Raw genomic sequence first — 114647 nt, 5'->3', positions numbered from 1 at the left:
CAACGCCGGCCTGCTGCTGGTGATGGCCATTACCTCCATCGAGGTGTACGGCGTGATCATTGCCGGCTGGGCATCGAACTCCAAGTACGCCTTCCTGGGCGCACTGCGGGCGTCCGCGCAGATGGTGAGCTATGAAATCGCCATGGGTTTTTGCTTCCTGGTGGTGATCATGGTTTCGGGCAGCATGAACCTCACCGAGATCGTGATGTCCCAGTCCCGCGGCATGGCCTCCAACATGGGCCTGGGCTTCCTGTCCTGGAACTGGTTGCCATTGCTGCCCATCTTCCTGGTCTACCTGATCTCGGGTGTGGCTGAGACGAACCGCCATCCGTTCGACGTGGTGGAAGGCGAAGCCGAAATCGTGGCGGGCCACATGGTGGAGTACTCCGGCATGGGTTTCGCGATCTTCTTCCTGGCGGAATACGCGAGCATGTGGCTGGTGTCCATCCTGGCCGCCCTCATGTTCCTGGGCGGCTGGTTGCCTCCGGTGGATTTCCTCTCGTTCATTCCCGGCTGGATCTGGCTCGGGATCAAGACATTCCTCGTGGTGTCCATGTTCATCTGGATCCGGGCGACTTTCCCCCGCTTCCGTTATGACCAGATCATGCGTCTGGGTTGGAAGATCTTCATTCCGGTCACGCTGGTGTGGCTGCTGATCGTCGGCGGGTGGTTGCTCTCGCCTTGGAATATCTGGAAATAAGCGGGGACACAAATGACTGCTGTTGCTGCTGCTGCACCTTTCTCGTTCAAGGATTTCTTCAAGAGCTTCATGCTCGTGGAACTGCTCAAGGGCATGGCCCTCACGGGGCGCTACGCCTTTCGCCGCAAGGTGACCGTGCAGTTCCCAGAAGAGAAGACCCCCTTGTCGCCACGTTTTCGTGGCCTGCACGCCTTGCGCCGTTATGAGAATGGCGAAGAGCGCTGCATCGCCTGCAAGCTGTGCGAGGCCGTGTGCCCCGCCATGGCCATCACCATTGAGTCGGACGTGCGCGACGATGGCTCCCGCCGCACCACGCGCTACGACATCGACCTGACCAAGTGCATCTTCTGCGGCTTCTGCGAAGAAAGCTGCCCGGTGGACTCGATCGTCGAGACGCACATTTTTGAGTACCACGGCGAAAAGCGTGGCGATCTGTATTTCACGAAGGACATGCTCCTGGCCGTGGGCGACCGGTACGAAGGTGAAATCGCGGCAGCCAAGGCTGCGGACGCCAAGTACCGCTGAGCGGTGCTGGGTTCAGCCTCTTTGCCAGACTTTCTATAAAGACCCGATTCATGGACGCCAAGACAGGTTTCTTCTACCTCTTCTCGGTCGTGCTGCTGTTCGCAGCCTTCCGGGTGATCACCGCGCGCAATCCCGTGCATGCGGTGCTCTACCTCATCCTCGCGTTCTCGCAGGCCGCCGCCGTCTGGCTGCTGCTCAAGGCCGAGTTCCTGGCCATTGCACTCGTGCTGGTGTACCTGGGCGCGGTGATGGTGCTTTTCCTCTTCGTCGTGATGATGCTGGACATCCACATCGACACGGTGCGCAAGGGGTTCTGGAAGCACTTTCCCCTGGCCGCCACGGTGGGCGCACTGATCGCGCTCGAAATGGCCGCGGTGCTGATGGGGGGCTTCCGGGGCATGGATGAGCCCAAGGCTGTCGCCACGGCGGTGAATGCGGCGGGCCAGGTCGTCCAGTATTCCAACACCAAGGCGCTGGGCAAGCTGCTCTACACCGAGTATCTCTATCCCGTGGAAATCGCGGCCGTGATCCTGCTGGTGGCGATGATTGCCGCCATTGCCCTGACGCTGCGCCAGCGCAAGGACAGCAAGGCGATCAATCCGTCCGTACAGATCCGCGTGCGCGCCAGCGACCGCCTCGAAGTGGTCAAGGTTGCCGCCACCCAGAAGGCTGAGGCGCCAGCGCCTGCAGAGGCTGTCGCCGAGGAGAAAAAAGCATGACGCTGACATTGGGCCACTTTCTCTCGCTGGGCGCGATGCTGTTCGCGCTGGCCGTGATCGGCATCTTCCTCAATCGCAAGAACCTGATTGTGCTGCTGATGGCGATCGAGTTGATGCTGCTGGCGGTCAACATGAACTTCGTGGCGTTCTCCCACTACCTGGGCGACATGCATGGACAGGTGTTTGTGTTCTTCATCCTGACCGTGGCAGCGGCCGAATCGGCGATCGGCCTGGCCATCCTGGTGCTGCTGTTCCGCAACAAGTCCAGCATCAACGCGGAAGACCTCAACACCCTCAAGGGTTGATGAGCCACCTGTATTCCCAAGGTTCTCAAGAATGAGTCAAACCCTCTCTGCTTCAACGCTCCTGGCCGTGCCGCTGGCTCCGCTGGCGGGCGCCTTGCTGGCCGGCATCTTCGGTACGACCTTTGGTGGTAACTGGATTGGCCGCCGCCTGAGCCACACCCTGACCATCCTGGGCGTGCTCGTGGCCTTCGTCCTGTCGGCCATGACGCTCAAGAGTGTTGCGCTGGATGGCGCCCGTTTCAACGAAACGCTGTACACCTGGATGGTGGTCGGCGGCCTCAAGATGGAAGTCGGCTTCCTGATCGACAGCCTCACGGCCATGATGATGGTGGTGGTGACCTTCGTGTCGCTGATGGTGCACATCTACACGATCGGCTACATGGAAGAGGACGACGGCTACAACCGCTTCTTCGCGTACATCTCCCTGTTCACGTTCTCCATGCTCATGCTGGTCATGAGCAACAACCTGCTGCAGCTGTTCTTCGGCTGGGAAGCCGTGGGCCTGGTGTCCTACCTGCTGATCGGTTTCTGGTTCAACAAGCCCAGCGCGATCTTCGCCAACATGAAGGCCTTCCTGGTCAACCGCGTGGGGGACTTCGGCTTCATCCTGGGCATCGGCCTCATCGCGGCCTACGCAGGCACGCTGAACTACGGCGAAGTGTTTGCCAAGTCGGGTGAGCTCGGCGGCCTGGCTTTCCCCGGCACCGACTGGATGCTGATCACCGTGATCTGCATCTGCCTGTTCATCGGTGCGATGGGCAAGTCCGCCCAGTTCCCGCTGCACGTCTGGCTGCCCGACTCGATGGAAGGCCCGACCCCCATCTCGGCACTGATCCACGCGGCCACCATGGTGACGGCCGGCATCTTCATGGTGGCGCGCATGTCGCCCCTGTTCGAGCTGTCGGATACCGCCCTGAACTTCATCCTGGTGATCGGGGCCATCACGGCGCTGTTCATGGGTTTCCTGGGCATCATCCAGAACGACATCAAGCGCGTGGTGGCCTACTCCACGCTGTCGCAGCTCGGGTACATGACCGTGGCGCTGGGTGCGTCGGCCTATTCGGTCGCCGTGTTCCACCTGATGACCCACGCGTTCTTCAAGGCGCTGCTGTTCCTCGGCGCCGGCTCGGTCATCATGGGCATGCACCACAACCAGGACATCCGCTGGATGGGCGGCGTGCGCAAGTACATGCCCATCACCTGGATCACTTCGCTGCTGGGTTCGCTCGCGCTGATCGGCACCCCGCTGTTCGCGGGCTTCTATTCCAAGGACAGCATCATCGAGGCGGTCCATTTCAGCCATCTGCCCGCGGCCGGTTTTGCGCACTTCGCCGTGCTGGCGGGTGTATTCATCACGGCGTTCTATTCGTTCCGCATGTACTTCCTGGTTTTCCATGGCAAGGAGCGCTACGACCAGAATCCTGATGCGCACCATGATGACCACCATGGCCATGACGATCACCATCACCAGCCCCACGAATCGCCCTGGGTGGTGACCGTGCCTCTGGTGCTGCTGGCCATTCCGTCGGTGGTGGTGGGTTTCATGTTCATCCAGCCCATGCTGTTCGGCGACTTCTTCAAGAACGTGATCTTTGTCGATGCGGTCAAGCATCCGGCCATGGCGAAACTGGCTGAAGTTTTCCACGGTCCGGTGGCCATGGCGGTGCACGGACTGCAGACCGCGCCATTCTGGCTGGCGCTCGCTGGCGTGGTTGCTTCGTACTACATGTACATGGTCAACCCCGCGCTGCCGGCCGGCATCAAGGCCCGCGTGCAGCCCCTGTACACGCTGCTGGAGAACAAGTACTACCTCGACTGGATCAACGAGAACATCCTGGCCCGCGGCGCGCGTGCCCTGGGCGTCGGCCTGTGGAAGGGTGGCGATCAGGCCATCATCGACGGGGCCCTCGTGAATGGCTCCTGGAAGCTGGTGCGCGGGGTTTCCGGCATCGTCCGCTGGATGCAGTCGGGCTTCATCTTCCACTATGCGCTGGTGATGATTCTGGGTGTCTTCGCATTGATGACCTGGTTTGTCTGGGGCGATGCTTTCTTGCAGCTCATCAAATAAGGAAAACAACAAATGGGTCTGTTGAGTCTTGCAATCTGGACACCGATTGCCTTCGGTGTGCTGCTGCTGGCCATTGGGCGGGATGAGCATGCCCGCGCGGTGCGGTGGCTGGCGCTGGTCGGGGCCGTGATCGGCTTCCTGGTGACTTTGCCCCTGTACGATGGCTTCAAGCTGGGCACGGCGGCGATGCAGTTTGTCGAGAAGGCCGCCTGGATCGAGCGCTTCAATGTCCACTACCACCTGGGCGTGGATGGCATTTCGTTCTGGTTCGTGCCGCTGACGGCTTTCATCACCGTCATCGTGGTGGTGGCTTCCTGGGAATCCATCACCGAGCGCGTGAACCAGTACATGGGCGCGTTCCTGATCCTGTCAGGCCTCATGGTCGGAGTGTTCACGGCGCTGGACGGCATGCTGTTCTACGTGTTCTTCGAAGCCACGCTGATCCCCATGTACCTGATCATCGGGATCTGGGGCGGCCCCAACAAGATCTACGCGGCGTTCAAGTTCTTCCTGTACACGCTGCTTGGCTCGCTGCTGATGCTGATCGCGCTGATCTTCCTGTACAACCAGTCGGGTGGCAGCTTCGACATCGCGACGTGGCACCAGCTGCCATTGAGCGGCCGCGCGCAGACGCTGCTGTTCTTCGCCTTCTTCGCGGCCTTCGCCGTGAAGGTGCCCATGTGGCCAGTGCATACCTGGCTGCCCGATGTGCACGTGGAAGCCCCCACCGGCGGCTCGGCCGTGCTGGCCGCCATCATGCTCAAGCTCGGTGCCTACGGTTTCCTGCGGTTTTCGATGCCCATCGCTCCCGACGCTTCGCGCGAATGGGCGTGGCTGATGATCGCGCTGTCGCTGATCGCGGTGATCTATGTGGGCCTGGTGGCCATGGTCCAGAAGGACATGAAGAAGCTGGTGGCCTACTCGTCGGTGGCGCACATGGGCTTCGTGACCCTGGGTTTTTTCATCTTCAACGACCTGGGCGTCTCCGGCGGCCTGGTGCAGATGATTGCACACGGCTTCGTCTCGGGTGCCATGTTCCTGTCCATCGGCGTGCTGTACGACCGCGTGCACTCGCGTGAAATCGCGGCCTACGGCGGCGTGGTCAACACCATGCCCAACTTCACGGCCTTCGCGCTGCTGTTCGCCATGGCCAACTGCGGCCTTCCGGGCACCGCCGGTTTCGTCGGCGAATGGATGGTGATCCTGGGGGCCGTCAAGGCCAACTTCTGGATCGGCCTAGCAGCCGCCACGGCCTTGATTTTTGGCGCCGCCTACACGCTGTGGATGTTCAAGCGGGTGTACCTGGGACCTGTCGGCAACGACAACGTCAAGGGCCTTACCGATATCGACAGCCGCGAGTTCCTGGTGCTTGCACTGCTGGGCATCGCCGTGCTGGCCATGGGCTTGTACCCGCGCCCCTTCACCGATGTGATGGACACCTCGGTGGCCGAACTGCTCAAGCATGTCGCGCTGTCCAAGCTGAACTGACCAGACTGAACTGAGAGATTCGAGATGATTGACAACATCAGCTGGCTCGCGATTTACCCCGAAATCGTGCTATTGACCATGGCCTGCGTGATCGCGCTGGTCGATCTGGGCGTGCACAGCGCACGCCGCACGGGCACCTATGTGCTGACCCTGCTCACGCTGGCCGTGGTGGCGGCATTGCAGGCCATGTACGCCAGCAGCGGCAACACCTTCTACGGCTTTGGCAACATGGTGGTCAGCGACGCCATGGGCAACTGGCTCAAGTGCTTCGCCACCGTGGCGATGATGATCACGCTGGTCTACGGCCGTCCCTATGCGGCGGACCGCGGCATGATGCGTGGCGGCGAGATGTTCACGCTGTCGATGTTTGCGCTGCTGGGCATGTTCATCATGATCTCGGGCAACAACTTCCTCGTGATCTACCTGGGCCTGGAACTCCTGACCCTGTCGAGCTACGCCCTGGTGGCCTTGCGCCGCGACAACGCCACGGCGACGGAAGCGGCGATGAAGTACTTCGTGCTCGGCGCCATGGCCAGCGGTTTCCTGCTGTACGGCCTGTCCATGATCTACGGTGCCACGGGTTCGCTCGACATCGGCCAGGTATTCAAGGCGGTCAATTCGGGCCAGATCCGCCATCAGGTGCTGGTCTTCGGCCTGGTGTTCGTGGTGGCTGGCCTGGCTTTCAAGCTGGGCGTGGTGCCGTTCCATATGTGGATTCCCGACGTGTACCAGGGTGCCCCCACGGCCGTCACGCTCATGATCGGTGGCGCGCCCAAGCTGGCAGCCTTCGCGATCACGATCCGCCTGCTGGTGGACGGACTGCTGCCCCTGGCCATCGACTGGCAGCAGATGCTCGCGGTGCTGGCCATCGGCTCGCTGCTCGTGGGCAACCTGGCCGCCATCGCGCAGACCAACCTCAAGCGCATGCTGGCCTACTCCACGATCTCGCAGATGGGCTTCGTGCTGCTGGGCCTGATGTCGGGTGTGGTGAATGGCAATGTGGATGCCACGGCCGTCGAGAACGCCTACAGCGCCTCCATGTTCTATGTGGTGACCTATGTGCTCACCACGCTGGCCGCGTTCGGCGTGATCCTGCTGCTGGCGCGCGAGGGCTTCGAGAGCGAAGAAATCTCGGACTTTGCGGGCCTGAACCAGCGCAGCCCCCTGTATGCGGGCGTGATGGCGGTCTGCCTGTTCTCCATGGCCGGCATTCCCCCGCTGGTGGGTTTCTACGCCAAGCTGGCGGTGCTGCAGGCGCTGGTGGCCTCCGGCCAGGGCCTGTACATCGCGATGGCGGTGTTCGCCGTGATGATGTCGCTGATTGGCGCCTTCTACTACCTGCGGGTGGTGAAGGTCATGTACTTCGACGCCCCGCTGACGGCTTCGAACGTATCGGCGCCCGTGGACGTCCGCGTGGTACTGACGCTCAACGGTGCACTTCTTCTGGTGCTGGGCCTTCTGCCCGGCGGTCTGATGGCGCTGTGCGCGGACGCTGTCGTGCGCGCGCTGGCGACCTGAGCGCCTCGCCGCTCTCGTTCGTTCCTGTGTCTGTTACCGGGTCCGTCTGGCTGGTCATCGTGGCGGCCTTCATCGCCGCCAACCTGCCGTTTGTGAACCACCGCTGGCTGGTGGTGGGGCCCGTTGCCGGGCAGCGCAAGCCGCTCGTCGGCCGGCTGGCTGAGCTCCTCCTGCTGTATGTCCTGGTCGGTGGCCTCGCGCTCTTGCTGGAGCGCCGCGCAGGGCAGATCGCGCCGCAAGGCTGGGAGTTCTATGCCATCACCGGGACGCTGTTTCTCACGCTGGCCTTTCCAGGTTTTGTCTACCGGTACCTGCTGCGCCGCCACGGGTGACGGCCGGCGCGTTCAGGTGTTGCCATGAAGGTGCTTGATCTCCAATGCCGGCTCGGCCATGTCTTTGAAGGCTGGTTTGGATCGGAGGATGATTTCCAGGGCCAGAAACAGCGCGGGCTGGTGCAATGCCCCCTGTGCGCGGACGCCCACATTGAAAAGCGTCTGAGCGCTCCGCGCTTGAATCTGGGCGCGCGAGATCCAGCCGCCACCACGCCCACCGTGACAACACCGTCTCCCGTGCCCGGAGCCGGAGGGGCGCCGGCCGATGCCGGCGTGCTTGCGCCCGCGCTGCAGGCCGCCTGGCTGGAGCTGGCCCGCAAGATCGTCGCCAGCACCGAGGATGTGGGAGGGCGTTTTGCCCAGGAAGCCCGCCGCATGCACCATGGCGAGGTGCAGGAGCGTGCGATTCGTGGTCATGCCACCCCCGACGAGGCCCTGGAGTTGCTGGAGGAGGGCATTGCCGTCCTGCCCCTGGCATTGCCCGCGGCGGCCAAGGAAACCCTTCAATAGCCTTCCCGGCGCTGCCTGGCCGCCGATATGTTATGACCATTTTGGTCGCAAACGCTTGATGCGCAAGCGCAATAAGCTATTGTATTTGTAGCGATCTCCTGAAGCCTGTGAAGCTCCGCCCGTGCCCCGGGGAGCCGGTGCTACACCGTGAACTGCAATGCCGCCAAGCGGGCATAGACGCCGCCTTGCGCCAGCAGGGCCGTGTGGGTGCCCTGCTCGACGATGCGCCCATGGTCCAGTACCACGATGCGGTCCGCGTTCTGCACGGTGGCCAGCCGGTGGGCAATGACCAGCGTGGTGCGGCGGCCTGTGTGGCGCTGCATGGCGGTGTCCAGGGCCGCCTGGACCATGCGCTCGCTCTCGGCGTCCAGCGCGCTGGTGGCCTCGTCCAGCAGCAGCAGTGGCGGGTTCTTGAGCATGGCCCTGGCGATGGCAATGCGCTGGCGCTGGCCGCCTGACAGGCGCACGCCGCGCTCTCCCAGGAAGGTGGCATACCCTTGCGGCAGCGCGGTGATGAAGTCGTGCGCGAACGCGGCGCGTGTGGCGGCAACCACCTCCTCGTCCGTCGCGTCGGGGCGCCCATAGCGGATGTTGTCCATCGCGGAGGCCGAGAAAATCACCGCGTCCTGTGGCACGGTGCCCGTGTGCGAGCGCAGGGCCTTGAGCCGCAGCCTGCGGATGTCCACGCCATTGAGGCGGATGCGTCCCTGCGGGACGCCGTCGGCATCGGAGTCCACGTCGTAAAAGCGCTGCAGCAGCTGGAACACGGTGGTCTTGCCCGCGCCGCTGGCGCCCACCAGCGCCACCGTTTCGCCGGGCGCCAGGCGCAGGGAAAAGTCGTGCAGGGCGGGTTGATCGGGGCGCGAGGGGTAGTGGAACTGCACCTGCTCGAACTCCACCTCCAGGCCGCGCTCGGAGAGCGGAAGTTCCTGGGGCTCGTCCGGGTCCGCCACGGGGGAGCGGCTCCCCAGCAGCTCCATCAGCCGCTCCGTGGCGCCCGCGGCGCGCAGCAGGTCGCCGTAGACCTCGCCCAGCACTGCCACGGCGCCGGCCAGCAGGATCACGTACACCACGGTCTGCCCCAGATGGCCGGCGGTCATCTTGCCAGCCAGCACGGCCTCCGTGCCGCGGTACAGGCCCCACAGCAGCAGCGCGGCGTTGGCAATGATGATGAAGGCCACCAGAAGGGCCCGGGCACGGGTGCGCTTGATGGCGACCTGGAACGCATTTTCGGTGGCCTGCATGAAGCGGGCGGACTCGCGGGGCTCGGCCGCGTAGCTCTGCACCACCGGCACGGCGTTGAGCACTTCCGCCGCGATGGCGCTCGAGTCCGCCACCCGGTCCTGGCTGTCGCGCGACAGGCGCCGCACCCTGCGCCCGATCCACATGGTGGGCAGCACCACCAGCACCACGGCCAGCAGCACGACCGACATGACATAGGGATTGGTCCACACCAGCATGGCCAGCGCGCCCACGCCCATGACGGCATTGCGCAGGCCCATGGACAAGGACGAACCGACCACGGTCTGGACGAGCGTCGTGTCGGTGGTCAGGCGCGACAGCACTTCCCCGGTCTGCGTGGTTTCAAAAAACTGGGGGCTTTGGCGCAGCACATGGCTGTACACGGCGTCGCGCAGGTCCGCGGTCACGCGCTCGCCCAGCCAGCTCACCATGTAGAAGCGCGCGGCGGAGAACACCCCCAGCGCCACGGCCACGGCGAACAGGGCCTCGAAATGGTTGCGCAGCGCCATGGTCTGGGCCCCCTTGTCCGCGCTGACAAGGCCGCCGTCCACCAGGTTGCGCAAGGCCAGTGGAAACGCCAGGGTGGCGAGGGCCGCGAGCACCAGGAACACCACCGACAACGCGATGCGGGCCCGGTACGGCCGCAAAAATGGAAGCAGGCCTGTCAGGGAGCGGGGCGCCCCGCGGGCGGGTTGGGAAGGGGTGGAAGCCATGGATGCAGTGTAGGTTCCCATCCCCGGTCCCCGCACGCGGCGGGGCAATCTCCAAGGCCACGGGAGTGTTTGCCAGAAGCGCGCCGGGCGGCGGCGGGCTGCCCATCCGCAGCCCTGCGGGGCCCCCGACGCTGCAGGTTGTAAGTAAAAAGTCAGTGTCTTGCCGGACCGCACCTGCCGGACAGAACCCTCGCCATGGGGCCTGCCGAGACGGCCAGGGCGGCAAAAAGCGCGATGGCGGCAGGGCGGGTGCCTCGCCCTGGACGGAGGCGGCGCGCATGCGCTGGCCTGGTGCGCCAGAAGGCATAGGCGTTTATACATAGGCATTAGTCCCAGTATCTACCGCAGGGTAGGGGGGCATACGATGCACTGCGACAAAAACGCACGTATGAAGTCCTTGCCGCAAGGCTTCTTCCCCCAGCACCCAACGGAGCGACCCAGGCGCAATGAGCGACGTCATTCTTGAAACCCACAGCCTGACCAAAGAGTTCAAGGGCTTCACCGCCGTCAGCGATGTGAACCTGGCCGTGCGCCGGGGTTCCATCCATGCGCTGATCGGTCCCAATGGCGCAGGCAAGACCACATGCTTCAACCTGCTGACAAAATTCCTCACGCCCACGTCGGGCACCATCCGTTTCAACGGGCACGACATCACCCGTGAGCAGCCCGCGCAGATCGCCCGGCGCGGCGTCATCCGCTCGTTCCAGATCTCGGCCGTGTTCCCGCACCTCACGCTGATGGAGAACGTGCGCCTGGGCCTGCAGCGCAAGCTGGGTACCTCATTTCACTTCTGGCGCAGCGAGCGCACCCTGCACCAGCTGGACGACCGGGCCATGCAGCTGCTGACCGAGGTGGGCCTGGAGGACCTGGCCGACGAGGTCACCGTGAACCTGCCGTACGGCCGCAAGCGCGCGCTGGAGATCGCCACCACGCTGGCCATGGAGCCCGAACTCATGCTGCTGGACGAACCCACGCAGGGCATGGGCCACGAGGACGTGGACCGCGTCACCCAGCTCATCAAGAAAGTCTCGGCCGGCCGCACCATCCTGATGGTGGAACACAACATGAAGGTGGTCTCCACCATCGCCGACCGCATCACGGTGCTGCAGCGCGGCGCCGTGCTGGCCGAAGGCCCGTACGCCGAGGTGTCCAACAACCCGCAAGTGATGGAAGCCTACATGGGCACCACCGATGGCCAACTGCAGGGAGCACATTGAGATGGCGACCACCGCATCCAAGACCCCTGCCCTTGAAATCAGCAACCTCGAGGCCTGGTACGGCGAGTCGCACGTGCTGCATGGCGTGGACATCGTCGTGCAACCCGGCGAGGTGGTCACGCTGCTGGGGCGCAACGGCGCGGGCCGCACCACCACCATGCGCGCGATCATGGGGCTGACCGGCGCGCGCAAGGGCTCCGTCAAGATCAACGGCGTCGAGACGATCCACATGCCCACGCACCGCATCGCCCACCTGGGCGTGGGCTACTGCCCGGAAGAGCGCGGCATCTTCTCCAGCCTGTCGTGCGAGGAAAACCTGCTGCTGCCGCCGGCGCTGAAGACCGGCACCCCCGGCATGTCGGTGCAGGAGATCTACGCCATGTTTCCCAACCTGGCCGAACGCAGGAACAGCCAGGGCACGCGCCTGTCGGGCGGCGAGCAGCAGATGCTGGCCGTGGCCCGCATCCTGCGCACGGGGGCCAACCTGCTGCTGCTGGACGAGATTTCCGAAGGCCTGGCGCCTGTCATCGTGCAGGCGCTGGCCCGCATGATCACCATGCTGCGCGAAAAGGGCTACACGGTGGTCATGGTGGAGCAGAACTTCCGCTTCGCCGCGCCGCTGGCCGACCGCTTCTACGTCATGGAGCACGGCCGCATCGTCGAGAAGTTCAGTGCGTCCGAGCTTGAGGCAAAGATGCCCGTGCTCACCGAACTGCTGGGCGTCTGAGCTGTCCAGGTGACCTCTTTCCCGTTTTCTTCCACCACACCCACAGGAGACAATCCATGAAGAACAAACTCAAAGTGCTGGCATTGATGCTGGGCGCAGCGGGCCTGGCCACCTCGGCCGCGCACGCGCAGGACAAGGTCAAGATCGGCTTCATCACCGACATGTCCAGCCTGTACGCCGACGTGGAGGGCAAGAACGGGGCCGTGGCCATCCAGATGGCCATCGACGACTTCGGCGGCAAGGTGCTGGGCATGCCCATCGAGCTGCTCACCGCGGACCACCAGAACAAGGCCGACATCGCGGCGTCCAAGGCGCGCGAGTGGATCGACACCCAGGGCCTGACCATGCTGTTTGGCGGCACCAATTCCGGCACGGCCCTCGCGTCCGCCAAGGTGGCCGCCGAGAAGAAGCGCGTGTACATCAACAACGGCGCCGCATCCTCCGCACTGACCAACGAGCAATGCAGCCCCTACACGGTGCACTACGCCTACGACACCGTGGCGCTGGCCAAGGGCACGGGTTCGGCCATCGTGGACACCGGGGGCAAGTCGTGGTACTTCCTCACCGCCGACTATGCATTCGGCCATGCGCTGGAGGCCGACACCAGCACGGTGGTCAAGGCCAAGGGCGGCACCGTGGTGGGCACCGTGCGCCATCCGCTCAACGCGTCGGACTTCTCGTCGTTCCTGTTGCAGGCGCAGAACTCCAAGGCGCAGATCCTGGGCCTGGCCAATGCCGGTGGCGACACCATCAACGCCATCAAGGCCGCCAAGGAATTCGGCATCGGCAAGAGCATGAAGCTCGCGGGCCTGCTGATCTTCATCAGCGACGTGCACAGCCTGGGGCTGCGCAACACCGAAGGCCTGCAGTTCACCACCAGCTGGTACTGGGACCTGAACGACGACACGCGCAAGTTCGCCGCACGCTTCTTTGAAAAGACCAAGCGCATGCCCGGCGAGATCCAGGCCGCCGACTACTCCGCCACCATGAACTACCTCAAGGCCGTGGAAGCAGCCAAGAGCATCGATGCCGACAAGGTCATGACGGCCTGGCGCGGCATGAAGATGAACGACTTCTTCGCGTCTGGCCAGCTGCGTCCCGATGGCCGCTACGTGCATGACATGTACCTCATGGAAGTGAAGAAGCCCGCCGAATCCACCAAGCCATGGGACTACTACAAGCTCATCAAGAAGCTGCCGGGCGACACGGTGTTCACCACCAAGGCAGAGAGCAAGTGCGCGCTCTGGAAGTAAACCGCTGAGAAAGAAAGAAGGCCCCGGGTGCGCGTGCGCGCGCCCAGGGCCGGTCCGGTGGCCCGCAGGGGCCTGCCTGACACCTCCTTTCCTCCCGACCTGAACCGTTCACCCCCACCTGCAGCTGCCTCCCATGGAAATCTTTGGTGTCTCATTGCCGGGCCTGTTGAGCCAGCTCCTCCTGGGGCTGGTCAACGGCTCGTTCTATGCCATTCTCAGCCTGGGGCTGGCCGTGATCTTCGGCCTGCTCAACGTCATCAACTTCGCCCACGGGGCGCTGTTCATGACGGGAGCCCTGATGACCTGGATGGCGATGAATTACTTCGGCATCAACTACTGGTGGATGCTGGTGCTGGCGCCGCTGGCGGTGGGGTTGTTCGGGGTGCTGATCGAGCGCCTGCTGCTGCGCTGGATCTACAAGCTCGATCACCTGTACGGCCTGCTGCTCACGCTGGGCCTCACGCTGCTGATCGAGGGGGTGTTCCGCTCGATCTATGGCGTCTCCGGACTGGGGTATGACACGCCCGAGCTGCTGGAGGGCGCGACCAACCTGGGTTTCATGATCATGCCCAACTACCGCGCCTGGGTGGTGGTGGCCTCGGTGGTCGTGTGTCTGGCCACCTGGTACGTGATCGAGAAGACCAAGCTCGGCGCGTACCTGCGCGCCGGCACCGAGAACCCGCGCCTGGTGGAGGCCTTCGGCATCAACGTGCCGGTGATGGTGACGCTGACCTATGCCTTCGGTGCCGCGCTGGCCGCGTTTGCCGGCGTGCTGGCGGCGCCGGTCTATCAGGTCACGCCGTTGATGGGGCAGAACCTCATCATCGTGGTCTTCGCCGTGGTGGTGATTGGCGGCATGGGCTCCATCATGGGCTCCATCCTCACCGGGCTGGGCCTGGGTGTCATCGAGGGCTTCACCAAGGTGTTCTACCCCGAAGCGTCTTCCACCGTGGTGTTCGTCATCATGGTCATCGTTCTCCTCATCCGCCCCGCCGGCCTGTTCGGCAAAGAAAAATAAGGGGCCGTCCGCATGAATACCAAGAACCTTGCCTCCATCGGCTACGGCCTGCTGCTGCTGGCCCTGATCGCCGCGCCCTTCCTTGGCGCGTATCCCGTCTTCGTGATGAAGCTGATGTGCTTCGCGCTGTTCGCTTCCGCGTTCAACCTGCTGCTGGGCTACACCGGCCTGCTTTCATTCGGCCATGCCGCCTTCCTGGGGGGCGCCGCCTACGTGGCCGGCCACGCCATCAAGGTCTGGGGCCTCACGCCCGAGATCGGCCTGCTGCTGGGCACGGCCGGTGGTGCGCTGCTGGGCCTGCTGTTCGGCTGGCTGGCCATCCGCCGCCAGGGCATCTACTTCTCGATGATCACGCTGGCACTGGCGCAGATGCTGTTCTTCGCCTGCCTGCAGGCGCCGTTCACCGGGGGCGAGGACGGGCTGCAGGGCGTGCCGCGCGGCAAGCTGTTTGGCATCATCAGCCTGCAGAGCGACCTGGTCATGTACTACGTGGCGCTGGTGATCGTGGTGCTGGCGTTCCTCGTCATCGTGCGCACCATCCATTCGCCGTTCGGCCAGGTGCTCAAGGGCATCAAGGAGAACGAGCCTCGCGCCATCTCGCTGGGCTACGACACGCACCGCTTCAAGCTGCTGGCCTTCGTGCTGTCGGCGGCGCTGGCAGGCCTTGCCGGTTCGCTCAAGACGCTGGTGCTGGGTTTCGCCACGCTGTCCGACGTGCACTGGACAGCTTCGGGCCAGGTCATCCTGATGACGCTCGTGGGGGGGCTGGGCACCCTGTCGGGCCCGCTGATCGGCTCGGCCGTGGTGGTGTTGCTGGAGAACAAGATCGGCGAATTCGGCAACCTGCTCGCTGCGCTGACCAGCGTGGAGTGGTTCAAGACCCTGGGCGAATCCGTCACCATGGTCACAGGGCTGATCTTCGTCGTTTGCGTGCTCGCCTTCCGCCGCGGCATCATGGGCGAGATCATCGCGTGGCTGGCGCAGCGCCGCTCGGGCAACTCCGCCAAGCACTGAGGCGATACGGCCGCCTGTGGCGGCCCTCCCATCCCCAGCCGCTGCCGCCGTCACAGGCGCAGCGGTTTTGCATATCCGGTCATCTCCAGGTAGCCCCGGCCCACGGGCAGGCCTGCGTGGTCCACCAGCTCGGACAAGCCTTCCCAGTAGATCGCGCCCGTCGATCCGCTGCTGTCCAGCTCCTGGTTGTCCAGCACGGTGCGCACTTCAAATGCGCCAGCGGGTGTTTGCACCCGCCATTGCACCGGATAGCGCGCGCCGCTGCGCGGGCTGCTCCACCACCGCTGCGGCGTGAACACCACGGACCGCGCGTCGAATGCCTGCACGGGCTGCCCTGGCGCGCGCAGCGATCCCCCCGCCCACAGCGCCGAGCCATCGGCACGCCGCAGGCGGAACGCGGTGAGCGCGCTGCCATCGTGCAGGTTCATCCCGATCCAGTCCCAGCCCTGGGCTTCGGGGTGCAGCAGGGCCTCGCTCCATTCGTGGTCCATCCAGGCGCGGCCGGTGCCGGGTGTGACATCCATGCGGCGGCCCCCCACCGTCAGGTGGCCGCTGACCGCCAGCTGCGGCTGGCTGTAGTAGTAGCTGGCCTGCGCCGCGCCAGGCCCCTTGCGCGACAGGCCTTGCTGGCCCTGCAGCAGCACGGGCTGGGTGCTGTCGAACTGCAGCTCCAGGCCGAATTCACTGCCTGCGATCCGCGCCGTGTAGCGGCTGAGCGCCAGGTGGGGCTTGCCGTGCGCCATGTCGCTGCGCTCCAGCGTCCAGTCCTGCAGCCGGATGCGGGTATCGGCCTCGCTGGCCTGCGCCACGCCAAAACCCGTGCGTGCGATGCGCTGGTCGTGCACCAGACGCTGGCCCTGCACGTCCGTGACAGCGGCATGCGCGAACAGCAGCTGCTTGGCGGCAAACGCGGACTGCAGTGGCTGCGTGGCGTCCACGCGTGACCGAAAGAACGTGAGCTGAAATCCCCAGGGCTGGCCCCGCGCCTGCACATGCCCCGTGATGTACCACCACTCGGTGCGCAGCTCCGGGTGGCTGCCATGGTCACGCGGAAAGGCCAGCGTGCGTGCCGGCAGGGCGGATGCCGGACCGGGCAGCCAGCCCGCCGCCCCTCCCGCCAGCGCCATGCCCAGCGGCAGCTGCCTGGCCAGCCACTGGCGGCGGGTGGCAGCGGGGCCGGTGGATGGCCCGGCAGGGCCCAGGGACAGGGCGGTGGAGGGCATGGTGCAGTGCGTGGCTGGCATCAGCCGATCAGGCCATCTACCTTCTGCTGCGCTGCCGAGCAATCGCCGAACGTGCGGTCCACCCACTCGGTGTCGAAATACGTGGGTAAATACCGCTCGCCCGCATCACACAGCAGCGACAGGATGGAGCCGCGCTCGCCCCGCCCGCGCATCTCGCTGGCCAGTGTGAGCATGGCCACAAAGTTGGTGCCGGTGGAGGGCCCCACGCGCCGCCCCAGTAGCTGCGACAGTGCGCGCATGGCGGCAATGGATTCGCAGTCCGTCACATCGACCATGCGGTCCACCAGCGTGCGGATGAAGCTCGGCTCCACCCGTGGGCGCCCAATGCCTTCAATGCGGGATCCTGGCGCCGTCAGCTGCGCATCGCCCGTGCGGTGGTAGGCACTGAACACCGAACCCGCCGGGTCGGCCACGCACACCTGCGTGGCATGGCGCTGGTAGCGCACATAGCGGCCAATGGTGGCGCTGGTGCCGCCCGTGCCCGCACCCACCACAATCCAGCGCGGTACCGAGTGCGGCTCGCGCGCCATCTGCGTGAACATGCTCTCGGCAATGTTGTTGTTGCCGCGCCAGTCTGTCGCGCGCTCGGCATAGGTGAACTGGTCCATGTAGTGGCCGCCCGTCTCCTCGGCAATCGCATGGGCCGCCTCATACACCGCTCCCGCGCTGTCCACAAAATGGCAACGCCCGCCATGGAACTCGATCTGCGCGACCTTCTCGGGCGAGGTGCTGCGCGGCATCACCGCCACAAACGGCAGCCCCAGCAGCCGCGCAAAGTAGGCTTCGCTCACCGCAGTGGAGCCGCTGGACGACTCGACGATGGTCGAGCCTTCATGCACCCAGCCGTTGCACAGTGCATACAAGAAAAGCGACCGCGCCAGCCGGTGCTTCAGGCTGCCCGTGGGGTGGGTGGATTCGTCCTTGAGGTACAGGTCAATGCCATGCGCGGCAAACGCGGGCAGCCGCAGCGGGATCAGGTGCGTGTCGGCGCTGCGCTGGTAGTCGGCTTCGATGCGGGCGATGGCTTCATGGAGCCAGCGGGAAGGAGGGGAGAGAGTCTGCATGCGAGCATTGTCGCAGCGCCTCCAGCCTGGGCCGCAGAGATGGTCACAGACCGTAGAAAACCTGATTTGCTTCGATGCGTTGGGCTTGGTCCGCCGGGTATCGGCGCTCGGCCAGCAGCCGCTGCAGCGCAGCACGACCCAGGTCTCGGTGGGGGGTGTAGAAGGCGCTGACGGCCAGCTCATCCAGTGCACGCCATGTGTACACCTGTGTATCCACAAAAAGAATGTCCGCAGGTTGCGGAATCTGTGACGCCTGCAGGGCAAATACGGTGGCCAGTGCATGTTCGGCCCGTTCGCGGTGATAGCGGGCCAGTTCGCAAAGGGGCTCAGCCCTCTGCGGGCGGGCCGCGTAGGCCGCCAGATAAGCATCGCGCACGGTGGCGGGTGGGGCCTGGTTGCGCTCACGCAGCACGGCGATCTGGAACAGGGCATACCAGCGCTCTTCGTCCCATCCCCCCATGTCGACCCGGCGCTGGTACCACAGCAGGCTGGGCTCGATCTTCCCGGCATCGCGGCAGCTCTGGGCCAGATAGAACACATTGCGCGTGTTCGTGGGGTCGTCCCGCACGGCCTGTTCCAGCAGCGCCATGTCACGCAGATAGGTCTCGGGGTCGCGCGCGCGGGCGCCATCGTGAGACACATGGATGACCGGTCCCTGCAGCGTCTGCCAGGGGCCGTGCTGCGCGGCGGTCAGGTACTCGTGCAGCACACCCTCCCAGCGCCAGCCGATGCGGGTGGCCACCAGGCTGTTGCGCTGATATTCCCAGCCGTCCATGTGGCAGGTCAGGGTGTATCCATCGGCCGTGAGTTCGGGCCAGGTGAACTGCGGCGGTACACGCAGCTGCTCATCGGCATCGATGAACAGCAGATAGGCCCCATGGGGGCGCGCCAGCTCGAGCGCCTCGTTGCGGTTGTGCGCGAAGTTCTTCCAGGGCCGTTCGTGCAGCGTGCCAGGCACGTCCTGCATGAACGCGCGGATGAGGTCCTGCGTGCCGTCGGTGGAGCCCGTGTCCACAATGACCCAGTGGTCCACCCAGGGCTTGACCGAGCCGAGGCACCGGGCGATGACCGGGGCCTCGTTCTTCACGATCATGTTCAGGCAGATGCGGGGGCTGCTCACCAAGAAGCTGTGCCTTTTGCACTCGCTGGGTTCAAGGGACTCGGCGCGTCCTACTGGCAGATAGCCGATGCTTCCGCGGAGAGGTCATTGAAAACCGAGTACTGGCAGGTCCATTGATTGGGTGCGGAAGGGTATCCCCCTTCGAAATAGCTGCCACCGCGCCCCGCGGTGATGCGGCAGCCGCCGCTGACCACGGTCTTGCCCGCCGCGCAAGTGGCGGTCAACTGGACGTCCGCTGGATCGTCGGGGGGAGTGTGATTCACCAGCAGCCAGCTCCCGAGGGCGGTGGTGGTGGTGAGCGTCACTGTTCCAGCACCCGACGCTCCCGTCGCGCCCGTGGCTCCGGTTGCACCCGTTGCGCCGATCGCCCCGGTGGGACCCGCCACGCCTTGAACCCCCTGGATGCCTTGCGGCCCCTGAGGTCCGGCAACGACGCTGTCAGCGCCCGTGGCACCCGTGGCTCCGGTGGCGCCTGTCGGTCCCGTGGTGCCGGTGGCACCTGTGGCGCCTGTCGGGCCGGTGGCCCCCGTCACGCCGGTGGATCCCGTGGGTCCTGCTGCTCCCGTCACACCGGTCGCACCGGCAGCACCCGTGACCCCCGTGGGCCCTGTCACTCCGATCGCTCCGGTGGGTCCCGTGGGGCCGGTGGCGCCAGTCGCCCCGGTACCGATGCCCCCTGCACAGGGGCCCAGGCGGCCGGTGGGCCCGTCAAAGCAGGTGAGATTGTTGTTGGGTGTTGCGCCGAGCAGGCCAGGGGCCCGCACTTCGCCGCTGTCCTGCACGCGGAAGCGTTCCTGGGTGCCCGTGGAGTTCTTGATCACGAACCCGCCGCCGCTGGGGACGGTGGCGGAGATGTCGGCGGCCAGGGCCGTGGGGCTGTGCACGGCGTAGACGGCGCCCAGGGCAACGATCAGAGGCAGGGAGTGGAAGCGGTATTTCATTGTGTGGTGTTCCTGGCCTCAGTCAATCAAATGTACTGCGCTGTGCGGCTGCGGCGGTGCCGCCAGAAGGCCGCCATGCCCATCAACAGTGCCAGCAGCATCAGGCCGTACTCGCTCAGTGTGGGGATGCTGGTGGCAACCGCTGCGCCGCCGATCTGCACGTTGCCTGCCACGGAGGCGAAGCTCTGGTTCACCGTGGCGCCGGGGGCCAGGTTGATGACTGCCGTGCCGCCGCCCGAGGAGACCAGCTGGATGTTCTGCCCTGGTGCGCCCTGCAGCGTCAGGGTGCCGAGCACGGTGATGTTGGTGCCTGCGGGGATGACAAAGGTGCGGCCTGTGGCGCTGGACAGGGTCAGGTTCTGGAAGACCATGGTGCCTGACAGCTGGCTGGTGTTGCCGGTGCAGCCGTCCGTGAGGGCCACCGTGCCATTTCCGGCGTTGAAGGTGCCGGTGCTGCTCAGGTCACCGCCTACCGCGAGCACGCCGGAGCCTCCGTTGAAGGTGCCGGTGCCTGCCACATTGAGGTTGCTGGTGGTCGAGAACTGGCCCGCGATGATGTTCAGCGAGCCCTCCACCTCCACGGAGAGGCACCCCATGTCCATGGAGCCACCCGGCACGTCGAACGAACCTCCGGAGGGAATGACGAGTTGTGCCCAGGCGGGTGCGGCCAGGCCACAGCAAAGCATGGCCACGGCGGCCAGTTGGCGGACTATCGATTTCACGGATCTCCCTCTGCGTCTGCACCCTTGAACCAAGAGCTCGGCGCATCTGATGTTGGCGGGACTGGCTGCGATCCGGCACTGGACCGGGGCTGGCGAATCCCGAGGCGCTTGTTTGATGGTGGATGATCATCAATATTTGCAATGATTGCAAACAATATTTAACAGTCGTCTATGGCCGCTGACGGCGGCTACCAGTCTTCCTTTACCGCCAGAACGGCATCCCTTCCCGCCGCGGCGCGTCCAGCGAGCCACGCCGTGAGGGTGCCGGATGCGGCCACGGCCATGCACAGGGCGCCCAGCCGTCCCACCGGAACCGCCAGGTCCATGGTCCAGTGAAAGCTCTGCGGGTTGACCACGTGCACCAGGACCACCGACACGGCCAGGCCCAGCAGCAGGCCCGCCATCGCGCCCACACCCGTCCAGGCGGCGCCTTCGCCGGCCACCACGGCCAGGATCTGGCGGCGCGTGAGGCCCAGGTGCGCGAGCAGGCCGAACTCCTTGCGGCGCGCCAGGATCTGGGCGCTGAAGCTGGCGGCCACGCCAAAGAGCCCGATGCCGATCGCCACCGCCTGCAGCCAGTAGGTGACCGCGAAGCTGCGGTCGAAGATGCGCAGCGAGCGCGCGTGGATCGTGCCGGAGGAGACGAACTCCACCAGCGCCGCCGGCTGCAAGTCAGCCAGGGGCGCGGCGTCCGCCGCACCCGCCCTCCGGGGTTCGCCGGCATGCGCCGCGGCCATGGCCTGGATGGACTCCTGCAGGGCCTGCAGATCGGCCCCTTCACCGGGCCACAGGGCCAGATCGCTGGTGCGGGCATCACCGGTCAGGCGCAGCCAGACCGCACGGTCCATCACCACTGCGCCCGATTGCCGGGCATAGTCGCGCCAGATGCCTGCTATATAAAAGATAGCTTCCTGCGCTTTATCACCAAGGGCGGGAGGGCTGAAAGCCCTGGAGAGGGCTGGCCATTCCATGCCCGGGCGCATGCCATACAGGTCCACCACCGCCTCGCTCACGTACACCCCGGTGTACCCCGCGGGCACGGGCAGCGCATCGCCCACCAGGGGCAGCTGGCGCGCGGGATCATTGCCCAGCGGGCGGCTGATGACCGTGAGCGCGGGACGGGCGGCATCGAGCTGCAGCGGACTGGCCCGCAGGGGTTGAACGCGCTCCAGCCCGGGCAGCTGGGCGACCGCCTCCGCAAAGCCGGCGGGCAGCAGCGCGGCGTCGCTGCCCGGGGCGTTGATGGCCGGGCGCACATACAGGGGCGAGGGCAGCACCGCGTCCAGCCACTGCGTGACCGAGCCGCGAAAGCTCGACACCATCACCGTCAGCGCGACCGCCAGGCTCAGGCTGGCCACCACGCCCCCCACGGCGATGGCCGCCGTGCCGCGCATGCGCCGCGTGCGCTCCACCGCCAGCAGTGGCAGGGCATGGCGTGCGGCCAGCGGCTGCAGGCGGCGCAGCAGCCAGGCCATGCCCCAGGGCAGCAGTGCAATGCCGCCGACGAGCAGCAGGCCGATGGCCGCATAGGCCGCCAGCGGTATGCCAAAAACAGGTGGCGCCATGGCCAGCAGCGCACCCGTTGCGGTCAAGATGAGTCCCATCGCGCCATTGGCGGATTGCCGGGATGCCGTGCCCAGGCCCTTGAGCGTCTGCGCGGGTGGCAGCGCCTGCGCGGCACGCGCGGGCCACCAGCCACCCACTAGCGCGGCCACCACGCCCAGGGCACCATAGGCCAGGGCCGCCGAGGCGCTCCATTGCAGCGCGGGCTGCACGCCCGCGAAGTAGCCGCCGCCCAGGTCGCCGCCCAGCAGCCGCAGCGCGGCGGCGGCCAGGGCCGAGCCCAGTGCGATGCCGGCGGCGCTGCCCACCAGCCCCAGCGTGGCCGACTCGGCCAGGACCAGCCACAGGCGCTGGCGCGGCGTTGCGCCCAGCACGGCCAGCAGCGCGAACTGCGGCGCGCGCTGCGCCACGCTGAGCGCCAGCACCGAGAACACCAGGAACGCCCCCGTGAACAGCGCCACCAGCGCCAGCACGGTGAGGTTCACCCGGTAGGCGCGCGAGAGGTTGCCGATGCGCTGGGCCGCGTCGCCTGGCTGGGCGAACACCACATCGGCGGGCCAGCCCGGCAGGGCGCGCACGGCCTGCTCCCAGGCGCTGCGGTCCGTGCCGGGCTGCAGCTGGATGTCGATGCGGCTCAACTGCCCCGTGCGGCCAAACAGGTCCTGCGCGGCGCCGATGTCCATCACCGCCAAGGGGGCGCCGCCGGCCGCCACCGTACCAGCCACGTGCACCGTCCACTGCCGCAGGCCGGCCTGCAGCAACAGCCGCGGCGCAGGGCCGGTGGGGATTGCTGGCAGCCCCAGCGCCTGGAGCGCGGCGGCGTTGAGGAACACCGTGGCGGGGGCGAAGACCGCGAGGCGATCGGCGCCCGGCCACGGCCGGGGCATCAGCGCCGGCGCCATCGTGGGCACCAGCAGCGCATCGGCGCCCAGCACCCGCAGCGGCGTGCCGGGCGGCGGGGGCGCTGGCGGCGCTTCGGCATCCTGCCGCACGGCGGCCCGTGCCACCGCCGCCAGCTCCAGCAGCGGACTGGCCCGCGCCACCTGAGGATGGGTGGCGAGCTGTCCGTACAACGCCTCGGGCAGGCTGCCCTGCATGGCGCGCAGCTCCAGGTCGGGCTGGCCGTTGACCGCCCGCACCGCCTGCGAGAACTCGTCCAGCGCGGACGCATTGATCACATGCACCGCAAAGGCCAGCGCCACGCCCAGCATCACCGCAGTCACGGCCGCGGCGCTGCGCCAGGGATGGTGGCGCAGATCCTGCCAGGAGAAGGTGCGAAGCAGTGCGAGCATGGCGGGATTGTGCGGCCTGGCCTTGCCCGAACGCAGTGAAAAGGATTCGGGAACACCGCGCCCTTAAGCTGGCCCACAGCCAGCGCATGCGACCATGCCGCCATGGCACCCGCCCCGTGGTGCCGTTCAGGGAGGCGATGGAATGGCATGCTGTGATGGAACCCTTCTCCCGGCGTCCCGCCTGGCGCGGCACATCCTCGCCTCGGGAGTGTTGTGGATGGCGCTGGCGGGACATGCCGCCCCGCCGCCGACGCCAGCCCCGCCGCCAGGCTTCGACTGGTCGGGACCCGCGGACACCATGGCCGCTGCCGCGCTGGGCCCGTTGCGCGGCGCCGCCGAAGTGGGGGTATGGCACGGTGGCCAGGCCCGTTTCGGCACGGCCCGCAACCGTGTGGCAGAGGCACCTGCCCAGGCGCTGTTCGAGGTGGGCTCGATCAGCAAGGTGTTCACCGGCCTGCTGCTGGCGCAGGCGGTGGAGCGCGGCGACATGGCGCTGGACGACACGCTGGGCGGGCTGCTCAATGGCACGCCCGCACTGGCGTCGGCCTTGCCCGTCCCGGTGGCCGCCATCACCCTGCGCCAGCTGGTCACGCACACCTCCTGCCTGCCACGCCTGCCGGCGGACTTCCGCCGCGATTCGGACGCCGCCAACCCCTATCTGCGCTACGACCGCCCCCGCCTGTGGCAGGCCTTGGCCGATGCACGCCTGGCGCAGTCGCCGCCGTGCGCGGGCGTGTACAGCAACCTTGGCTTTGCGGTGCTGGGCGAGGTGCTGGCGCAGCGCTATGGCCTGCCCTGGGCCACGCTCGTGCACGAGCGCATCACCGGCCCGCTGGGCATGCAGGACACGGTGCAGTCGCTGGGCGGCAAGGCGCCGCGCCTGGCTGCGCCACATGAAGGCGAGACGCCGGTGTCGGTGTGGGAGTTCGATGCCTTTGCCGGTGCGGGGGCCCTGCGCTCGACGGCGGCCGACATGCTGGTGTTCAGCCGCGCGCTGCTGGCCGGCGCGCGGGGGCCCCTGGGCCCGGCGGCCGAGCGCCTGCTCACGCCGCTAGCGGACCACGACGGCGGCCAGATCGGCTACGCCATCATGCTGCGCGAGCGCGACGGGCTGCGCACCTGGCTGCATGGCGGCGGCACGGGGGGCTTTCGCAGCGTATGGCTGCTGGCACCCGACCGGGGCGAGGCGGTGATCGCCCTGGTGGCCAACGCACGGGCCGCGCAGCAGGATGTGATGACGCCGCTGCTGGCGCTGCGCTACCCCGTGCCGCCCGGCCAGCCCGCCACCGACGCGGCTGCGTTGGCGCCGTACGAAGGGGTCTACCGCGCGTCGCCTACGGTGGCCCTGAGCCTGGCCCTGGTGGATGGCCAGTTGCAGCTGCGGCCCACTGGCGGTGTGTTCGAGCCGCTGCAGGTGCTGGGGCCCGACGCCTTCACGCAGCCCGCATCGGGCCGGCAGCTGCGCTTCGAGCGCGACAAGGAAGGGCGGCCCGCGGTGCTGCGCTACACGCGTTTTGGCGCGCGCTTGACGGCCCTGCGTGCAGAGGAACCGCTGGTTGGCCTAGCGCCGCCACAGTCGGACGAGGTGCTGGCCCCGTACCTGGGCCGCTACCGCCTCCGCGGCGGCAATGTGCTGGATGTGCAGGCCACGGGTGGCCGCCTGCAGGTGCGCCTGGGCTCCCAACCGCGCTACACGGTGTACCCGCTTCCCGGCCAGCAGGACCGGTTTGCGTACGACGCGGTGCGGGCGGAACTGGAGTTCGAGCGTTATTCCAGCGGCGAGGTGCGTGCCGTGGTGCTGCACCAGAACGGGCGCTTCCGCGCGCCCCGCCTCGAACCGTGATGCGGGTGTTGCGGGTCAGCCGCTCGCGCTGATGCCGTCGCTGCGCAGCCGCAGCACCCGGTCGGCGCGGGCGGCAGCGGCATCCGAATGCGTGACCAGTACCAGCGACGCGCCGTGCCCGCGCGTCTGCGCGAGCAGCAGGTCCATCACGCGGGCGGCGGTGGTGGGGTCGAGGTTGCCGGTGGGTTCGTCGGCCAGCAGCAGGGCGGGGCGATGGACCAGCGCGCGGGCGATGGCCACGCGCTGCAGCTGCCCGCCGCTCAGTTGTTGCGGCAGGCGCGCGCCCAGTGCGCCCATGTCGACGGCGTCCAGCATCTGCTGAACACGCGCCGGGTCGTTGCGGCCCAGCAGCATCAGCGGCAGGGCCACGTTCTGCGCCACGTCCAGGTGCGGCAGCACGTGGAAGGCCTGGAAGACAAAGCCCACGTGGGCGCGGCGCCACAGGGCGCGCCCCGTGTCGTCGAGCTCGCCCAGGTCGGTGGTGCCGTGGGTGATGCGGCCGGTGTCCCAGCTGTCCAGCCCGGCCAGGCAGTTGAGCAGGGTGGACTTGCCCACGCCCGAGTCGCCCACGATGGCCACGAATTCGCCGGGCGCCACGGTGAACTGCACCTGGGCGAAGACCGGCGTGTCGCCGTAGCGCTTGCCCAGCTGTTCGGCGCGCAGCAGCGTCATGGCGTGGCCTGCTCGCGCTGCGCGAGCCGCCGCAGCACGGCCTGCACGAGCCGGGCCGTGGCGTCGGGCTGGTCGCACGCAATGGTGTGGCGCCCCGGCATGCCGCGCAGCCAGGTGATCTGGCGCTTGGCGAGCTGGCGCGTGGCGGCAATGCCGCGCTCGCGCAGGTGGGCCAGGTTCAGGGGCGTGCCGGGTGCGCGGGTGGCCTGGAAGTCCAGCTCTTCCCACGCCTGGCGGTAGCCCACGCAGCGCATGGAGGGCAGGTCCGGATGCAGGTCGCCGCGCGCGCGCAGGGCCCGCACTTCGTCGAGGAAACCTCCAGCGAGCATGGCGTCAAAGCGCTGGGCAATCCGGGCGTGGAGCCAGGCGCGGTCCTCCGGTTCCAAAGAAAAGAGGGCTGTAGCGCTTGCTGGATCTGCGCCTGCAGCTCTCTTTTTTGTAGTGTGAAAGCTCGACAGGGGCTGGCCGGAGACATGCCACACCTCCAGCGCGCGCTGGATGCGCTGGCTGTCGGCAGGCGCCAGGCGGGCGGCGGTCACGGGGTCTACCGCCGCCAGTTCCGCATGCAGCGCGGGCCAGCCCAGTTCGGTGGCCCGTGCTTCGATCCGCGCGCGCACGGCGGGGTCGGCGGCGGGCATGTCGTCGATGCCGTCGAACAGCGCCTTGAAGTACAGCATGGTGCCGCCCACCAGCAGGGGCAGCGCGCCGCGCGCGCGGATCTCGCCGATGAGCCGCGCCGCGTCCTGCACGAACTCGGCCGCGCTGTAGGCCTGCAGCGGGTCGCGGATATCGATGAGGTGGTGCGGCGCGGCGGCGCGTTCCTCGGGGGCGGGCTTGGCGGTGCCGATGTCCATGCCCCGGTAGACGAGGGCGGAATCGACGCTGATGATCTCCACCGGCACGCCCTGGCTGCCCAGCACGGCGGCCAGCGCGAGCGCGCCCGCCGTCTTGCCGGAAGCCGTGGGACCTGCCAGGGCGATGGCGGGCAGCAGGGGCTCGGGCAGGGTCACGCGCGGGCTCCGAACTTCTGCACCAGCGTCCACGAGATGAGCGCCAGCGCGGCCGACCAGAACCAGATGCCGTTGACCAGGGGCCACACGGTGCCGTCCAGGCGCGCGCCCAGCCAGCCGCCGATGGCAAAGGCGGCCAGCATCATCATGAAACCATTGAGCGCCGACGCCACGCCCGCCGCCTGCGGAAACGGGCCGACAGCGCCGCTTTGCCCGCAGGGCTGGTGGATGCCGTGGCCCAGCATGAAGAGATAGAAGGGCAAGGTCAGCGCCCAGGGCTGGTGCCAGCCCAGGTGCGCCACCAGCGCCATCAGCGTGCCGCCGCTGATGCTCAGTGCCCCCGCGATGGCCACCGTGCGCTGCAGGCCGAAGCGGGCCAGCAGGCTGCGGCACAGGAAGGTGCCGCCAAAGTAGGCCAGGCAGGCAGACGCCATGGTCCAGCCGTACTGCGTGCGGGTGAGGCCCAGCACGTCGATGTAGACGAACGAAGAGGCTGCCAGGAAGGTGAACAGGCCGCCGTAGGTGGCCGTGGTCTGCAGCGAGAACGCCCAGAAGGTGGGGTGGCGCAGCACCTGCATCCAGGTGCCCAGCAGCACGCGCGGCTGCAGTGCCTGCGGGTTGCGCCGCGCCAGGGTCTCGGGCATGCGCAGCGCCACCAGGGCCAGCGTGACGACGGCATACACCGTGAGCGCCAGCAGCGCCGCGCGCCAGCCCAGCCATTCGCTGAGCAGCCCGCCCATGGGCGCGCAGATGCAGGCCACGATGCCCAGCCCCGTGAGCGCCTTGGACATGGCGCGCGCGCCGTCGAGCGGCGTGTACAGGTCGCGCACGATGGCCCGCGCGCACATCACCACCGCGCCCATCGCGGCGCCCTGGGCGATGCGCCACACAATGAGCAGCGCCATGGTGGGTGCAAATGCGCTGCCCAGCGAAGCCAGGGTGTAGATGCCGAGCCCCGCCAGCAGGATGGGCCTGCGTCCGAAGCGGTCCGACAGCGGCCCCCATACCATCTGCGAGCAGCCAAACGCCAGCAGCAGGCCGCTGAGCGTGAGCTGCGCGGCCGCCATGGGTGCGCCCAGGCTGCGCGTGAGGGCGGGCAGGGCGGGCAGGTACAGGTCGGTGGTGACGGGCTGGATGGAGAGCAGCAGCGCGAGCACCAGGATGGCCAGGCCGGGCTGGATGGAGGCGGAAGCAGCTGTGGGCACGGCGGTGGCGGAGGGGGCAGACATATCTGTCTGAGGGTACCAGATGGGGCACGGGCGCCTTGCCGGGCGGGGCTTGTGAGAGATGGTGAGAGTTGGTGTGTGACGCGCGTCGCGCGGGTGACAGGGCGCGGGGCCGGTGGCGCAGCACCATGGTGGTGCGGCTGGCCGGACCCAGGCCGCCGCACAACAACACACAACACAACAAGCCAGGAGACATCCCATGCACAAGATCACAACCCGCCGAGGGTCCCAGGGCTGGCGCCCCGCCATGACCACCCGGCTGCGCAGTGCGCTGGCGCTGGCCGCCCTGGGCACCGCCCTGGCCGCCCAGGCACAGGCCCCGGCCCTGCCCGCGCCAGAGAGCGTGACGCTGGACAAGCTGGGCTACATGACCACCTTCCCGCCCGAGGGCGCGCAGCGTGTGGACCTGAGCAATTCCTTCAAGTACCCCCAAATGCGCTGGGCGCTGCAGCACCTGCGCGAGCTGCAGCCCACGCACAACATCCGCCGGGGTGGGGCGGCTGCATCGGCCCTGCCTGCAGACCCCAAGCCCCTGGGCGGCGTGGTGTTTGATGACGACAAGGGGCAGCCCATCACGGTGGACCAGTGGCTCACCCGCACCTACACCGATGCGCTGGTGGTGGTGCACAAGGGCCGCGTGGTGTACGAGCGCTACGACAACCAGATGAAGCCGTACACGCCGCACCTGCTGTTCTCGGTCACCAAGTCGTTCACCGGCCTCATGGCCGCGCAACTGGCGCACGAGGGCAAGATCGACCCCAGCGCGCTGGTCACCAAATATGTGCCGGAGCTGGCCGACTCGGCCTGGGGCGACATGAAGGTGCGCGAGGTGATGGATATGACGGGTGCCGTGCGTTTCCGCGAGGTCTACACCGACCCCACGACCGAAATTTTTGGCTACAGCTGGTCCAGCGGCATGCTGCCACGCCCGCCGGGCTACCAGGGGCCGACCACTGTGTATGACTTCCTGAAGACGCTCAAGAAGGAAGGCGAACACGGCGCGGGTTTTGTGTACCGCACCGTGCATTCCGAGGTGCTGGGCTGGATTGTTTCGCGCGCCACCGGCAAGCACTGGGCCGAGCTGATGAGCGAGAACATCTGGCAGAAACTGGGCATGGAAGAAGACGCCCACGTGATGGTGGACAGCGTGGGCACGCCGCTGCAGGGCGCAGGGCTCAATGCCACGGCGCGCGACCTGGCGCGGTTTGGCGAAATGCTGCGCCTGGGCGGCAACTACAACGGCCAGAAGATTTTTGACAAGGCCGTGATCGACGATACCGCCAAAGGCGGCGACCGCGAGAAGTTCAAGATGGGCGGCATGGCGTTTCGCCCCGGCTACAGCTACCGCAACCAGTGGTGGGTGCTGCACAACGCCGATGGCGCCTGGGAGGCCGCGGGCATCCACGGCCAGTTCATCCATGTGAACCCGGCTGCCGAGATGGTGGTGGTCAAGCTCTCGTCGCACCCGGTGGCGGGCGCGGCTTTCACCCACCCGCTCACGCTCAAGGCCTGGGCGGCACTGGCGCAGGCGGTGCGGCGCTGAGGTTGCAGCGCCTGAGCTTCGACCTTGGCGCTTACTTCAGCTTGAAGAGGGCCATCATGGCCTCGCGGTAGAGGCCCTGGCCCACGGCGTTGGTGGTGTGGTGCGATCCACCCTCCACGAGCACAAACCGCTTGGGCTCGGCCGCCGCCTCGTACAGCTTGCGGCCCAGGCTGGGCAGGATGAGGCTGTCTTCGCTGCCATGCACCACGAGCAGGGGCGAGCCGATTTCGGAGACCTTGCGCACGGATTCGAAACGCTGGGTGATGAGGGCCGACACGGGCAGCCACCCCCATTTGAAGGTGCTGACCACCTCGGGGATGCTCGTGAACGTGCCTTCGACGATGGTGCCCTGCTCGTCGGGGACCTGGCGGGCCAGGTCGATGGCGATGGCCCCGCCCAGCGAGTGCCCGAAGATGTAGCGCGGCGTGCCCGGCGCCTGGCGGGCGAGCCAGTCCCAGGCGGCGCGGGCGTCCTCACCGGCCGTGACCTCGGAAGGCAGCGCGGCGCTGCTCTGGCCGAACCCCCGGTAGTCGATGGCGAGCACCGAGAACCCCAATTCCTGCATGCGGCGCATGCGGCCGGACGAGCCCGCCACGTTCCAGCGCGCCCCGTGCAGGTACAGCATCACGGGGGCGTCCGCGCGCGCATGGGCCAGCCACAGGCCGTGCAGCCGGCCAGGCTGGCCGGTGGCCTCGGACTGGAAATCGATCCACACGTCCTGCATGTCCTCGGTGGACTGGGGGCCGCCCCAGCTGCGGTCGCTGGGCTGGAAGATCCACTCGCGCTGCTTGGCGTCGAGGGTGGCGCAGCCCGCCGAGACGGCGATGGCCAGCGCCAGGGAGATCAGGAGGGGGGTGCGTTTCATGGAAAGGAGAGAGTCGCCATCGTGCCGGAAAGTTCTCGCACGGAAAGCAGGGTTTGTGCCCATCTTCCCGCAGAGCCCGCCAACTGCCCGGCAACTGCCCTTCTTTTCACCGCTTCTGAAACGTTTCTCGAAGAAAGGTCAGACCACGCCCTGCACCAGCATCGCGTCGGCCACCTTGACGAAGCCCGCGATATTGGCGCCGTCCACGTAGCTCACGCTGCCGTCGCTGCGCTTGCCATAGTGCAGGCACGCGGCATGGATGCCCTGCATGATCTGCAGCAGCCGCGCATCGACCTCTTCGCGGGGCCACGACAGGCGGGCGGCGTTCTGGCTCATCTCCAGGCCCGAGGTCGCCACGCCGCCGGCGTTGCTGGCCTTGCCGGGGGCGTAGAGCACGCCTGCCGCCTCGAAGGCCTTGGCGGCATCGATGGTGGAAGGCATGTTGGCGCCTTCCGCCACGCAGACCACGCCGTTCCTGATCAGGGTGGCGGCGTCCTGGGCGTCCAGCTCGTTCTGCGTGGCGCAGGGCAGGGCCACGTCCACGGGCACGTGCCAGGGGCGCACACCGGCCTCGAAGCGGGAGCCCGTGCGAGCTGCGTAGTCGCTCACGCGGCCATACAGATGGTTCTTCACCTCCATCAGCTCGGCCAGCTTCTGCGGGGTGAAACCGTCCTCGTCCACGATGGTGCCGCTCGAATCCGACACGGTGACCACCTTGGCGCCCAGCTGCAGGGCCTTTTCGACCGCGTACTGCGCCACGTTGCCCGATCCCGAGACCGAGACGCGCATGCCGTCGAGCGAGCGGCCCCGGGATTTGAGCATCTCCTGCGCGAAATACACGGTGCCATAGCCCGTGGCCTCGGGGCGGATCAGCGATCCGCCGAACGACAGGCCCTTGCCGGTGAACACGCAGTCCGCCCGGTTGCTGAGCTTCTTCATCATGCCCGCCATGAAGCCCACCTCGCGGCCGCCCACGCCGATGTCGCCCGCCGGCACGTCGGTGTCGGCACCCACGTGGCGGAACAGCTCGGAGACGAAGGCCTGGCAAAAACGCATGACTTCACCGGGGCTCTTGCCCTTGGGGTCGAAGTCGGAGCCGCCCTTGCCGCCGCCCATGGGCAGCGTGGTCAGCGCGTTCTTGAAGGTCTGCTCGAACGCCAGGAACTTGAGCACCGACAGGTTCACCGAGGGGTGAAAGCGCAGGCCGCCCTTGTAGGGTCCGATCGCCATGCTGTGCTGGATGCGGTAGCCGCGGTTGACCTGCACGGTGCCATGGTCGTCCACCCACGACACGCGGAACATCACGATGCGCTCGGGCTCGACGAGCCGCTCCAGCAGGCCATGCTCGGCATAGCGGGGGTGCTGGGCGATGAACGGCCACAGGCTTTCCATGACTTCAGTGACGGCCTGCAGGAATTCGGGCTGACCCGGATTGCGGTGGGCCACGTGGGAAAGGAAGCTGCCTGCGGACTCGTATTTCATGTTCAAAAAGCTTTCTGCGTCAAAAAGCAGGCAATGGCGCGCTGCAACATCGAATTATGTTCAAAAGTTATACGTTTATGCGCATGCCTATGCACAATGGTGGGGAATGTGGCGGGTGAGTTGCCATATGTTGGTGCGGCGGGGGGCTGGCGTGGGCTGTCACCGGCGCGCAAAACGGGAGTCATCGCCTTGTCACAGGCGGCGGCCACAGTTCGGCGGTTCTAAACACAACGAGGAGAAGAGCATGCACATTCCTGGTGCGAAGTTGGGTGCGCTGGCCTTGCTGGCCACGCTGGCGGCCTGCGGCGGCAACGATGACAACCCCTATCCCACGCTGAATGGCGACAAGCCGCTCGTGATCGGCCACCGGGGGGCCGCCGGTTACCTGCCCGACCACACGCTCGAGGGCTACAAGCGGGCCATCGACATGGGCGCCGACTTCATCGAACCCGACCTGGTGGCCACCAAGGACGGCGTGCTCGTGGCGCGCCACGAACCCAACATCACCGGCACCACCGATGTGTCCACCCGCGCCGAGTTCGCGGGCCGCAAGACCAAGAAGATGGTGGACGGCGTGGAGGAAGAGGGCTGGTTCGTGTCGGATTTCACCCTGGCCGAGATCAAGACCCTGCGCGCCGTCCAGCCCCTGTCGGACCGCGACCAGTCGCACAACGGCAAGTACCAGATCCCCACCCTGGAAGAAGTGCTGGACCTCGCCAAGAACGAAGGCGCCAAGGCCGGCCGCACCGTGGGCGTGTACCCCGAGACCAAGCACCCCACCTTCCATGCCAAGCTGGGCCTGCCGCTGGAAGACCGCCTGCTCGCCACGCTGGCCAAGTACGGCTACACCGCCAAGAGCTCGCCGGTCATCGTGCAGTCGTTCGAGGTGTCCAACCTCAAGTACCTGCGCACCAAGACGCAGATCCGCCTGGTGCAGCTGGTGGACGCGAACGACGTGAACCCCGACGGCAGCATGGACCTGACCGCCCCCTACGACAAGCCCTACGACTTTGCGGTGGCCGGCGACGCGCGCACCTTCGCCAGCCTGCTCACCCCCGCGGGCCTCAAGGAGGTCAAGACCTATGCCGACGGCATCGGCCCCTGGAAGCCGTACCTCATCCCCTCCAAGCAGGTGGACGCCAACAAGGACGGCAAGGCCGATGACCTCAATGGCGACGGCAAGATCGACGAACGCGACCGCGTGATGATGGCGCCCACCGATGTGGTGAAGAATGCCCACGCCGCGGGCCTGATGGTGCACCCCTACACCTTCCGCAGCGAGGCCAAGCGCCTGGCCTCGGACTTCAAGGGCGACCCCAAGGCCGAGTACAAGCTGTTCTACAACCTGGGTGTGGACGGCGTGTTCAGCGACTTCCCGGACACCGCCAAGGCAGCGCGCGACAACTGATGGGTTGTGACCGTGCTGGCTGACGGTGGTCCTCACAAAAAAGCGCCGTAAGGCGCTTTTTCAATTCTGCATGGTTGCGAATTAATTGATATGGGGTACTGTCTTCTCGAAAATGAAAATGACCTCTTCCTTGTTCTTGATGATCAGTCGAATTTCGAATGCAAGATTATAAATATTTTTGATTTTTGAGAACATCTCCATCATGCCATCCATTGTCCAGGCATGAAAGTGAATGCTGTAGTTGGAGGTGTTCAGTTCTCTGGAAATCTCGCTTTCGAATTGAGCCAGCGAATCTCCTGATCGGCGTGGGAAAAGTCCTTTGTCCATGCCGTTGGCTGCAAAGATCTTCGCGAATTCTGCATAGGCGAGTTCTCTCGACCAGCTTGGCCCTTCTTCATAGTCTCTATGAATGTGCTCAAAGGGCGTCTGGTTTCTTATGCTGTCAAAGCTGTGGCGCATCTCCGGCAAGCTTAGATACAGAATCCCACTGTGTTTCAAGATTCTCAGCATGTTCTTGAAGCCCTTGACTGGATCTTCAAAATGCTCAAGAACGTGATTTGCAATAACAAAATCTTGCGAATAATCTCCCAATTTCGAAAGACACTCGCCATCATCCACGATGTCGGGCCGAACTACGGCGTTTAAATCAACGCCAAAATCGCTCATTGAAAGGCCAGCCACTTTGTGGTTGGCATCGAGATCGTCGATGTTGTATTTGTCGACGTAAGTGACCTGGGCTGTTGGCGGGACGGGAAGTGGCGAGGCAAAAGCACCTATTTCAATTCCATGGCCGGAAATAAAATTGTCAGCTACCGTCTTTCGCACCTCCGTCATGGAACCACAGAGCGAACTTTTCGCTGTTGTAGTCGGAATTTTGCTTTTCTCACGAAGATCGAATTCGATTTGCATGAGCTTGTTTTGAATGCTCTGTGTTCCGAGCAGTCTGCGGATGAATGTAATGACTGAGTGCAGCAAGATTTAAGGTCCGTATTTGAATGCCCAGAAAATGCGTTACCCGACTGTCAACGCCGGGGCGCGCTATTGCAGATTCAATTTTTTGAAAATATGGAAGATGTTGATCGGAGGTGAGGGAAGATTGGGTTTGCTTGCGGTAATTCTGTGCTATTTACGGTTTTTTTGAAAAAGCTCCGTGTACATCCGCATTATTCGTGTCGCGCTGGGTGGATCGCTGGTGCATGTGGTTTTGACTCGGTAGTGCGTAGCTCATAAGGCTGAATCCTGAGCTTTCCGTGATTGGGTTACCGTAGCTGTAGTGTTGCCGAAACACGCGCTGCTGGGCTGATGCTTTGTATCCGGCATCTCCCAAACCCTTCTGTCGGCTAAAGTACCGCCTTTATAAATCAACAGCTTGCGGCCCTGAACCGAGAACAAATCTTGCCTATGAATGCACCGCCTACCACCCTGCCACTGCGCTCCATCCGGCCTGGCGACTGGATTGCAGTGCTGATCCTGCTCGCCTTGAGTGTCCTTCAACTTTACTACTGTGACTTGACCTTTCACGGACCGGACCAGATTCGAGACATGGACACGGTGCGCCAGTGGTTGCACCAGGGTCAATGGCCCCAAAGCAGTACCCCGTTCAACGGGCGTCTGTACTTTCCGCCGGGGTTCTACTATCTGCTGGGATTGCCCCTGCTGGTCATTGATAGCGAAATCAGCATCTTCGTCGCTTTTGGCCTGTTTTATGTGGCTTGTATCGGGTACGCATGGTACACACTGAGCCGGAGCCTGGGAGAACGCATCGCGCTGGCCTATTTGGTGTTGTGCATGCCGATTTTCGGGAGCGTCTACACCCACAGTGCCTGGAATCCCGCGCTGGTGATGGGTCTCTCCAGCTTGGTGCTGACACTGTGGGTGCAGGCACTGCAACAGCCTCGTCAGGGATGGTTTGCGTTGGTGCTGGCAATGTTTGTGCTATTGCAGATACATCCCTCGGCCGCACCGCTGGGTGTTGCACTGGGTCTGTATGCGCTGGTTCACCCGGCGGTGCTCAGGCACCGCGCCACCTGGGCCTCCATTGCCATCGTGGCGGCACTCAGCGCCCTGTGGGCGGCCTGGGCTCAGCCCTGGAACATCCCACGCGTCGTTGCCGCTCCGCCCCCACCCACCCCGGGTGGCTGGTCCGCGTTGCCCGGCAGAATTCTCGATGCAGGCAAGTGGTGGGACGCACTGGCCATGCCCTACCACATGGTCGCGGGCATCAGCCCCGCTATTCCGGCGGTCACGGCCGCTGCGGCCGCGCTGCTGGGGGTCATGCTCGTCGGCGTGGCATTGGGGCTGGTGCACGCCATGCGCGCGCGCGCCATGCGCTGGGTGGCATTCGCGCTGGTGCTGTGGTGGGTCATGGCGATCGCGCTCTTGTCCCATGGAGCCTTCTGGCATCTGGATGTGATCCAGCCCTGGCTGGCCCTGGTTGCAGCCTATGGCTGGGCACGCACCAGCGAGCAATGGAACTGTTCTCCTTCGCCATGGCGGTGGTGTGCCGCTGGGGTCGGTGCCCTGGCCCTGGGTGGGCAGGTGGGGCTGTACCGGCAGTTCGAGGCACAGGGCCGGATTGACGTGTCAGCCAACGCATCGTTCTTTCCACGCATACAGGGCGTGGAACGCCTGATTCCCTCTTTCAGCTACCGGTATCTGCATGCTATGCAAACCTATTTGCAGACCGAAGGCATCTGCCAAAACCAATTGCGCGGCCTGTACTGGATGCTGGCGCGCGATATGACCAATCGCCAGTTCGATGCGCGTTGCCGCGACTCCGCCGGATACGCATCCGCCCTGCAATACCTGATCGAACCCACCCACCCCATCATCCCCTGGGCGCTAACGGAGGGACTGACTCCTGTGGCCAAGCTGCCCGGTGCCTCGGTGTATGCCTTGGCGCCATTGCCACTGCACATCAATGGCCGCGAGGGAGGAAATGTCTTTTCTGACGAAAAGGCAGACTACATGACATTTTTACCCGCCCGCCACGATCAGGGCATCAAGGTGCAGATCAGTGCGCAAGGTCCTACGGTGCTCCGTGTTTCGCTGCGTTGTACCGACGAAACAACTTTGCGCCTGCCGGACAGCTGGACGCTGGCACACGCCACATCCATGGCGCCGCCGCGCGCAAGTCAAGTCAAGTACTTGGGCAGCAATTACTACACGTTTGAGTGGACTCTGCAGCCAGCCCAGGCCCACACTCCGATGACGCTGGCCACCCCACCGGTCGTGACTCACTGCGATGTGTCGGCCGCGGCGCGTGCTTTGCCATAGCGCGCCGCCGTGCACATGGTGAGGAATTGAGGTATTGGAGAAACCTTTGTCGCGGCCCATGATGGGGCTGCAGCTCCAAGGCTGCTGCTCGATGTGCTTACCTAGCGCCCGCGCAGAAACAGCGCGTCCAGTTCCTTCATGCTCAGCTGCCGCCAGGTGGGCCGCCCGTGGTTGCACTGGTCCGACCGGTCCGTGGTTTCCATCTGCCGCAGCAGGGCGTTCATCTCGTCGATGGTGAGCCTGCGGTTGGCGCGCACGGCACCGTGGCAGGCCATGGTGCCCAGGATCTCGTTGCGTGCGCGCTGCACCACGGTGGTGGCGTCGTGCGCGGCCAGTTCGGCCAGCACGCTGCGGGCCAGTTCCACCGGGTCGCCCTGGGCCAGGGTGGTGGGCACGGCGCGCACGGCCAGCGTCTTGGGCGAGAAGGGCACCACTTCCATGCCCAGCATGGCCAGCACCTCGGCGGATGCCTCGGCCGTGGCCACTTCCTCGGGCGTGGCGGCGAAGGTGGCCGGGATCAGCAGCGGCTGGCTGGCGATGCGGGCGTCGCCATCCACCTGGGCCTTGAGGCGCTCGTAGACGATGCGCTCGTGGGCGGCGTGCATGTCCACGATGACCATGCCCTGGGCGTTCTCGGCCAGGATGTACACGCCATGCAGCTGGGCCACCGCGCGGCCCAGGGGCCAGGTGGTCTCGCTGCCGGCGGGGCCGCGGGCGGTCGCTGGCGGCACGGAAGGGGCGCCGGGCACCGCGCCGCCGGCGGGGGCGGCCGCAGGGCCGTTGCCGTGCGGGGCATCGGCCGTGCCCGGCAGGGGCTGCGATGGCGCCGCGGTGGGCAACACGGCGGCTGGCGCGTCATGGCCCATGGGCCCGGTCTCCCTCCTGGGGCCCCACAGCGCCTGCAGGTCCGCCACGTGGTGGCCACGCTCTTCAAATTTGATAGCTGACTGCGCTTGCCAGTGAAGGGCTGGAGGCTGATTGGGCCTGAAGTCCTCGGTGGGGCCCTGCGCCGTGGCGCCCGCGTCTGGCGCGGCTGTCCCCGCAGCAGCCGCAGCGACGGCCGCGAGCGCGGCGGCGCGCGGTGCGGCCAGCGCGTTTTCCACGGCATGGCGCACGGCCTGGTGCACCTCGCGGCTGTCCCGAAAGCGCACCTCGATCTTGGTGGGGTGCACGTTCACGTCCACGCGGGCCGGGTCGATCTCGACATACAGCGCATAGATGGGCTGCTTGTGGCCGTGCAGCACGTCTTCGTACGCGCTGCGGGCGGCATGGGTGAGTACCTTGTCGCGCACGAAGCGGCCGTTCACGTAGCAGTACTGGTGGTCGGGGCGCGAGCGGGCGGCGTCGGGCAGGCCCGCGCGGCCGGTGACGGTGACGGGGCCCACGCGGTGCTGCACGGCCACGGATTGCGTGACGAAGTCCTCGCCCAGCACGTCGGACAGGCGGCGGGCCAGCGCGTCCTGGGCATCCCCCTGTCCGGGCACGAAGGTGGCGCGCCACTGCTCCACCAGCTTGCCTTCGTGCCAGATGGCAAAGCCCACATCCGGCCGCGCGAGCGCGTGGCGCCGCACCGATTCGATGCAGTGCGCGAGTTCGGTGGCGTCGGTCTTCAGGAACTTGCGGCGCGCGGGGGTGGAGAAGAACAGCTCCTTCACCTCCACCGTGGTGCCGGTGCTGCGCGCGGCCGGGCGCAGCTCGCCGCTGCGTGCGTCCAGCAGGAAGGCATTGGGTTGCGCCGCCGGGCGCGAGAGCAGGGCCATCTCCGACACCGAGGCAATGGCGGCCAGCGCCTCGCCCCGAAAGCCCATGGTGGCCACGGTCTCCAGGTCGTTCAGGCTGGTGATCTTGCTGGTGGCATGGCGGCGCAGCGCCACGGGCAATTCTGCGTGTGGAATGCCCCCGCCGTCGTCTTCCACGGTGATCAGGCGCACGCCGCCAGCCGACAGGCGCACGGTGATCTGCGTGGCGCCCGCGTCCAGCGCGTTGTCCACCAGTTCGCGCACCACGGAAGCGGGGCGCTCGACCACCTCGCCAGCGGCGATCTGGCTGATGAGCTCATCGGGCAGGTCGCGGATGGGGCGCCGGGCCGTGGCGATGGGGGTGGTGGCGGGCTGCGCCGCCGCGAGGAGGGGAGTGGTGTCGTTCACCCGTGGGATTTTAGGGCGGGGGCCGCGCAGGGGTATCGGGCCGGGGCGGGGCCTGATGGGGATAATGCGCCCACCTTTTTGCTGCCCGGCGTCCGGACCCGCCCTTCCATGGAACTTGTCACTTTTCTCATCGACTTCATCCTGCACGTGGACAAGTACCTGGAGGCCTTCGTACAGGCCTACGGCATGTGGGTGTACGCCCTGCTGTTCGCCATCGTGTTCGTCGAGACAGGGCTGGTGGTGATGCCGTTCCTGCCGGGCGATTCGCTGCTGTTCATCGTGGGCGCGCTGTGCGGCGCGGGGATGATGAGCTTTCCGCTGGCCTGCGCGGTGCTGCTGGCGGCGGCCATCCTGGGCGACCAGTGCAACTACTCGCTGGGCCGCTATTTCGGGCCCAAGGTGTTCCAGTGGGAAAACTCGCGCTGGTTCAACCGCCGTGCGTTCAACCAGGCGCATGACTTTTACGAGCGCTATGGCGGCATCACCATCGTGATCGCTCGCTTCATGCCCTTCATCCGCACCTTCGCGCCGTTCGTGGCGGGTGTGGCGGAGATGGGCCGCGCCAAGTTCACCGCGTTCAACGTGGGGGGCGCGCTCCTGTGGGTCCTGGGCATCTGCTCGGCGGGGTATTTCTTTGGCAACTTTGCCTGGGTCAAGGAGAACCTGGACAAGATCATCTGGGCCATGATCTTCATCCCCGGCCTGATCGCCATCTTTGGTGCCTGGCGCGCCGGGCGGCAGGCCAGGACCGCACCTTGACCTTGAATCAACGGGTGCTATGAAAAAAAAAGCTGCCAGCGCTTGTGTGACAAGCGCTGGCAGCTTTTTTTATGCAGAACTCACCGGCAGCCCGGTTCGGCCGCAGGGGAGGTTGCCCGGCGGCCGGGGGGATCAGCGGCGATAAGGCCGGCGCTGATCGCGGTCCTCGCCGATCTCATGGCCGATCAGGGCGCCGGCGGCGGCACCGCCAATCGTGCCTGCGGGGCCCCCGAAGACGGCATTGCCGGCGACACCACCGACCACGGCGCCCACGCCGGTGCCCACCTGTGCGCTGGTGGGGTTCGAAGCGCAACCACCCAGTGCCAGGGCTGCGGTACAGGTGGTCGCAAGAAGGATGTGACGGATTTTCATGGCAAGAGTCCTTTGTGAATGGAATCAGGCCTGGGAGTCCGGCTGCGGCTGCAGACGGGCTGGACCTGTGGCTTCACTATCCTTCGCCCGGCGGGCCCCCCGCGTAGGCAGCCGTGGGATGCCGCTGTAGGACATGCGACCTCATGGGAAACGCCCGCCGCGTTGCCAAGTGCCGGCGGTTCCCGTGGTGCGCGGGCATCACGTTCCCCCTGGGGCGGGTTTACGTGGCATCGCCGGTGGTTGCCAACCGGCGGGCGGCAGCAGATCATTTCTAATGCAATCCATTCGTATAAGGACACACACCATGGACCCTCAAACATCCCGCACGGGCCCGCAGCTGACGGTGGCGCAACAAATCGGCCTGATCGTGGGGGTGGCCGTCCTGGCGCTCGTGCTCATCCTGGCGTTGAGCCTGGTGCGCGTGCAGCACCTGGGCAGGACGGTGGACGGCCTGGCCAATGAGCAGGTCGAACGCCTGCAGCTGGCCCTGCGCTGGCGCAGCAACATCGCGGTCAACTCCACGCGGGTGTTCTCGGTGGTGCAGTCCGAAGGCGACGACCTGCAGAACTTCTTCAAGGACCTGATCGCCGCCACCACGGCCGACACGTCCAAGGTTCAAAAGCGCTACAGCGAGCTGGAAACCAGCCCCGAAGGCCTGCGCATCCAGGAGGAGCTGGCGGCGGTGCGCACGCCGTACCTCGCCACGCGCGACAAGGCCCTGGCGCTCAAGAAGGCAGGCGACATGGCACAGGCCAAGTCGTTTGCCATGTCCACCTTCGTGCCGGTTGTCAACCAGTACAACGCGGTCGCGGACAAGATGGTGGAATACCAGATCCAGCGGTCGGCCGACCAGGCCGCCGAGGCCGCGGGCCTGATCGGCTCCTACCGCGCCGCCGTGCTGGCGGCGGGCATCGCGGGGCTGGCGCTGCTGGTGCTGCTGTCCTGGGTGGTGGTGCGGCGCATCCGCCGCTCGCTGGGCGAGGTGGCCGCGGTGGCCCGGCGCATCGGCGAGGGCGACCTGTCGCGGCCCATCCACGCGCAGGGGCGCGGCGAGGTGGCGCAGATGATGCAGGCCATGGAAACCATGCAGGCATCGCTGGTGCGCATCGTGGGCGACGTGCGCCACAGCAGCGACTCCATCGCCACCGGCTCCAGCGAGATCGCCTCGGGCAATGCCGACCTGAGCCAGCGCACCGAGGAGCAGGCCAGCAACCTCGAGCAGACGGCCGCGTCCATGGAGCAGATCACCAGCACCGTGAAGAACAACTCCGACACCGCGCAGCGCGCCGCCGTGCTGGCGGGCGCGGCATCGGCCGCGGCGGTGAAGGGGGGCGAGGTGGTGGGCCAGGTGGTGGCCACCATGCAGGACATCTCGGCCGCGTCGCGCAAGATCACCGACATCATCGCGGTGATCGACGGCATCGCGTTCCAGACCAACATCCTGGCGCTGAACGCGGCGGTGGAGGCGGCGCGCGCGGGCGAGCAGGGACGTGGCTTCGCCGTGGTGGCCAGCGAGGTGCGCAGCCTGGCGCAGCGCTCGGCCTCCGCGGCCAAGGAGATCAAGGCGCTCATCAGCGACAGCGTGCAGAAGGTGGAAAACGGCACCCAGCTGGTGGGGGATGCCGGCCACAGCATGGAAGACATCGTCGCGCAGGTCCAGCGGGTGAGCGACCTGATTGGCGAGATCTCCAGCGCCACGGGCGAGCAGACCATCGGCATCAGCCAGGTCGGCGAGGCGGTGACGCAGCTCGACCAGGTCACGCAGCAGAACGCCGCGCTGGTGGAGCAGAGCGCCGCCGCCGCCGACAGCCTCAAGCACCAGGCGGCGCGGCTTGCGGAGGTCGTGAGCGTGTTCCGCCTGGAGCGGTGAGGCGAACCCCCTCTGAGTCGATTCGTGCCTCAGCCCTCAGCCCTCAGCCCTCAGCCCCTCTCTCGCCTCGCCGTGCGAGCCGAGAGGGGGATGCTGCCAGCGCATGCAGGCGAAGCGCCGCATGCGCGGCCTGGCGGCCCTTGCGCGGGGCGCACTCGCGCTGGCTGCGCCAGCTGCATTCGTCGCCGGTGGCGCACGGCCCGATGAATAGTGGCTGCGCCAAAACAGGGATCTGAAAAAACCTCAGCGCCCACCCGCCAGCAGGCACAGGGTGACCAGCAGGGACGCGTGCTCCACCGCCTTGAGCGAATGCAGCGCGCGCGGCGCCAGGTGCACGAAGTCGCCGGGATGCAGCTGCTGGATGCCGTCCTCGCTGACGAACTCGACCACGCCCTCGATGCACTGCACCGTGGCCTCGCCGGGGGTCTGGTGTTCCTTCATGGATTTGCCCACGGGGAGCACGACGCGCATGACTTCGAGCTGGCCGGCCTTCAGGATGGCGGTGGTGATGGCCTCGGGCAGGCGGTCGCCCAGGGGGCGCACGCTGACGATCTGGCCGGATTGGGCGTGGGGCAGTGCCATGGCGTTTCTCCTTCCGTCCTCCCCGGTGCGTGCCGGTGTGCAGGAAGCACATGCCTGCACGCCGGGGCGTGGGTGATGAAGGCTACTTTGCCTGCACTTGGCGGTCCGCGCAAGGCTAGACGGAACGGCTGCGCGCCAGTGGCGGGTTCTTGGCGAAGTAGCGCGTGATGCCGCGCATCAGCGCGTCGGCCAGCTGCTCCTGGTAGGCGCTGCTGCGCAGGCGCTTTTCCTCGTCGGGGTTGCTGATGAAGGCGGTTTCCACCAGCACGCTGGGGATGTCGGGGGCCTTGAGCACTGCGAAGCCCGCCTGCTCCACGCGCGGCTTGTGCAGCTTGGCCATGCCGCCGATCTCGCCCAGCAGCACGGAGCCGAGCTTGAGGCTGTCGTTGATCTGCGCGGTGGTGCTCATGTCGAGCAGCGCGCGCTGCACGTGCTGGTCCTTGGACTGCACGTTGATGCCCCCCACCAGGTCGGCCTGGTTCTCCTTGTTGGCCAGCCAGCGCGCGGCGGTGCTGGAGGCGCCGCCCTGGCTCAGCGCGAACACGCTGGCGCCGCGCGCGGCCGGCGTGGTGAAGGCATCGGCGTGGATGCTCACGAACAGGTCGGCCTGCACGCGCCGGGCCTTCTGCACGCGCGTGCCCAGGGGCACGAAGTAGTCGCCGTCGCGCGTGAGGAAGGCGCGCATGGGATTGCCACCCACGGTGGTGGCGTTGATGCGGTCGCGCAGCAGGTGGGCCACGCGCAGCACCACGTCCTTCTCGCGCGTGCCCGAGGGGCCGATGGCGCCCGGGTCCTCGCCGCCGTGGCCGGGGTCGAGCGCGACGATGATGATGCGGTCGGTGTGCGTGGACGTGGCCCGGTTGCCCGGCGGGCGCGTGGTTTCGGCCGGGGCGGCCGCCACCGGGGGCGCCGCCACGGGCGGGTGCTCTGCCGGGACGGGGCGGGTGGTGCGCTGCGCGATGAGGTCGCCGAGCGGGTCGTGCTCGGCGGGCGGCGTGGGCGCTTTGGGGGTGGCGGCGGCCGTGGTCACGGGGGCATCGCGCAGGCGCTCCGCGATGAGGGCCTCCAGCGGGTCCACCGGCGCGGCGGGGTAAAGGTCGAACACCAGGCGGTGCCGGTACGCCGCCACGGGGGGCAGCGTGAACACCTGCGGCATGGCGGGCTGCTTGAGGTCCACCACCAGGCGCACCACCCCGGGCGCGTTCTGCCCCACGCGGATGCCCGCGATGTTGGGGTCGTCCGGCTTGACCTTGGCGACCAGTTCGCGCAGCTCGGGGCTGAGGTCGATGCCCTCGATGTCCACCGCCAGGCGCGGCGGCGTGGTCACGAAGAACTGCTTGGCCACCAGCGCGCCGTCGGACTCGATGGTCACGCGCGAGTATTCGGGCGCGGGCCAGACGCGCACGGCCAGGATGGTGGCGCCGCGCGCGATCTGCTGCGTGCCCAGCAGCAGCACGAGGCTGCCCGCCTGCAGCACGGCCCGGCGCGAAGCCACGCCCCGGGCTGCGGCCTGGGGCGTGCCGCTGGCGCTGCCGGGGCTCATCGCGGGCCTCCCGTGCGGGGCGCGCGGGGGCAGGCCGGGGTCGGTGCGGCCGATGGGCGGCTCATGGGTTCAGCAGCCCTTGCAGCATGTGGCGGCCGTTGGCGGTTTGGGCGTGCACCGTGATCTTCCTTTCGGTGTCGTCAATTGCTTCAATGTGTATAGCAAGGTCCGCAGGCGGCGTAAGCGCTGCAGCCTTTTCCGGCCATTCTGCCACCTTGAGCCCCGGGTTGGCAAAAATGTCCCTGAAGCCCGCGTCCTCCCATTCGCGCGGATCGTCGAAGCGGTAGAAATCAAAGTGCCAGATCGCCAGGCCCGGGGCCTCGTGTGGCTCCACCACGGCGTAGGTGGGGCTCTTGATCCGGCCCTGCACGCCCAGGGCGCGCAGCAGGTGGCGCACCAGCGTGGTCTTGCCCGCGCCCAGGTCGCCGTGCAACGTGACGAAGGCGTTGGACAGCCCCGGCTGCGCGGCCAGGCGCTGCGCGAAGGCGGCGGTGTCATCCTCGCTGCGCCAGGTGAAGGGGGGGGCGGGTTCGGTCGGGGCGGCCGTGCCGCTTCCTACAATCTGGCCGGTATGTGGTGCAACAGTCAACTCGTTCCTCAAATGCAGGAGTGGGCCCGCGAACTGGGATTTTCCCAAATCGGCGTGGCGGGGGTGGACTTGTCCGCCGCAGAGCCCGGCCTTTCGGCCTGGCTGGCGCAGGGCTTCCATGGTGACATGCATTACATGGCATCGCACGGCATGAGGCGCGCGCGCCCGGCCGAACTGGTGCCCGGCACCGTGAGCGTGATCACGGCACGCATGGATTACTTGCCGCGCGATACGGGCACGGGCACGTCCGGCGGCTGGCAGGCTTTCGAACTGGGGCGCCTGGCCCGCCCGCAGGAAGGGATCGTCTCGGTCTATGCCCGGGGGCGCGACTACCACAAGGTGCTGCGCGCCCGCCTGCAAAAACTCAGCGACCGCATCGCCGAGGCCATCGGCCCCTTCGGCCACCGCGTATTCACCGATTCCGCGCCGGTGCTGGAGGCCGAGCTGGCCTCGCGCAGCGGCCAGGGCTGGCGCGGCAAGCACACCCTGGTGCTCAACCGCGAGGCGGGCTCGATGTTCTTCCTGGGCGAGATCTACGTGGACATGGCGTTGCCTGAAAGCGCCCCGGTCACCGCGCACTGCGGCAGCTGCAGCGCCTGCATCGACATCTGCCCCACGCAGGCCATCATCGCGCCGCACCGGCTCGATGCGCGGCGCTGCATCTCGTACCTGACCATCGAGCACGCGGGGCCCATCCCGCTGGAACTGCGGCCGCTCATGGGCAACCGCATCTACGGCTGCGACGACTGCCAGCTCATCTGCCCCTGGAACAAGTTCGCGCAGGCCAGCCGGCTGCCCGACTTCGACGAGCGCAAGGGCCTCGCGGGCCAGCAGCTGGCGCACCTGTTCGCATGGGACGAGGCCACCTTCCTGCGCATGACCGAGGGCGGCCCCATCCGCCGCATTGGCCACGAGCGCTGGCTGCGCAACGTGGCCGTGGCGCTGGGCAATGCGCTGCGGGCCACGGGCGATGGCGCGGTGCGTGCGGCGCTGCAGTCCCGTGCCCAGGAGCCCAGTGAACTCGTGCGCGAACATGTGGCCTGGGCGCTGGATTTTGAATGAAAATGGGCTCTAGCGCTTGATAGGTAAACGCTGGCAGCTATCAAAAAATGAGTATTCAGGCCGAGGCTCTGTGTGGCTTTACCGCGCCAGCAGCCCGGCGTCCCTGAGCGTTTCCACCAGCCCTTGCGCAAACCGCTCGTAGCCGGCCGCATTGGCGTGGATCTGGTCGGACCGCAGGCGGGCGTCGGACAGCACGCCGGACCAGCCTTTGCTGTGCAGTGGAATCTTCAGCTCGGTCGCCACTTCTTCGTACAGCGCGTGATCGCCCAGCCGGCCGGTGGAGGCCGCCAAGAGAGACAGCTCGGGCACGGCCACCAGCAGCACCTGGGCGCCGCTGGCGCGCGCCTCCGTACAGATGCGCACGATGTTGGCGCGGGTGGTGCTGGCGCTCTGGCGGCGCAGAAAGTCGTTGCCGCCGATGCCCACGATCACCAGCGCGGGCTGGTGCGATTGCAGCAGCGCCGGCAGGCGTTCGAGCGCCTGGGCCGAGGTGTCGCCCGACACGCCGGCGTTGACCACTTTCCAGCCCGTCAGGCGCGCCAGCACGGCAGGGTAGGCGGTGTCGGCCGATGCGCCCACGCCGGAGGTCAGCGAATCACCCAGCGCCAGCACCGTGGCGCCAGTGGGCACCGTCTGCGCGCGCGGGGCCTTGCGCCCGCAGCCCGCCAGCGGCACAAGCGCCACGGCCGCCAGGCCCGCCATCAACGCGCGGCGGCGTGGTTGGACCAGGGCGGCGGAACGCAGGGCAGGGTGTGGATCGGTCATCGCAGAAATCCCAGGGCAAACGGCAGGCTGACCATGCCCAGCAGGGTCGACAGCGTGACCAGCCCCGCCACGTACGGTCCGTTGTAGCCCATGCGCGCCGCCAGCACATAGCAGGTGGAGGCGGTGGGCAGCGCGGAGAAGGCGAGCAGCATGGTGGTCTGCACCGGGTTCAGCCCAAAGAGGCGCGCCATGCCGAACGCGAGCAGCGGCTGCAGCAGGTGCCGGATGGACAGCACCGCCACGCTCAGCGCCTTGCCGCGCGTGAGCAGGCCAAACTGAAGGCCCGCGCCCGCGGCCATCAGCCCCAGCGCCAGCGATGCCGCGCTGATGCGGCCCACCGTGGGCGCGGCCCAGTCGGGAATCCTGAAGCCCAGCAGGTTGGCCACCAGCCCCGATACCGTGGCGACGATCAGCGGGTTGCGCACCAGCTCCCGCGCGAAGCTGTGCTGGCCGTGCCGCGCCATCGGCCACACGGCCGCCACGTTGAACAGCGGCACGCACACGCCGATCAGCACGGCGATCATGAGCAGGCCCTCGGAGCCCGCCAGGCGCTCGGCAATGGCCAGGCCAATGAACGAGTTGAAGCGGAACGCGACCTGGGCACTGGCGGCATGGTCGCGCGCGTCGATGCGCCGGCCCAGCCAGGGCCAGTGCGGCAGGCTGTAGGCCAGCGCGATCCCGATCAGGCCGGAGATCAGCCCGGCGGCGATCAGCCCCGATGCGGCGCCGATGTCCACCGGGCTCTTGACGATGGACTGGAACAGCAGCACGGGGAACAGCAGGTAGTACACCAGGCTCTCCACCGGCTGCCATACCGAGCGGTTCAGGGCGGTGTAGCGGCAGATGAGGTAGCCGCACAGGATGAGGGAGAAGTCGGGAAGCAGGAGCTGGGCGTAATTCACGCACGGAGAATACTTGATCCGTGTCGTGTTCTGCGGGTTAGCCCTTATGTGGAATCCGCAGGCTGCCAGGACACCGGTTGCGCATACCATCCAGGCTGTCTGTCACCCATGAAGGAGAACTCAATGCATCGTCGTCAATGGCTCGCGCTGACCGTACTGGCTGCCGCCGCAGGGTCCGCTGCCGCCCAGGGCTACCCCAACAAGGTCATCAAGCTGCAGGTGCCCTTCGCGCCCGGCGGCACCACCGACATCATTGCGCGCGTGATCGCCGACCCGCTGGGCAAGGCCCTGGGCCAATCCGTGATCGTGGAAAACAAGGCCGGTGGCGGCGGCATCGTGGGCGCGGCCGAAACCGCCCGTTCGGCGCCGGATGGCTACACGCTGGGCGTGGCCACCGTGTCCACCACGGCGGCCAATCCCGCCATCAACCCCAAGACGCCGTACAACCCGCTGACGGACTTCACGCCCATCATCAACATCGCGGCCACGCCCAACATCATTGCGGTGCACCCCAGCTTCCCCGCCAAGGACTACAAGGCGTTCGTGGCCGAGATCAAGAAGTCGCCCGGCAAGTATTCGTACTCCTCGTCCGGCACGGGCGGCATCGGCCACCTGCAGATGGAGCTGTACAAGAACCTCTCGGGCACCTTCGTGACGCACATCCCCTACCGTGGCGCGGGCCCCGCCCTGAATGACACCGTGGCCGGCCAGGTGCCCATGATTTTCGACAACCTGCCCTCGGCGCTGCCCTTCATCAAGGAAAACCGCCTGGTGCCCATCGTGGTCGCCGCGCCGCAGCGCGTTGCCGCCCTGCCCAACGTGCCCACGTTCAAGGAAATGGGCCTGGAGCCCGTGAACCGCATGGCGTACTACGGCATCGTGGGCCCCAAGGGCCTGTCCAAGGAGGTGGTGGACAAGGTCAACGCCGCCGTGCGCAAGGCGCTGGAAGATCCGGCCGTGAAGAAGCGCATCGAAGACACCGGCTCCATCGTGCTGGGCAACACGCCCGAGCAGTTCGCCGAGCAGATCAAGGCGGAATTCGCCGTGTACAAGGACGTGGTGGTCAAGCAGAAACTGGCGCTCGAATAATTCCGTGCGCACTCCAGAAGCCGCCCGCGCCCGGGCGGCTTTTTTACGTGCTATCGTTTTTGGATGCTTGCCCCCAGCCTGAACGCGATCGATGCCTTTGTGGATGCCCTGTGGCTGGAGGACGGCCTTTCGCGCAACACGCTGGCAGCCTATCGCCGCGACCTGACGCTGTACGCGCAGTGGCTGGCCGCGCAGCAACCCGCCCTGGCGCTGGACGGCACGGCCGAACACCACCTGCAGGGCTACTTCGCGGCGCGCCACGCCGAGACCCGCGCCACGTCGGCCAACCGGCGCCTCACCGTGCTCAGGCGCTACTTTCACTGGGCGCTGCGCGAGCGGCGGATCGCCGCCGACCCCACGGTGCGGCTCACCGCCGCGCGCCAGCCCCTGCGCGTGCCCAAGACCTTGTCGCAGGCGCAGGTGGAGGCACTGCTCGCGGCGCCGGACCTGGGCAACCCCCTGGGACTGCGCGACCGCACCATGCTGGAACTGATGTACGCCAGCGGCCTGCGCGTGACCGAACTGGTCACGCTCAAGACCTTCCAGCTGGGCCTGAACGAAGGCGTGCTGCGGGTGATGGGCAAGGGCAGCAAGGAGCGGCTGGTGCCGTTTGGCGAAGAGGCGCGGCAGTGGCTGGAACGCTACCTGCGGGAATCGCGTGGCGAGATCCTTGCGGGCCAGCAGACCGACGACCTGTTCGTGACCCAGCGCGGCAGCGGCATGACCCGCGTGATGTTCTGGGTCATCGTCAAGAAGTGGGCGGCCGTCGCCGGCATCACCACGCCGCTCTCGCCGCACACGCTGCGGCACGCGTTCGCCACGCACCTGCTCAACCATGGCGCCGACCTGCGCGTGGTGCAGCTGCTGCTGGGGCATGCGGACATTTCCACGACCACCATCTACACCCACGTGGCGCGGGAGCGGCTCAAGTCGCTGCACGCGCAGCACCATCCACGCGGCTAGCGCAGCAGGCAGACAGGCCGTGTGACCGACCCCGTCGATACCAACCAGGAGACATGCATGAAAAAAATGATTGCCGGCGCGCTGCTGCTGGGCGCCGCCACCCTGTCCATGGCGCAGGCCTGGCCCGCGGCCAAGCCCATCCGGCTCATCGTGGGCTACCCGCCAGGGGGCGGCATCGACTTTGCCGCGCGCACCGTGCAGGTGCCGCTGCAGGAAGCGCTCAAGCAGCAGATCGTGGTGGACTACAAGCCGGGCGCGGGCGGCATGCTGGCCGCCACGGAGCTCACGCGCGCGGCGCCGGACGGCTACACCATCCTGCTGGCCAATACCGGCCCTTTCGCCATCGCGCCCTACCTGCAGCGCAAGATGCCCTATGACCCGCTCAAGCAGTTCAGCTACATCGGCCAGATCAGCCAGGGCAGCTACATCGCGGTGACCCGGCTGGACCACCCGGCCAAGGACCTCAAGGAGTGGGTGGCCTGGGCCAAGGCCAACGCCGGCAAGGTGAACTTCGCCTCGGGCGGCGCGGGCACTTCCACCCACCTCAATGGCGAGCTCATGAACCAGGCCACCGGGCTGGACGTGACGCACGTGCCATACAAGGGCAGTGCGCCCGCGGTGCAGGATCTGATCGGCGGCCAGACGCAACTGCTCATCGACGCGGGTACGGTGCTGCTGCCCCAGATCAAGGGCGGCAAGCTCAAGGCGCTGGCCGTGACCGGCCCCCGGCGCGATCCACAGCTGCCCGATGTGCCCACGGTCGGTGAGCTGGGCTTCGCGGCGATGGAGTCCGTGGGCTTCCAGGGCCTGGTGGGGCCGGCCGGCATGCCCAGGGACACCGTGGACAGGCTGGCCGCCGAACTGGCGAAGGTGCTGGCGCAGGCCGACGTGAAAGCCAAGTTCGCGTCCACGGGGTCCGAAGTGCATTCGCTGGGCCCTGTGGAGTTCTTCAGCTTCGTGAAGGGCGAGAACGAGAAATGGGCCAAGCTCATCCGCGAGCGCAAGCTCGAACTCGATTGATGGATTCTCCTGCCGCCCGAGGGCGCGGTCTTTTCAGCACCTGAAGGCAAGGCGGGCAGGCTCCAGCCGCTGGCGGTGGGAGCGCCCGCACGGCCCGATCTGCCGTCGCCGTTTGGCATCCATGTTCCCGCGCAGGCGCCTTCTGCGATCCTGGCCCTGGGGGACATCCGCCGCAAGCTGGATGCCGCCGGCAACGCGCGCACCCTCCGCATGGCGGGCATCCGGGGAAACAATTGACCGGCATGACAACGCAGCGGGCCCTGGATGACCAGGGCCCGGGTGTGCGAATGCCGGGCCAAGGCGCCCCGCGACGGCGTGCCTCAGTCTTCGTTGAGGCTCTCGGCCCAGGTCAGGGCCTGCAGGTGGGCCCAGTTGACCTGGCGGTTGGACAGGTGCAGCGCGTCGGCCGCCTTGGCAAAGGCCACCTCATCGCCGCTCTCGCAGGCCTTGGTCAGCTCCAGGAAGGGCGCGAACACGCCGCTGCCGCGCAGCAGCGCGTCCATCACCGGTTCGGGCAGGGCCACGGATTCCAGCGCCTTATCGAGCGGCACGCCCAGCATGGTGTCGAGCAGGGAGAACACGCCCACCACGAAGGCGTTGTCGCATTCCTCGGGCGGCAGCAGTTCGGCGGCCAGCAGCTCCATCAGGCGGCCGCGCACCACGGCGGTCTGGCCCACCGCCGGCGGCACGCCGCCCGCGCGTGAGGTGGTCATCAGGAGGGCCGCCCAGCGGAACAGCTTCTTGAGGCCGAGGATCATCACCGCGTGGCGGAACGAGGTGATCTCGCACGAGAGCCCGAAGCCCGAGGAGTTGATGAAGCGCAGCAGGTTGAAGGACAGCGTGGGGTCCTTCTTGAGCAGGTCCTCGATCTCGGCGGTGGTGGCCTGCTTGCGCACCAGGTTGAGGAGCTGGATGATGGTGGCCTGCGAAGGGCGGATCGTCGTGGCCTTCACGAGCGACGGCTGGGCGAACCAGAAGCCCTGGAACAGCTTGACGCCCAGGCCCCGCATCAGTTCGTACTGTTCGGCGGTCTCCACTTTTTCGGCCACCAGCGTGGCCTTGCTGTGGGTGGTGGAAAACTTGACCAGCGGCCCCGCCAGTTCGGGCTTGAAGGCCATCATGTCCAGCTTGATGAAAGCGGCCAGCGGCAGCCAGCTGGTGTAGGCGCGGCGCAGCGCCTGCTGGTCGAAGGCCAGGCGAAAGCCGCGGGTGCGCAGGGCCTCCAGGGTGGGCACCCGGCCTTCGATTTCCTCGGGGGTGGCCGTGTCGTGCAGCGGCGGTACTTCCAGCACCACCTTTTCGGGGTGGATCAGTTCCAGGTGGCCGCCGGAAAGGCTGTCGTGGGTGCAGTTGATGAACACCGTCTTCTTGCCGACCAGGGCTTCGGTGCCGGCGTACGACAGGGCGTTGAAGAGCAGCGCGGCATCGCTGGCCGCCGTGTGGGAGTCCGAGGCCGTGGACCGGTCGAACAGCTCGTAGCCATAGACGGCGCGGGATTCGTCCACGATGGCCTGTCGCGCAATGATGGCAATGTTCTCATCCACGGGTTCAACCGCGGGTGAATCAGCTTGCGGGGCGTCTTGTTCAGGTGTGCTCGACATGGGGTCCGCTGTGGTGAAGGGCTGGGGTCTGCACTGATTCTAGACCGGCATGCCACTTCGCGAACTGGCCGCGCGGATTTTGATGGCGGCCAAGGCGGCTGCAGGCCGGCGTGCCCCGTGCGGCCCCGCAGGCCGCGCGGCGGGGGCGTGGGACGCGAACCGGGGCTCAGTCCGCAAGCTGGTCCGCCCAGGCCAGGGCCTGCAGGTGCGCGAAGTTGATCTGCTGGCTGGTGAGGTGCAGCAAGCCGGCCGTGCGGTCGAACACCACGTCGTCGCTGGATTCGCAGGCTTCGGCCAGCGTGAGCAGGTCTCCGAGGAATCCTTCGCGACGCAGCAGCGCCGCCGCCACGGGCTCGGGCACGTTGAGCAGCCCCAGCGCGGATTCCATGGGCATGGACAGCATCACGTCGAGCAGCGAGAAGATGCCCACCACGAAGGCCTGGTCGGCTTCCTCGGGGGGCAGGGTTTCCAGGGCCAGCAGCTCCATCAGGCGGCCGCGCACCACGGCGGTCTGGCCGACGGAGGAGGGGGTGCCACTGGTGCGCGACGCGGTGAGCAGCAGCGCCGCCCAGCGGAACAGTTTCTTGAGGCCCATGAGCATCACGGCCTGGCGGAAGGAGGTGATCTCGCGCGACAGACCGAATCCCGCGGAGTTGATCAAGCGCATCAGGTTGAAGGCCAGGCCCGCGTCCTTCTTGAGCACTTCCTCGATGTCGTCCGTGCTGGCCTGCTTGCGCACCTGGTTGATGAGCTCGATGATGCTCGCCTGCGAGGGCGTGAGCAGCTTGGCCTCGACCAGGGCCGGGCGCGCGAACCAGTAGCCCTGGAACATCTGCACGCCCTGGCTGGACACCATGTCGTACTGCTGGGCGGTTTCCACCTTCTCGGCGATCAGTTCGGCCTGGCAGTGGCGGCCTGCGTAGCTGATGAGCACGGCCAGCTGGTCGGGCGCCAGCACCGACAGGTCGAGCTTGATGTAGTCGGCCAGCGGCAGCCAGGGGGCATAGGCCGACTGCAGCACCGTGTGGTTGAACGCCAGGTGGAAGCCGCGCTCGCGCAGTTCGGCCAGAATGGGCATGCGCGTGGCGACCTCTTCGGCGGCGGTGTGGCCCAGGGGCGGAATCTCCAGCACCACCTTGTCGGGGTCCACCAGTTCGAGGTGGCCGCCGGAGAGGCTCTCGTGCGTGCAGTTGACGAAGATGAGCTTCTTGCCCACCAGCTCTTCGGTGCCCGCGTGCGAGAGTGCGGTGAAGACCAGGATGACGTCGGTGGCGGCCGTGTGCGCCGCGCCGCTGCGCGAGCGGTTGAACAGCTCGTAGCCGACCACCACCTGCTGCGCGTTGACGATGGCCTGCCGCGCGATCATCGCGACCGAGGACTGGGTGCCGGGGGGCGGGGCGAGGGAGGCCCCAGGGGCGGTGAGTGAAGTCATGGTCAGAGGTTCGGGTGAGTGTGTTGCCGCTTCAGCGGCCGCAGGCGCCGCGGATTGTAGGAGCCATCGCATGTCGGCGCATGGTGGTGGATCAGACCTGTTGCAGCCACCGCAGCTCGGCGTCGGTAAATCCGGCGCTGCGGCGCGCTTTTTCATTGAACGGGGGCTTCAGGCGGGGGGCCTCGTATTGCCTGACCAGGGCGCCATAGTGGGTTTCAGGGTCCACGCCCCGGCGCTCGCACAGCCAGCGGTACCAGTGGTTGCCGATGGCCACGTGGCCGACCTCCTCGCGCAGGATGGTGTCGAGAATCTCCACAGCGGCCAGCGCATCGGGCGTGCCCACCTGGCGCAGCTTGGCCTGGATCTGCGGCGTGGCGTCCAGGCCGCGCGCCTCCAGCGTGCGTGGCACCAGCGCCATGCGCGCCAGGATGTCGTGCCGCGTCTTCTCGCACATCGTCCACAGGCCTTGGTGGGCCGGGAAGTCGCCGTAGTCGTGCCCCTGGCCGCGAAGGTGGTCGCGCAGCAGGCGGAAATGCTGTGCCTCCTCGCCCGCCACGCGCATCCAGTCGGTGTAGTAGGCGCGGGGCATGCCGTCGAAACGCCAGACCGCGTCCAGCGCCAGGTTGATGGCATTGAATTCGATGTGCGCGATGGCATGGATGAGGACTGCGCGCCCCTCGGCCGTCGCGGGCGAGCGGCGGGCCACCTGCGTGTGGCGCAGCAGCAGGGGCCGCTCCGGCCGGCCGGGCAGGGCCGCGGGATCCAGCGGGGCCTCAGGGGCTTTGTCTGCTATGGAAAGAATAGCTGCTTGCGATTGCAGATCAAGCGCTGCGGCCGCTTTTTGTTCAGGGTCTGCAAGGCACAAAACCTGCAATGCACGGTGGCGAAGCTCCATCCTTACAATTCTAGGCCCTGCCACCCGGAACACTGCACACGCTTTGTAACCATTGGCAGGCCCGGTTCCGGCCTTCATTTTTCTGGAGTGTTTGCATGGCGATTTACGAACTCGACGGCGTGGCGCCGCAGCTGGCGGCTTCGGCCTGGGTGGCGGAAGGCGCCCAGGTCATGGGAAACGTCGTTCTTGGCGAGGATGCCAGTGTCTGGTTTGGGACGGTGGTGCGTGGCGACACCGAAAGCATCACCATCGGCGCGGGCTCGAACATCCAGGACGCGAGCGTGCTGCATGCCGACATCGGCATGCCGCTGGTCATCGGCGAGCGCGTGACGGTGGGCCACCAGGTCATGCTGCACGGCTGCACCATCGGCGACGAGTCGCTGATCGGCATCGGGGCCATCGTGCTCAACGGCGCCAAGATTGGCAGGCACTGCCTGGTGGGCGCGGGCGCCCTGGTGACCGAGGGCAAGGAGTTTCCCGATGGTTCCATGATCATCGGCAGCCCGGCCAAGGCCGTGCGCGAACTCACGCCCGAGCAGATCGAGGGCCTGCGCCAGAGCGCCCAGCACTACATCGACAACGCGCGCCGCTTTCAGCGCGGCCTGCACAAAATCGGCTGAACGCCGACCCTTTCTGGAACCCCTGCGTGTCTGAACTCCACAAGTTTCTCTTCGATGGCCTGCCAGTGCGCGGCATGATCGTGCGCCTGACCGATGCCTGGACCGAGATCCTGCGCCGCCGCGCGGGCAATACCGGCACCGGCGCCTACCCCGCCCCGGTGAGCGAGCTGCTGGGCGAGATGGCCGCCGCCGGCGTGCTGATGCAGTCCAACATCAAGTTCAACGGCGCGCTGGTGCTGCAGGTGTTTGGCGACGGCCCCGTGAAGCTGGCCGTGGCCGAGGTGCAGTCGGACCTGAGCCTGCGCGCCACCGCCACGGTCAACAGCGAGGTGCCCGAGGGCGCGCCGCTGAGCCAGATGGTGAACGTGGGCGGCGGTGGCCGCTGCGCCATCACGCTCGACCCCAAGGACCGCCACCCCGGCCAGCAGCCCTACCAGGGCGTGGTGCCGCTGTATGGCGACCGGCACGAGAAGCTGGAACGCCTGTCGGATGTGCTGCAGCACTACATGCTGCAGTCCGAGCAGTTGGACACCATCCTGGTCCTGGGCGCCAACGAACAGGTGGCCGCGGGCCTGCTGATCCAGCGCATGCCGATCAAGGGCGAGGGCAACCTGGCCGAGGGCCTCACCCACCGCGAGAACGAAGACCAGATCGGCCACAACGAGGACTACAACCGCATCGCGCACCTGGCTGCCAGCCTGACGCGCGAGGAGCTGCTGACCCTGGACGTGGACACCATCCTGCGCCGCCTGTTCTGGGAGGAAAAGCTGCTGCGCTTCGAACCCCAGCAGGGTGCCAGCGGCCCGCGTTTTGCCTGCACCTGCAGCCGTGAGCGCGTGAGCAACATGCTGCGCAACCTGGGCAGCGAAGAGGCCGAGAGCATCCTGTCCGAGCGCGACGACATCGAGGTCGGCTGCGAATTCTGCGGCCAGCAGTACCGTTTCGACGCCGTGGACGCCGCGCAGATCTTCGTGCCGCCGTCCTCCAGCCAGCCGCCCGGGCCGAGCGGGATCCTGCAGTAGCCCGCCGCGCCGGCTGACCATCGTTGACAATCGCCCGCCGCCATCGCGCCTAAGATCGGCGCTCTCCACACGGCCCCGGGCGTTGCCGCCCGCGATGTCCGCCGGTCGCCGTGCACTCGGGGTGCGCGTGCGCCGCCTGTCCGTGTGGCGCAGCAAGAGGGGCTATGGATTTTTTTCGTCGTGTATTTGGCGCCCGCGTGCGGGAGGCCGGGCCGTCGCTGGAGCTGTGCGACAGCGGCAGCGCAGGGGCACAGGATTCGCAACGCGCGGACACCGTGCTCGCGGCCCTCGACATCGACGCAGCCATCAATGCCCACGAACGCTGGAAGGCGCACCTCATGGACTACCTCGAAGGGCGCACCACCCAGGGCCTGGACCCTTCGGAGGTGCGACGCGGCGACCGTGGCGCGCTGGGGCGGTGGCTCCATGGCGTGGGCGGTGAACTGCTGGGCGACCAGCCCGCCTATGCCGTGCTGATGGCGCGCCACCAGTATTTTCACGAACAGGCCGCAATGCTGGTGGCACTGGCCCAGCAGGGCGAATGGGACAAGGCCGTGCAGGTGCTCAACGGCGGATACCGCTACGGCTCCAGCCAGGTCGTGCTGCTCCTCAAGGAACTCAAGCGCGGCCTGGTGCAGCAGCCACTGCCCTGACGGAATGGCCGGATGGCGGGTCAGGCGCCGCGGGCGTTCCGGCCGGTCAGGGCGGTGAACAGGCGGTGCTCGCACTCCGGATCGCTGCACTTCTCGCAGTTCCAGGCGCGCAGGCGTGCCGTGCGCGCGGGCCGAGCAGCCGGTGTGGGTGCAGAAGTGCTGCCGGTACTCCACAGACTGGCGTCCGGAGCCATGTTTTTGATGGCGTTCAGCGCATTGGCGAGCCGCTGATCGCCATGGCCATACACCACCTGATAGCCCATCTCCCGCTGGGCGAGGTCCGTGCGCAGGCTTGCATCGGCGGCTTCCTGTTCGGGCCGGTCGCGCGCGGGGCAGGGCAGATCGAGCCCCATCAGCAGCACGTGGCGGGTGGCATCGGCCTGGCCCGGAGAGTGCAGGCCGCCCAGGTCGTGGCTCCACAGAATGCGCACCGCCCCGGGGGGCAGGCGTTCCTGCAGCGCGGCGGCCAGCGCCTGCGCGCCGGTGCCGGGCGCGCCGAGCAGGACAACGAGGGTGGGCTGGGACGGCACGATGACAGGAGGGCGAGAGGTGGAGATGTGGAGAGGAGGGGGGCACCCCCCTGTCCAAGGCCGGGGCCGGGATAGCGCCGCGGTGGCCGCGGCTCAGCGCGGCGTGAACTGCACGTAGACCTCGTTGGGCTTGACCATGCCCAGCTCGCTGCGTGCCTTTTCTTCCACCATGTCGAGCCCTTCCTTGAGGTCATGCACCTCGGAGGACAAGCGTTCGTTGGCCTGCCGGGCCTGGTCGTTGGCCGCCTTCTGCACGTCGATCTGCCGCTGCATCTCGTTGACGCGCGGCACGCTGCCCCGCCCGAGCCAGAGCTGGGCGTGCAGTGCTGCGAGCAAGGCCAGCAGGATGACGGGAACAATGCGGGAGACCATCGCTTACCCCTTGGCGTGGGGTTTTGCCACCGGGCCGCCCCAAGGCAACACGCGGCCCCCTGGGGAGGCAGGGAGCCACAGGCAGTGGGCGACCGTGGGGGCCATTACTTCAGGTTATAGAACGCAGCGCGGCCGGGGTAGTGCGCGATCTCGCCCAGGTCTTCCTCGATGCGCAGCAGCTGGTTGTACTTGGCGATGCGGTCCGAACGCGACAGCGAGCCGGTCTTGATCTGGCCCGCATTCGTGCCCACGGCGATGTCGGCGATGGTGCTGTCTTCGGTTTCGCCCGAGCGGTGCGAGATCACGGCGGTGTAGCCGGCGCGCTTGGCCATCTCGATGGCGGCGAAGGTTTCGGTCAGCGTGCCGATCTGGTTGATCTTGATCAGGATCGAATTGGCGATGCGCTTGTCGATGCCTTCCTTCAGGATCTTGGTGTTGGTCACGAACAGGTCGTCGCCCACCAGCTGCACCTTGTCGCCCAGGCGTTCGGTCAGGTGCTTCCAGCCATCCCAGTCGCCTTCGTGCATGCCGTCTTCGATGCTGATGATGGGGTACTTGTCCACCCAGGCCGCCAGCATGTCGGTCCATTGCTGGGCGGTGAGCTTCAGGCCGCCTTCGCCTTCGAGCACATACATGCCGTCCTTGTAGAACTCGCTCGCGGCGCAGTCCAGGCCCAGGGCGATCTGCTCGCCCGCCGTGTAGCCAGCGGCTTCGATGGCTTGCAGGATGAGGCGGATGGCCGCTTCGTGGTTCTCGACGCTGGGGGCAAAGCCGCCTTCGTCGCCCACGGCGGTGCTCATCCCCTTGTCGTGGATGATCTTCTTGAGCGCGTGGAACACCTCGGCGCCCCAGCGCACGGCTTCGCGGAAGGTCGGTGCGCCCACGGGGATGATCATGAACTCCTGCAGGTCCAGGCTGTTGTTGGCGTGCGCGCCGCCGTTGATCACGTTCATCATGGGCACGGGCAACTGCACGCTGCCCATGCCGCCCAGGTAGCGGTACAGCGGCAGGCCGGACTCTTCGGCGGCGGCGCGGGCCACGGCCATGGAGACCGCCAGCATGGCATTGGCGCCCAGGCGGCTCTTGTTCTCGGTGCCGTCGAGGTCGATCAGGGTCTTGTCCAGGAAGGCCTGTTCGGAGGCATCCAGGCCCAGCACGGCTTCGCTGATCTCGGTGTTGATGTGCTCCACGGCCTTGAGCACGCCCTTGCCCAGGTAGCGGCTCTTGTCGCCATCGCGCATTTCAATGGCTTCGCGGCTGCCGGTGGACGCACCGGAAGGCACGGCGGCACGGCCCATCACGCCCGATTCCAGCAGCACGTCGCATTCGACGGTGGGGTTGCCGCGGCTGTCCAGCACTTCGCGGCCTACGATGTCAACAATGGCACTCATGATTTTCCTTGAGGTTTTTGAAATTCATTCAGACGGGCAGGACGGGCTTTGCTTGTTGAGGCCAAATGGCAAAATGGCCGCTTGGGCGCGTCTGTAGTCATTTTATGCTACTGATTTGATAGTGAATCAGCCTGCAGGTACGAACCGGGTACAACCCGACCGGCGTGAGCTGGCCGCCGCGTATCAGACGCCCTCGACGCACACCATGCGCATGATGGCGGCGCCTTCGCGGGCGGCCTTGGCTTTCTGGTACTCGGGTGTGTCGTAGAAGGCGCGCGCGGCCTCGAAGCTGGGGAACTTGAGCAGCACGGTGCGGCCGGGGTTCCAGTCGCCCTCCAGCACTTCCACCTTGCCGCCGCGAATGCACACCTCGGCGCCATGCGCCTGCATGGCCACGGTGCTCCACTTTTTGTACTCTTCGTACTGCTCAGGGTTGGTGACGGTGACGGATGCGATGACGTAACCACTGCTCATGTCTCAGGCTCCAAAGTTGTTTTCGAGGAATCCATTTTTCTTGGTGATGTCGTCCAGCGCCACCAAGGTCTCCAGCAGCGCCTTCATGTGCTTCAAAGGCACTGCATTGGGGCCGTCCGACCAGGCCTCGGCGGGCCGGGGGTGGGTTTCCATGAAAAGGCCCGCCACGCCCACGGCCACGCCGGCACGCGCCAGCACGGGCACCATGTCGCGCGCACCACCGCTCACGGCGCCCAGGCCGCCGGGCTTCTGTACCGAGTGGGTCACGTCGAACACCACCGGCGCGCCGGAGTTGCGCATCTCGGCCAGGCTGGTCATGTCGGCCACGAGGTTGTTGTAGCCAAAGCTCACGCCGCGCTCGCAGGCCAGGAAGCGGTCTTCCGAGAGGCCGGCTTCCTGCGCGGCCGCGCGGGCCTTGTCGATGACGTTCTTCATGTCCCAGGGCGCGAGGAACTGACCCTTCTTGATGTTCACCGGCTTGCCGGACTGCGCCACCGCGCGGATGAAGTCGGTCTGGCGGCAGAGAAAGGCCGGGGTTTGCAGCACGTCCACCACGCTGGCCACCTCGGCCACGTGCGAGGTGTCGTGCACGTCGGTCAGGATGGGCAGCTGCAGCTGGCGGCGCACTTCATCGAGGATCTTCAGGCCCGCCTCCAGCCCCACGCCGCGCTTGCTGCTGCCGGACGAGCGGTTGGCCTTGTCGAACGAGCCCTTGTAGATCAAGGGGATGCCCAGCGCCGTGCAGACCTCCTTGAGCTGGCCCGCGACGTCCAGCGACATCTGCTGGCCTTCGATGGAGCAGGTGCCCGCGATCAGGAAAAAGCGCTGGTCCAGGCCGACATTGAATCCGCACAGCTGCATAGGTCTCCAATCAGGCTTTAGTAGCCGCTTGCTGGTGTTCGACGGCCGCCTTGATGAAGGCGTTGAACAGAGGGTGGCCGTTCCACGGCGTCGACTTGAACTCGGGGTGGAACTGCACGCCGATGAACCAGGGATGCACGTTGTTCGGCAGCTCCACGATCTCGGTGAGCTGTTCGCGCTGGGTCAGCGCGGAGATCACGAGGCCCGCCTTGCGCAGCTGGTCCAGGTAGTTCACGTTGGCTTCGTAGCGGTGGCGGTGGCGCTCGGTCACCACGTCGCCATAGATGCTGTGGGCCAGTGTGTTGGCCGACACGTCGGAGCTTTGCGCGCCCAGGCGCATGGTGCCGCCCAGGTCGGAGTTCTCGTCGCGCTTCTTGATGGTGCCGTCGGCGTCCTTCCACTCGGTGATCAGGGCGATCACGGGGTGGGGGGTGGTGGCGTCGAACTCGGTGCTGTTGGCGTTGGCCAGGCCCGCCACGTGCCGGGCGTACTCGATGGTCGCGACCTGCATGCCCAGACAGATGCCCAGATAGGGCACCTTGTGCTCGCGGGCGAACTGGGCGGTGGCGATCTTGCCTTCCACGCCCCGCACGCCGAACCCGCCGGGCACCAGGATGGCGTCGTACTTGGCGAGCTTGGCGGCGGCATCGGCGCCATCGATGGTCTCCGAGTCGACGTGGTCGATCTTCACGCGCACATGGTTGCGCATGCCGGCGTGGCGCAGGGCCTCATTGACGGACTTGTAGCTGTCCGACAGGTCCACGTACTTGCCCACCATCGCGATGGTGACTTCGCCTTGCGGGTGCTCGGTTTCATGCACCAGGTCGTCCCAGCGCTTGAGGCTGGTGGGCGGGGTGTTCAGGCGCAGCTTGTCGCAGATCAGGCCGTCCAGGCCCTGCTCGTGCAGCATGCGCGGCACCTTGTAGATGGTGTCCACGTCCCACATGCTGATCACGCCCCACTCGGGCACGTTGGTGAACAGCGAGATCTTGGCGCGCTCTTCCTCGGGAATGCGCCGGTCGGCGCGGCACAGCAGGGCATCGGCCTGGATGCCGATCTCGCGCAGCTTCTGCACGGTGTGCTGGGTGGGCTTGGTCTTGAGCTCGCCGGCCGCTGCGATCCAGGGCAGGTAGGTCAGGTGCACGAACGCCGCGTTGTTGGGGCCCATGCGCAGGCTCATCTGGCGCACGGCTTCCAGGAACGGCAGCGACTCGATGTCGCCCACCGTGCCGCCGATCTCGACGATGGCCACATCCACGGCATCGGGCGTGCCGATGCCGGCGCCGCGCTTGATGAATTCCTGGATTTCGTTGGTGACGTGCGGGATGACCTGCACGGTCTTGCCCAGGTAGTCGCCGCGGCGTTCCTTCTCCAGCACGGACTGGTAGATCTTGCCCGTGGTGAAGTTGTTGGTTTTCTTCATGCGCGTTTCGATGAAACGCTCATAGTGGCCGAGGTCCAGGTCGGTTTCTGCGCCGTCGTCGGTCACGAACACCTCGCCGTGCTGGAACGGCGACATGGTGCCCGGATCTACGTTGATGTAGGGGTCAAGCTTGATGAGGGTGACTTTGAGTCCCCGCGATTCGAGGATCGCGGCAAGGGAGGCTGAGGCGATTCCCTTACCGAGGGAAGACACCACACCGCCGGTGACGAAGACAAATTTGGTCATGTCTTTTTTGGTGGTGGGAAATTGGGATTATAGATGGGCCCCCGTCAGCCCCTCGCAGCCATGGGACCATACCGTCTGCTAAATTCGCCGCATGAATGAGCTTGCTGGCAAACACATTGTTCTGGGTCTGAGCGGGGGCGTGGCTTGCTACAAGGCAGCCGATCTGTGCCGCCAGCTCATCAAGGAGGGCGCCACCGTGCAGGTGGTGATGACCGAGGCGGCCGCGCAATTCATCACGCCGGTGACCATGCAGGCCCTGTCGGGGCGGCCCGTCTACGGCTCGCAGTGGGATGCGCGCGAGCCCAACAACATGCCGCACATCAACCTCAGCCGCGAGGCCGATGCGATCCTGATCGCGCCCTGCAGCGCCGATTTCATCGCGCGGCTGGTGCAGGGCCGGGCCGACGAGTTGCTGAGCCTGCTGTGCCTGGCACGCCCCATCGACCGCGTGCCGCTGCTGCTGGCCCCAGCCATGAACCGCGAGATGTGGGCCCACCCCGCCACAGGGCGCAACCTGGCCCAGGTGGCCAGGGACGGCGCCCGCGTGCTGGGCGTGGGCAATGGCGACCAGGCCTGTGGAGAAACCGGCGATGGCCGCATGCTGGAGCCTTCAGAGCTGCTCGAGGAACTGGTTGCTTTCTTCGCGCCCAAGGTGCTGGCGGGGCGCAAGGTGCTGGTCACCGCCGGACCGACCTTCGAAGCCATCGATCCGGTGCGCGGCATCACCAACCTCTCCAGCGGCAAGATGGGTTTTGCCATCGCCCGCGCGGCGCGCGAAGCGGGGGGCGATGTCACGCTCGTGGCCGGTCCCGTGCATCTGCCCACGCCGCGCGGGGTGCAGCGCCTGAATGTCCAGTCTGCACAGGAAATGCTGGCAGCGGTTGAAGGGCAAGCGCACGATGCTTCTATTTTCATAGCAACGGCGGCGGTGGCAGACTGGCGGCCTGCTGCGCCGTCCACACAGAAGATCAAGAAAGACGGCTCCGGCCAGACCCCCACCCTGGGCTTTGTGGAGAACCCCGACATCCTGGCGGGCGTGGCGCGGTCGCCGCGTGCGCAGGCGGGCCAGCTGTACTGCGTGGGATTTGCCGCCGAGAGCCACGATCTCCTGGCCCATGCCACGGCCAAGCGTGCGCGCAAGGGGGTGCCGCTGCTGGTGGGCAATATCGGGCCCGCCACCTTCGGACAGGACGACAATGCCCTGCTGCTCGTGGATGCCGATGGGCACCGCGAGCTGCCCCGCGCGTCCAAGCGGGTGCTGGCGCGGCAGCTCATCGAGGACATCGCGGCGCGGTTGCCGCCATCGGATTCGTGACGTTCGTTTCCCCGGAGGTTGTATGAAAACTGGCTCCACCAAGCCTGAATGGGACACGCCGCCCGACGGCGACTTTGCGCGCTATGTGGAGCGGCTGACGGCGCCGGCCCCGTCCAGGACGGCGCAGGTCCTCTCTCCGGGGGCCACCGGCCCTGCGCCATCGGTGTCCGCGGGCGGCTCCCGGTCGACCCCCCGCGCCGGTCCGCCCGATCTCGCGCAGGCGCTCGGGCCCCTGATGGGCGTGCTGCGAACCGTGCGCGTGGTGCTGTTGCTGCTCATCGCCGCGCAGGGGATCGCGCTGTTCCTGTTCAGCCAGGGGTCCTTGGCCGGCCTGGTCGCCATGGCGGCCATCTGGTGGGCGCTGGGCTGGCTGATGGATGCGGCGCCCAGGGCCATTTCATCCCCAGGCGCCGCGCCAGGCGTGCAACCATTGCAAGAGCGACTGCGGCAAGTGGCCCAGCAGCGCAAGACAGGAAAGAAGAAGTAGTGAAGATCGATGTCAAGATTCTGGACCCGCGCATGGCGGATCAACTCCCCTCCTATGCCACGCCCGGCAGCGCGGGCCTGGACCTGCGGGCCTGCCTGGACGCGCCGCTGACCCTGCAGCCGAACGCATGGCAGCTGGTACCCACGGGCATCTCCGTGTACATCAAGGACCCGGGATATGCCGCGCTCATCCTGCCGCGCTCGGGCCTCGGCCACAAGCACGGCATCGTGCTGGGCAACCTTGTCGGATTGATCGACAGCGACTACCAGGGCCAGCTCATGGTGAGCGCCTGGAACCGCAGCGGCACGGCATTCACGCTGGAGCCGATGGAGCGGCTGGCGCAACTGGTGATCGTGCCGGTGGTGCAGGCGCAGTTCAACGTGGTGGCCGAGTTCGCGGCGACCCAGCGGGGAGAGGGCGGCTACGGGTCCACCGGCAAGGCCTGAAGGGGCGGGTCCCTCTGGCCTGGGAGCTGGCGCCTGTCAGACACGGCTTACTTTTCGAAGGGTCTGTTACGGACAGGGCCTCAGCCCCTTGTCCACGCGACAAGCCCCTTGCGCGTTGTTCCAATCAAGGCATGCGTACCCGGACCGGATTGTCGGACCATGCGCCAGCCCCTGACTTTAGGAGATTGAAAAATGCTGCAATTTAAGCGTTCGTTTGCCATTGTGGGCGCCGTTGTCCTCGCGGGATCCCTGGCGGCCTGCGGCCACAACCGGTCGGCCCCCCAGCCCCAGTATTCGGGAGGCTATTCGGGCGGATACCAGTCTGCGCCCGCCTACCCGAACAACCCGGCGGGCACCGAGTATGGCCGTGTGTCGAACATCGAAGTGCTGCAGGGCCGCTCGCAAGGGCAGACCTCGGGCGCGGGCGCCGTGCTGGGCGCGGTCGTGGGCGGGGTCCTGGGCAACCAGATCGGCAAGGGTTCCGGCCGCGCGGCGGCCACTGGCGTGGGCATCCTGGGCGGTGCCGTGGCAGGCAATGCCATCGAAGGCCGCAACAACAGCCAGGAATATGCCCAGGGCTATCGGCTCTCTGTCCAGCTGGACCAGGGCGGCTATCGTGCCTACGACGTGAGCAGTCCGGGCGATCTGCGCATCGGCGACCGCGTGCGCCTCTACAACGGCCAGATTTCGCGCCTGTAAACCGAACCCCGCAGCCGCCACCGCGGGAATCCTGAGCTGTTCAGGATTCCCGGGCCTGGCTCACCCGCTCAATCAATGCAGCAGGGAGCCGCCGGGCGCCTGCGGCTGTACCCGAAAGAAGCCGGTGCCCGCGGTGCCCCGGCCAATCTCATCTTCCGTGGCTTCGCGCACGGCCTGCACCGTCAGCTGCAGCCGCAGGGCGATGCCCGCGAGCGGGTGGTTGCCGTCCAGAACCACGTGCTCTGGATAGATCTCCGTCACGGTGTACAGCCCGCTGCGCGGTGCATCGGGGTTGCAGCCCTCCGGCAGGGCCATTCCATCAAACGTCATCCCTTCTTCCAGCTCCGCCGGAAACAGGGACCGGGGTTCCAGAAAAAGCAGTTGATCGTTGAAGTCGCCAAAAGCGTCCTCGGGTTCCAGGTGCAGAGCCAGCGTGGCCCCCGGGCCGTGGCCTTGCAGGGCTTCCTCGATGCGCGGCAGCAGGTCGTCGCCCCCTACCAGGAACTCCACGGGGTCATCGAGAACATCCAGTTCTTCGCCAAGGGTGTCTTTGAGCGTCCAGGTCAGTGCGACTACGCATTGTTGGGTAATTTCCATAGGAGAATTGTCGCAGTTTGACCAATGCCTCCGCAAAGGAGCGCCACTCTCCCATGGATATCCAGCAACCCCTTTCCCTGCTCGGCGGCATGACCCCCGCGCAATTCATGCGCCGCCACTGGCAGAAGAAGCCCTTGCTGGTGCGGCAGGCCATCGCGCAGTTTTCGCCGCCTGTACTGCGTGCCGAGCTTTTTGCGCTGGCTTCCCAGGAGGGGGTGGAGTCCCGCCTGGTGCAGTTGGCCAAGGGCGCCTGGAAGCTGCGCCACGGACCGTTCAACCGCCGCGCCCTGCCGGCGCTGCAGCAGCCCGACTGGACCCTGCTCGTGCAAGGGGTGGACCTGCACAACGACGCGGTGCACGCGCTGATGCAGCAGTTCCGTTTTGTGCCCGAGGCGCGCCTGGACGATCTCATGATCAGCTATGCCGCCGACGGCGGGGGCGTGGGTCCGCATTTCGACAGTTATGACGTCTTTCTGCTGCAGGCCCACGGAAAGCGGCGCTGGCGCATTGGCCGCCAGAAGGACTTGTCGCTGCGCGATGACATTCCGCTGAAGGTGCTGGCCCACTTCGAGCCGGAAGAGGAGTTCGTTCTCGAGCCTGGCGACATGCTCTACCTGCCGCCCCGCTATGCGCACGACGGCATCGCCGAAGGCGAATGCATGACTTATTCGATAGGCTTTCGGGCGCCGGCCCGTGCCGAGCTCGCGCAGGAGCTGCTGGTGCGTCTGGCGGAGGATGCAGGCGATGAAGAGGGCAGTCCCTTGCTGTACCGCGATGCGCAGCAGGCGGCGGTTGCCCAGCCCGCCGCCATTCCGGCGGGGCTGCACGATTTCGCGCGGACCGCTCTGGCCCGCGCCTTGGCGCAACCCCTGGTGCTGGAGCGTGCGCTCGGGGAATATCTGACCGAGCCCAAGCCCAGCGTATGGTTCGAGCCCGGGGACGCGGGCGTGATGCTGGAAGGCGTGCGCCTGGATCGCCGCAGCCGCATGATGTATGACACCCACCATGTGTTCATCAACGGCGAAAGCTACCGTGCCGCGGGCCGCGACGCGACGCTGATGCGCCGCCTGGCGGACGAACGCCAACTGACTGCCCGCGAACTCGCGCGCGCGAGCGACGATGCGCTCGAGCTGCTGTCGTCCTGGTGCGATGCCGGCTGGGCGCATGCATGGGCTGAAGGCTGAAAAGACTGGTGCATCCCAAGGAGACGCTCCCATGACCGAGGCTTCCTCCATCCCCGCGGATCCGCTGCGTGAACTGCCGTCCGGGCGGTTCAGCGGCCGTGAGGCGTTTCAGCAACTGGTGCGCGACGCGATGGCCACGGCCGCACGCGACGGGTGGCCGGAAATCGTGATCAGCGACGCGAACTTCCACGACTGGCCGCTGGGTGAGCGCAGCGTGGCAGAAGCCCTTCAGCACTGGGCGCACGGGAGCCGGCGCTTGACGATGCTGGCGTGCAGCTATGACGATGTGGTTCGCCGCCACGCCCGTTTTGTGCGCTGGCGCGGTACCTGGGACCACATCATCACGTGCCGCCGCAGCCCCGCGGCGGACCCGCTCGATATCCCCAGCGCGTTGTGGTCCCCGCAGTGGGTGCTGCAGCGCCTGGACCCCGAGCGGTGCGTGGGCGTCACGGGCAGCGAACCCGATCGGCGGGTGCTGCTGCGCGAGAATCTCAACGAGTGGGTGCGTGGCAAGAGTTCACCCGGTTTTCCCGCCTCGACCCTGGGTCTGTAGATGAAATACCTGCTTTGCGCCGTGTCAATGGGGTGTAAAGCTTTCGTCAGTGTTAGTCAGTATTGACTAAATACCAATATAATTAGCGGCTGCGCCGAAAAGGTGCAAGCCAAAGCGCATTGTGCCGACGCGTTCCGAGGCTTCCAGGAGCCCGACGCCGCGGCTTTTCAAGATTCTGTCTGTCCAACTAGGAAAATCGAAATGAAGAACTCTCTCGTTCTGGCCGCCCTGATCGCTGCTGCAGCACTCGCCGCTTGTGGCAAGAAGGAAGAACCCGCTCCAGCACCAGCACCTGCTGCCGTGGAAGCACCAGCTCCTGCACCCGCACCTGCTCCTGCCGCCTCCGACGCAGCTCCTGCTGCTTCCGACGCCGCTTCGGCTGCCGCTGCACCTGCTGCTGACGCTGCCAAGGCTGCTGCCGACGCTGCTGCCACCGCTGCCGCTGGCGCTTCCGCAGCCAAGTAATTTGCTGCAGGCCCTGGTTGGTTGCAAGACCAGCCACTGCCCGAAGGCCCCGCACCGCAAGGTCGGGGCTTTTTCTTTTCCGGGCGCGGAACGTGTTTTTGTGGTGCGCCGTCCGTGGGGGGGGGCGGGCGGGGTGGCCGGTGGGCGCGCTCGTGTCAGATCGGCGCCTGCGCCACCGGCAGCCATGCCGTGCCTGCCGTCGGGCAGGCCACGGCGATGGCCTCCACGGGCCAGTCCATGGCGGGGGCCAGCGCCTCACGTGCGATGGAGGGCGCATTGTTCTTGGCGCTCAGGTGGGCCGCCACCACCGTCCGCAGGCCCGGATGGCGGACGGCGCGAAGGATGTCCGCCGTGACCCGGTTGGCCAGGTGGCCGAAGGGGCCGCCTACGCGGCGCTTCAGAAAGAGGGGGTAGCGGGATGCCGCCAGCAGCACGGGGTCGTGATTGGCTTCGATCATCAGCGCGTGGCAGCCCTCGAGCTGCTGCAGCACATGCTCGCTGGCATGGCCCAGGTCGGTCAGCACCCCCAGGTGGGCGGCGCCGTCGGAGCAGCGCAGCTGCAGCGGCTCGCGGGCGTCATGCGGCACGGTGAAGGGCCGGGCCTCGAACGTGCCCAGGTCGATCGGTGCCATGTCGTGCGCGACGCGCAGCATGTCGCCAAAGTCCGGCTGGCCCAGGGCGGCGTAGGTGCCCTGGCTCATCCAGACGGGAATGCCGTAGCGCAGGGCCACGGCCTGCGCGCAGCCGATGTGGTCGGAATGTTCGTGGGTGATGAAAACCGCGTCCAGGTCCTCGATCTGCAGCTGCGCCTGCGCCAGCCGGCCCTGCAGTTGCCGGATGCCGAAGCCGCAGTCGATCAGGAGGCGGCGCACCTGCGTGTCGCAGCGGCCTTCCACCACGGTGGCATTGCCGGTGCTGCCGCTCCCCAGGTTCTTGAAACGCAGCATGGAGGGCGAGGATATTGCGCCGTGCCGCGGGGCGGACCGGGGCCGGTCCTCGCGGACTCCGCGCAGCACGCAGGCAGACGCGTGCCGCGCGGCGATGCGGCGGGTTACTTGAGGTCGTCCGCGATCACGCGCACGATGCGCTCGGCGTTGGCCGAGGACTCGGGGGCGCCTGCTTCGTTGAGTACCGACACGGTGGTGGATTCGCCCTGGCTGCGCACGACGATGCGGTACTTGAGCGGGGGCGTGGCCGACGAAGAGCCGCTGAACAGCTTGCCGAAGAACCCTGGTTCCTTCTTGTCGGCGTTGGGCGCCACATAGCGGACGAAGTAGGTGCCTTCATTGCGGTTGCGGTCTTCGACCGTGAAGCCGGTGCGGTCCAGCGCCAGGCCCACGCGGCGCCATGCGCGGTCAAAGCCTTCGTCCAGCTGGACCACGGGCTTGTTGTCCACGGTGGCCATGCGGGCGGATTGCGTGCGCAGGGCGGGGGCTGCCACCACGGCCTTGGACTGTTCCTGGCTCACGCCCAGCTTGACCATCAGGCGGCGCAGGAATTCGGTTTCAAGCTCCGGGTCCGACGGGCGGGGCTGCCAGACGGTGTTGTCCTTGGTCTGCGTGCCATACACCTCGATCATGCCCCGGTGGGTGATGTAGATCTCGGTGCCGCCATTGGCATTGCGCTCCAGGCGGGTGCGGAATTTGTCGCGCTCGCCGGTGGAATACAGCGAATCCAGGAGCTTGCCGATGGTGGAGCGGATGAAGTCCTGTGGCAGCTTGGCGCGGTTCTCGGCCCAGTCGGTTTCCATGATGCCGACGTTGGGCTCGGCCTGGGCCAGGTTGAAGCCGCTTTCCTGCCAGAAGTCGCGCACGGGCTCCCAGAGCTTGTCCGCCGGGCGGTTGACCACCAGCCAGCGCTGGTTGCCATCGCGCTCGATGCGCACGTCGCCCAGTTGCACGGCGGCGGCGTTGGCGGTGCCCGAGGGCTGCGCGGCCTGGCCGGCCTGCATGGCGGCCGCCGAGACGGGGCCGCCGGGTACGGCATAGCGCGAATCGCGCGACAGCTGCGTCAGGTCGGGCGGAACCTCCAGGGTCGAGCCCTTGGCGGCGCTCTTGTAGTCGATCTTGTCGCCCTCCAGGGCGGCGCAGGCGGACAGGGCCATGGCAAGGGCCAGCAGGCTCAGGCGGGTGGTAGCAGCTTTCACGCGGAAATCCTTGGAGAGTGTCTCGGGGAGCGGGCGCAGCCCGGATTAGATCAGGCCGCTGGTGCGCAGCGCGGATTCGACCACAGCCTCGTTGCTGCTGGCCAGCGGTGTCATGGGCAGGCGCATGGTGCCACCACACAGGCCCATGCGGGCCACGGCCCACTTGACCGGGATGGGGTTGGCTTCGACAAACAGGTTCTTGTGCACGGGCATCAGCTGGAACTGGATCTGCATCGCGCGCTGCACATTGCCTGCCAGCGCTGCCACGCACAGCTCGTGCATGAGGCGCGGCGCCACGTTGGCCGTCACGCTGATGTTGCCGTGGCCGCCGCACAGCATGAGCGCCACGGCGGTCGGGTCGTCGCCCGAATACACGGCGAAGCCCTTGGGCACATCGCGGATGAGCCACTGCGCACGCTCGATGTTGCCGGTGGCTTCCTTGATGCCGATGATGCCGGGCACCTGGGCCAGGCGCAGCACGGTGTCGTGCTGCATATCGGCCACCGAGCGGCCGGGCACGTTGTACAGCACGATGGGCAGGTCGCCCGTGGCTTCGGCGATCGCCTTGAAATGCTGGAACTGGCCCTCTTGCGTGGGCTTGTTGTAGTAGGGCACGACCTGCAGCTGGCTGTCGGCCCCGACGCCGCGCGCGAACTTGGCCAGTTCGATGGCTTCGGCGGTGGAGTTGGCGCCGCAGCCCGCCATGATGGGCACGCGCTTGGCGGATTGCTCGACGGCCACGCGGATGATTTCGCAGTGTTCTTCGACATTGACGGTGGGCGATTCGCCCGTGGTGCCCACCACACCGATGCAGTCGGTGCCTTCGGCGATGTGCCAGTCGATCAGTTTGCGCAGGGCCGGGTAGTCCACGCTACCGTCCTCGTGCATGGGGGTGACGAGGGCGACGATGCTGCCGGTAAGGGGGACGGAGGAAGAGGTCATGTCCGCAGTGGTAAACGGTAAAAGGGCATTCTAACTAGGCGGCATGGCCAAAAGATTCCGCGAGGGGCCGCCAGCGTGCGGGAGTTCCCGCACGGCCGTGATGCGTTGCACGAAACGGTCGGGGTTTTGCAGGAAGCCGTCCTCGTAGGCCACGGTGCGCAGCCCGGCGCAGGCGCTCAGCAATTCCCCGGGCGCCAGCAGGAATTCCGGCCGGGCAGGGCGGCCCACGGTGCCGTTGCCGTGCGCAAAGGTTTCGTAGATCAGCACGCCACCCGGTGCGACGCTCTCCACCAGGGTGGGCAGCAAGGGCCGCCACAGGTAGTTGGTGACGATCACGGCGCCAAACCGGCGGCCCGCCAGCGGCCATGGGCCGTTCTCGATGTCGGCCAGGACGAGTTCCCCCAGCCCCTCGCAGGCGGCCAGGGCCTCGGCAGAGCGGTCCACCCCCACCACGGGGTGGCCCAGGCCATGCAGCCAGCGCAGGTGGCGCCCGGCGCCGCAGGCCACGTCGAGCACCGTGCTGCCCGGCGCGATCAGGTGGGACCAGCGGCGGACCCAGTCGGAAGCGGCTTCGTTACCGTGCATTTGCTATTGAAAATATAGCTATCAGCGCTTATTCATCAAGCGCTGGCGGCCAAAAAGACTTGAAAGTGGATGGCGCGGGCTCAGAAACACGCCCACATCTGGTCGGCCAGCATCACCATGAAGTCCGGCACCGTGTACATGCCAAACACCGCCAGGCACAGCACCACGGCAACTGACCAGGCCAGCCAGCGCCAGCGCCAGGGCCGTGGCATGCCGTGGCCGGGCGAGGTCGAGGGGGCGCTGCTGGCGGTGGACATGGGGATGTTCGGATGCAAGGGCCGTGTTCAGGCGGGCTGGGCGGCGCCGCGCGGGATGGGGCTTTCCCGGACCGGCAGGTTCACCAGCCCGGCAAACACCCCCAGCGCGATGGCGATGTACCAGACGATATCGTAGCTGCCCGTGGCGTCATACAGATAGCCGCCCAGCCACACGCCCAGGAAGCTGCCGATCTGGTGGCTGAAGAACACGAAGCCGCCCAGCATCGACAGGTGCTGCACGCCAAAGATCTGCGCGATGGTGGCGTTGGTGGGCGGGATGGTGGACAGCCACAGCGTGCCCATCACGGCCGAGAACACATACACCGACAGCGGCGACAGCGGCACGAGCAGGAACACGGTGATCACCGCCGCGCGGGCAAAGTAGATGAAGGCCAGGATGAACCGCTTGGGCATGCGCTGGCCGAGGGTGCCGGCCACGTAGGTGCCCAGCACGTTGAACAGGCCGATCAGCGCCAGCGCGTAGCTGGCCACCTGGGGCGACAGGCCGTGGTCCTTCAGGTAGCTGGGCATGTGCACCCCGATGAACACCACCTGGAAGCCGCACACGAAATAACCGGCCATCAGCAGGTTGAAGCTCGGGTAGCGGAACGCCTCGCCCAGCGCCTGCACGATGGTCTGCTCGCGCTTGGGCGGCGCGGCGCCCTTGAAGCCCGGCTCCCGCAGGCCAAAGGCCAGCGGCACGATGAGCAGCACGGCCATCGACAAGGCCAGCAGCGCCTGCTGCCAACCCAGTCCGGCGATCAGCCAGCCCTCCACGGGCACCATGAGGAACTGGCCGAACGAACCTGCGGCCGCCGCCACGCCCATGGCCCAGGATCTGCGCTCCGGCGCGATCTGGCGGCCCAGCACACCGTAGATCACGGCGTAGGTGGTGCCCGCCTGCGCGGCGCCGATCAGTACGCCGGCCGTCAACGCAAACAGGGTGGTCGTGGGCGACAGCGCCATGCCCGCCAAACCCAGGCCATAGAGCACCGCGCCGCCGATGAGCACGCGGAACGCCCCGAACCGGTCTGCCGCCATGCCCGCAAAGATGCCGATCAGGCCCCAGGACAGGTTCTGGATGGCGATGGCCAGCGCGAACGACTGGCGGGTCCAGCCCATCTCCTGCGTGATGGGCAGGAGCCAGAGCCCGAACCCATGGCGGATGCCCATGGACAGGGTCACGATGGCCGCGCCGCACGCGAGCACCTGGAACATGGACAGTTTGGGAGGATTCATATGCATGCGCAGGAATGTAGCGAGATTGGGCGAAACGCGCTGATACACCGGGGACCAATACAGTTGGCAGCGGGGTTGCCGCCAGGCCTGCTGCGCGGCACCGTCCTTTGTGTTGCAACCCGCCCCCAGCCACCCTGTCTGCCGCCGCCGCCCCCGGGCCTGGGGGCCCCGGAGCACGCTGCCAGTGTTGTCATGACTGTTTTTTCATCCAGCTATTGCGCTGCTGCCGCACTACAATCCGCCGCTATGTCTGCCAAACCGTCTCCCGTGTCCACCAGTAGTGAATATTCCGAAGGGTCCATCCGCGTGCTCAAGGGCCTGGAGCCCGTCAAGCAGCGCCCGGGCATGTACACCCGCACCGACAACCCCCTGCACATCATCCAGGAGGTGCTGGACAACGCCGCCGACGAGGCGCTGGCCGGCCATGGCAAGAAGATCAAGGTCACGCTGCACGCCGACGGCTCGGTGAGCATCGAGGACGACGGGCGCGGCATCCCCTTCGGCATGCACCCCGAGGAAAACGCGCCGGTGATCGAGCTGGTCTTCACCCGCCTGCACGCGGGCGGCAAGTTCGACAAGGGCAGGGGCGGTGCCTACAGCTTCTCGGGCGGCCTGCACGGCGTGGGCGTGAGCGTGACCAACGCGCTGGCCACCCGCCTGGAAGTGAGCAGCCACCGTGAAGGCAAGGTCGCCCGGCTGGTGTTTTCGGCCGGCGACGTGGTCGAGCCCCTGGTGACCCGCGCGCTGGAAGCCGGCGAGCGCAAGCAGGGCACGACCGTGCGCGCCTGGCCTGATGCCAAGTATTTCGAGTCGAGCGCGCTGCCCATGGGCGAGCTCACCCACCTCCTGCGCAGCAAGGCGGTGCTCATGCCCGGCGTGTCGGTGACCCTGGTCAACGAGAAGACGCGCGACACCCAGACCTGGCAGTACAAGGGCGGCCTGCGCGACTACCTGATGCAGACGCTCAGCGGCGACCCGGTGATCCCGCTCTTCGAGGGCGAGGGCTTTGCCGACCGCAACAACGAGAGTTTTGCCGAGGGCGAGGGCGCCTCCTGGTGCGTGGCCTTCACCGAAGACGGCCAGCCCATGCGCGAGAGCTACGTCAACCTGATTCCCACCAGCGCCGGCGGCACGCACGAAAGCGGCCTGCGCGACGGCCTGTTCAACGCCGTCAAGAGCTTCATCGAGCTGCACAGCCTGCTGCCCAAGGGCGTCAAGCTGCTGCCCGAAGACGTGTTCGCCCGTGCCAGCTACGTGCTCTCGGCCAAGGTGCTCGATCCTCAGTTCCAGGGCCAGATCAAGGAGCGGCTGAACTCGCGCGACGCGGTGCGCCTGGTCAGCGGCTTCGTGCGCCCGGCGCTGGAGCTCTGGCTCAACCAGCACGTGGACTACGGCAAGAAGCTGGCAGAACTCGCCATCAAGGCCGCGCAGACGCGCCAGAAGGCCGGCCAGAAGGTCGAAAAGCGCAAGGGCTCGGGCGTGGCCGTGCTGCCCGGCAAGCTCACCGACTGCGAAAGCCGCGACATCGCCCACAACGAAGTCTTCCTGGTCGAGGGCGACTCCGCCGGCGGCAGCGCCAAGATGGGCCGCGACAAGGAAAGCCAGGCCATCCTGCCGCTGCGCGGCAAGGTGCTCAACACCTGGGAGGTGGAGCGCGACCGCCTGTTCGCCAACAACGAGATCCACGACATCTCGGTGGCCATCGGCGTGGACCCGCACGGCCCGAACGACACGCCCGACCTCACGGGCCTGCGCTATGGCAAGGTCTGCATCCTGTCGGACGCCGATGTGGACGGCTCGCACATCCAGGTGCTGCTGCTCACGCTGTTCTTCCGCCACTTCCCCAAGCTCATCGAGACCGGCCACATCTACGTGGCGCGCCCCCCGCTGTTCCGCGTGGACGTGCCCGCGCGCGGCAAGAAGCCCGCCGCCAAGATGTATGCGCTGGACGACGGCGAGCTCACCGCCATCCTCGACAAGTGCGCCAAGGACGGCGTGGCCCGCGAGAAGTGCCAGATCAGCCGCTTCAAGGGCCTGGGCGAGATGAACGCCGAGCAGCTGTGGGAAACCACGCTCAACCCCGACACCCGCCGCCTGCTGCCGGTGCAACTGGGCGACATGGACTTCGCCGCCACCGAAGGCCTGATCACCAAGCTCATGGGCAAGGGCGAGGCGGCCTCGCGGCGCGAGCTGATGGAACTGCACGGCGATGCGGTCGAGATCGACATCTGACCGGACCCGCCACCTACGGTATCTGTGATGAGGAATCCACACAAAAACAGGCTCTTACGCTTGTATTTATTGGGCTTGCTGCTATGTTTTGTGCAGCAATCGGCCCAGGCGGACCTGTGGGCGCACGTGGACGAGCGGGGCGTGACGCATTTCGCCGCCGAGCAGGTGGACACGCGCTACCAGCTGTTTTTTCGTGGCAATGATTTCGACTCGACCCGCGACGCCCCGGCCAACGCACCGCCCATGCCCTACGCGCTGCCTGCGGCCGGCGCGCGCTTGCTGGCCTTTTTTGACATCGCGCCCGACTACAAGCGCGTCAAGCACCACCTGCGCGCCGCCGCCAGCAAGCACGGCGTGGACTACGAATTGCTGCAGGCCGTGATCGCCACGGAATCCGGCTTCGACGCCACGGCCGTGTCGCCCAGGGGCGCCGTCGGGCTCATGCAGGTGATGCCCGCCACGGCCAGCCGTTTTGGCGTGAGCGCGGATGCCAGGCGCTCGGTGGAGCAGAAGCTGGCCGACCCGGCCGTGAACGTGCCCACCGGCACGCGCTATCTGCGCCACCTGCTGGACCTGTTCCCCGGCCGCATGGACCTGGCCGTGGCCGCCTACAACGCCGGTGAAGGCGCGGTGCAAAAGGCGGGCAACCAGATTCCGGCCTTCAAGGAAACGCAGAACTATGTGCGCACCGTGCTGGGCCTGTACGCCCAGCTCAAGCCGCCAGCGCCGGTGCTGGCGCAGCGCGCCGTGCCCGGCCGCGTGCGCATGGAGCTTTCGGGGGGCGCGCAGAACCGGGGCAACCTGCCGCCCACCCGCGTGGCGCAGACGCAAAGCGCCCCCCAGAACGTGAACCCAGAAACTGTACCCAACGAATGAGCGACCAACCCACTCTCGATTTCACCACCGCCGGCGATGACGGAGGCGACTCCCTGGGCCTGGCGGGCTATGCCCAGCGCGCCTATCTGGAATACGCGCTGTCGGTCGTCAAGGGCCGTGCGCTGCCCGATGTGTGCGACGGCCTCAAGCCCGTGCAGCGGCGCATTCTGTATTCGATGGACCGCATGGGCCTGGGCTACAGCGGCCCCACGCGCAACACGGCGGCCAAGCCGGTCAAGAGCGCCCGCGTGGTGGGCGACGTGCTGGGCCGCTTCCATCCGCACGGCGACCAGTCGGCCTACGACGCCCTGGTGCGCATGGCGCAGGACTTCGCCCAGCGCTACCCGCTGATCGACGGCCAGGGCAACTTCGGCAGCCGCGACGGCGATGGCGCCGCGGCCATGCGCTACACCGAGGCGCGCCTGTCGCGCATCACCAGCCTGCTGCTCGACGAGATCGACGAGGGCACGGTCGATTTCATGCCCAACTACGACGGCAGCACGGAGGAGCCGCGCCAGCTGCCCGCGCGGTTGCCGTTCGCGCTGCTCAACGGCGCCAGCGGCATCGCCGTGGGCCTGGCCACCGAGATCCCGAGCCACAACCTGCGCGAGATCGCCGATGCCTGCATTGCGCTCATCAAGACGCCTTCGCTCAGCGCCGAAGACCTGCTGGCCCTGGTGCCCGGGCCCGACTACCCGGGTGGGGGGCAGATCATCAGCGCTGCGTCCGACATCGCCGACGCCTACCGCACCGGCCGCGGCAGCCTCAAGGTGCGCGCGCGCTGGAAGATCGAGGAACTCGCGCGCGGCCAGTGGCAGCTCGTCGTCAACGAGCTGCCCCCGGGCGTGAGCTCGCAGAAGGTGCTCGAGGAGATCGAGGAAATCACCAACCCCAAGGTCAAGGCCGGCAAGAAGGCGCTGAGCCAGGACCAGACCCAGCTCAAGGCCAGCATGCTGGCCGTGCTGGACGTGGTGCGCGACGAGTCGAGCAAGGACGCGCCGGTGCGCCTGGTGTTCGAGCCCAAGACCGGCAAGACGCCGCAGCAGGAGCTGGTCACCGCGCTCCTGGCCCACACCAGCCTGGAGACCTCGGCGCCGATCAACCTGACCATGGTGGGCCTGGACGGCCGGCCGGTGCAGAAGTCGCTGCGCCTGATGCTGGAGGAGTGGATCTCCTTCCGCCAGGGCACCATCACCCGCCGCTCGCAGCACCGCCTGGGCAAGGTGCTGGACCGCATCCACATCCTCGAGGGGCGGCAGACCGTGCTGCTCAACATCGACGAGGTGATCGCCATCATCCGTGCGGCCGAGGATCCCAAGGCCGCGCTGATCGCGCGCTTCAATCTCAGCGATCGCCAGGCCGAGGACATCCTTGAAATCCGCCTGCGCCAGCTCGCGCGGCTCGAAGCCATCAAGATCGAGCAGGAGCTCAAGGAACTGCGCGAAAGCCAGGGCAAGCTCGAGGACATCCTGAACAACCCGGGTTCGCTGCGCCGCCTGATGGTCAAGGAGATCGAGGCCGACGCCAAGACCTTCGCTGACGCGCGCCGCACGCTGATCCAGGCCGAGAAGAAGGCCGTGGCCGAGGTCAAGGTGGTGGACGAGCCCGTGACCGTGGTGGTCTCGCAAAAAGGCTGGGTGCGCGCGCGCACCGGCCATGGCCACGAGGCGGCGAGCTTCGCCTTCAAGGCCGGCGACGGCCTGTACCGCACCTTCGAGTGCCGCACGGTGGATACCCTGCTGGCCTTCGGCAGCAATGGCCGGGTGTACTCGGTGCCGGTGTCGGTGCTGCCCGGTGCGCGCGGCGACGGCCAGCCCGTGACCACGCTGATCGAGCTCGAGTCGGGCACGCAGCTCCTGCACTACTTCGCCGGGCCGGCCAGTGCCAGCCTGCTGCTGTCCAACTCGGGCGGCTATGGCTTCCTGGCCTCGGTGGAGAACATGGTCTCGCGCCAGAAGGGCGGCAAGGCCTTCCTCACGCTGGGCGAGGGCGAGACCGTGTGCCCCCCTTCGCATGCGGCGGGCAGCACCGGCGGCCAGCCGCTCGCGCCGGCCACGCACGTGGCCTGCGCCTCGGCGGGCGGGCGCATCCTGACCTTCGAGATCACCGAGCTCAAGACCATGGCCAATGGCGGCCGTGGCCTGATGCTGATCGACCTGGAGGCCAAGGACACGCTGGCCGGTGCCGCGGCCTATACGCGCAGCATCCGCATCGAGGGCATCGGCCGGGGTGGCAAGGAGCGCGAGGAGACCCTGGAGATCCGCTCGCTCAACAACGCCCGGGCCGCGCGCGGGCGCAAGGGCAAGGCGGCCGACCTGGGCTTCAAGCCTGCGGCCGTGGCGCGCGTGGAGTAACAGCGTGTTCAATGCCTTCTGGGAGGTTGCATTGGAGTGCAATCGCCCGATTTCACTCCAACCCTTGGGTCAAGGTACTTGTGCGACTCCAAAAAGACGTTGAACACGCTCCAAGCGATGGCGCGCTCACCCACGCTGGATGATCTGCGCCGCTACGCGATTGCACGCAGCCTGTTCAAGCCACTGACGCTGCCCGGCGCGATCCGCAAGCTTGGTTTTGTGCAGGCCGACCCGATGCGGGCGCCCGCGCGGGCGCAGGACCTGATCCTGCGCATGCGGGTGCGCGGCTACCGCGCGGGTGACCTGGAGCGCCGCTACGAACGGCTGGGCATCGAGGAAGACGCCTTCGTCAACTACGGCTTCGTGTCGCGCGACATGCTGGCGCTGCTGCACCCGCGCACGCCGCGCCGGCCCTGGGATGCGGCCACCACCGGGCGTGCGCGCGAGGTGCTGGCCTTCGTGCAGGAGCGGGGCGTGGTGCACCCGCGCGAGGTCAGCGAGGCGTTTGCGCACCATGGCCGCGTGGCGGGCTATTGGGGCGGAGAGCTCAACGCGAGCACCCGCCTGCTGGATGCCATGCACCACCACGGCTGGCTGCGGGTGTGCCGCCGCGAATCGGGCACCCGGGTGTATGCGCCGGTGGAGCACCCCGGGCAGAATGCCAGCCCCGCCGCCCGCATGGCGCGTGCCGAAGCCCTGGTTGACCGCATCGTGGCGCTGTATGCGCCGCTGCCCGCGCCCAGCCTGGGCTACCTCGTCACTTTGCTGCGGTACGGCGCCCCACAACTGGCGGCCGAAGCGCGCGCGGTGGCCAAGGCCGCGCAGTCGCGCTACGGCCATGCGGTGGTCGACGGCACGGCCTGGTTCTGGCCCGCGCAGGAGAACCCGGCATCGCGCCGCCACCAGCCGGACGCGGGCGTGCGGCTGCTGGCACCGTTTGATCCCGTGGTCTGGGACCGCCGCCGCTTCGAGATGCTGTGGGGCTGGGCGTACCGGTTCGAGGCGTATGTGCCCGCCTCCAGGCGCACCATGGGCCACTATGCGTTGCCCGTGCTGTGGGGCGAACAGATGGTGGGCTGGGCCAACCTGCGCATGGAGCGCGGGCAACTGCGGCACGCGCTGGGTTTTGTGGCGGGTCGCCCGCCCCGCGGCGCGGTTTTTCGGCGCGCGCTGGACGAAGAGCTGGCGCGCTTCGAAACCTTCCTGGGCGCCGGGGCCTGACGGCCTGCTGCCGTGCCTGGATCAGCGCTTCAGCATTTGCCCGCGGCTTTGCTGAGCGCGTTGCAGGAGGCCGGGGCGGCTGCAGGTGCCGCCGCCTTGCCCGCCATCGGCGTGCAGATGGCATCCGAATTCGGCGTCTGTCCGAACGACATGGCTTTCTGGAACCCCGTGGCGGAGTACATGTAGCACTGGTAGGTGGCGCCGTCGGTGGTCTTGGCGGTGTAGTTGATGCGTCCGCCGGTTTCTTCGCTCTTGTGGGTGATGGTGAAGGCGCCCACCTGGCGGCCAATGGCCGCCGAGGTGCGCTGTTCCAGTCCCTCCTGGCTGATGGTGGCGGCGCATCCGGACAGGCCCAGTGCGATCAGGAAGGGGGCGCCGAGGTGCGCGCGGCGGAACGTGCGGGAGGTTGTCATGTGATGGTGGCCTTGGGAGATGGATTCGGGCCAGTTTGACGGCTGCGCCGCCGCGCGTGAACCCGACCACGGTAGGGTTGCCATGCCGGTCCGTGAAAGACCGGTGTTGATCCTGCCGCCGGCTTGGCGGCAAAGCGGCCCGTGCGTGCAGCCCAGTGCGTGGGCCTCGCCCATTGCCAGCTATCTCGCAGACTGCCCGATTCGCCGCCCTGGAAGGGCCGGGTGGCTGGGCCAGGTGGCACCCGGGCGCCCCTGTTGCCCCGAGCCCTTGCGCAGCGTGGTTCGGGGCTGCAATGCGGGGCCTTGCCGTGCAGCGCGGGCCCTGGGGATGACCCTCATGCATCAGGTCCGGGTTTGTGCAATGGTGTAACAGCGTGCAAATATCTGCGCGCCAACACAAGGCTGCAGGAGAACACCATGCCCAAGCGATTCCGGATGGCCCATAAACTCTGGATGGCGGTCTTGCTGATCGTGGTGCTGCTGGCGGCGGTGGTGGGGTTTTCCGGCTATCGCTCGGCCAAGGTGCAGGCCGAGGCGGACATGATGACCAAGGACATGGAGGCGCGTGTGCAGGCGGCGCTGCGCTGGTCCGGCCTCACCGAGACCAATGCGGCGCGCACTCAGGCGCTGATCGTGAGCAGCGACAACGCCGTCGAGGCCGAGTTCAAGGACCTGATCGCGGCGACTTCCGTGCAGATCAGCGAGGTGCAGAAATCGCTCGAATCCATGGCGCTGTCCGAAGCCGACAAGGCGCAGATGGCCAAGATCGCCGCCGCCCGCAAGACGATGACGGACCTGCGCGGCCAGGCCCGCAAGCTCAAGGGCGATGGCCAGCAGGACCAGGCGGTGGTGCTGGTCAAGCAGTCGTACAACCCGGCCGTGGCCGCCTACCTGCAGACACTGCGGGACTTCGTGCAGCAGCAGCAACAGACCGCCGAGGTCCGGCAGCGGGAGATGGCCGCGTCGCGCATGCTCACCGTGAAGATCGCCGCCGTGGCCGTGGGCCTGCTGCTGCTGGCCATCGTGGTGGGCGCCTACTATCTGATCGGCAGCATCCAGCGGCCGCTGGAGCAGGCCAGCGGGCTGGCCGAGCGCATCGCGGGTGGCGATCTGAGCATGCAGGAATCCGTGACCCGGGGCGATGAGTTCGGTGACCTGCTGCGCTCGCTTTACACCATGAGCAGCGCCCTGGGCCGGATGGTGCACCAGGTGCGCCAGAGCACCGACAGCATCGCCATCGCCAGCGCCGAGATCGCCACCGGCAACCATGACCTGTCGTCCCGCACGGAGCAGACCTCCAGCAACCTGCAGCAAACAGCCGCGGCCATGGAGCAGTTCACGAGCACCATCCAGCAAAGCGCGGGCAGCGCGCAGCAGGCCAGCAGCCTCGCGGCGGGCGCCACGGGCGTGGCGCGCCGTGGCGGCGAGGTCGTGACCCAGGTGGTGGTCACCATGCAGGACATCAACCACAGCAGCAAGAAGATCGCCGACATCATCGGCGTGATCGACGGCATCGCGTTCCAGACCAACATCCTGGCGCTGAACGCGGCGGTGGAGGCGGCGCGCGCGGGCGAGCAGGGGCGTGGCTTCGCCGTGGTGGCCAGCGAGGTGCGCAGCCTGGCGCAGCGCAGTGCCGAGGCCGCCAAGGAAATCAAGCAGCTCATCAGCGCATCGGTGGAAAAAGTGGAGGCGGGCTCGCGGCTGGTGACCGATGCCGGCACCACCATGACCGACATCGTGCAGTCGGTGCAGCGGGTGACGGACATGATTGGCGAGATCACCGCCGCCTCCTCGGAGCAGAGCGCCGGGGTCTCGCAGGTCAACCAGGCGATTGGCAACCTGGACCAGATGACCCAGCAGAACGCGGCGCTGGTGGAGGAGAGCGCCGCCGCCGCGCAGAGCCTGCGGGAGCAGGCGGACCAGCTGGCGCAGGTGGTGTCGATGTTCAAGGTGAATGCCGCCAGCCATGGACCGGCGCAGGCGGCCATTGGCGCCGCCCGTGCCGCGGCCGCCCAGCGGGCGCCCCTGCCCGCGGCTTCCGCCACGGCACCGCGGCCTCCCTCCGCAGCCCCGGCGGCCAAAGCGGCCCACCGGCCGGCGGCGGCCAAGGCGCAGGCGGCGCCTGCCGTGTCCGGGCCTTCCAGCCGCAAGCCGGCGGTGGCCCAAGGGTCTGAAGAGGAGTGGGAGTCTTTCTGACCCCTGCTGCCTGTGTGCGGTGATTGGGCCGCCGCGGGGCATGCCGCGCGGCCGGGCCACTCGATCTGGCCGTCCAGCATTGCGGGCACCCGCAGCGCGGCGTTCCCGCCCGCCTATTGCCTATTGATTCCAGACCCCGCGGATCATCGACGTCAGCGCCACCGTGAGCGGATCGCTGGCCCCTTCCGCCGAGGTGACGAGATAGAGTTTTGCATCAAGCTGCGCAGGCCCCCAGATCATCCAGTCCTGGCGCTCGCTGCCCCGGACTGCGACCTCTTCGCGCAGCAGCGCGCACCCGCTGCCAGCGCGCACATAGGCGTCCAGCCCGCTGGTTTCCTCTGCCTGCATGACAATGCGCGGCGCCAGGCCCTGGCGCTCGAACAGTGCCCGCATCAACTGGTGGATGTGGGAGTCGGCCAGGCCGTCGACCCAGGGCAGTTCGGCCAGCGTGCGCCACCCGCCCCGCTGCACGGACTCGCTCATCCGCACAGGCACCGCCACCCGGTAGGTCACCGAACGCAAGGCGACCCATTGCAGGTCGCGCGGCGGATTGGCGTCGATGAAGTAGCCCGCGGAAAGTGTGCCGGCGCGGATGAGGTCCAGCAATTGCAGCGATGAGTAGCTGCGCGTGCGCAGCTCCACCAGGGGCAGCGCCTGGTGCACGCTGGCGGCCATCTCGCCCAGCCGCAGGAAGTCGGCAGGCTCGCTGGGCAGGCCGAAGTCAATGCGTCCCGTCAGCTCGCCGCGCAGCTGCCGGGCCACCGAACTCAGTTCGCTGCCCGCGGCCAGCAACGCCTCTGCCTTGGGCAGCAGCAGTTCACCGGTGCGCGTGAGCGTGAGCCGGCCGGCGCTGCGGTCGAACAGGGTCACGCCCAGGCTCTGCTCCAGGCTCTTGAGTTGTCCGGTGACCGCCGGCTGGGTGACGTGCAGTGCTTCGGCCGCCTTGGTGACGTTGCCGATGCGCGCGACGGTGACAAAGGCCCGGACTTGATAGAGTTCCATCGCTCACACGCTGCGCACGGCTCATCTGCTGTACAGGCGGACCAGGGAGGGATCGATGCCGACCGACACCGCACCGCCGGCCGGAAATTTCGACAGGCCTGCGTGGTGTGGCTGGTCGATGACCACGGCATGCGGGCCGACCTGCACCTGGTAGCGCGCAAATGCACCGTGGAACTCGACCGTCTCGACCATGCCTGGCAGCCACACGAAGCGCGCGTCGAGCCGCGCGTCCGCCACGTCGAGCCGGATGGTCTGCGGCCGGATGGCCACGATGACGCGGCGGCCATCCTCGGGCACCGCATCGGAGCTGATCACGATCTCGCCCCAGCCCGGGACGTCAAGGGAAACGGCGTTTCCGCGGCTGCAGCGGACGGTTCCCTCCAGCATGTTCATGGTGCCGACAAAGCCCGCGACGAACGGGGTGGCGGGGTAGTCGTAGAGCGCGATCGGGGTGCCGATCTGCTGCACACGCCCGTTGTTCAGGACGGCAATCCGGTCGGCGCTGGTCATTGCTTCTTCCTGGTCGTGTGTCACAAAAATCGTGGTGATGCCCAGCCGCCGCTGCAGCTTGAGCAGTTCCTGGCGCATCTGCACGCGCAGTGAACGGTCGAGGTTGGACAGGGGCTCGTCGAGCAGCAGCACCTGGGGCTGGGTTACCAGCGTGCGCGCCAGCGCGACCCGCTGCTGCTGGCCGCCCGACAGCTGGCTCGGGTTGCGGTGGGCGAAGGCACCCAGTTCCACCTGGTCGAGCACCTCCGACACGCGCTGCTCGATCACCTTGCCGGGAAGCCTTCGCTCCACCAGCCCGAAGGCGACGTTCTCCCGCACGTTCAAGTGGGGCCACAAGGCGTAGTTCTGGAACACCACGCCCACGCGCCGCTCCCATGCGGGCTCGGTGGTGAGTTCCCGCCCGTCGATGACAAGCCGCCCGGCCTGGTGCTGGAGAAAGCCCGCGATGACGCGCAGCAGGGTGGACTTGCCGGAGCCGGAGGGCCCCAGCAGGGCGAAGAACTCGCCCGGCTCGATCTCCAGCGTCACGCCGTCCAGCACCACGACGCTGCCGTAGGAGAGCTGCAGTTGCTCACATCTGACACTGACCCTGTTCATGCGCGCTGCTGTTCCTGATGTCTGGCGGTTGCACAAGCCATTGCCACGAGTGTCGTTGCGATGGCCGCTTCTACGCATCGGGACTAATGCCCGGTAGGGAAAAGTCCCGGGGGTTGAGCCGGGGGCTCGATTCAGGCGGGCAGCAGCCGTGTCTGCGCCGGCTCCAGGCCAATGCCCACGGGGCTGCCGGCCACGAACTTGGATGCGCCCAGGTGGTGCGGTTGGTCCACGGCCACGGACTGCGTCCCCACCCGGACCTGGTAGCGCGTGGCCTCGCCCAGGAACTCGCTGGATTCGACGATGCCGTTCATCCAGACGTAGCGCATGTCACTGCGCGCCGCCGCGGCATCGATCTGCAGCGCATGCGGCCGGAAGCTGAGTACCGCCCGTCCGCTGGCCGGGGCATGGCCGTGCGCGGGCACCTGCAGCCGTCCCACACCCTCGATGTCGAGGGTGACGTCATGCCCGTCGCGGGCTTGCACCGTGCCCTGCAGCAGGTTCATGGTGCCGACGAAGCCGGCCACGAACTCGTTGGCAGGCAGGTCGTACAGGTCCTGGGGCGTGCCCACCTGCTGCACCACGCCCTTGTCGAGCACCGCCATGCGGTCGGCCGTGGTCATGGCCTCTTCCTGGTCGTGCGTGACGAAGATGGTGGTGATGCCCAGGCGGCGCTGCAGCTGCAGCAGTTCCTGGCGCATCTGTACGCGCAGCGACTTGTCCAGGTTGGACAGGGGCTCGTCCAGCAGCAGCACCTGCGGCTCGATCACGATGGTGCGCGCCAGCGCCACGCGCTGCTGCTGCCCGCCGGACAGCTGGCCCGGCCGGCGCCGGGCAAAGCGCTCCAGGCCCACGGTGGCCAGCGCGGCCTCGACCTTGCGGACCTGCTCGGCCTTGGAGACCCGGCGCTCCACCAGGCCGAAGGCCACGTTGTCCCAGACGCTCAGGTGCGGCCACAGCGCATAGCTCTGGAACACCATGCCCACGTTGCGTTGCCAGGGCGCCATCCCGGTGACGTCGCGCCCGTCGATCAGCAGCTCTCCGTGCTGGTGCTGGTTGAAGCCGGCGATCAGGCGCAGCAGGGTGGACTTGCCGGAACCGGACGGCCCCAGCAGCGCAAAGAACTCGCCCGGCCTGATCTCCATGTGGATGTCCTTCAGGACTTCGTTGCTGCCATAGGCCAGGCGGATGCCGCGGCATTGGACACTGATTTTTTTCATGGTGCTTGTCTCCAATCGGGGGGGAGGGCAGGGCTCAGGTGCGTACCGGAGCAACTTCTGCGGGAAGGATGGGCAGGGGAGGCAGGTCTTCATCGACCGGCCGCTGCTTCAGGCGGCTGCCGGTGCGCTCCACGATCACGTGGGAGGCATAGGTGCCGATCGCGACGACCGCGATCGCCAGAACGCCCAGTGCCGCGCCAGGGCCACGGCCCGCGATGCTCTGCATGTACAGGTAGATGCCATAGCTCATGGGCGCCTGCGACTGCGAGGAGGTCAGCAGGATGGTGGCCGACAGCTCGACCGCCGCCGTGATGAAACTGGTGACGAAGCCAGCCAGGATCCCGCCCGCCATCAGCGGCACGACGACGCGCCGGATGGTGCGCATCTTGGTCGCGCCGAGGCTTTCGGCGGCCTCCTCCAGCGAAATGTGCACCTGCTGCAGCGCGGCGACGCACGAGCGCAGGGCATAGGGCAGCCGGCGCACGGCATAGGCAATCATGATCACCACCCAGGTGCTGGTGAGCAGCACGTCGGTGCCTGGCACCAGGACACCCTTGAAGAAACGCAGGTAGCCGATCGCCAGCACCAGCCCCGGCACGGCCAGCGCCGCCGTGGCGATCCAGTCCAGCCACTGGCGGGCCGGCAACCGGGTGCGCATGATCAGATAGGCGATGGTCGTGCCCAGCAGCACGTCGATGCCGGCCGCCATGCCGCAGTACAGCAGGGTGTTGGAGATCATGCCGCCAGCGTCCTGGAACACGGTGGCGTAGTGGGCCGCCGTGAAGCCGTCGGGCAGCGGGGCGAAGCTCCACACGGAGGCGAACGACAGCAGCAGCACGCCGATGTGAGGGGACAGCGTCAGCAGCAGGATGAAGCCGATCCACGCGTAAGCCAGCACCGTGCCCAGCGGGGAAAGCCTGCGGCGCTGGATGGCGCCGCCGCCCTTTTGCGTGGTCGCATAGTCCTTGCCCTTGAGCACGCGGGCCGACAGCGCCATGGCCGCGATCGAGAAGGCAATCATCAGCACGCTGATGACGTAGCCCAGCGGGTCGTCGATGCCCACCTGGGTGATGCGCAGGTAGGCCTGCGGCGCCAGCATGTTGGTGGTGCCCAGCACCAGCGGCGTGCCCAGGTCGTCGAACACCTTGACGAACACCAGCGACGCCCCCGCCACGAAGCCGGGCATCGCCAGCGGGAAGATGACCCGGCGGAACAGGCGCCAGCCGCGGCAGCCCAGGTTCAACGCCGCCTCCTCCATGGCGCCATCGATGTTCCGCAGCGCCAGCGTCAGGTTCATGAGGATGAAGGGGAAGTAATGCAGCGCCTCGACGAAGATCACCCCGTTGAGGCCGTCCATGATCGGAACCGTGAAACCCAGGTGCTGCTCGAGCAGCAGGTTCACCGTGCCCGAGCGGCCGAAGATCAGCTGCATCGCCACCGCGCCGACGAAGGGCGGCATGATCAGCGGCAGCACCCCCAGGGTCTGGATCAATAGCGCGCCGCGGAACTCGAAGCGCACCGTGAAATAGGCCAGCGGCACGGCGATCAGCGCCGCCGCGATCGTGGCCATGGTGGCGACGTAGAGGCTGTTCCAGAAAGCCTCGGTCATCAGCGGCTGGTGGAAGAAGGCCGCGAAATGGCCCAGGGTCAGGCTGCCGTCGGCGTTGACGAAGGCCGAGAAGAACACCCAGGCGACGGGCAGCACCAGGAACAGCAGCAGGAAGGCCAGCACCAGGCCGGCCGCCAGCCAGGCGCCCGGCCGGGCCAGATGGAAGATGCGCGACATGAGTGGTCCTTTACTTGGCAAGGGCCCGGGCTTCTTCGGCGAGCTGGCGCGCCATCCGGTAGTTGTCGAGCGCCTTGCTGTTCCAGCCGCCTTCGGTGGCCGTCACCTCCCTGTTGGTGTCCGCGTTCTTCTTGTTGGACGTGAACAGGTTCAGGAACGCCGGGTCCTTGGCCATGGCCTCGGTCACGGGGGGCGTGAAGGCCAGTTCGCGCGCCCGCCTGACGCGGTTGGCGGCCTCGGTGTTGGGTTTTCCGGCCAGGGCTGCCTCGGCCTGGTGGATGGCCAGCGTGGCCGCCTGCAGTTCCTTGTGGCGGAAGGTGATCACCTGGTCGAACAGGGCGGTCACCACGTAGTAGCGCGCGGCGGACAGCTCGGGATCGAACTTCACCTTGGCGCGCTTGGCGACCTCGAAGGCGTTGGGGTAGCCGGCGGGCATTTTCATCTTGTCCGGCGGCAGCACCGGCAGGCGCGCCAGCTGCGGGAGCGTGAGCAGTTCCTGTCCTTCCCTGGACAGGGCGAAGCTGATGAAGCGCCGCGCCTCGGCCGGGTTCTTGCCCCCGCTGATGAGCGCAATGTTGGCTGGCACCACCGCGGTGACCGACGGGTAGGCGAACTCCACCGGAAAGCCCGAATACTTGCCGCTCAGGCCGAAGAAGTCGATCACCAGGCCGATGCCGAACTGTCCGTTGTTGACGCCGTCGGGCACGCCGAAGCTGCGTTCGGTGATCGCGGCCGAGTTGCCGGCAATCTGCAGCACCTGGTTCCAGCCCTTGTCCCAGCCCTCGCCCTGCAGGATGGCCTCGATCGTCAAGTGCGTCGTGCCCGAGCGGGAGGGCGAGCTCAGGGCCACGTGGCTGTGGTAGACCGGCTTGGTCAGGTCCGCCCACTCGGCGGGCGTGGGAAGCTTCTTGGCCGCGAGGTAGCGGGTGTTCCACATCAGCCCATAGCCCCCCAGGGCCTGGCCCAGGTAGAAGCCGTCCGGATCGTTGATGGGATAGCCGGCGATGTCCTTGGGCACCGCGGGATTGGCGAGGTCCGGAATGCGCTCGAGCAGCTTGCCCTTGCCCAGCACCTCGAACGCATCGGGCGCCGACGCCCAGAACACTTCGGGGCGCTGCCCCGCGCTGAGTTCGCGCACATAGGCCACGCCGGCGGTGGTGCTCTTGTTGAGGATTTCCAGCTTGATGTCGGGATGGGCCTTTTCGAAGGCGGTCTTGTAGGCCTGGGTCAGTTCCTTGGGAAAGGAGGTCACCACCGAGACGGTGCCGGCCTGGGCCCCGGCGGCGAGCAGGAATGCCGCCAACGCGGCAGTTTTGAGAATGGGGCGGATTGTCACGGATGTCTCCTTCAACGTTATGCGCGGCGGGTGCCGACAGGTCTTCTTGGGTCGGGTGAATGCTCCGCCAAAACCGGCAAGTGCGTCCAATCAGACTTTGTGATGCGCATCATCAAGCCGTGCATGCGCCTGGTGGTGCCGGGCGGCGGGCCTGCCGGGGGACATCCGGGAAAGTCCCAGGCCGGCGCGCCCTGCCGGGGGGGCGCCACAGGCGCGTTGCCTCCCGCGAGGCCACGCTGATCCTGGGCATCAGAAATGGTGATTGGATTCCCGCCAGCGCATTCCGTAGGCTTCGCCCGGCTCGATATGGCACGGGCCCCACGGCCTGCCACCGCATCGGCGTATCCATACCCACCACTGGAGACCTCCATGAAGATGAACAAGCTATTGCTCAGCGTCTGCTTTTCGCTGCTGGCACTGACTGGCAACGCTGCCCTGGCCAAGGGCGAGGCGCCTGCTGTCTACCTCGATGCCGCGCAACTCGATTCCACCCGCTTCATGGCGCCGCCCCCACCCGCGGAGGTGGCGGGCAAGGAGATCGAGCTGATGCTCGAACTGCAGCGATTGCGGACACCCGAACAGGCGGCCAGGTCGGTGGCCGATCTGGAGCAGAGCGTGTTCCGGTTTGCCAATGTCATGGGCCCCAAGTTCACGGAGCAGGGCCTGCCCCTGGTCGCTGCCTTCTTCAAGCGGCTGTACAAGACCGAGAGCGGCTTCAACAAGCAAGGCAAGGAGCTCTGGAAGCGCGAACGTCCGCCCGTGGTGGACAAGCGCCTGCAACCGGTGGCCAAGTATTCGCATAGCGGCTCGTATCCGAGCGGCCATGCCGCCTTCGGTTTCCTGACCGGCATGGCGCTGGCGGACATGGTGCCCGAGTGGCGTCCGCAGATCCTGGCGCGCGCCAGGGAGTTTGGCGACAACCGGGTGCTGGGCGGGGTGCACTACCCCAGCGACGTGGAGGCCGGCAGGCAACTGGCCGTGCTGATCGCCGCATTGGCGCCGCAAAACCCCAGCTACCGCGCCGACTTCGAGGCCGCGAAGGCTGAACTGCGCCGGGTGCTCGAACTGCCCTGAGCGCCGGCCGCCCACATCGCCGCCGCTGCGATCCCCGCAGCGTCCCCCCCCGCCACACCGCGCCACCACCGCCGTCGATCTGCATGCACACCGCATGCAGTGGCGCAGCGCGCCCGGCGTGGCTTCACAAGACCCCAAGGATTTCCACCATGCACAGCAACATCCACAAGTCACTCCTCCTCGCCGCCGCGCTCGGTGCCACCGCCGTGCCCGCGCAGGCCCAGTCCTCCAACCTCACGCTGTCCGGCAAGCTGGACCTCGGGATCGGCAAGAACATCGGCGCCACGTCCAGTGAAATGCTGGACGGGGCGGGCAGCCGCCTGGCCTTTCGCGGCCAGGAGGACCTGGGCGGGGGCTGGCACGCCGCCTTCGGGCTGGAGCACCGTTTCTCGCCGGACACGGGCCAACCCGCCAATCCGAACATCTTCTGGCAGGGCTACTCGACCCTGGGCATCGGGCACGCCGCCTGGGGCACGGTCAACCTGGGCCGCCAGTACACCGCCGCCTACTCCACGGTGCAGAACGTGATCGATCCCTGGGGCGGCGACACCGTGGCCCAGCTGCGCACCGCATGGCGTGGCGGCATCTCGAAGACCCGTGTCTCCGACTCCGTGCGCTATGACTTGCGGCGCAAGGACCTGCACATCGCGGTCTCGTCCGCCGAGGCCCAGCAGGAGGCTTCCAACGCAGGGCCCCGCCGTCCGTTCTCGGTCGGGGCCAACACCCACGTCGGCCCGGTGCTGCTGGCCATCGGCTGGGAAGACCCCGCCCATGCGGACGACCACCTGCTGAGCCTGGGCGCGGCCTACAAGGTCGGCCAGGCCCGGCTGGCCCTCGGCCTGGCCCGGGGCGTGACGACCCGCAATGACGACTTCAAGTCCATGCTGCTGGGCGTGACCTACGGGGTGGGGGTGGGTGAAATCAAGGCCGGCTTCGTCACTGCCAAGACGCGCAAGCCGGATGGTTCGCTGCGTTCGGAAGCCCGCAAGTTCGGCATCGGCTACTTCCACCACCTGTCCAGGCGGACCTTCCTGTACACCAACGTGGCCCGCGACAGCAAGGCGGTCACGGAGAAGCTCGGCTACGACGTCGGTCTCCAGCACAACTTCTGAGCGTCAAGGGCCGGCACTGCCCGCAAGGGCGCTGCCGGCCAGCCGCCGGATTCCGCAACCCTTCCAGGAAGCTTTACCCATGACCACGCTTGCCGTCTACCCCTTGAGCGGGGCCGCCGCCTCGCGCCGCGACCGCCGCGCCAAGATCGTCGCCACCCTGGGCCCGTCCAGTTCCGACGCCGCCACGATCCGGGCCCTGTTCGACGCCGGGGCCGATGTGTTCCGCCTGAACTTCAGCCACGGAAGCCATGCCCAGCACCGCGCCAGCCTGGAGATGATCCGGCGGATCGAACAGGAGCGTGGCCGGCCGATCGCCATCCTGCAGGATCTGCAGGGCCCCAAGCTGCGCATCGGCACTTTTGCCGATGGTCCAGTCGAGCTGCGGGCCGGTGCGCGCTTCAGGCTCGACCTGGAAGACCGCCCCGGGGACGCCAGCCGGGCGCCACTGCCGCACCCCGAGATCTTCGCGGCCCTGGTCGCCGGTACGGACCTGCTGCTCGACGACGGCAAGCTGCGGCTGCGCGTGACGGACTGCGGCCCCGGGTTCGCGGACACCGTGGTCATGGCGGGCGGGACCCTGTCCGAGCGCAAGGGGGTCAACGTGCCATCGGTCCTGCTGCCGATCTCGGCGCTCACGCCCAAGGACCGGGCCGACCTGGCGTTTGGCCTGTCGCTGGGGGTGGATTGGGTGGCGCTGTCCTTCGTCCAACGCCCCGAGGACCTGGACGAAGTCCATGCCATCGTGCAAGGGCGCGCCGGTGTGCTGGCCAAGCTGGAGAAACCGGCGGGGATCGATGCCCTGGACGCGATCATCGCGCGGGCCGACGCGATCATGGTCGCGCGCGGCGACATGGGGGTGGAGCTGCCGGCAGAGCAGGTGCCGCGCATCCAGAAGCGCATCGTCGGCGCCTGCCGCGCCGCCGGCAAGCCGGTCATCGTCGCCACGCAGATGCTGGACTCCATGGTCCATGCGCCGGTGCCGACACGCGCCGAGGCCTCCGATGTGGCGACGGCCGTCTACGAGGGCAGCGATGCCGTCATGCTGTCGGCCGAGTCGGCCTCTGGCCGCTACCCGCGCGAGGCGGTCGCGATGATGGGCCGCATCATCCGCGAGGTGGAGTCTGATCCGCACTACCGCGAGATCGTGGAAGCCTCGTCGCGCGCGCTGGGCGACAGCGTGGCCGATGTCATTTGCCAATGCCTGCGCACGGCGGCGGCACTGCTGCCCATGGCCGCCATCGTGACCTACTCGCGCTCAGGGGCGACGGCGCTGCGTGCGGCGCGGGAGCGGCCGGCCGCTGCCGTGCTCAGCATCACCCCGGACATGCACATCGCCCGCCGCCTGGCGCTGGCCTGGGGCATCCACTCGGTCCATGCCGATGCGCCGGTCAGCGGCGTGCCCGAGCTCGTCGAGCAGGCCCGCCGCGTGGCGCGCCAGGAGGGCATTGCCCGGGACGGTGACCAGCTGTGCATCGCCGCCGGTACGCCCTTCGGCGTCGTGGGCAGCACCAACTTCATCCACATCGCAAAGGCTTGAGCACCATGACAGCCATCAAGGACATTCACGGCATCGAGATCCTGGACTCTCGGGGCCACCCCACGGTGGCGGCCACGGTCGTGCTCCAGGACGGCAGCAGCGGCTTTGCGGCCGTGCCTTCCGGGGCCTCCACCGGGTCGCGCGAGGCGGTCGAGCTGCGCGACAGGGACATGCGGCGCTATGGCGGAAGGGGTGTCGCCCTGGCGGTGTCGCACGTCAATGGCGAACTGCGCCAGGCGTTGCGCGGCATGGACGCCAGCGACCAGGGGGCGCTGGACCGGCACATGATCGCGCTGGATGGCAGTGCGGACAAATCACGCCTGGGTGCCAATGCGATCCTGGCGGTTTCGCTGGCGGCCGCCAAGGCCCGGGCCGCGCAGCGCAAGCTGCCGCTGTACCGCGCGCTCGCCACTGGCGGCGTGGCGCCCCAACTGCCGGTGCCGATGATGAACATCATCAATGGCGGGGCGCATGCCGACAACAACGTGGACATTCAGGAGTTCATGATCCTGCCCGTGCAGGCGCCCAGCTTCAAGGAGGCCTTGCGCCAGGGCGCCGAGGTGTTCCATGCGCTCAGGAGCCTGCTCAAGGCACAGGGCAGGACCACCGCGGTGGGCGACGAAGGCGGCTTCGCGCCCGACCTGCCCTCCAACGCCGCCGCGCTGGACATGATCCTGGCGGCCATCGAAACGACCGGGCTGCGCGCGGGCAAGGACATCTGGCTCGGCCTGGACGTCGCCAGTTCCGAGCTTTTGCACGAGGGCCGCTACGAGCTGGCTGGGGAGCACAAGGCCTACACGCCGGCCGAGTTCGTCGACTACCTGGCGCAACTGGTCGCGCACTACCCCATCCTGTCCATCGAGGATGGCCTGGCCGAGAGCGACTGGGAGGGCTGGGCGCTGCTCACGCGCAGGCTCGGCCAGCATGTTCAGCTGGTGGGCGACGACCTGTTCGTCACCAACACCGCGATCCTGGAGCGCGGCATTTCCGACGGCGCGGCCAACGCCATCCTCATCAAGCCCAACCAGATCGGCACCCTCAGCGAGACGCTGGCCGCCATCGACATGGCGGCGCGCGCCGGGTTCTCGGCCGTCGTGTCGCACCGCTCGGGAGAAACCGAAGACGTCACGATCGCAGACCTGGCCGTTGCCACCCGCGCGCGCCAGATCAAGACCGGCTCGCTGTGCCGTTCCGACCGCGTCGCCAAGTACAACCGCCTGCTGGCGATCGAGGAAGAGCTGGGCAGCGCGGGTGTCTATGCGGGCGCCGGGGCTTTCCCCGTGCCGGTTCGGCCTTGACCGCGAAGCGCCTGCACGCAGGGGCGCTTCGCTCGCTGTCCGCCGGGGCTCAGCCCTGTCCCAGTTCGGCGATCAACTCGATTTCCACGCAGGCACCCATGGGGATCTGCGCCACGCCGAAGGCGCTGCGGGCATGGACGCCGTTTTCGCCAAAGACCTGGCCCAGCAGCTCGCTGGCGCCGTTGGTCACCAAATGCTGTTCGGTGTAGTCGCCCGTGGAGTTCACCAGGCTCATCAGCTTGACGATGCGCCGCACGCGGGTGAGGTCGCCGCCGCAGGCCGCCTGCAGGGTGCCCAGCAGGTCGATGGCCACCGCGCGGGCAGCCTGCTTGCCTTCGTCGGTGCCGATGTCGCGGCCGAACTGCGCCACCCAGGGCTTGCCGTCCTTGCGCGCGATGTGGCCGCTCAGGAACACGAGATTGCCCGTCTGCACGTAGGGCACGTAGGCGGCCGCGGGCACCGACACGGGGGGCAGGGTGATGTTGAGTTCCTTCAGCTTGTCGTAAACGCTCATGGTCTTCCTCGGTATGAAGTCAGTGAAAGGGATGGTGGGACGGCCGGTGCGGCGCTGCCGGCCATGCTGGCGGCACCGGGGGTGGCCGCGAGTGTTACACAGCCCGGTGCGCGGAATCCAGCGGCAGCGGCCCTGGCGCCGCATTAGCATCAGCCCATGCCCGCCATAAGCACCACTAATGCGATTGCGCCAGCCCCTGCGGGCACGGTCGCCGCGGCCCCCGTGCCCTGGCTGGTGCCCGCATTGTTGCTGGGGGCGGTATCGGGTGCTGCGCTGCAGTTGCAGCAGCCCGCGCTGTGGCCCGCGGCCGCCTATGCGGCGCTGCTGGTGGTGGCATGCGCGCTGGGGTGGTGCGCGCGCGCGGTCCACGGGCGCCCTCGTGCGGCGGCGGGGCGCGGGGCCCGCGCGGCGGCCACCGTGCTCGCGCTGTGCGCCGGCGCGCTGGCGATGTTCGCGGGGGCCGGGCTGCGGGCCGTGGACTACATGGAAGAAGGCCTGGCGCCCGCGCTGGAAGGGCAGGACATCCGTGTCACCGGCGTGGTGGCCGCCATGCCGCAGGCCAACGAGGCCGGAACCCGGCTGCGCATGGACGTGGAGGCCGCGCGCCTGAACGGCTCCCCCGTGGCCCTGCCTACGCGCATCGAAGTGGCCTGGTACGGGGGGCCGTTCCTTGATCCCGGCGGAGCGGTGGACCTGCAGCGCCAGCCGCCCGCCTTGAAGGCGGGCGACCGCTGGGCGCTGACGGTGCGGCTGAAGGCTCCGCACGGGCTGCGCAACCCGCACGGGTTTGACTACGAACTGTGGATGTGGGAGCAGGGGGTGCAGGCCACGGGATATGTGCGCGCGGGCCCCAGGGATGAGCCTCCGGTGCATCTGCAATCGACCTGGCGGCATCCCGTGGAGCGGCTGCGGCAATCCGTGCGCGACGCGATCCTGGACCGCCTGGCCCGCGACGTGCACGGCGACGACCCCGCCCGCGCACGCATCGCGGGCGTGGTGGCGGCTTTGGTGACGGGTGACCAGCGTGCCATCGACCGTGCCGACTGGGACGTGTTCCGCGCCACGGGCGTCGCGCACCTCATGAGCATTTCGGGTCTTCACATCACGCTGTTCGCATGGCTGGCCGCGCTGGCGGTGGGGGCGTTGTGGCGAAGATCCACGCGGCTGTGCCTGGCGGTGCCCGCGCCGTCCGCCGCGTTGGCCGCCGGGGTGGCGCTGGCCGCGGCGTACGCCGTTTTCAGCGGCTGGGGCGTGCCTGCGCAACGCACGGTGACCATGCTGGGCGCCATCGCCCTGCTGCAGCTGTGCGGCCGCCGCTGGCCGTGGCCGCAGGTGTGGCTGCTGGCGTGCGCGGCCGTGGTGGTGGCGGACCCCTGGGCGCTCGCGCAGGCAGGCTTCTGGCTCAGCTTTGTCGCCGTGGGTATCTTGTTTGCTACTAATTCAGTAGCTGATGGCGCTTATCCATCCAGCGTCAGGCAGCGTTTTCATGCCTTGGTGCGCGAGCAGTGGGTGGTGACGCTGGCCCTCACGCCCCTGACCCTGCTGCTGTTCGGCCAGGTGTCCGTGGTGGGCTTTGCCGCCAATCTGGTGGCGATTCCCTGGGTGACCCTGGTGGTCACTCCGCTGGCACTGGGCGGGGTGCTGTGGCCGCCGCTCTGGAGCCTGGCCGCCTTCGGCCTGCAGCCGCTGGCGGTACTGCTGCAATGGCTGGCGCAGTGGCCCTGGGCCGTGCTCCACATGCCCGCGGCGCCGCTGTGGGCCGGCGTGCTGGCCGTGGCCGGGGGTGCGCTTGTGGCCGCGAGGTTGCCCTGGCGTCTGCGGTGGCTGGCCCTTCCGCTGCTGTGGCCCGCGCTGTGCTGGCAGCCCGCGCGGCCGGCGGCGGGACAGTTCGAATTGCTGGCGGCGGACATCGGCCAGGGCAATGCGGTGCTGGTGCGCACCGCGACCCACGCCCTGCTGTACGACGCAGGGCCGCGTTTCAGCCGCGAAAGCGACGCGGGCCACCGCGTGCTGGTGCCGCTGCTGCGGGCGCTGGGCGAGCGCGTGGACGTGCTCATGCTCAGCCACCGCGATGCCGACCACACGGGCGGCGCGGCGGCGGTGCTGGCCCAGCAGCCGGGGGCCGAACTCACTGGTTCGATCGAGGCTGAGCACACGCTGCAGGCACTGCGCCCCGTCAGGCCCTGCGTGGCGGGCCAGCGGTGGACATGGGATGGCGTGTCTTTCGAGGTGCTGCACCCGGGGGCACAAGACGCCGCCGCGCCCACCGCCCGGCCCAACGCGCTCAGTTGCGTGCTGCGCATCGCGGCCGCCGCAGAAAGAGGGGAAAGGGGCTCTGTCGCGCTGCTGGCCGGTGACATCGAGGCCGCCCAGGAGCAGGCCCTGCTGGCGCGGGGCGCCGCGGTGCGGGCCGACGTGCTGCTCGTGCCCCACCACGGGAGCAAGACCTCGTCCTCGCCGGCGTTTCTGGAGGCCGTGGCACCGCGCACTGCTTTGGTGCAGGCGGGCTACCGCAACCGCTTTGGCCACCCTGCGGCCGAGGTGCTGCAGCGCTACCGGGAGCGGGGGATCCGCGTGGTGGAGTCGTCCCGCTGCGGGGCTGCCGCGTGGTCGTCGGCGCAACCCGCGCGGGTTGCGTGTGAACGCGACGTCGGCGCGCGGTACTGGCAGCATCGCATGGCACCGTGGCCGGAGTGATCTGCGGGCGTGGCGGGCCCTCCGGCCTGCCGATGCACGGGACCCCGGAAAGATTTTGAGCTGGTTCGGGGAGTGCGGGCGTACAACTTGCTATCCTGACAGCAGGAGGCCAGTTCATGCAGAAATTTGACGAGATGTACGCCATGCTGCCTTTCGATGGCAGCGATGTGCGGGAACACTACAAGCGCTATGCGCAGTGGTTGAACAAACAGCCCCCTGACGTGATGCAGGCCCGCCGTGCCGAGGCCGAGATGATCTTCCGGCGCGTGGGCATCACCTTTGCCGTCTACGGCGCCAAGGATGAGGGCGGGGCGGGCAACGAGCGGCTGATCCCGTTCGACCTGATTCCCCGCATCATCCCGGCCCACGAGTGGAGCAGCATGCAGCAGGGGCTGGTGCAGCGGGTCACGGCCCTCAACCGCTTCATCCACGACGTGTACCACGGCCAGGACATCATCCGCGCCGGCATCGTGCCCGCCGATCTCATCCTCAACAATGCCCAGTACCGGCCGGAGATGGCCGGCGTGCAGGTGCCCAAGAACATCTACGCGCACATCGCCGGCATCGATATCGTGCGCGCCCCCAATGCACAGGGCGAGGGCGAGTACTACGTGCTGGAGGACAACCTGCGCGTGCCCAGCGGCGTGAGCTACATGCTCGAGAACCGCAAGATGATGATGCGGCTCTTCCCCGAGCTGTTCAGCCTGCACAAGGTGGCGCCGGTGGCGCATTACCCCGACATGCTGCTGGAGACCCTGCGCGCCAGCGCGCCCGCCACGGCCGACGAGCCCACGGTGGTGGTCCTGACACCCGGCATGCACAACAGCGCGTACTTCGAGCATGCCTTCCTGGCCCAGCAGATGGGTGTGGAGCTGGTCGAAGGGCAGGACCTCGTGGTCAAGGACAAGTTCGTCTACATGCGCACCACGCGCGGCCTGCAGCGGGTGGACGTGATCTACCGCCGCGTGGACGACGACTTCCTCGACCCGCAGGTGTTCCGCCGCAACTCCACGCTGGGCTGCCACGGCCTCATGGAGGCGTACCGCGCCGGCAATGTCGGCATCTGCAATGCGGTGGGCACGGGCGTGGCCGACGACAAGTCGGTCTACCCCTACGTGCCCGAGATGATCCGCTTCTACCTGGGCCAGGAGCCCATCCTGAAGAATGTGCCCACCTGGATGTGCCGCAAGCAGGATGACCTGCAGCACGTGCTGGCGAACCTGAAGGACCTGGTGGTCAAGGAAGTGCACGGCGCGGGCGGCTACGGCATGCTCATCGGCCCGGCGGCCACGCAGGCCGAGATCGAGGACTTCCGCCGCGCGCTGCTGGCCAACCCGGCAGGCTACATCGCGCAGCCCACGCTCAGCCTGTCCAGCTGCCCCACCTACGTGGAGAGCGGCATCGCGCCGCGCCACATCGACCTGCGCCCCTTCGTGCTCAGCGGCCGCGAGGTGCAGATGGTGGCGGGGGGGCTCACGCGCGTCGCGCTGCAGGAGGGTTCGCTGGTGGTGAATTCCTCGCAGGGCGGCGGGACAAAGGACACCTGGGTGCTGGGGGAGCACACCGCCGCGCCGGCGCTGCAGTCGCAATCCATGGGCGGCATGACGCAATCACAGGGAGGATTCTGAAATGCTGAGCCGCACCGCCGACCATCTGTTCTGGATGTCCAGGTACACCGAAAGGGCGGAAAACACCGCCCGCATGCTCAACGTGAGCTACGAAACCTCGCTGCTGCCCCAGTCCGCCGACGTGGCGCAGGAAGGCTGGGAAGGGCTGCTGTCCATCAGCGAGCTGATCCCGGCCTATGCCGCCAAGCATGGCAAGGTCACGCCGCAGCGCGTGCTCGAGTTCATGGTGCGCGACGGCGACAACCCCTCGTCCATCCTCTCGTGCCTGCGTGCCGCCCGCGAAAATGCGCGGGCCGTGCGTGGCGCCCTCACCACCGAGGTGTGGGAGACGCAGAACCAGACCTGGCTGGAACTGCACCGCCAGCTCGAAGGCAGCGCCTTCGAACGGGATCCGGGGCAGTTCTTCGAATGGGTGAAGTACCGCTCGCACCTGTCGCGCGGCGTGGTGCTGGGCACGATGCTGCAGGACGAGGCTTTTCATTTCCTGCGCATGGGCACGTTCCTGGAGCGGGCGGACAACACCGCGCGCCTGCTGGACGTGAAGTTCCATGCGGTGAAGAACGACTTCTTCGGCCGGGCCAGCGAGCGCAACCAGGAGAACGACTTCTACCATTGGAGCGCCATCCTGCGCAGCGTCTCGGCCTTCGAGGTCTACCGCAAGGTCTACCGCGACGTGATCACCCCCGGCCGCGTGGCCGACCTGCTGATCCTGCGCCGCGACATGCCCCGCTCGCTGCACGCCTGCCTGCGCGAAGTGGTGGACAACCTGGGCGTCGTGGCCAATCAGCAGTCGGCTGAAACGCAGCGCCGCGCGGGCCGCCTGCTGGCCGACCTGCAATATGGCCGCATCGACGAAATCCTGTCGACAGGGCTGCACGCGTTCCTCACGCAGTTCCTTGACCGGGTCAACGACCTGGGAGGGGGCATCAGCCGCGACTTCCTGGTGACCACGGGCGACTGAGCCGGCGCGATACCGAAAGAAACCCCGCACGGCAGGCGGGCGCAGGCCGGGGGCTCAGGCCCCCGTGGCAGCAGATCCCTGGGGCCACTGCTGCGCCACGATGGTGCGGACATGCGCCACCGCCGAATCGCGGAGCGCATCGGTGCGCCAGCCGAGCTCGATGGCATAGCGCGGCATGGCGATCGGGCAGGGCAGAACCTGCAGGCCGGTCATCCGCGCGATCGCCTGGGCCGCATGCGCGGGCAGCGTGGCGACCGCGCGGGTTCCCGCCAGCAGGTAGGGCAGGGCGGCGAAATGCGTGGTGGATGCAATCACACGGCGCTTGTGGCCCGTGGCGGCCAGCACCTCGTCCACCACGCCGATGAAGCCGCCCGACGAGATGAGCACATGCTCGCGGTGCACGTAGTCCTCCACGCTCAGGCCGGGCGGGGCTGCGCCGCCGCGCCGCTTGCCCGCCCTGGCGACGGGGCCCGGCGCCACTGCGTCGATGAGGCAGGCGTACCCCCCTTCGCCCAGCGCCTGGTGGCTGAGCCAGCGTGTGGCGAACCCGCCGGCCGTGATCGCCAGGTCGATCTCGCGCGCCATGAGCATCTCGGCCACGATCTGGCTGTGCGTCTGCCGAAAGGCCAGGCGCAGGCCGGGCGCGTGCTGCGCCACGGCCCTCACCAGCGCCTGGCCCATCGCGATCTCGAAATCATCCGACATGCCGATCACCACGGACCGCCCCTGATAGCGCGCCTGGGGCGTGGAGCCCAGGGCGAGGCTCTCCCTGCATTTGTTCAGCGCTTCGCTGATCACGGGCTTGAGCTCCTGCGCGCGCAGCGTGGGCGCCAGGCCACGGCCGGTGCGGGTGAACAGCGGGTCGCCATATACATGGCGCAGCCGTGCCAGCGCCGCGCTCACGGCCGACTGGGTCACACCCAGCCGCAGCGCCGCGCGCGTGGCCCCACCTTCCTCGTGCAAGGCCTCGAAGACGCGCAGGACGTTGAGATCAAATCCGATATCAATATCATTCATATCACTAAGCAACGGTTGCGGATTGATTCATCTTAGGGCTTTGGCAACACTGGGGACCTCTTTCTCCCAAGGACTTCCACCATGCCCCTCACGACCGTTGCCGCCCTGCAGATCGGCTCTTCCCCCGCGGGTACCGCGCAGACGCTGGCCGATGTGCTCGCCCACGAGGCCGATATCCAGGCATCGGGCGCGCGGCTGGTGGTCATGCCCGAGGCCCTGCTGGGCGGCTACCCCAAGGGCGAGATCTTTGGCACGCGCCTGGGCTATCGCCTGCCGGAAGGGCGTGAGGCCTTCGCCCGGTACCACGCCAGCGCCATCGACGTGCCAGGGCCCGAGACGCAGGCACTGGCTGGCCTCTCGGCACGCACCGGCGCCACGCTCGTGCTCGGCGTGATCGAGCGCGCGGGCAGCACGCTGTACTGCACTGCCCTGTACTTCGACCCGGTGGAGGGGCTGGTGGCCAGGCACCGCAAGCTGATGCCCACCGGCACCGAGCGGCTGATATGGGGCATGGGAGATGGCTCCACCCTGCCGGTCGTCGAATCGGCTGCGGGCCGCGTGGGCGGCGTGATCTGCTGGGAGAACCACATGCCCCTGCTGCGCACCGCCATGTACGCCCAGGGCGTGCAGGTCTGGTGCGCGCCCACGGTGGACGAGCGCGACATCTGGCAATGCTCCATGCGCCACATCGCGCACGAGGGGCGCTGCTTCGTGATCAGCGCCTGCCAGGTGCAGCCGTCGCCGCGTGAGCTGGGGGTGGAGGCGCCGGGGTGGGAGCCGGACCGGCCGCTCATCCGCGGCAACAGCGTGATCGTCGGGCCGCTGGGCGACGTGCTGGCGGGTCCGCTGCAGGGCCGGACAGGCTTGCTCACCGCGCAGATCGATGTGGAGGAGCTGGTGCGCGCGCGCTATGACTTCGATGTGGTCGGCCACTATGCACGGCCGGATATCTTCAATCTGCAGGTCGACCGCCGCGCCAGGCACACCGTGGCGTTCACCGACTGAGCGCGCGGCCAAGGCCCGCAGTGAGAGTGCCAGGAAAGCCGCATACGCCATGACCACACAGATTCCCCCCACCCCCGATCCATCACACGCCTGGGGTTTCCGCACCCTCGCGGTCCATGCGGGCCAGGCACCCGATCCCGGCACGGGGGCCATCGCGACACCCATCGTCGCAACCTCGGCCTTTGCCTATGACGATTTTGATGCGGGCGTGAGCCGCTTCAATGGCGATGCGCCTGGCTACGTCTACAGCCGATTCGCCAACCCGACCGTCGCCGCCTTCGAGCGCAAGATGGCCCTGCTGGAAGGTGCCCCCGCCGCCGTCGGGTTCGCCAGCGGCATGGCGGCCATCAGCGCGAGCCTGATCGGCCTGCTCTCGGCGGGCGATACCGTCGCCTGCGTCGGCACGCTCTATGGCGGCACCGATGGCGTGATGCGCACGCTGCTGCCGCGCCTGGGCATCGGCGTGCGGCATTTCGCCACCGTGGAGGGTTTGCAGGAGGGCCTCCCCAAGGGCACGCGCATCGTCTACGTGGAGACGCCCAGCAACCCGACGCTGGAAGTGATCGACCTGGAGCAGGTGGGGCAGGTGGCCCGGCGGGCGGGCGCGATCAGCATCGCCGACAACACCTTCGCCACGCCTTACCTCACCCGGCCCCGGGCGCTGGGCATCGATGTGGTGGTGCATTCGGCGACCAAGTTCATCAGTGGCCACGGCGACGCCACCGGCGGAGCGGCCGTGGGCTCCGTGGAGCTGATGAATGCGATTCGTTCGGCGGGCATGGGCCAGCTGGGCGGGTGCCTCAGCCCGCACGAGGCGGCGATGCTGCTGCGCGGGCTCAAGACGCTACCGCTGCGCGTGCAGGCCGCCTGCGCATCGGCGCATGCGCTGGCCCACGGCCTTGACCGCCATCCGGCGGTGGAGCGCGTGTATTACCCCGGCCTGGGCGACCATCCCGGGCACGCGGTGGCGGCACGCCAGATGCGCCACTTCGGCAGCATTCTGGCGTTCGACCTGCGGGGCGGGCGCGAGGCCGCGCGGCACTTCCTCGACCGCTTGTGCATCGTGACCCAGGCCGTGTCCGTGGGCGATGCCGATTCGCTGGCCTGCCACCCCGCATCCACCACCCACCGCGGCATGCCCGAGGCCGTGCGGCGCGCCAACGGGGTGTCGGATGCGCTGGTGCGCATGAGCATCGGCATCGAGGATGTGCAGGACCTCCAGGCCGACGTGGTGCAGGCGCTGGGCTGACGCCGGCGGCTGCTACTCCTGGGCGTTGCGCTTTTGGTCGCGCAGCATGAAGAGGTACAGGCTTTCGACCTTCTCGCGCGCCCACGGCGTCTTGCGCAGGAACTTCAGGCTGGAGCCCACGCTGGGGTCGCTCTGGAAACAGCGGATGGGGATTTGCCGGCCGAGTTCATCCCAGCCAAAGTAGTCGGCCAGCCCGACCACCATGGCTTCCAGGGTCACGCCGTGCAGGGGGTTGCGCGGCTGCCTGGCGGGGGCTTGGGGTGTGGACGCCGGCGCGCCGGCGGGTGCTGCTGTGGGCGCGGGGGCTTCCTGGGTCGCGGGGTCTGGGCGGGGCTCGGTGGCGTTCATGGACCCAAGCATAAGGCCGCGGGCGGCGGGGTCAAGCAACCCGCTGGAGTCCGGTTTCACGCTGGCACAGCTCTGCCGCCCAGTCCACGAAGGCCCGCACCTTCGCGCTCAGGTGCCGGTTGGGGGGGTACACCACATACACGGGCAGCAGCGGCTGGGTCCACTCCGGCAGCAGCCGCACCAGCGTACCGTCTTGCAGATGCCGCTCGGCCTGGTAGCTCGTGATCTGGCCGATCCCGAGGCCCGCCACGATGGAGGTCACGTAGGCATTGCTCTCGTTGACGCTCAGCTGGTAGGGGCCCGTGATGTCGATGGACTCGTCGCCCTTGCGGAACTCCAGCGGGTAGTGTCGGCCGGTCTGGGGGGAAAAGTAGATCACGCTGGCGTGCTTTTCCTCGATCTCCAGCGGGTGGGCGGGCGAGCCCTTGCGCGACACGTAGTCGGGCGAGGCCACCGTGATGAATTCCAGGTTGCCGATGCGCCGGGCCACCAGCGACTGGTCGCTGAGCTCGCCCCCGCGGATCACGCAGTCCACGTTGTCGCCGATCAGGTCCACGATGCGGTCGCTCACCCCCAGGTCCAGCTGGATGTCGGGGTAGCGGGCATGGAACTCCGCCAGGTGCGGGATGATGAGCAATTGCGCCATGGACGTTCCGACGTCGATGCGCAGGCGCCCGCGTGGATTCGCGCGCGCGTTGGTCATGCTGGCCTCGATGTCGTCCAGATCGGTCAGCAGGCGCACCGTGCGGTCGTAGTAGGCGGCGCCGTCCGGCGTCACCGTCACACGCCGGGTGGTGCGGTTGAGCAGCTTCACGCGCAGGCGCTCCTCCAGCGCCTGCACATGCTTGGTCACGGTGGCTTTGGGCAGCGAGAGCGAATCCGCCGCCCGGGTAAACGTGCCGGCCTCCACCACCCGCACGAATATGCGCATGGCCTGTATCTGGTCCATGGCTTCTCCTTGAATCTGGAACTACAGCACCCACCAGTGGGTGCTGAGGAATTCTCACACGCGCGCCACCCCGTGATTGTTGAGCTTTTGGAAACAGTGCGGTGGTGTTTGGCCTGTTTATCCCGAAGGCACAAGCTACTACATTTGACCCATCGTTCACCTACCTTCACCCACTGGGTACATGCCATGCAGCCCGACCAACCGTCTTCGCCATTCTCCACACCGCAGCCTGCCGCAGCGCCCGCCAAGGCAGCCCTCGCGCCTGGGGCCGCTTCCAAGGCGGTGGTGTCCGTGTGCTCCGACGCCACCATCGAGGTGACCAAGGGGCAGGACGTGGCGGTGCGCATGTACGGCCGCAAGAAGGCCGGACAGGCCTCGCCCGTGGTGGTGCATTTTCATGGCGGGGCCTTCGTGTCGGGGGATCTCGACAACGGCTGCACCGTGGCGTCCCTGCTGGAGGGTGTGGGGGCCGTGGTGGTTTCCGTGGCCTACCCGCTCACTCCGTTTCCGCAGCCCGTGGACACGGGCTATGACGTGCTCAAGTGGGTGCACCGCAACCGGGTCAAGCTCGGCGGGCAGGGCGCGCTGGTCTATCTGGCCGGGGAAGAGGCGGGCGGCAACCTGGCTGCCGCCGTGGGCCTGATGGCGCGGGACCAGTCGCACCCGCCGCTGGCCGGGCAGATTCTCCTGTCCCCCATGCTCGACCCCTGTGTGGGCACGGCCTCGTTGCGCGAAGCCACGGGCAACGCCACGGGCTGCAAGTGGACGGAAGGCTGGCGCAATTTCCTGCGCTGCCCCCGCGATGCCGAGCACCCTTATGCCGTGCCGGCGTCCGCGCACCGGCTCTCCGGCCTGCCGCCCACGCTCGTGCTGGTGGGGGACACCGACCCCATGCACGACGAGGCACTGGCCTACGCCGCGCGGCTGGAGGCTGCGGGCCTGCAGGTCACGCGCCATGTGTTCTCCAAGACCGCCCAGTGGCCCGATGCGCTGCTGCAGACCGGCCAGCACGAATGTCCGTGCGCCGCGGGCGCCCAGGACCAGTTCCGGATGTTCTTTGAGGCCACCCGATGTCCGGTGCCCTCCTGAAGACCCTGGCCGCAGAAAGTCATTGACCTCAACTTAAGTTGAGGTTCGATACTTCGGCCTCTCAACAATCCATTTGCATTCTTTGCACTGATTTTCCGGCCTGGCGTGCCGGAGGGAGAGGCTTTGCCCGCGCATGCCTCCCCCCTGTGCCCGACGCCACTGATTTGAACGACACGGAGGAAAGAAAACACCATGAGCACACCCATCCTTTTGCCCGCCGGCTACGGCGGCTGTCACACCACCCAGCGCCAAAGCGTCTGTTGACGTGCAAGCGCCCATGGGCCCGCGCGCTGCGTTCCGGGCTTGACCTTCTCACCGTGTCATTGCCCAGATTCGCACCTGCGCCGCCGCACTGACACCTGCCTGCACCAGTGCACTGACACCTGCTGCGGCAGAAAACCTTCCATGGCGTGCCCGCGAAGGCCGCCCTTATGACCGAAAGTGACCATGAACTCCAATCCTCTCTCCCACAAGAGCCGCCCGCTGGGCCTGGCCACCCTGGCCACCGCCGTGACGGCCGCCGTGGCCGCCGCCATCCTTGTTTTCCAGGCGCCCGTGGCGCAGGCCGATGGCACCCCTGCGGCGCCACCGGCCATGCCCGTGTCGGTGGCTGCCGTGCTGCAAAAGGACATCGCCCTGTGGGACGAGTTCTCCGGCCGGCTCGAAGCCGTGCAGCGTGTGGACGTGCGGCCGCGCGTCTCGGGTGCCGTGCAGGCCGTGCACTTCCGTGAAGGCTCGCTGGTGAAGCAGGGTGATCTGCTCGTGACCGTGGACCCGGCACCCTACGCCGCCGAGGTGGACCGCGCTGAGGCGCAGGTGGTGGCCGCGCAGGCCCGCGTGTCGTACACCCGCAGCGAAATGGAGCGGGCCACGCGCCTGCTCGAAGAGCGCGCCATTGCCCAGCGCGAGCACGACGAACGCCTGAACGCGCAGCGCGAGGCCGATGCCAATCTGCGCGCCGCCCAGGCCGCGCTGCAGACCGCCAGGCTGAACCTCGGCTACACCCAGGTGCGCGCCCCGGTGGCGGGCCGTGTGGGCCGCATCGAAGTCACCGTGGGCAACCTGGTGGCCGCCGGTGCGGGCGCCCCCGTGCTGACCACGCTGGTGTCCGTGAGCCCCATCTACGCGAGCTTCGATACCGACGAGCAGATCGTGGTGAAGGCCCTGGCGGACCTGCAAAGCGGCCAGCGCGGCCACAGCGCGCGCCAGCTCATCGAGCGCATTCCCGTGCAGATGGGCACCGGCACCACGGGCGGCACGCCGCACGCCGGCCGCCTGCAGCTCATCGACAACCAGGTCGATGCCAAGAGCGGCACGGTGCGTGTGCGCGCGGTGTTCGACAACGAAGACGGCGCCTTGATGCCCGGCCAGTTCGCGCGCATCCGCATGGGCCAGGCCCGCAACACGCAGGCACTGCTCATCAACGAGCGTGCCGTGGGCACCGACCAGAACAAGAAGTTCGTGATGGTGGTGGGCGAGGGCAACAAGGCCGAGTACCGCGAGGTCACCCTGGGCGCGCCGATTGACGGCCTGCGCGTGGTCACCTCGGGCCTCAAGGCGGGCGAGAACATCGTCGTCAACGGCCTGCAGCGCGTGCGCCCCGGTGCCGTGGTGGCACCCCAGCCCGTGCCCATGACCGCGAAGGCCGAGATTGCGGGTGATCGCAAGGAAGCCAAGAACAACAGCAAGTCGCCCGCCGCCTGAGCGGGAGCGACGCAAGGAATTTGCATCCATGAATCTATCCCGCTTCTTCATCGACCGCCCCATCTTTGCGGGGGTGCTGTCGGTGCTCATCTTCCTCGGAGGGCTCATCGCATTGCGCGGTCTGCCCATCTCCGAATACCCTGAAGTCGCGCCGCCCTCCGTGGTGGTGCGCGCACAGTACCCCGGCGCCAACCCCAAGGTGATCGCCGAGACCGTGGCCACGCCGCTGGAGGAGTCCATCAACGGCGTGGAAGGCATGCTCTACATGGGCAGCCAGGCCACCACCGACGGCGTGATGACGCTCACGGTGACGTTCCAGCTGGGCACCGACCCCGACAAGGCACAGCAGCTGGTGCAAAACCGCGTCTCGCAGGCCGAGCCGCGCCTGCCCGAGGAAGTGCGCCGCCTGGGCGTCACCACCGTGAAGAGCGCGCCGGACCTGACCATGGTGGTCCACCTGGTCTCGCCCAACAACCGCTATGACATCGACTACCTGCGCAACTACGCGGTGCTCAATGTGAAGGACCGGCTCGCCCGCATTGGCGGCGTGGGCCAGGTGCAGATCTTCGGCGGCGGCGACTACTCCATGCGTGTGTGGCTCGACCCGCAGAAGGTCGCGCAGCGCGGCCTCTCGGCCAGCGACGTGGTGACCGCCATCCGCGGCCAGAACGTGCAGGCCGCCGCCGGCGTGGTGGGCGCATCGCCCGGCCTGCCGGGCGTGGACCTGCAACTGTCCATCAACGCGCAGGGCCGCCTGCAGACCGAGGAAGAGTTCGGCGACATCATCGTCAAGACCGGTGCCGACGGCGCGGTGACGCGCCTGCGCGACATCGCCCGCCTGGAGCTCGGTGCGGCCGACTACTCGCTGCGTTCGCTGCTCAACAACGACCCGGCCGTGGGCATGGGCGTGTTCCAGGCGCCGGGCTCCAACGCGCTCGACATCTCGGCCAACGTGCGCAAGACCATGGACGAGATCCAGAAGAACATGCCCGAAGGCGTGGAGTACCGCATTGCCTACGACCCCACGCAGTTCGTGCGTGCCTCGATCAAGTCCGTGATCCACACGCTGCTCGAAGCCATCGCCCTCGTGGTGCTGGTGGTGATCCTGTTCCTGCAGACCTGGCGCGCCTCCATCATCCCGCTGCTGGCCGTGCCGGTGTCGGTGGTGGGCACGTTCGCGGTGCTGCACCTGCTGGGATTTTCGATCAATGCGCTGTCGCTCTTCGGCCTGGTGCTGGCCATCGGCATCGTGGTGGATGACGCCATCGTGGTGGTGGAGAACGTGGAGCGCAACATCGAGGCGGGCCTGACCCCGCGCGAGGCCACCTACCGCGCCATGCGTGAAGTGTCTGGCCCCATCATCGCCATCGCATTGGTGCTGGTGGCTGTGTTCGTGCCGCTGGCCTTCATCAGCGGGCTCACGGGCCAGTTCTACCGCCAGTTCGCGGTCACGATCGCGATCTCCACGGTGATCTCGGCGATCAACTCGCTGACCCTGTCGCCCGCACTCAGTGCATTGCTGCTCAAGGGCCACAACGAGCCCAAGGATGCGCTCACGCGCGGCATGGACAAGGTGTTCGGTGGTCTGTTCCGGGGCTTCAACCGCCTGTTCCATCGCGGCTCCGAGGCCTACAGCGGCGGCGTCAAGCGCGTCATTGGCCGCAAGGCACTGATGTTTGTGATCTACCTGGCCCTGGTGGGTGCCACGGTGGGGCTGTTCAAGATCGTGCCCGGCGGCTTCGTGCCCGCGCAGGACAAGCAGTACCTGATCGGCTTTGCCCAGCTGCCCGACGGCGCCACGCTGGACCGCACCGAGAACGTGATCCGCCGCATGGGCGAGATCATGAAGGAGAACCCGAACGTCGAAGACGCGATCGCCTTCCCGGGTCTGTCGATCAACGGCTTCACCAACAGCTCGAACTCGGGCATCGTGTTCGCCACGCTCAAGCCCTTTGCCGAGCGCACCCGCGCCGACCAGAGCGGCGGCGCCGTGGCAGGGCAGCTGAACCAGGCGTTCGGCGGCATCCAGGATGCGTTCATCGCCATGTTCCCGCCGCCCCCGGTGGCGGGGCTGGGCACCACGGGTGGCTTCAAGCTGCAGATCGAAGACCGCGCCTCGCTGGGCTACGAAGCCATGGATGGCGCCGTGAAGGCCTTCATGGCCAAGGCCTACCAGACGCCCGAACTGGCCGGCCTGTTCACGAGCTGGCAGGTCAACGTGCCGCAGCTGTACGCCAACATCGACCGCACCAAGGCGCGCCAGCTGGGCGTGCCCGTGACGGATGTGTTCGACACGCTGCAGATCTACCTGGGCAGCCTGTACGCCAACGACTTCAACCAGTTCGGACGCACCTACAGCGTGCGCGTGCAGGCCGATGCGGCCTACCGCGCGCGGGCCGAGGACGTGGGCCTTCTCAAGGTGCGCTCCGCCACCGGCGAGATGGTGCCGCTGTCGGCGCTGATGAAGATGGAGCCCAGCTTCGGCCCCGAGCGTGCCATGCGCTACAACGGTTATCTGGCGGCGGACATCAATGGCGGCCCCGCGCCCGGCTTCTCGTCGGGCCAGGCCCAGGCGGCCGTCGAGCGCATCGCCGCCGAGACGCTGCCCCAGGGCATCACGTTCGAGTGGACCGAGCTGACCTACCAGGAAATCCTGGCCGGCAACTCCGCCGTGCTGGTGTTCCCGCTGGCCATCCTGCTGGTGTTCCTGGTGCTGGCCGCGCAGTACGAAAGCCTGACGCTGCCCATTGCCATCATCCTGATCGTGCCCATGGGCCTGCTGGCGGCGATGACGGGTGTGTGGCTGAGCAAGGGCGACAACAACGTGTTCACGCAGATCGGACTCATCGTGCTGGTGGGGCTGTCGGCCAAGAACGCAATCCTGATCGTGGAGTTTGCGCGCGAGCTGGAGTTTGCCGGACGCACGCCCATACAGGCCGCCATCGAGGCCAGCCGCCTGCGGCTGCGCCCCATCCTGATGACCTCGCTGGCCTTCGTGATGGGGGTGCTGCCCCTGGTGCTGTCCACCGGTGCGGGCGCCGAGATGCGCAGCGCCATGGGCGTGGCGGTGTTCGCCGGGATGATTGGGGTGACGGCCTTCGGCCTGTTCCTCACGCCCGTGTTCTACGTGCTGCTGCGCAAGCTGGCAGGCAACCGCCCGCTGGTGGAGCATGGCGCGCATGTGGCGCCCATCTCGCACACCCCGGGCAGCGGCGGCATCGCCCACCCCGTGCTGGCCGCGCCCCGCAAGGAGCACGAATGATGCACACGACCACAACGACCTTTGTGGCCCTGGACGCTCGCGCCACGCTGCCGGATGCAGCGGGTGTATTTGATGGGGCCGGAGACCAAGCATGACCGATTCGTTATTGAAGAACTCCCCTGACGTCGCCCCGGCGGTGCGCAAGCGCAGCCTGCTGGCGCCCCTGGCCGCCGCCCTGGTGCTGGCCGGCTGCATGACGCAGCCCGTGGCCCCCGCGCCGCATGCGGGCGTGCCCGTGCCCACCCGCTTCACCGCCGGCGGCGACACGCTGCCCACGGCACCCTGGACGGTCGCCGCCCCCGCCGAGGCGCAGCCGCGCGGCGAATGGTGGCTGGGCTTTCAAGACCCGGTGCTGGCCGACCTGGTGCAGCGTGCGGGCACGGCCAACACCAGCATCCAGCAGGCCGCCGCGCGGCTGGCCGAGGCGCGCTCGCTGCTGCGCTCTGCCGACGCCGCCCGCTCGGTGCAGGTGGGCGCCTCGGCCGGCGTGGCGCGCCAGGCAGGCGCTGCCACCACCGGCAGCGCGGCACCCGCCACGCTGGGCACGGCGGGGCTCAACGCCTCCTACGAGCTGGACCTGTTCGGCCGCCTCTCGCAAACCAGCGACGCCGCGCGCCTGGACGCCGACACGCGCGAAGCCTTGCTGCAAAGCACGCGCCTCATGGTGCAGGCCGATGTGGCGCAAACCTATCTGCAACTGCGCGCCGTGCAGGCCGAGCAGGTGCTGGTGCAGGAGAGCCTGGCCGCCTACGAAGGCACGCTGCGCCTCACGCAGCGCCGCCTGCAGGCGGGCGACGTGGCTGAACTGGACGTGGCCCGCGTGCAGACCGAAGTGGCCGCCACGGAGTCCGACGCCCTGGCCCTGCAGCGCCAGCAGGCCCTGCTGACCAACGCCCTGGCCGTTCTGGCGGGCGAGGTGGCCAGCGGCTTTGTGCTGGCCCCCGCCACGGGCGACGCGGCGCTGCCGGTGATCCCGCCCGGCGTGCCCGGCACCGTGCTGGCCCGCCGCCCCGATGTGTCGGCCGCCCAGACCGCCGTGCTGGCCGCGCAGGCCCGCGTGGGCGTGGCGCAGAAGGCGTGGTTCCCTGCCGTCACGCTCACGGGCAACGCGGGGCATGCATCGCCGGAGCTGGGTGATTTGTTCAAGTGGTCCGCCCGCGCCTGGGGTGTGGGTGCGCTGCTGTCGCTGCCGATCTTTGACGGCGGCCAGCGCGATGCGCAGATCGAGGGTGCGAAGACCCGGCTCGAAGCCGCGCTGGCCGACCACCGGGGCCAGGTGCTCAATGCCTTCCGCGACGTGGAGGACCAGTTGACCTCACTGCGCCTGTTGTCCGGCCAGGCCGAGGCCCAGGCGCGAGCGGTGACCGCCGCGCGCCGTGCGACGCAACTGTCGGACGCGCGGTACCGCAACGGCCTGGTGAGCCAGCTCGAACTGCTGGACGCCCGCCGCAGCGAGTTGCGCAACCGCCGCCAGGCATTGCAGGTGCGCACGGCGCAATACGTGGCCACGGTGGGCCTCATCCGGGCGCTGGGGGGTGGCTGGGGTGGGGAGGCAACCGCCCAGGTGGCCGCCGCGTCCGCGCAGTAGGTGCAAGCGGGGGGCGGCGGCGCGCCCTGCGCGTGGCCACCGCACGGGTGGCCCACGGCCGCCAATAGCCAGCTCCGCGGGGCGGGGTTGCACGGCCTTGTCTGCGGGGCGGCGCGCGGGCGCCTATAGTGTCCGGTTTTCCGTCTGGTCCGGCCCGCGCCGGGCCCGAGGTTGTCCGTACCACCGTTTTGTCATCAGGAGCCTTTGCATGAGCTACCCCAGCACCCAACTTTTCATTGCCGGTCAATGGCAGGATGCCGCCGATGGCAAGACCATCGCGGTGTTCAATCCGGCCACCGGCCAGGAAATCGGCCGCGTGGCCCATGCCGGCAAGGCCGACCTGGACCTGGCGCTCGCCGCCGCGCAAAAGGGATTCGAGGCCTGGCGCGACATGCCCGCCGCCGAACGCGCCAAGACCATGCGCCGCGCCGCCGCGCTGATGCGCGAGCGCGCCGAGGCGATTGCGGCCGTCATGGTGCAGGAGCAGGGCAAGCCCCTGGCCGAAGCCAAGGTCGAGACCATGGCCTCGGCCGACATCATCGAATGGTTCGCCGACGAATCCCTGCGCGTGTACGGCCGCATCGTGCCCTCGCGCAACCTCAAGGCCACGCAGATGGTGCTCAAGGACCCGGTGGGCCCCGTGGCGGCTTTCACGCCCTGGAACTTCCCCATCAACCAGGTCGTGCGCAAGCTCGCCGCCGCGCTGGCCGCGGGCTGCTCCATCCTGGTGAAGGCCCCCGAGGAAACCCCCGCCAGCCCGGCCGAGCTGATCCGCGCGTTTGCCGATGCCGGCGTGCCCGCGGGCACCGTGGGCCTGGTGTATGGCGACCCGGCTGAAATCTCCAGCTATCTCATTCCGCACCCGGTCATCCGCAAGGTCACGTTCACGGGCTCCACGCCCGTGGGCAAGCAGCTGGCGGCGCTGGCCGGCAAGCACATGAAGCGCGTGACCATGGAGCTGGGCGGCCATGCCCCCGTGATCGTGGCCGAAGACGCCGACCTGGAGCTGGCCATCAAGATCGGGAGCGGCGCCAAGTTCCGCAACGCGGGCCAGGTCTGCATCTCGCCCACCCGCTACCTGGTGCACGAGAGCATCCGTGCCGAGTTCGTCGCGGCCTTCGCCAAGTACGCCCAGGGCCTGAAAGTGGGCGACGGCCTGGCCGCCGGCACGCAGATGGGCCCGCTGGCCAACCCGCGCCGCATCACCGCCATGGCCGACCTGCTGGCCGACGCGGTGCAGCAGGGCGCCAAGGTGCTGGCCGGTGGCGAGCGCATCGGCACCGAAGGCAACTTCTTCCAGCCCACCGTGCTCAACGACGTGCCGCTGTCCGCCCGCATCGTCAACGAAGAACCCTTCGGCCCCGTGGCGGCCGTGCGCGGCTTCGAGAAGATCGAGGACGCGATCGCCGAGGCCAACCGCCTGCCGTTCGGCCTGGCCGGCTATGCCTTCACCACCTCGCTGAAGAACGCCCACCTGCTGGCGCAGCGGCTGGAAGTGGGCATGCTGTGGATCAACCAGGCTGCTGCTCCTGCCGCAGAGCTGCCGTTCGGCGGCTTGAAGGATTCGGGCTACGGCTCCGAAGGCGGCCCGGAGGCCATCGAGGCACACATGAACACGCGCCTGGTGTCGATCATGAACGTGTGAGACAACGCGAACCCGATAAAAAGGCCCCGGCCGGTGATCACCGGCCGGGGCCTTTTTTGTTTTTTGGGTGGCTTTTCTGCAGCGGGCGGCGGAACGAGAAGACGCCGGCCGGGTCATTCGCCATGTGGTTTTTGTCTGGTGTTGCATTTCAAGCGCTTTATTGCTGAATTTAATATATCAATGGTTATTTATAAGGAATCATGATTTACTGCATTCAATTTCAAATTTACTGATTGCAATTAGTGAAAAAAATCAATGAGGGATATCTGGGGAAAAAACTTTCAGAAGTTGTTTTTCTCCGGGCGCTGTGGGTGGCGGGTTTTTTCTGGATATTGGGGGCGGCTTCTTCGCTGGCGTTCGCCGCGGCGCTGCCGACCCCTGCCCTGGCACGCACGGCGGTACTTTTCATTGAAGATGATGTGGCCCACCACGAAGCGTTGATGGCTGGCGCGGGTTCAGCGGCAGAGGTTGTCGTGCTGGATGCCAGGACTGATGGCTTGCGCCAGATGGCCGACGCGCTGTCGGGCCGCAAGAACATCTCCGCCGTTCATTTGATCTCGCATGGTGCGCAAGGTGCATTGGCCCTGGGCTCGCTGACCCTCGACAGCCAGGCATTGCGGGGGAGGGGCCCGGACCTCGCGCGCATTCGCGAGGCGCTTGGCGACGAGGCCGACCTGCTGCTGTACGGTTGCGAGGTGGGGCGGGGCGCTGAAGGCCAGGCATTCATGGCCCTGCTAGCCGAGGCAACCGGTGCACAGGTTGCCGCGTCCACCAACCTCACGGGTGATGCCGGTCAAGGCGGCGACTGGCTGCTGGAACACCGTACCGGCCCATTGCGCAGCACGGTCCTGGCCTTCCCCTCGTACCGCCATGTCCTGCCCACCGTCGCTGGCACCTTGTCGATCAATCCGACCCTCGCGGATAACACGTTCACGGTCTCCAAGTTCCTCGACAGCAATCTCTCGGCCCAGATCCATTTTCCCAACATCGAATACGAGATCTACTTCGCCAACGTCGGCAATACGCTCAGCGGCAGTGTCACGAACTTCGACCTGACCAGCAGCGGCAGCAACTCCATGCTGATCTTCAGCACGTTGAACCCGGTCGGCGCGCTTGTCATCAAAAGCCAGTTGAACCGTCTGTTCGGCATCACCAGTTTCGTCATCCAGGACGTGCAGGCGCTGGGAGCGACCTATACCGCCACCGGCTACCGCAACGGCGTGGCAACGGGTGCCGGCCATCCCTTTGTTGCCGATGCGGGCGGCTCCAACGTCACCGTCAATCTGCTGGCGGACTTCGGAAATGTCGACGAGGTCCGGATCACCACCACTGGCAGCGCCGGAGCGCCCAACCAGCTGTGGCAGGAAGGTTTCAACAACTTCGTGTTCACCGAGCCCACCGGCAATGCCGACTTGAGTGCCCTGTCGGCGTCGTCCGGCGGCTTTTCATTCTTGGCCGCGACAACCAGCTACGGCTTTACGGTCGCCAACGCAATAACCAGCACGACTGTCA

At 67.5% G+C, this 114647-nt stretch carries 100 protein-coding genes (2 of these 100 cut by a window edge); 54 read left to right on the top strand and 46 right to left on the bottom strand.

Going from position 1 to position 114647, the window contains the following annotated elements; translation table 11 throughout:
- The 9 genes in view from nuoH to KW843_RS12685 are tightly spaced (at most 50 nt apart) and all read left to right on the top strand, a layout consistent with a single transcriptional unit that may run on beyond the window.
- On the top strand, positions 1–700 hold the 3' portion of the coding sequence (gene nuoH / locus KW843_RS12725; protein ID WP_218295511.1) for an NADH-quinone oxidoreductase subunit NuoH. Its footprint begins 377 nt before the window's first position; the window shows 700 of its 1077 coding nt (coding positions 378–1077); its start codon lies off the left edge, out of view; its stop codon occupies positions 698–700.
- A 12-nt stretch (positions 701–712) separates the two neighbouring features.
- Entirely contained in the window at positions 713–1225 is a 513-nt protein-coding gene (nuoI, locus tag KW843_RS12720; RefSeq protein WP_218295510.1) for an NADH-quinone oxidoreductase subunit NuoI, read from the top strand.
- Between the two features lie 50 nt (positions 1226–1275).
- Entirely contained in the window at positions 1276–1944 is a 669-nt protein-coding gene (locus tag KW843_RS12715) for an NADH-quinone oxidoreductase subunit J (protein ID WP_218295509.1), read from the top strand.
- Positions 1941–2249, top strand: coding sequence for an NADH-quinone oxidoreductase subunit NuoK (gene nuoK, locus KW843_RS12710; RefSeq protein ID WP_005793248.1), 309 nt, complete (start codon positions 1941–1943; stop codon positions 2247–2249). The genes KW843_RS12715 and nuoK overlap by 4 nt, the downstream gene beginning before the upstream one ends.
- A 31-nt stretch (positions 2250–2280) precedes the next feature.
- Complete coding sequence (gene nuoL / locus KW843_RS12705) at positions 2281–4317, top strand: NADH-quinone oxidoreductase subunit L (RefSeq protein WP_218295508.1); 2037 nt, start codon at positions 2281–2283, stop codon at positions 4315–4317.
- A 12-nt stretch (positions 4318–4329) separates the two neighbouring features.
- Positions 4330–5805, top strand: coding sequence for an NADH-quinone oxidoreductase subunit M (locus KW843_RS12700; protein ID WP_218295507.1), 1476 nt, complete (start codon positions 4330–4332; stop codon positions 5803–5805).
- A 24-nt stretch (positions 5806–5829) separates the two neighbouring features.
- Complete coding sequence (gene nuoN, locus KW843_RS12695; RefSeq protein WP_218295506.1) at positions 5830–7323, top strand: NADH-quinone oxidoreductase subunit NuoN; 1494 nt, start codon at positions 5830–5832, stop codon at positions 7321–7323.
- 26 nt (positions 7324–7349) lie between these two features.
- Complete coding sequence (locus KW843_RS12690; RefSeq protein WP_218295505.1) at positions 7350–7655, top strand: DUF2818 family protein; 306 nt, start codon at positions 7350–7352, stop codon at positions 7653–7655.
- Between the two features lie 24 nt (positions 7656–7679).
- Positions 7680–8165 (top strand): DUF1178 family protein, encoded by a 486-nt coding sequence (locus KW843_RS12685; RefSeq protein WP_218295504.1) that lies wholly within the window; start codon positions 7680–7682, stop codon positions 8163–8165.
- A 140-nt stretch (positions 8166–8305) separates the two neighbouring features.
- Here the strand turns inward: KW843_RS12685 and KW843_RS12680 are convergent, their stop codons facing one another.
- Positions 8306–10120, bottom strand: a complete 1815-nt coding sequence (locus KW843_RS12680; protein ID WP_218295503.1) for an ABC transporter transmembrane domain-containing protein — start codon at positions 10118–10120, stop codon at positions 8306–8308.
- 446 nt (positions 10121–10566) lie between these two features.
- Here KW843_RS12680 and KW843_RS12675 point away from each other — a divergent pair, with 446 nt between their 5' ends.
- The 5 genes from KW843_RS12675 to KW843_RS12655 all read left to right on the top strand — a co-directional run bounded on the left by KW843_RS12675 (position 10567) and on the right by KW843_RS12655 (position 15349).
- The gene (locus KW843_RS12675) at positions 10567–11337 is read left to right on the top strand and encodes an ABC transporter ATP-binding protein (RefSeq protein ID WP_218295502.1); all 771 of its coding nucleotides are present in this window, start codon (positions 10567–10569) and stop codon (positions 11335–11337) included.
- Between the two features lies 1 nt (position 11338).
- Positions 11339–12064, top strand: a complete 726-nt coding sequence (locus KW843_RS12670) for an ABC transporter ATP-binding protein (RefSeq protein WP_218295501.1) — start codon at positions 11339–11341, stop codon at positions 12062–12064.
- A gap of 56 nt (positions 12065–12120) precedes the next feature.
- Entirely contained in the window at positions 12121–13317 is a 1197-nt protein-coding gene (locus KW843_RS12665) for an ABC transporter substrate-binding protein (RefSeq protein ID WP_218295500.1), read from the top strand.
- A gap of 133 nt (positions 13318–13450) precedes the next feature.
- Complete coding sequence (locus KW843_RS12660; protein WP_218295499.1) at positions 13451–14335, top strand: branched-chain amino acid ABC transporter permease; 885 nt, start codon at positions 13451–13453, stop codon at positions 14333–14335.
- Positions 14336–14347: 12 nt separating this feature from the next.
- Complete coding sequence (locus tag KW843_RS12655) at positions 14348–15349, top strand: branched-chain amino acid ABC transporter permease (protein WP_218295498.1); 1002 nt, start codon at positions 14348–14350, stop codon at positions 15347–15349.
- Positions 15350–15399: 50 nt separating this feature from the next.
- Here KW843_RS12655 and KW843_RS12650 read toward each other — a convergent pair whose 3' ends face one another.
- The 6 genes from KW843_RS12650 to KW843_RS12625 form a co-directional block, all read right to left on the bottom strand.
- Positions 15400–16572, bottom strand: coding sequence for a lipocalin-like domain-containing protein (locus KW843_RS12650; RefSeq protein WP_370628494.1), 1173 nt, complete (start codon positions 16570–16572; stop codon positions 15400–15402).
- Between the two features lie 20 nt (positions 16573–16592).
- Positions 16593–17657: a PLP-dependent cysteine synthase family protein gene (locus tag KW843_RS12645; RefSeq protein ID WP_218295496.1), complete on the bottom strand. Its 1065-nt coding sequence runs from the start codon at positions 17655–17657 to the stop codon at positions 16593–16595.
- A gap of 43 nt (positions 17658–17700) precedes the next feature.
- A complete protein-coding gene (locus tag KW843_RS12640) occupies positions 17701–18750 on the bottom strand; it encodes a glycosyltransferase (RefSeq protein ID WP_218295814.1) in 1050 nt (349 codons plus the stop codon).
- Between the two features lie 77 nt (positions 18751–18827).
- Positions 18828–19718: a collagen-like protein gene (locus KW843_RS26930; protein ID WP_218295495.1), complete on the bottom strand. Its 891-nt coding sequence runs from the start codon at positions 19716–19718 to the stop codon at positions 18828–18830.
- Between the two features lie 26 nt (positions 19719–19744).
- The gene (locus KW843_RS12630) at positions 19745–20440 is read right to left on the bottom strand and encodes an IPTL-CTERM sorting domain-containing protein (RefSeq protein ID WP_370627799.1); all 696 of its coding nucleotides are present in this window, start codon (positions 20438–20440) and stop codon (positions 19745–19747) included.
- Between the two features lie 188 nt (positions 20441–20628).
- The gene (locus KW843_RS12625; protein ID WP_218295494.1) at positions 20629–23295 is read right to left on the bottom strand and encodes an ABC transporter permease; all 2667 of its coding nucleotides are present in this window, start codon (positions 23293–23295) and stop codon (positions 20629–20631) included.
- A gap of 298 nt (positions 23296–23593) precedes the next feature.
- Here KW843_RS12625 and KW843_RS12620 point away from each other — a divergent pair, with 298 nt between their 5' ends.
- Positions 23594–25138 (top strand): serine hydrolase, encoded by a 1545-nt coding sequence (locus tag KW843_RS12620; protein ID WP_218295493.1) that lies wholly within the window; start codon positions 23594–23596, stop codon positions 25136–25138.
- Positions 25139–25153: 15 nt separating this feature from the next.
- Here KW843_RS12620 and KW843_RS12615 read toward each other — a convergent pair whose 3' ends face one another.
- Genes KW843_RS12615 through KW843_RS12605 form a run of 3 tightly spaced genes read right to left on the bottom strand, consistent with a single transcriptional unit; the run spans position 25154 to position 28049 of the window.
- Positions 25154–25810, bottom strand: a complete 657-nt coding sequence (locus KW843_RS12615; RefSeq protein WP_218295492.1) for an ABC transporter ATP-binding protein — start codon at positions 25808–25810, stop codon at positions 25154–25156.
- Entirely contained in the window at positions 25807–26814 is a 1008-nt protein-coding gene (gene miaA, locus KW843_RS12610; RefSeq protein WP_218295812.1) for a tRNA (adenosine(37)-N6)-dimethylallyltransferase MiaA, read from the bottom strand. Before miaA ends, KW843_RS12615 begins: the two co-directional genes overlap by 4 nt.
- A 2-nt stretch (positions 26815–26816) precedes the next feature.
- Positions 26817–28049 carry a multidrug effflux MFS transporter gene (locus KW843_RS12605; RefSeq protein WP_218295491.1) on the bottom strand — a complete coding sequence of 411 codons (1233 nt, stop codon included), beginning with the start codon at positions 28047–28049 and terminating at the stop codon, positions 26817–26819.
- A gap of 244 nt (positions 28050–28293) precedes the next feature.
- Between KW843_RS12605 and KW843_RS12600 the strand changes: the two genes are divergently transcribed.
- Positions 28294–29589: a serine hydrolase gene (locus KW843_RS12600; protein ID WP_218295811.1), complete on the top strand. Its 1296-nt coding sequence runs from the start codon at positions 28294–28296 to the stop codon at positions 29587–29589.
- A 31-nt stretch (positions 29590–29620) separates the two neighbouring features.
- Here KW843_RS12600 and KW843_RS12595 read toward each other — a convergent pair whose 3' ends face one another.
- Together KW843_RS12595 and gdhA are read right to left on the bottom strand one after the other, a co-directional pair.
- On the bottom strand, positions 29621–30454 hold the full coding sequence (locus KW843_RS12595; RefSeq protein ID WP_218295490.1) for an alpha/beta hydrolase: 834 nt from the start codon (positions 30452–30454) through the stop codon (positions 29621–29623).
- Positions 30455–30592: 138 nt separating this feature from the next.
- A complete protein-coding gene (gene gdhA, locus KW843_RS12590) occupies positions 30593–31936 on the bottom strand; it encodes an NADP-specific glutamate dehydrogenase (protein WP_218295489.1) in 1344 nt (447 codons plus the stop codon).
- 244 nt (positions 31937–32180) lie between these two features.
- Here gdhA and KW843_RS12585 point away from each other — a divergent pair, with 244 nt between their 5' ends.
- Complete coding sequence (locus KW843_RS12585) at positions 32181–33344, top strand: glycerophosphodiester phosphodiesterase (RefSeq protein WP_218295488.1); 1164 nt, start codon at positions 32181–32183, stop codon at positions 33342–33344.
- 81 nt (positions 33345–33425) lie between these two features.
- On the opposite strand, the gene KW843_RS12580 is transcribed toward KW843_RS12585, so the two are convergent.
- Entirely contained in the window at positions 33426–34253 is an 828-nt protein-coding gene (locus tag KW843_RS12580) for a methyltransferase domain-containing protein (RefSeq protein WP_218295487.1), read from the bottom strand.
- Positions 34254–34745: 492 nt separating this feature from the next.
- On the opposite strand from KW843_RS12580, the gene KW843_RS12575 reads away from it, so the two are divergent.
- Positions 34746–36620, top strand: coding sequence for a glycosyltransferase family 39 protein (locus KW843_RS12575; protein WP_218295486.1), 1875 nt, complete (start codon positions 34746–34748; stop codon positions 36618–36620).
- A gap of 101 nt (positions 36621–36721) precedes the next feature.
- On the opposite strand, the gene mutL is transcribed toward KW843_RS12575, so the two are convergent.
- Entirely contained in the window at positions 36722–38767 is a 2046-nt protein-coding gene (gene mutL, locus KW843_RS12570) for a DNA mismatch repair endonuclease MutL (RefSeq protein ID WP_218295485.1), read from the bottom strand.
- A 108-nt stretch (positions 38768–38875) separates the two neighbouring features.
- Between mutL and KW843_RS12565 the strand changes: the two genes are divergently transcribed.
- Positions 38876–39526 carry a DedA family protein gene (locus tag KW843_RS12565; protein WP_218295484.1) on the top strand — a complete coding sequence of 217 codons (651 nt, stop codon included), beginning with the start codon at positions 38876–38878 and terminating at the stop codon, positions 39524–39526.
- A gap of 132 nt (positions 39527–39658) precedes the next feature.
- On the opposite strand, the gene KW843_RS12560 is transcribed toward KW843_RS12565, so the two are convergent.
- The gene (locus KW843_RS12560) at positions 39659–39898 is read right to left on the bottom strand and encodes a glycine zipper 2TM domain-containing protein (RefSeq protein ID WP_218295483.1); all 240 of its coding nucleotides are present in this window, start codon (positions 39896–39898) and stop codon (positions 39659–39661) included.
- Between the two features lie 304 nt (positions 39899–40202).
- Between KW843_RS12560 and KW843_RS12555 the strand changes: the two genes are divergently transcribed.
- The gene (locus KW843_RS12555) at positions 40203–41768 is read left to right on the top strand and encodes a methyl-accepting chemotaxis protein (protein WP_218295482.1); all 1566 of its coding nucleotides are present in this window, start codon (positions 40203–40205) and stop codon (positions 41766–41768) included.
- A gap of 243 nt (positions 41769–42011) precedes the next feature.
- Here the strand turns inward: KW843_RS12555 and KW843_RS12550 are convergent, their stop codons facing one another.
- From KW843_RS12550 to tsaE, 3 genes are all read right to left on the bottom strand, one after another.
- A complete protein-coding gene (locus KW843_RS12550; RefSeq protein ID WP_218295481.1) occupies positions 42012–42350 on the bottom strand; it encodes a cupin domain-containing protein in 339 nt (112 codons plus the stop codon).
- A 115-nt stretch (positions 42351–42465) separates the two neighbouring features.
- Positions 42466–43893 carry an N-acetylmuramoyl-L-alanine amidase gene (locus KW843_RS12545; RefSeq protein ID WP_218295480.1) on the bottom strand — a complete coding sequence of 476 codons (1428 nt, stop codon included), beginning with the start codon at positions 43891–43893 and terminating at the stop codon, positions 42466–42468.
- Positions 43894–43954: 61 nt separating this feature from the next.
- On the bottom strand, positions 43955–44482 hold the full coding sequence (gene tsaE, locus KW843_RS12540; RefSeq protein ID WP_218295479.1) for a tRNA (adenosine(37)-N6)-threonylcarbamoyltransferase complex ATPase subunit type 1 TsaE: 528 nt from the start codon (positions 44480–44482) through the stop codon (positions 43955–43957).
- A 12-nt stretch (positions 44483–44494) separates the two neighbouring features.
- Between tsaE and queG the strand changes: the two genes are divergently transcribed.
- Entirely contained in the window at positions 44495–45544 is a 1050-nt protein-coding gene (queG, locus tag KW843_RS12535) for a tRNA epoxyqueuosine(34) reductase QueG (RefSeq protein WP_218295478.1), read from the top strand.
- Positions 45545–45622: 78 nt separating this feature from the next.
- Here queG and KW843_RS12530 read toward each other — a convergent pair whose 3' ends face one another.
- Both KW843_RS12530 and KW843_RS12525 read right to left on the bottom strand, forming a co-directional pair.
- On the bottom strand, positions 45623–46309 hold the full coding sequence (locus tag KW843_RS12530) for a GDSL-type esterase/lipase family protein (protein WP_218295477.1): 687 nt from the start codon (positions 46307–46309) through the stop codon (positions 45623–45625).
- Positions 46306–47211: an AEC family transporter gene (locus KW843_RS12525; RefSeq protein ID WP_218295476.1), complete on the bottom strand. Its 906-nt coding sequence runs from the start codon at positions 47209–47211 to the stop codon at positions 46306–46308. Before KW843_RS12525 ends, KW843_RS12530 begins: the two co-directional genes overlap by 4 nt.
- 123 nt (positions 47212–47334) lie before the next feature.
- Between KW843_RS12525 and KW843_RS12520 the strand changes: the two genes are divergently transcribed.
- The 3 genes from KW843_RS12520 (at position 47335) to KW843_RS12510 (ending at position 50283) form a co-directional block, all read left to right on the top strand.
- On the top strand, positions 47335–48300 hold the full coding sequence (locus tag KW843_RS12520) for a tripartite tricarboxylate transporter substrate binding protein BugE (RefSeq protein ID WP_218295475.1): 966 nt from the start codon (positions 47335–47337) through the stop codon (positions 48298–48300).
- 63 nt (positions 48301–48363) lie between these two features.
- Positions 48364–49263 (top strand): site-specific tyrosine recombinase XerD, encoded by a 900-nt coding sequence (xerD, locus tag KW843_RS12515; protein ID WP_218295474.1) that lies wholly within the window; start codon positions 48364–48366, stop codon positions 49261–49263.
- Between the two features lie 57 nt (positions 49264–49320).
- Positions 49321–50283 carry a tripartite tricarboxylate transporter substrate binding protein gene (locus KW843_RS12510; RefSeq protein ID WP_218295473.1) on the top strand — a complete coding sequence of 321 codons (963 nt, stop codon included), beginning with the start codon at positions 49321–49323 and terminating at the stop codon, positions 50281–50283.
- Positions 50284–50603: 320 nt separating this feature from the next.
- Here KW843_RS12510 and KW843_RS12505 read toward each other — a convergent pair whose 3' ends face one another.
- The 3 genes from KW843_RS12505 to KW843_RS12495 form a co-directional block, all read right to left on the bottom strand.
- Positions 50604–51884 carry an EAL and HDOD domain-containing protein gene (locus tag KW843_RS12505; RefSeq protein WP_218295472.1) on the bottom strand — a complete coding sequence of 427 codons (1281 nt, stop codon included), beginning with the start codon at positions 51882–51884 and terminating at the stop codon, positions 50604–50606.
- Positions 51885–52050: 166 nt separating this feature from the next.
- The gene (locus KW843_RS12500; RefSeq protein ID WP_218295471.1) at positions 52051–53316 is read right to left on the bottom strand and encodes an EAL and HDOD domain-containing protein; all 1266 of its coding nucleotides are present in this window, start codon (positions 53314–53316) and stop codon (positions 52051–52053) included.
- 91 nt (positions 53317–53407) lie between these two features.
- Positions 53408–54211, bottom strand: a complete 804-nt coding sequence (locus tag KW843_RS12495; protein ID WP_218295470.1) for a ferritin-like domain-containing protein — start codon at positions 54209–54211, stop codon at positions 53408–53410.
- Between the two features lie 95 nt (positions 54212–54306).
- Here KW843_RS12495 and KW843_RS12490 point away from each other — a divergent pair, with 95 nt between their 5' ends.
- The 3 genes from KW843_RS12490 (at position 54307) to KW843_RS12480 (ending at position 56506) form a co-directional block, all read left to right on the top strand.
- Positions 54307–54831 (top strand): gamma carbonic anhydrase family protein, encoded by a 525-nt coding sequence (locus KW843_RS12490; RefSeq protein WP_218295469.1) that lies wholly within the window; start codon positions 54307–54309, stop codon positions 54829–54831.
- A 26-nt stretch (positions 54832–54857) separates the two neighbouring features.
- Positions 54858–55853, top strand: coding sequence for an Hsp33 family molecular chaperone HslO (locus KW843_RS12485; protein ID WP_218295468.1), 996 nt, complete (start codon positions 54858–54860; stop codon positions 55851–55853).
- A gap of 164 nt (positions 55854–56017) precedes the next feature.
- Entirely contained in the window at positions 56018–56506 is a 489-nt protein-coding gene (locus KW843_RS12480; protein ID WP_218295467.1) for a CZB domain-containing protein, read from the top strand.
- Positions 56507–56526: 20 nt separating this feature from the next.
- Here the strand turns inward: KW843_RS12480 and KW843_RS12475 are convergent, their stop codons facing one another.
- The 6 genes from KW843_RS12475 to KW843_RS12450 form a co-directional block, all read right to left on the bottom strand.
- Positions 56527–57036 (bottom strand): hypothetical protein, encoded by a 510-nt coding sequence (locus KW843_RS12475; RefSeq protein WP_218295466.1) that lies wholly within the window; start codon positions 57034–57036, stop codon positions 56527–56529.
- A 93-nt stretch (positions 57037–57129) separates the two neighbouring features.
- Positions 57130–57408, bottom strand: a complete 279-nt coding sequence (locus KW843_RS12470) for a septum formation initiator family protein (RefSeq protein ID WP_218295465.1) — start codon at positions 57406–57408, stop codon at positions 57130–57132.
- Between the two features lie 104 nt (positions 57409–57512).
- Complete coding sequence (gene eno, locus KW843_RS12465) at positions 57513–58799, bottom strand: phosphopyruvate hydratase (RefSeq protein ID WP_218295464.1); 1287 nt, start codon at positions 58797–58799, stop codon at positions 57513–57515.
- 183 nt (positions 58800–58982) lie between these two features.
- Entirely contained in the window at positions 58983–59273 is a 291-nt protein-coding gene (locus tag KW843_RS12460) for a DUF1330 domain-containing protein (RefSeq protein ID WP_218295463.1), read from the bottom strand.
- Between the two features lie 3 nt (positions 59274–59276).
- Positions 59277–60134 (bottom strand): 3-deoxy-8-phosphooctulonate synthase, encoded by an 858-nt coding sequence (kdsA, locus tag KW843_RS12455; RefSeq protein ID WP_218295462.1) that lies wholly within the window; start codon positions 60132–60134, stop codon positions 59277–59279.
- A 10-nt stretch (positions 60135–60144) separates the two neighbouring features.
- On the bottom strand, positions 60145–61803 hold the full coding sequence (locus KW843_RS12450; RefSeq protein WP_218295461.1) for a CTP synthase: 1659 nt from the start codon (positions 61801–61803) through the stop codon (positions 60145–60147).
- A gap of 91 nt (positions 61804–61894) precedes the next feature.
- Between KW843_RS12450 and coaBC the strand changes: the two genes are divergently transcribed.
- The 4 genes from coaBC to KW843_RS12430 all read left to right on the top strand — a co-directional run bounded on the left by coaBC (position 61895) and on the right by KW843_RS12430 (position 64750).
- A complete protein-coding gene (coaBC, locus tag KW843_RS12445; protein WP_218295460.1) occupies positions 61895–63118 on the top strand; it encodes a bifunctional phosphopantothenoylcysteine decarboxylase/phosphopantothenate--cysteine ligase CoaBC in 1224 nt (407 codons plus the stop codon).
- A 22-nt stretch (positions 63119–63140) separates the two neighbouring features.
- Positions 63141–63605, top strand: a complete 465-nt coding sequence (locus KW843_RS26785; protein ID WP_255594724.1) for a hypothetical protein — start codon at positions 63141–63143, stop codon at positions 63603–63605.
- On the top strand, positions 63605–64051 hold the full coding sequence (gene dut, locus KW843_RS12435; protein WP_218295459.1) for a dUTP diphosphatase: 447 nt from the start codon (positions 63605–63607) through the stop codon (positions 64049–64051). The genes KW843_RS26785 and dut overlap by 1 nt, the downstream gene beginning before the upstream one ends.
- A gap of 192 nt (positions 64052–64243) precedes the next feature.
- Positions 64244–64750 (top strand): glycine zipper 2TM domain-containing protein, encoded by a 507-nt coding sequence (locus KW843_RS12430; protein ID WP_218295458.1) that lies wholly within the window; start codon positions 64244–64246, stop codon positions 64748–64750.
- Between the two features lie 72 nt (positions 64751–64822).
- Here the strand turns inward: KW843_RS12430 and KW843_RS12425 are convergent, their stop codons facing one another.
- Positions 64823–65347 (bottom strand): peptidylprolyl isomerase, encoded by a 525-nt coding sequence (locus tag KW843_RS12425; RefSeq protein WP_218295457.1) that lies wholly within the window; start codon positions 65345–65347, stop codon positions 64823–64825.
- Between the two features lie 53 nt (positions 65348–65400).
- Here KW843_RS12425 and KW843_RS12420 point away from each other — a divergent pair, with 53 nt between their 5' ends.
- The 3 genes from KW843_RS12420 to KW843_RS12410 all read left to right on the top strand — a co-directional run bounded on the left by KW843_RS12420 (position 65401) and on the right by KW843_RS12410 (position 67549).
- Positions 65401–66531 carry a JmjC domain-containing protein gene (locus KW843_RS12420; protein WP_218295456.1) on the top strand — a complete coding sequence of 377 codons (1131 nt, stop codon included), beginning with the start codon at positions 65401–65403 and terminating at the stop codon, positions 66529–66531.
- A gap of 31 nt (positions 66532–66562) precedes the next feature.
- Complete coding sequence (locus KW843_RS12415) at positions 66563–67084, top strand: hypothetical protein (protein WP_218295455.1); 522 nt, start codon at positions 66563–66565, stop codon at positions 67082–67084.
- Between the two features lie 201 nt (positions 67085–67285).
- Positions 67286–67549: a hypothetical protein gene (locus tag KW843_RS12410; RefSeq protein WP_218295454.1), complete on the top strand. Its 264-nt coding sequence runs from the start codon at positions 67286–67288 to the stop codon at positions 67547–67549.
- A gap of 155 nt (positions 67550–67704) precedes the next feature.
- Here KW843_RS12410 and KW843_RS12405 read toward each other — a convergent pair whose 3' ends face one another.
- From KW843_RS12405 to KW843_RS12380, 6 genes are all read right to left on the bottom strand, one after another.
- A complete protein-coding gene (locus KW843_RS12405; protein ID WP_218295453.1) occupies positions 67705–68496 on the bottom strand; it encodes an MBL fold metallo-hydrolase in 792 nt (263 codons plus the stop codon).
- A 104-nt stretch (positions 68497–68600) separates the two neighbouring features.
- Positions 68601–69695 (bottom strand): outer membrane protein assembly factor BamC, encoded by a 1095-nt coding sequence (gene bamC, locus KW843_RS12400; protein WP_218295452.1) that lies wholly within the window; start codon positions 69693–69695, stop codon positions 68601–68603.
- A 45-nt stretch (positions 69696–69740) separates the two neighbouring features.
- On the bottom strand, positions 69741–70637 hold the full coding sequence (dapA, locus tag KW843_RS12395) for a 4-hydroxy-tetrahydrodipicolinate synthase (RefSeq protein ID WP_218295451.1): 897 nt from the start codon (positions 70635–70637) through the stop codon (positions 69741–69743).
- Between the two features lie 30 nt (positions 70638–70667).
- Positions 70668–71222: a bifunctional 2-polyprenyl-6-hydroxyphenol methylase/3-demethylubiquinol 3-O-methyltransferase UbiG gene (locus KW843_RS12390; protein WP_218295450.1), complete on the bottom strand. Its 555-nt coding sequence runs from the start codon at positions 71220–71222 to the stop codon at positions 70668–70670.
- Positions 71223–71302: 80 nt separating this feature from the next.
- A complete protein-coding gene (locus KW843_RS12385; protein WP_218295841.1) occupies positions 71303–71479 on the bottom strand; it encodes a hypothetical protein in 177 nt (58 codons plus the stop codon).
- A 27-nt stretch (positions 71480–71506) separates the two neighbouring features.
- The gene (locus KW843_RS12380; protein ID WP_218295449.1) at positions 71507–72724 is read right to left on the bottom strand and encodes an MFS transporter; all 1218 of its coding nucleotides are present in this window, start codon (positions 72722–72724) and stop codon (positions 71507–71509) included.
- A gap of 240 nt (positions 72725–72964) precedes the next feature.
- Between KW843_RS12380 and KW843_RS12375 the strand changes: the two genes are divergently transcribed.
- From KW843_RS12375 to KW843_RS12360, 4 genes are all read left to right on the top strand, one after another.
- Positions 72965–74950 (top strand): DNA topoisomerase IV subunit B, encoded by a 1986-nt coding sequence (locus KW843_RS12375; RefSeq protein WP_218295448.1) that lies wholly within the window; start codon positions 72965–72967, stop codon positions 74948–74950.
- Positions 74951–74977: 27 nt separating this feature from the next.
- On the top strand, positions 74978–75826 hold the full coding sequence (locus KW843_RS12370; protein ID WP_218295447.1) for a lytic transglycosylase domain-containing protein: 849 nt from the start codon (positions 74978–74980) through the stop codon (positions 75824–75826).
- Positions 75823–78180: a DNA topoisomerase IV subunit A gene (parC, locus tag KW843_RS12365; RefSeq protein WP_218295446.1), complete on the top strand. Its 2358-nt coding sequence runs from the start codon at positions 75823–75825 to the stop codon at positions 78178–78180. Before KW843_RS12370 ends, parC begins: the two co-directional genes overlap by 4 nt.
- A 117-nt stretch (positions 78181–78297) precedes the next feature.
- Entirely contained in the window at positions 78298–79401 is a 1104-nt protein-coding gene (locus tag KW843_RS12360; RefSeq protein WP_218295809.1) for a DNA glycosylase AlkZ-like family protein, read from the top strand.
- Positions 79402–79430: 29 nt separating this feature from the next.
- Here the strand turns inward: KW843_RS12360 and KW843_RS12355 are convergent, their stop codons facing one another.
- Positions 79431–79814: a hypothetical protein gene (locus KW843_RS12355; protein WP_218295445.1), complete on the bottom strand. Its 384-nt coding sequence runs from the start codon at positions 79812–79814 to the stop codon at positions 79431–79433.
- A 417-nt stretch (positions 79815–80231) separates the two neighbouring features.
- On the opposite strand from KW843_RS12355, the gene KW843_RS12350 reads away from it, so the two are divergent.
- On the top strand, positions 80232–82010 hold the full coding sequence (locus tag KW843_RS12350) for a methyl-accepting chemotaxis protein (protein WP_218295444.1): 1779 nt from the start codon (positions 80232–80234) through the stop codon (positions 82008–82010).
- Between the two features lie 120 nt (positions 82011–82130).
- On the opposite strand, the gene KW843_RS12345 is transcribed toward KW843_RS12350, so the two are convergent.
- The 5 genes from KW843_RS12345 to KW843_RS12325 all read right to left on the bottom strand — a co-directional run bounded on the left by KW843_RS12345 (position 82131) and on the right by KW843_RS12325 (position 88452).
- Positions 82131–83012 (bottom strand): LysR family transcriptional regulator, encoded by an 882-nt coding sequence (locus KW843_RS12345; protein WP_218295443.1) that lies wholly within the window; start codon positions 83010–83012, stop codon positions 82131–82133.
- Between the two features lie 21 nt (positions 83013–83033).
- Positions 83034–84119, bottom strand: a complete 1086-nt coding sequence (locus KW843_RS12340) for an ABC transporter ATP-binding protein (RefSeq protein ID WP_218295442.1) — start codon at positions 84117–84119, stop codon at positions 83034–83036.
- A gap of 131 nt (positions 84120–84250) precedes the next feature.
- Positions 84251–85336 carry an ABC transporter ATP-binding protein gene (locus KW843_RS12335; protein ID WP_218295441.1) on the bottom strand — a complete coding sequence of 362 codons (1086 nt, stop codon included), beginning with the start codon at positions 85334–85336 and terminating at the stop codon, positions 84251–84253.
- A 34-nt stretch (positions 85337–85370) separates the two neighbouring features.
- Entirely contained in the window at positions 85371–87122 is a 1752-nt protein-coding gene (locus KW843_RS12330) for an iron ABC transporter permease (protein ID WP_218295440.1), read from the bottom strand.
- A 10-nt stretch (positions 87123–87132) separates the two neighbouring features.
- Entirely contained in the window at positions 87133–88452 is a 1320-nt protein-coding gene (locus KW843_RS12325) for an extracellular solute-binding protein (protein WP_218295808.1), read from the bottom strand.
- A 375-nt stretch (positions 88453–88827) separates the two neighbouring features.
- Between KW843_RS12325 and KW843_RS12320 the strand changes: the two genes are divergently transcribed.
- From KW843_RS12320 to eno (KW843_RS12305), 4 genes are all read left to right on the top strand, one after another.
- Positions 88828–89532 carry a phosphatase PAP2 family protein gene (locus KW843_RS12320; protein WP_218295439.1) on the top strand — a complete coding sequence of 235 codons (705 nt, stop codon included), beginning with the start codon at positions 88828–88830 and terminating at the stop codon, positions 89530–89532.
- 149 nt (positions 89533–89681) lie between these two features.
- Entirely contained in the window at positions 89682–90644 is a 963-nt protein-coding gene (locus KW843_RS12315; RefSeq protein ID WP_218295438.1) for a porin, read from the top strand.
- 79 nt (positions 90645–90723) lie between these two features.
- Complete coding sequence (gene pyk, locus KW843_RS12310) at positions 90724–92181, top strand: pyruvate kinase (RefSeq protein ID WP_218295437.1); 1458 nt, start codon at positions 90724–90726, stop codon at positions 92179–92181.
- Between the two features lie 5 nt (positions 92182–92186).
- Positions 92187–93479 (top strand): phosphopyruvate hydratase, encoded by a 1293-nt coding sequence (gene eno / locus KW843_RS12305; RefSeq protein WP_218295436.1) that lies wholly within the window; start codon positions 92187–92189, stop codon positions 93477–93479.
- A 49-nt stretch (positions 93480–93528) separates the two neighbouring features.
- Here the strand turns inward: eno (KW843_RS12305) and KW843_RS12300 are convergent, their stop codons facing one another.
- The gene (locus KW843_RS12300; protein ID WP_218295435.1) at positions 93529–93993 is read right to left on the bottom strand and encodes a RidA family protein; all 465 of its coding nucleotides are present in this window, start codon (positions 93991–93993) and stop codon (positions 93529–93531) included.
- 156 nt (positions 93994–94149) lie between these two features.
- Here KW843_RS12300 and KW843_RS12295 point away from each other — a divergent pair, with 156 nt between their 5' ends.
- The 3 genes from KW843_RS12295 to KW843_RS12285 all read left to right on the top strand — a co-directional run bounded on the left by KW843_RS12295 (position 94150) and on the right by KW843_RS12285 (position 99279).
- Positions 94150–96690: a DNA internalization-related competence protein ComEC/Rec2 gene (locus KW843_RS12295; protein ID WP_218295434.1), complete on the top strand. Its 2541-nt coding sequence runs from the start codon at positions 94150–94152 to the stop codon at positions 96688–96690.
- Between the two features lie 116 nt (positions 96691–96806).
- Complete coding sequence (locus KW843_RS12290; RefSeq protein ID WP_218295433.1) at positions 96807–98318, top strand: circularly permuted type 2 ATP-grasp protein; 1512 nt, start codon at positions 96807–96809, stop codon at positions 98316–98318.
- 1 nt (position 98319) lies between these two features.
- Entirely contained in the window at positions 98320–99279 is a 960-nt protein-coding gene (locus tag KW843_RS12285; protein ID WP_218295432.1) for an alpha-E domain-containing protein, read from the top strand.
- A 54-nt stretch (positions 99280–99333) separates the two neighbouring features.
- Here the strand turns inward: KW843_RS12285 and KW843_RS12280 are convergent, their stop codons facing one another.
- A complete protein-coding gene (locus KW843_RS12280) occupies positions 99334–100296 on the bottom strand; it encodes a LysR family transcriptional regulator (RefSeq protein ID WP_218295431.1) in 963 nt (320 codons plus the stop codon).
- Positions 100297–100377: 81 nt separating this feature from the next.
- Here KW843_RS12280 and KW843_RS12275 point away from each other — a divergent pair, with 81 nt between their 5' ends.
- Complete coding sequence (locus tag KW843_RS12275; RefSeq protein ID WP_218295430.1) at positions 100378–101301, top strand: carbon-nitrogen hydrolase family protein; 924 nt, start codon at positions 100378–100380, stop codon at positions 101299–101301.
- A gap of 49 nt (positions 101302–101350) precedes the next feature.
- The gene (locus tag KW843_RS12270) at positions 101351–102550 is read left to right on the top strand and encodes a PLP-dependent aspartate aminotransferase family protein (protein WP_218295429.1); all 1200 of its coding nucleotides are present in this window, start codon (positions 101351–101353) and stop codon (positions 102548–102550) included.
- A 12-nt stretch (positions 102551–102562) separates the two neighbouring features.
- Here the strand turns inward: KW843_RS12270 and KW843_RS12265 are convergent, their stop codons facing one another.
- Together KW843_RS12265 and KW843_RS12260 are read right to left on the bottom strand one after the other, a co-directional pair.
- A complete protein-coding gene (locus tag KW843_RS12265) occupies positions 102563–102898 on the bottom strand; it encodes a VF530 family DNA-binding protein (protein WP_218295428.1) in 336 nt (111 codons plus the stop codon).
- A gap of 31 nt (positions 102899–102929) precedes the next feature.
- Positions 102930–103847, bottom strand: a complete 918-nt coding sequence (locus KW843_RS12260; RefSeq protein ID WP_218295427.1) for a LysR family transcriptional regulator — start codon at positions 103845–103847, stop codon at positions 102930–102932.
- A gap of 186 nt (positions 103848–104033) precedes the next feature.
- Between KW843_RS12260 and KW843_RS12255 the strand changes: the two genes are divergently transcribed.
- The 6 genes from KW843_RS12255 to KW843_RS12230 form a co-directional block, all read left to right on the top strand.
- Positions 104034–104936 carry an alpha/beta hydrolase gene (locus KW843_RS12255; protein WP_218295426.1) on the top strand — a complete coding sequence of 301 codons (903 nt, stop codon included), beginning with the start codon at positions 104034–104036 and terminating at the stop codon, positions 104934–104936.
- A gap of 447 nt (positions 104937–105383) precedes the next feature.
- Entirely contained in the window at positions 105384–106640 is a 1257-nt protein-coding gene (locus KW843_RS12250) for an efflux RND transporter periplasmic adaptor subunit (protein WP_218295425.1), read from the top strand.
- Positions 106641–106668: 28 nt separating this feature from the next.
- Positions 106669–109902 (top strand): efflux RND transporter permease subunit, encoded by a 3234-nt coding sequence (locus KW843_RS12245; protein WP_218295424.1) that lies wholly within the window; start codon positions 106669–106671, stop codon positions 109900–109902.
- Between the two features lie 91 nt (positions 109903–109993).
- Complete coding sequence (locus KW843_RS12240; protein ID WP_218295423.1) at positions 109994–111490, top strand: efflux transporter outer membrane subunit; 1497 nt, start codon at positions 109994–109996, stop codon at positions 111488–111490.
- Between the two features lie 208 nt (positions 111491–111698).
- The gene (locus tag KW843_RS12235; RefSeq protein WP_218295422.1) at positions 111699–113135 is read left to right on the top strand and encodes an NAD-dependent succinate-semialdehyde dehydrogenase; all 1437 of its coding nucleotides are present in this window, start codon (positions 111699–111701) and stop codon (positions 113133–113135) included.
- Between the two features lie 242 nt (positions 113136–113377).
- Positions 113378–114647 carry the start of an IPTL-CTERM sorting domain-containing protein gene (locus KW843_RS12230; RefSeq protein WP_218295421.1) on the top strand. It continues 2861 nt past the right edge of the window, so 1270 of the gene's 4131 nt are visible here — the first part of the coding sequence; its start codon is at positions 113378–113380; its stop codon lies beyond the right edge, outside the window.

The organism is Acidovorax sp. sif1233 (genome assembly GCF_019218755.1).
Lineage (GTDB): Bacteria > Pseudomonadota > Gammaproteobacteria > Burkholderiales > Burkholderiaceae_C > Acidovorax.
This window is presented reverse-complemented; position numbering and strand designations above follow the sequence as displayed.

Excerpts from the sequence above, each read along its gene's own strand:
- KW843_RS12340 (WP_218295442.1), bottom strand. The coding sequence starts at position 84,119 with ATGAACAGGGTCAGTGTCAGATGTGAGCAACTGCAGCTCTCCTACGGC.
- KW843_RS12240 (WP_218295423.1), top strand. The coding sequence starts at position 109,994 with ATGACCGATTCGTTATTGAAGAACTCCCCTGACGTCGCCCCGGCGGTG.
- KW843_RS12600 (WP_218295811.1), top strand. The coding sequence starts at position 28,294 with ATGACCACCCGGCTGCGCAGTGCGCTGGCGCTGGCCGCCCTGGGCACC.
- KW843_RS12315 (WP_218295438.1), top strand. The coding sequence starts at position 89,682 with ATGCACAGCAACATCCACAAGTCACTCCTCCTCGCCGCCGCGCTCGGT.
- dapA (WP_218295451.1), bottom strand. The coding sequence starts at position 70,637 with ATGACCTCTTCCTCCGTCCCCCTTACCGGCAGCATCGTCGCCCTCGTC.
- KW843_RS12545 (WP_218295480.1), bottom strand. The coding sequence starts at position 43,893 with ATGAGCCCCGGCAGCGCCAGCGGCACGCCCCAGGCCGCAGCCCGGGGC.
- KW843_RS12385 (WP_218295841.1), bottom strand. The coding sequence starts at position 71,479 with ATGTCCACCGCCAGCAGCGCCCCCTCGACCTCGCCCGGCCACGGCATG.
- KW843_RS12490 (WP_218295469.1), top strand. The coding sequence starts at position 54,307 with ATGGCGATTTACGAACTCGACGGCGTGGCGCCGCAGCTGGCGGCTTCG.
- KW843_RS12715 (WP_218295509.1), top strand. The coding sequence starts at position 1,276 with ATGGACGCCAAGACAGGTTTCTTCTACCTCTTCTCGGTCGTGCTGCTG.
- queG (WP_218295478.1), top strand. The coding sequence starts at position 44,495 with ATGCAGGAGTGGGCCCGCGAACTGGGATTTTCCCAAATCGGCGTGGCG.
- KW843_RS12560 (WP_218295483.1), bottom strand. The coding sequence starts at position 39,898 with ATGAAAATCCGTCACATCCTTCTTGCGACCACCTGTACCGCAGCCCTG.
- KW843_RS12685 (WP_218295504.1), top strand. The coding sequence starts at position 7,680 with ATGAAGGTGCTTGATCTCCAATGCCGGCTCGGCCATGTCTTTGAAGGC.
- eno (WP_218295436.1), top strand. The coding sequence starts at position 92,187 with ATGACAGCCATCAAGGACATTCACGGCATCGAGATCCTGGACTCTCGG.
- KW843_RS12425 (WP_218295457.1), bottom strand. The coding sequence starts at position 65,347 with ATGGAAATTACCCAACAATGCGTAGTCGCACTGACCTGGACGCTCAAA.
- KW843_RS12615 (WP_218295492.1), bottom strand. The coding sequence starts at position 25,810 with ATGACGCTGCTGCGCGCCGAACAGCTGGGCAAGCGCTACGGCGACACG.
- KW843_RS12295 (WP_218295434.1), top strand. The coding sequence starts at position 94,150 with ATGCCCGCCATAAGCACCACTAATGCGATTGCGCCAGCCCCTGCGGGC.
- KW843_RS12575 (WP_218295486.1), top strand. The coding sequence starts at position 34,746 with ATGAATGCACCGCCTACCACCCTGCCACTGCGCTCCATCCGGCCTGGC.
- KW843_RS12660 (WP_218295499.1), top strand. The coding sequence starts at position 13,451 with ATGGAAATCTTTGGTGTCTCATTGCCGGGCCTGTTGAGCCAGCTCCTC.
- KW843_RS12605 (WP_218295491.1), bottom strand. The coding sequence starts at position 28,049 with ATGTCTGCCCCCTCCGCCACCGCCGTGCCCACAGCTGCTTCCGCCTCC.
- KW843_RS12270 (WP_218295429.1), top strand. The coding sequence starts at position 101,351 with ATGACCACACAGATTCCCCCCACCCCCGATCCATCACACGCCTGGGGT.
- KW843_RS26930 (WP_218295495.1), bottom strand. The coding sequence starts at position 19,718 with ATGAAATACCGCTTCCACTCCCTGCCTCTGATCGTTGCCCTGGGCGCC.
- KW843_RS12345 (WP_218295443.1), bottom strand. The coding sequence starts at position 83,012 with ATGGAACTCTATCAAGTCCGGGCCTTTGTCACCGTCGCGCGCATCGGC.
- KW843_RS12585 (WP_218295488.1), top strand. The coding sequence starts at position 32,181 with ATGCACATTCCTGGTGCGAAGTTGGGTGCGCTGGCCTTGCTGGCCACG.
- KW843_RS12655 (WP_218295498.1), top strand. The coding sequence starts at position 14,348 with ATGAATACCAAGAACCTTGCCTCCATCGGCTACGGCCTGCTGCTGCTG.
- KW843_RS12360 (WP_218295809.1), top strand. The coding sequence starts at position 78,298 with ATGGCGCGCTCACCCACGCTGGATGATCTGCGCCGCTACGCGATTGCA.
- KW843_RS12620 (WP_218295493.1), top strand. The coding sequence starts at position 23,594 with ATGGCCGCTGCCGCGCTGGGCCCGTTGCGCGGCGCCGCCGAAGTGGGG.
- KW843_RS12330 (WP_218295440.1), bottom strand. The coding sequence starts at position 87,122 with ATGTCGCGCATCTTCCATCTGGCCCGGCCGGGCGCCTGGCTGGCGGCC.
- pyk (WP_218295437.1), top strand. The coding sequence starts at position 90,724 with ATGACCACGCTTGCCGTCTACCCCTTGAGCGGGGCCGCCGCCTCGCGC.
- KW843_RS12375 (WP_218295448.1), top strand. The coding sequence starts at position 72,965 with ATGTCTGCCAAACCGTCTCCCGTGTCCACCAGTAGTGAATATTCCGAA.
- nuoN (WP_218295506.1), top strand. The coding sequence starts at position 5,830 with ATGATTGACAACATCAGCTGGCTCGCGATTTACCCCGAAATCGTGCTA.
- KW843_RS12350 (WP_218295444.1), top strand. The coding sequence starts at position 80,232 with ATGCCCAAGCGATTCCGGATGGCCCATAAACTCTGGATGGCGGTCTTG.
- KW843_RS12595 (WP_218295490.1), bottom strand. The coding sequence starts at position 30,454 with ATGAAACGCACCCCCCTCCTGATCTCCCTGGCGCTGGCCATCGCCGTC.
- eno (WP_218295464.1), bottom strand. The coding sequence starts at position 58,799 with ATGAGTGCCATTGTTGACATCGTAGGCCGCGAAGTGCTGGACAGCCGC.
- KW843_RS12430 (WP_218295458.1), top strand. The coding sequence starts at position 64,244 with ATGCTGCAATTTAAGCGTTCGTTTGCCATTGTGGGCGCCGTTGTCCTC.
- KW843_RS12675 (WP_218295502.1), top strand. The coding sequence starts at position 10,567 with ATGAGCGACGTCATTCTTGAAACCCACAGCCTGACCAAAGAGTTCAAG.
- KW843_RS12265 (WP_218295428.1), bottom strand. The coding sequence starts at position 102,898 with ATGAACGCCACCGAGCCCCGCCCAGACCCCGCGACCCAGGAAGCCCCC.
- KW843_RS12260 (WP_218295427.1), bottom strand. The coding sequence starts at position 103,847 with ATGGACCAGATACAGGCCATGCGCATATTCGTGCGGGTGGTGGAGGCC.
- nuoL (WP_218295508.1), top strand. The coding sequence starts at position 2,281 with ATGAGTCAAACCCTCTCTGCTTCAACGCTCCTGGCCGTGCCGCTGGCT.
- KW843_RS12680 (WP_218295503.1), bottom strand. The coding sequence starts at position 10,120 with ATGGCTTCCACCCCTTCCCAACCCGCCCGCGGGGCGCCCCGCTCCCTG.
- nuoI (WP_218295510.1), top strand. The coding sequence starts at position 713 with ATGACTGCTGTTGCTGCTGCTGCACCTTTCTCGTTCAAGGATTTCTTC.
- KW843_RS12255 (WP_218295426.1), top strand. The coding sequence starts at position 104,034 with ATGCAGCCCGACCAACCGTCTTCGCCATTCTCCACACCGCAGCCTGCC.
- KW843_RS12245 (WP_218295424.1), top strand. The coding sequence starts at position 106,669 with ATGAATCTATCCCGCTTCTTCATCGACCGCCCCATCTTTGCGGGGGTG.
- KW843_RS12275 (WP_218295430.1), top strand. The coding sequence starts at position 100,378 with ATGCCCCTCACGACCGTTGCCGCCCTGCAGATCGGCTCTTCCCCCGCG.
- KW843_RS12290 (WP_218295433.1), top strand. The coding sequence starts at position 96,807 with ATGCAGAAATTTGACGAGATGTACGCCATGCTGCCTTTCGATGGCAGC.
- KW843_RS12480 (WP_218295467.1), top strand. The coding sequence starts at position 56,018 with ATGGATTTTTTTCGTCGTGTATTTGGCGCCCGCGTGCGGGAGGCCGGG.
- KW843_RS12460 (WP_218295463.1), bottom strand. The coding sequence starts at position 59,273 with ATGAGCAGTGGTTACGTCATCGCATCCGTCACCGTCACCAACCCTGAG.
- KW843_RS12470 (WP_218295465.1), bottom strand. The coding sequence starts at position 57,408 with ATGGTCTCCCGCATTGTTCCCGTCATCCTGCTGGCCTTGCTCGCAGCA.
- KW843_RS12370 (WP_218295447.1), top strand. The coding sequence starts at position 74,978 with ATGAGGAATCCACACAAAAACAGGCTCTTACGCTTGTATTTATTGGGC.
- KW843_RS12355 (WP_218295445.1), bottom strand. The coding sequence starts at position 79,814 with ATGACAACCTCCCGCACGTTCCGCCGCGCGCACCTCGGCGCCCCCTTC.
- KW843_RS12285 (WP_218295432.1), top strand. The coding sequence starts at position 98,320 with ATGCTGAGCCGCACCGCCGACCATCTGTTCTGGATGTCCAGGTACACC.
- KW843_RS12405 (WP_218295453.1), bottom strand. The coding sequence starts at position 68,496 with ATGCTGCGTTTCAAGAACCTGGGGAGCGGCAGCACCGGCAATGCCACC.
- KW843_RS12700 (WP_218295507.1), top strand. The coding sequence starts at position 4,330 with ATGGGTCTGTTGAGTCTTGCAATCTGGACACCGATTGCCTTCGGTGTG.
- KW843_RS12650 (WP_370628494.1), bottom strand. The coding sequence starts at position 16,572 with ATGCCCTCCACCGCCCTGTCCCTGGGCCCTGCCGGGCCATCCACCGGC.
- KW843_RS12320 (WP_218295439.1), top strand. The coding sequence starts at position 88,828 with ATGAAGATGAACAAGCTATTGCTCAGCGTCTGCTTTTCGCTGCTGGCA.
- KW843_RS12390 (WP_218295450.1), bottom strand. The coding sequence starts at position 71,222 with ATGCACGGTAACGAAGCCGCTTCCGACTGGGTCCGCCGCTGGTCCCAC.
- KW843_RS12670 (WP_218295501.1), top strand. The coding sequence starts at position 11,339 with ATGGCGACCACCGCATCCAAGACCCCTGCCCTTGAAATCAGCAACCTC.
- KW843_RS12450 (WP_218295461.1), bottom strand. The coding sequence starts at position 61,803 with ATGACCAAATTTGTCTTCGTCACCGGCGGTGTGGTGTCTTCCCTCGGT.
- KW843_RS12550 (WP_218295481.1), bottom strand. The coding sequence starts at position 42,350 with ATGGCACTGCCCCACGCCCAATCCGGCCAGATCGTCAGCGTGCGCCCC.
- coaBC (WP_218295460.1), top strand. The coding sequence starts at position 61,895 with ATGAATGAGCTTGCTGGCAAACACATTGTTCTGGGTCTGAGCGGGGGC.
- KW843_RS12280 (WP_218295431.1), bottom strand. The coding sequence starts at position 100,296 with ATGAATGATATTGATATCGGATTTGATCTCAACGTCCTGCGCGTCTTC.
- KW843_RS12500 (WP_218295471.1), bottom strand. The coding sequence starts at position 53,316 with ATGACTTCACTCACCGCCCCTGGGGCCTCCCTCGCCCCGCCCCCCGGC.
- KW843_RS12380 (WP_218295449.1), bottom strand. The coding sequence starts at position 72,724 with ATGCATATGAATCCTCCCAAACTGTCCATGTTCCAGGTGCTCGCGTGC.
- KW843_RS12415 (WP_218295455.1), top strand. The coding sequence starts at position 66,563 with ATGACCGAGGCTTCCTCCATCCCCGCGGATCCGCTGCGTGAACTGCCG.
- KW843_RS12645 (WP_218295496.1), bottom strand. The coding sequence starts at position 17,657 with ATGCAGACTCTCTCCCCTCCTTCCCGCTGGCTCCATGAAGCCATCGCC.
- KW843_RS12235 (WP_218295422.1), top strand. The coding sequence starts at position 111,699 with ATGAGCTACCCCAGCACCCAACTTTTCATTGCCGGTCAATGGCAGGAT.
- KW843_RS12565 (WP_218295484.1), top strand. The coding sequence starts at position 38,876 with ATGGAACTTGTCACTTTTCTCATCGACTTCATCCTGCACGTGGACAAG.
- KW843_RS12510 (WP_218295473.1), top strand. The coding sequence starts at position 49,321 with ATGAAAAAAATGATTGCCGGCGCGCTGCTGCTGGGCGCCGCCACCCTG.
- KW843_RS12250 (WP_218295425.1), top strand. The coding sequence starts at position 105,384 with ATGAACTCCAATCCTCTCTCCCACAAGAGCCGCCCGCTGGGCCTGGCC.
- KW843_RS12530 (WP_218295477.1), bottom strand. The coding sequence starts at position 46,309 with ATGACCGATCCACACCCTGCCCTGCGTTCCGCCGCCCTGGTCCAACCA.
- KW843_RS12625 (WP_218295494.1), bottom strand. The coding sequence starts at position 23,295 with ATGCTCGCACTGCTTCGCACCTTCTCCTGGCAGGATCTGCGCCACCAT.
- parC (WP_218295446.1), top strand. The coding sequence starts at position 75,823 with ATGAGCGACCAACCCACTCTCGATTTCACCACCGCCGGCGATGACGGA.
- nuoK (WP_005793248.1), top strand. The coding sequence starts at position 1,941 with ATGACGCTGACATTGGGCCACTTTCTCTCGCTGGGCGCGATGCTGTTC.
- KW843_RS12495 (WP_218295470.1), bottom strand. The coding sequence starts at position 54,211 with ATGGAGCTTCGCCACCGTGCATTGCAGGTTTTGTGCCTTGCAGACCCT.
- KW843_RS12555 (WP_218295482.1), top strand. The coding sequence starts at position 40,203 with ATGGACCCTCAAACATCCCGCACGGGCCCGCAGCTGACGGTGGCGCAA.
- KW843_RS12335 (WP_218295441.1), bottom strand. The coding sequence starts at position 85,336 with ATGAAAAAAATCAGTGTCCAATGCCGCGGCATCCGCCTGGCCTATGGC.
- KW843_RS12300 (WP_218295435.1), bottom strand. The coding sequence starts at position 93,993 with ATGAGCGTTTACGACAAGCTGAAGGAACTCAACATCACCCTGCCCCCC.
- KW843_RS12665 (WP_218295500.1), top strand. The coding sequence starts at position 12,121 with ATGAAGAACAAACTCAAAGTGCTGGCATTGATGCTGGGCGCAGCGGGC.
- kdsA (WP_218295462.1), bottom strand. The coding sequence starts at position 60,134 with ATGCAGCTGTGCGGATTCAATGTCGGCCTGGACCAGCGCTTTTTCCTG.
- KW843_RS26785 (WP_255594724.1), top strand. The coding sequence starts at position 63,141 with ATGAAAACTGGCTCCACCAAGCCTGAATGGGACACGCCGCCCGACGGC.
- KW843_RS12420 (WP_218295456.1), top strand. The coding sequence starts at position 65,401 with ATGGATATCCAGCAACCCCTTTCCCTGCTCGGCGGCATGACCCCCGCG.
- KW843_RS12640 (WP_218295814.1), bottom strand. The coding sequence starts at position 18,750 with ATGATCGTGAAGAACGAGGCCCCGGTCATCGCCCGGTGCCTCGGCTCG.
- KW843_RS12520 (WP_218295475.1), top strand. The coding sequence starts at position 47,335 with ATGCATCGTCGTCAATGGCTCGCGCTGACCGTACTGGCTGCCGCCGCA.
- xerD (WP_218295474.1), top strand. The coding sequence starts at position 48,364 with ATGCTTGCCCCCAGCCTGAACGCGATCGATGCCTTTGTGGATGCCCTG.
- KW843_RS12505 (WP_218295472.1), bottom strand. The coding sequence starts at position 51,884 with ATGTCGAGCACACCTGAACAAGACGCCCCGCAAGCTGATTCACCCGCG.
- gdhA (WP_218295489.1), bottom strand. The coding sequence starts at position 31,936 with ATGAAATACGAGTCCGCAGGCAGCTTCCTTTCCCACGTGGCCCACCGC.
- KW843_RS12410 (WP_218295454.1), top strand. The coding sequence starts at position 67,286 with ATGAAGAACTCTCTCGTTCTGGCCGCCCTGATCGCTGCTGCAGCACTC.
- KW843_RS12580 (WP_218295487.1), bottom strand. The coding sequence starts at position 34,253 with ATGCAAATCGAATTCGATCTTCGTGAGAAAAGCAAAATTCCGACTACA.